Source organism: Planctobacterium sp. R6 (assembly GCF_055755215.1).
This window is the reverse complement of the sequence record NZ_JBVTQY010000003.1, coordinates 1-115,343: the sequence shown is the minus strand read 5'-3', so window position 1 is coordinate 115,343 and position 115,343 is coordinate 1. Positions and strand designations below refer to the sequence as shown.

Sequence of the window (115,343 nt, the reverse complement as noted above, 5' to 3'; positions counted from 1 at the left end):
GTGTGTTAAAGGCAGCAAATTGGTGGAGAGTAACGGTCCGGATAATCGTCTGCTGCAACCGCAGATCAATGGCCAGGCCAGTGACTGGCAAACGGCCATCAGTAAGGTCGCCACAGGGTTCAGTGATATTATTGCCAAACACGGCCCTGACGCCGTGGCGTTTTACGTTTCAGGGCAATTGCTGACCGAAGATTATTACGTTGCCAATAAGCTGATGAAAGGCTATATCGGCAGCGCCAACATAGATACCAATTCCCGACTGTGTATGTCTTCGGCCGTGGCCGGATACAAGCGGGCGTTTGGTGCGGATGCTGTACCCTGCTGCTACGAAGATTTGGAACAAACCCAATTGCTGGTGTTTGTGGGCAGCAACGCCGCCTGGACACACCCGGTGTTGTATCAACGTATAGAGCGGGCGAAACAACTGAACCCCGCCATCAAGGTGGTGGTGATTGATCCCCGAAAAACCGCCACCTGTGATCTGGCGGATTTACATCTGGCCATCAAGCCAGGCTCCGATGCCGCTATTTTCAACGGCTTGCTGAATTACCTTAATCGTCATGATGCTTTGGATAAGCAGTATATTCAGCGCCATACCGAAGGTTTTGAAACCTGCCTGGAAGCGGCCGCCAAATGGTGTGTTGAATGTGTCAGTGAATTTGCTGATGTTCCGGTGAATCAGCTGCGTCAGTTTTACCAACTGTATATGCAAACCCGTCGCAGCGTGACTTTTTATTCCATGGGGGTGAATCAGTCCTCCAGCGGAGTAGATAAATCCAATGCTATTATTAATTGCCATCTGGCTACCGGAAAAATAGGTAAAACCGGATGTGGCCCTTTTTCTATTACCGGACAACCCAATGCGATGGGGGGACGGGAAGTGGGCGGTCTGGCCAACATGCTGGCAGCCCATATGGATATCGACAATACCGCCCATCGCGAGTTGGTAAAGAGCTTCTGGCAATCCCCTACCATTGCCAACAAGCCGGGCTTAAAAGCGGTGGATCTGTTTCAGCAAATCAAACAGGGTAAGGTGAAAGCCGTTTGGATCATGGCCACCAATCCGGTGGTGAGTATGCCGGACAAAGATGCCGTGGCAGAAGCACTGCAAGCCTGTGAACTGGTGGTGGTTTCCGATTGCGTGGCCAGCAACGATACCCTGGCCTTTGCTGATGTTTGTCTGCCCGCCAGCGGCTGGTCAGAGAAAAACGGCACGGTAACCAATTCTGAACGGCGTATCTCCCGTCAACGAGGGCTGTTGCCACCGGCTGGTGAGGCCCGACACGACTGGCAAATCATCTGTGATGTGGCCAAACACATGGGCTATGCCGGTTTCGATTTTCAGAACAGTTGCGATATTTTTAACGAACATATCGCCTTGTCCGGGTTTGAAAACCAGGGGCGCAGAGATTTTGATTTATCGGGGCTGGGTCATCTGAGCCTGAGTCAGTACGATAACCTGGCACCCATACAATGGCCAGTTACAGCGGATAAACCCCAAGGTACCCAGCGCCTGTTCAGTGATGGTCGATTTTATACCGCTTCGGGTAAAGCACAGTTTGTGGCTATTACGCCGAGGTTGCCGGAGCAACAAACCAATGATGCCTTCCCGTTTGTGTTGAATACCGGGCGTATCCGCGATCAGTGGCACACCATGACCCGCACCGGCAAGGTGGCTGAACTGAACCAACATACCGAAAAGCCTGCCATTCATCTGCATCCGGCGGATGCCCATCGTCTCAGTATTGCTGACGGAGACCTGGTGAAAATCACTGCGCGGCATCGTCAAGGCGCGTCTGACACGGAATTTTGTCTGATGACGGCGGTACTGGACAAACAGCAGCGGCGCAAAGACGTGTTTGTGCCGATGCACTGGAATCGCGAATACGCCTCACACGCCAACATCAATCGCCTGGTGGCACCGGTGGCAGACCCTATTTCCGGTCAGCCAGAATTGAAAGCCGCGGCGGTAGCCATTGAACCCTGGTCAGTACAGCGATGGGCGACCCTGGTGACCCGCCAGCCCCTGACCACAGAGAAACTGTCGGGGACATCGGGCTTTTGGTTAAAGCAGGTGTTACAGCAAGGGTTCTGTTACCAGTTTGCATTCGATAAATTCGATGAAGATACGCTTCAATGGTTAAAAACATTGATTCACGTGGAACATAGCCTGATCCGGCTGGAGCAACCCGGGTTGTCAGGCTGGATGGCCAGTGCAACAAAGGCAGAATCTGAATCTCAGACATTGACTGCCATGCTCTGGTGTTCACAACAGCCTTTGCAGAACAATCTGGCCTGGTTTAACCATTTACTGGCATCTGATGATTTACCCGAAGACGACATTGTCAGCACACTGAAACATCAGGCATCGCTGGCGTTTCAGCAGGGAAAACTGGTGTGTAGTTGTTTCCAGGTGCGAGAGAAAACCATTCAACAAGCCATAGCTGACGGAGTTACTTCTGTAGCCGGGCTGGGTGAAAAACTGCAGTGTGGTACTAATTGCGGCTCCTGCAAGTCGGAATTAGGCAGCATGATCAAACAATTCGCTGACAATTCACGGTCAGAGGATGCCGAATATCATTTGGCTCAGGAGGTCTTATGAACCTGACTACTTCTATAAATAATCTGTTCGGACTGCTGAATTTCAGACGGTCCGGCCCGGCACAAACTTTCAAAGGCTTTTTTGACCTGTATTTTAAAAAGTACAGCGACAATCAGCGAGTTACAGGTGGTCGCGGCGAAGTCTTTATTGTCGGCGCAGGTCCCGGCGATCCGGAATTATTAACCTTAAAAGCCCATCGTTTAATTCAAAGCGCCGATGTGGTGCTGTTTGACTGGTTGGTGTCAGAGGATTTATTACGCCTGATACCGGCGTCGGCTACCCGACAGTTTGTGGGTAAGCGCTGTGGTCAACATTCTTTTGAGCAGCAAACCATCTGCAATCTGATGGTGGAGCACGCCCGTCTGGGACGCAAAGTGGTACGCCTGAAAGGCGGTGATCCTTCTGTTTTTGGCCGAGTCAGTGAGGAGTGCGACGCGCTGCAAAATGCCAATATTCCTTATGCCATCGTGCCCGGAATTACTGCGGCCTCCGGTATGGCGGCGTATTCTGGTATGCCACTGACCGACCGTCGTTATGCCCAAAGCGTGCGTTTTATCACTGCCACCTTGAAAAATCCAGAGGATGAACCCGACTGGTCAGGCATGGTGACGCAATCCGGTAAGTCGCAGGACACCCTGGTGTTTTATATGGGGCTGAAGCGCATTGGTACTATCGCTCAGCGCTTAATATCCCACGGTATGAAAGCGGATATGCCCTGCGCAGTGGTGGATCAGGCCACGCAACAACAGCAACAGATTATCACCGGAAATCTGCGCAATATCGCCGATTTAGTGGCCGCAAAGGTGATTGAAGGACCGGCTTTATTGGTGGTGGGCGAAGTGACTCAGCAACCCTGGTCGGTGGATTTGGCTTTGCTGCACAAGGAGCACATTACCTTTTAACAACACGCTACGGTTTAACTATTAACGCAAAATTTGTTCCCAACAAAACACCCATGTTTGCCGACAGCCCGGATTGTTGTCAGCCAAACAAAACTGATTTGTAACACACAACATGAGCAAAAAGCTCAACACTAAGAGGAACACACAATGCGTACTCAAAAAACAATATTGTCTATGGTAGTTGGGCTGGCTTGTACTCCGGCGATGGCGCAGGCTCAAGGCTCATCAGCAGCAAACTCAGTAGCCGAAGCGATTCAGGAGGCCAGTGTCAGCACCCTATTTCGCTATCGCTATGAGGGTGTGGATCAGGATGGCCTGAGTGAAGATGCCAGCGCCAATACCCTGTTAGGCCGAATCACTGCTACCACCGCCAGCTACAACAACTGGCAGGCTGTAGTAGAGTTTGACTATGTTACCGAATTACTGGACAAGGATTACAACGACACCATCAATGGCAATACGGATTATCCGGTGGTGGCGGACCCCAGTGGTGCTGATCTGAATCAGTCCTATCTGAAATACAGCTCACAGGGCGGCACAGCCGTAACCTTTGGCCGGCAACGTATCAACCACAATAATCAGCGCTTTGTGGGCGGTGTGGCCTGGCGTCAAAACGAGCAAACCTTTGACGGGGTTCGCATTGAATCAAAGGTGGCTGAAAATTTTACCTTAGATTATGCCTGGTCATCCCGGGTGAACCGGATTTTTGGTTCGAAAAGTCCCAATGGCGATCTGGATGCCAGTCTGCATTTGTTTAATGCCGTCTATAGCCCGGCAAAAGGCCATAAACTGGCGGGTTTCATTTATCACATGGATTTTGATGATGCCCTGGCCCTGTCAAACAGCACGGCCGGTATCGACTATAACTACAGCGGAGCCGCGGGCGATATTGGGTATCAGGTGCACCTGAGTTATGCCAGCCAGAAAGACACCGGCGATAATCCGGTGGATTATTCTGCTGATTATTACGCGGTGGATGCCAGTGTTAAGGTGTCTGGCATTACCTTAGCTGCGGGCTTTGAGTCACTGGGTGCTGATAATGGCAAGGGCTTTGTCACGCCGCTGGCCACTCTGCATAAGTTTCAGGGCTGGACTGATAAATTCTTAGGGACACCGGGAGTGGGTATTGAAGATACCTGGTTTAAGCTGGCTACTAACCTGGGGGGCGTGGCCGTTGCCGCCATCTATCATCAGTTTGATGCTGAGCAAGGCAGTGCTGATTTGGGCAGTGAACTGGGCTTAGTGGCCAATTATGGCTTTGCTAAGCATTATAAGCTTACCGCCAAATACGCCAGTTACGATGCTGACAGCCATGCCACAGATACCGACAAAGTCTGGGTGCAACTGGTGGCTAAGTTTTAACAACTTTTGGCAACAAATAAAGCGGGCAGCGATACAGGCTGCCCGTTTATGATTGGCATTTGTGTCGGTTTAACTTTGCAATAGCACAAAGTTAAACCGGTTTTAGTTACTTTTTATCATAACCCGAATACTGCCCCGGTTGTCCTTAAGACCTGCACCATATAAGCCTTGCAGATCATCATTGATGCATAAGAAGAGTTTCCCGGTTTCATCTTTCGGGGTTTGGCTTAGCGCATTCCCCACCAGAAACGGTTGCCCCTGTTCACCAATTTTGCCAATTAAGGCGCCCATGGCTACCTGCGTTAAGGGGTAACCCGGCTGGGTTGCGATAACATTCGGGCAACCATCGGCGTCGTAAAGTTGACCGTTGTGAGTATCCGGGTCGGCCGTCCATAAACCGCTAACCCTGGAGATGGCAACCGTGCTGCCTTGTTTAACCTGGATACCGGTATCAAACCAGGGCTGACTGGCCTGAATACCTGTAAAGGGTGAGTCTCCAACGATCACTTCCAGCAATACCGGATAAGATTGGGTCGGGTTAGCCGGGGGCGGGTTGTAATCCAGTAAAATGTTGGATTCAAAGCGATCGGTAAAGGCAAAGTTATAGGCATCAACATTGGGTACCTTATAGAGTTTCCAGGCCCAGGTATTCCAGAAGTTAGTGACGGGCTTTTTGTTGAATTTCACGTACTGCCAGGCTTTCTCTCCCCAACAGCCTGCTGTGTAGGGGTTATTACCGGAGGTAAACCAGTCCTGAGGAGAGCCTCCAATGGTAGTACCTTTAGTATTGCCCACTGGCCAGGAGGCCGGACATCCCACCAGACCGGCGTTTAATGCCGCGAGTAAATCGGCCACCACCCAACCAAACAGGTCATTTTTCAGGGAGGGGACATCGCCATTCAACAATGTGTTGTGCCCGGTCAGACCCGCAATGGTATAGCCCGCATTCGCACCGTATATGCCTGCTGGCATGCTCAGTGTGGTCCAGCTACTGTCCTGACCACTGCCGGTGAATGCTGATGAGTTCAGCGTTGCTGAAAATGCAGCAAACTTGTTGCTGCTTGCCGCTATCGTCAGGCTGGCGGGTTTAGTTTTCCAGACCGCACTGGCCTGTATGAAGATATTGCGCAATTCTGGTGCGTGTTTGACCGTCACCGTAATGGCCACATTGTTGTTTAAGTTGCTATTACCGGCCGGGATAGTCCAGCTGGTGCCCAGCGCCACACCGGGATCTGCCTGATAATCAGAAATGGTGGCCGAGTAAATGTCGCCCTTATCGTTTGTCAGTAGCGTCAAGTTAGTGCCTGTATGGTTGGGCAACTGCACAACACAGGTTTTATTGGCGCTGCAAGTCAGATTGCCCGACGAAGAAACACTCACAGTGCCATTGGTCAGCAAGTTATCCAGTGAGGTCCCCGTTGGGTCAGTATTCAGGCTATACACCAGATGCAGCAATACTTTTTGTCCTGTCGTAGGAGTCAGCGCTTCGCCCTGGGCGTTTAATGCTGTGGCTTCTACCGGAGCATATATCCCGCTGGCACCTGTATTATGGGTACTGCTCAGGGTTAACCAGCCTTCTTTGACGGCATCGTGGGCGTTGTTAAATTGGGAGACGGTTTTTAGTGAGGTATCTGGTGAGGATTTATACCAGGGTACGCTGATGGTAAAGGGGCTTGCTTTGCTCCCCAGCAGAGGGGTTTTCGTTGGATCGTCGGTGGTGGTGAAACCAGAAAACAGAATGTAGCTGTCCTGACTGATCTGAGTGACCTTACCGCTGGGATAGGTATTGTTCTCAGACTTAATATGGCTGAAGTCCACCGTAAAATTAAACTGTTGTTTTTGATCCGGAATTGCACTCTTACCGGTACCGGAAAAAACGCCAGTCAGTGTTAATGCGGCGGCGTTTTCGCTCAGATACAGTAAGTAATCGGTAAAATCGTGATAGGGGAAAGGGTTGTTTGCCGGATCAGTGTAATAGCTGGCTGGCGCGGCTGCCATTGTCGGGCCTGTGAGTCGGCTTGCGACCATATTGTTTGATGAATTTGTATTCACCGTGGTATCTGGAAACTGCTGACACGGATAAGCGTTGCTGGCCTGGCCAGGGGTTTTGGGTTGTAACAAGGCCTCATAAATGGCCTGACCACTGCCGCCCTGTTTGCTGTTGCTTTCGCTTAGTCGGCCGTTATCACTGGCAAAATCGTAACTCCAAACCTTTAGCGTTATAGGAAAACTAAACCAGTCGATGTCTGTGATATCGGCGTTGTTTCCCGGGATGTCGGTGGTGTTAATGGCTGCTGCGATATAAGGTTCAAAAAAGTCATACAGACTGGAATAGGTACGGCTGGTGGTATCGGAAGGATCGGGTTCACCCCCCGCTTCTTTGTGCAAATCAGCATTGCTGAGGTAAATGCGTCCCCCGGTGTAATGATCCAGAAACACATTAGCATAGTCATTCAAACCGGCGGATGCCGCCTGAGAAGAGGCCCAATACGTTAATGCCTCATCAAAATGGGCGGCCCCTGTTGCATTGGTGGCTTTTAATCCGGTAATCCCGGATAGGGTTTGCGTTAATGGATAGCTTGTGCCGGTAGTAAGGGTTTTTTGATTGCTGCCGCCATAACCATAATATTGCTTCTGACCTAACTGCACTCCGTTCCCGGCAGGCAGGGTAAGATAGAATTGCTCAAGGAATTCATTGTAGGTGAGATCATTGCCGCCATAAGTGAAAACAATGGGGATATAGCCATTTGGATTTTTACTGGTACTCATTAAGGTCCCTCTAATTCAGGTTAAGAAAAGTGACATGACCTGAAGAGTATTAACCTAAATGCTGAAAAATCCACACCGAGCGTAAAAAAGCGCCTGGATTTACATTCCGAAACCTGATTTGGCTGGGTATTGCCGGGCTTTGTTTTGCGCCAGTATCCGGTCTAACTGGTTGGCAAAAGCCTGTTTGTCTTTTTGCGAGTAAGCTGCGGTTTTCCCGGTTTGCTCGCCACTGGCGCGCATGGTGTCCATAAAATCCCGTATGTTAAGACGTTGTCGGATATTTTCCGGGGTGTAAAGTTCGCCTCTGGGATTCAGCGCCTGGGCCTTTTTATCAATGACTTCCGATGCCAGCGGGATATCGGAGGTGATGATTAGATCGCCGGCCTGACAATCATTGACGATCCGGTGGTCGGCAATATCAAAGCCTTTTTCTACCACCACTGAGTGCAGAAAATCCGACCCCGGTAGTTGCGTGTAGCGGTTTGCCACAAAGTAACAGTGTGTTTGTGTGCGGTGCGCCGCCTTACTCAGAATCTCTTTTACCACCACCGGACAGGCGTCGGCATCTACCCATATTTTCATAAATTATTGAATTACCAGGTCTGTGTCCTGAATTTCCTTGCCACGCGGTAATGCATGTCCGGCAATCAGCACTTCTTCGTTATTAAATGATTCTATTGCATTTTTGTTGATGAGGTAAGAACGATGTAAGCGCAAAAACTGTTTCGGCAGTTGCGACTGAGTATCTTTCAGCGAGCTGTATACTACTTTTTTTTCACCGTCTCGCAGGTAGTAAGTCACATAATTGCCCAGTCCTTCAATAAACAAAATATCTGCCAACTGTATTTTGCAGGTGCGCCGCTCGGATTTTACCAGAATAAACTGCGGGGGCTGCGTTGTACTGATGGCCTGTTTTTCCAGCAAGCCGATGTACAACATGAATATTTTTACCGTACCTAAAAGCAGCACTGTAGTATTGATTAAAATGCAATTGCGTACCCAGCCGGACAGGGTCAGGGCGAAACCTTGTTCTGTCGCTAACAACAGCTTTTCGTAAAAGAAATAGCCGAACAGCATTTGCAGTAAACCAGACACCGCGATAAGCAGGGCGTAACCACAGAAAAACCACCGGTATTGGCGCGCCACCAGAAAATGGGGGATCAGCAGGTACAGCATGGCATACGCTGCCATGATGCGCACCGGCATCAGAATAAACTCCAGATAAAATGAGGCGAAATAGCCCAGCTCCGGGCGCATCCAGATATAACTGAACAGCAGGTAGTAACCCAACCAAAAGATCAGATGGGTCAAAAATCGCGAGCCAAACAGATAGAGTTCACTGTAGGTGGGTGCCCAGCGCCAGATGCCAGTCATTTATTTTTATCCTTACACATCAAAAAATCCTGCGTTGGCATAAAAGGCCAAAAAGCATCGCATTCTGATCCTAGTATGAAGGGCCGAATACCGGTGAACAAGCGAATACGATTATTTGCGGAAAAGGAAAGTTAAATGACATTACATCTACTGCTCAAACCCCTTGCTTTGTTTTTGCTGTTGTTAGCGCTCTCCCCCGTCAGTGCTGACATTAATCCTCAGGAACGGCGCGCAAAATGGCATGCCACCTTTAAAGCGGCTCAACCCGTTGGGCGGGAAATAGTCACAATTGACCCGCAGTCAGTATTGAGTGAGGCGGCATTGCAAGTAGGTGATGTGCTGCTGGCAGTGAATGATGAAGTGATTCGCGATGGTGATCAGTGGTGGGACATTATTTACGGACTGCGAGCTGCGACAGAAACCAAACTGACCTATCGCCGGGCGCAACAAGTGCATTCGGTCAGTGTGGTTTTTGAGCCGGTGCCGTTGGAGCAATACGATAGTTTACGCACTGAATATGGCTTTGTTACCTCTGATTATAATATCCGGCAACGCACTATTGTGACCCTACCAGAAAGTGAAGCGCTACTACCTGCCATTTTTGTGGTGGGCGGGCTTAGCTGTTCCAGTATGGAGTATACACCCGGACGACAGTCCAACTTTATTCGCTCGTTGCGCTACCTGGTGGAGCATTCTGACATGATGGTGATGCGAGTGGAAAAACCCGGTGTCGGTGACAGTGAAGGTCGCTGCTCGCAAACCGATTTTTTAACGGAACTCAATGGCTATGAAGTGGCATTAAAAACCTTGCTGGCGGATGCCCGTGTCGACAGAGAAAAGGTAATTGTTTACGGCAGTAGTATGGGCAGTGCACTGGCACCTTATCTGGTCAACAAATATCAACTCAATGGGGTAATCTCTGACGGTACTTTTTATCGCAGTTGGTTTGAACACATGCTGGAAATAGAACGACGTATTCTCACCATGAAAGGCGATGATCAGGCGACAGTAAACGACAAGATAAATCGCGCTTATATCCCTCTGTACTACGGCATGTTAATCGAGAAAAAGAGCTATCAGCAAGTGATTGCACAGTCACCGTTATTGGCTGAACACAACTACCACAGCCCGGCGCATATGTATGGCCGTCCGGTCAGCTTTTATCATCAGATGCAGGACTTTAACTTTGCCGGAGAGTGGGCAAAGTTGGATGCCCCTGCTCGCATCCGTTGGGGTCGCAATGACTGGATCATGTCGGAATACGACATTGATATGCTTGCTCAGGTGCTGGCAGCAAAAGGCCACAATGACTACGAAGTTCTGAAGGTGCCCGGACTGGATCACTGGGATACCCTGCATGACAGTGCGCTGAATTCATTTCAGGGAAAACCCGGTCAATGGAATGAAGCGTTACCACAGCAATTAGTGGATTGGGCCAGGTACATGCAGGACTAAAAAATCTCGCCATAGGCTGGAATTTGGCGGTGTAATCTGCATTAATAATAGCTGGATAATTTAATCTGCCTTTAAGAGTGCATCATGTCTAAGGTTACACCGTTTTCCCCCTGGCACAGGCTTATGCCAATGCTGATTTTCGCCATGATTCTGTTACCGCAAGCATCCGGCGCGGTATCACTGGAAGTTAAACAAAAAAACGGTGATCCGGCGGTTGGTGTCGTGGTGTTATTAAACAATGAGGCGGCGACGGGCGCGAATACCCGCAAAGCTGAAATGGGACAGCGTAAGCGTCAGTTTGATCCGCATGTGTTGGTAGTGCAGAAAGGCTCAACGGTGAGTTTTCCTAATTATGACGATATTAAACACCATATTTACTCGTTTTCATCAGTAAAAACCTTCGAACAGGAATTGTACGAAGGCACCGAGAGTACCCCCGTCACCTTTGAAAAAGCCGGGATCGTTGAATTAGGTTGCAACGTACACGACTGGATGTTGGGTTACATCTACATTGCGGAAACCCCGTTTTTTGGCATGACAGACGAACAGGGGCAGGTCAATATTGGCAATGCCCCGGCAGGTGATTACGAGGTAACTGTCTGGCATCCCCGTATGGAAAACGACAGCCATCGTTTTACTGCTCACACCCGAATTGCACAGACGGTGCTTATCACGTTAGATAGCAACGTGGCTGAAGCGGCAGAAACCGATTTTGATCTGGACTTTGACGACTACTAATCTTCTGTAGGGTTAATCATCTTGTTGGCAAATTCAAACAGGTGTAGTGCCGCCGGGTGTTTGAGTTTGCGCTCTGGTGAGATCAGATAAAAGTCTTCCCGAATATCATTAGTACTGCCGACTATTTCCACCTGAAATTGTTTGGTAACGTGTTCGGCAATGGGAGATGGCGCACAAAATACACCGTAACCTCCCTGACCAAACAGCTTCATCAATGCGCTGTCTTCAAATTCAGCGGCAATGTCTGGCACGATACCCAATCGATCAAACCAGGCGATTAACTCTACCCTCAGTGTTGATTTTTCTCCGGGCAACAGCATGGGGGCCTGGTGCAAAGATAAGGGGAACCCCGCTTGTAAGTTCTCTGCCAGTGACTTTTCCGCAAAAAAGGTCATGCCGGTTTCGCCCACAAAGTGATTGTAAGCTTTAATATTCCCACCCGGCGGCAGTGGTTGGTCTGAAAAAATCAGATCCACTTTATTCAGCGCCAGATCGCCCAGTAAATTTTCTAAATCGCCTTCTTTGCAAACTAATTTCAGGTTTTCATCGTAATCAATGCAGGTGCGGAATAAATCGAATGCCAACACCTTAGGAATGATATCCGTCACACCAATGGTAAATTGCAGCTGGTGCAGGGATTCTTTTTGTTTCAGATTTTGTAACAGCTCAGAGCCAAGACTGAAGATATCCTCTGCATAGCTGTAAACGAACTGACCCTGCTGATTCAGGATTAATCGCTTGCCCTTTCGATCAAACAGCTTTTTACCCAGATAGTCTTCAAAGGTTGCTATCTGACCACTGACAGTTTGTGGTGTCAGGTGCAGTAAGCTGGCGGCGCGCATAATGCTACCTTCACGAGCGGTAACGTAAAAATAGTATAAGTGGTGGTAATTCAGTTGTTGCATCGGAGTCTCGCCAGGCTAATTTATAATCAGAGAATATCTGAATAAAAATTAAAAAGATACGAATATTACGATTCTAAGTTGTATCTGATAATGTCCGCCTGTTTCATCAATAGCGGAGGTTTTATGACTGACGCGGTAAAACGTTTCTTCCAACATGATGCGGCTGGCGGCATCTTGTTGGTCGCGGCGGCTTTCCTGGCCATGGTGATGGCTAACACCCCTTTGCTGGGTGTCTACAAAGGCTTTTTAGAAGTGCCGGTAGTTTTCAAATTTGGCGCCTTTGAAATTGCTAAGCCATTAATTTTGTGGATCAACGACGGTCTGATGGCGATATTTTTCTTTCTGATAGGTCTGGAAATAAAACGCGAAGTGCTGGACGGGCAATTAAAGTCGGTCGAGCAAATTACGTTGCCAGGTGTGGCGGCTATTGCGGGGATACTGTTTCCTGCTCTGATTTATGTTTGGTTTAATTCTGGTGATCCGGTTGCGATGAATGGTTGGGCCATTCCGTCCGCCACAGATATTGCCTTCGCTTTGGGTATTTTTGTGTTATTCGGTAAGGGGTTACCTTTGTCCCTTAAGCTGTTCCTTTTGAGTGTGGCCATCTTTGATGATATCGGGGCCATTGTCATTATTGCCCTGTTTTATTCTGAAAATCTGTCCACTACCTCATTGCTGGTAGCGCTAACCGGACTGGCCGTATTGTTCCTGCTGAATCGCAAAAAAGTGCGTTATCAGGCGGCTTATATCCTGGTGGGGGTCGTGGTCTGGGCGGCAGTACTAAAATCCGGCGTGCACGCCACTTTGGCCGGCTTTGCACTGGCCTGGTTTATCCCATTGAAGGTTAAAAATGCCGATGGTCACCAAATGCTGCCACACCTGGAGCATGCACTGCATCCCTGGGTGTCATTTCTGGTGCTGCCCATTTTTGCCTTTGCCAACGCCGGCGTGAAGGTCCTGGGGGCGACCACCGAAGATCTGCTTAACCCCATAACGTTAGGCATCGCTGCAGGCTTATTCCTGGGTAAGCAAATAGGCATTTTTGGCACCTGTTGGCTGGTGATCAAATTGGGCTGGGCGAAACTGCCCAAAGACGCTAACTGGGCGCAGTTGTATGGCGTGAGTTTGCTGTGCGGTATCGGATTTACCATGAGCTTGTTTATCGGCACCCTGGCGTTTGCCGATCAGGGCCTGGATTACCAACTGAGCGTTAAAGTTGGGGTATTGATGGGCTCATTATTGTCAGCGGTTGTAGGGGCTACCGTGTTGCTGGCTTCAAAACCGCAAGAAGATTATCAACTATCTGGAGCAAAAGTATGACTAAAGGTTTGAAAAGGGGGATGGCCTGTGCAGCCGTTTTGTTGATGAGCAGTGCCAATGCGAAACCCGCGAGCGAGTTTTACGATGACATGAATCGCATGTGCGCTGATACCAACACCCAATCCAGCACCGTATTTATTACCAGTTGTTATCAGTACATTCGGGGCTTTTTGCAAGGTGCCATTCTAACGGATACCGCCATTATGGATGAAATGCAAAATGCCGGGTTTGATACCGGGTTTGCCAACCGGGCCTATCGAACCCGGGTTGGCATCGATAGAAAAAGCGTGCCAGCAACCCTTTATGCCGGCTTTTGTTTACCGGATGATTTGGTGACCCACGAAGTGGTGGTGAATTTGCTGGAAGATGTGCAAAAACGCTTTCAACAGGCGGAAGAGGGGATTCCCAATAACCCACTTTCTGAGCACTTGTATGAACTGCTGAAGCGCCGCCATCCTTGCGCGCAGGAGCCGCAAGCGGTAACGCAGTAACACCAATATGGAGCAGGGTGAGTGCGGTCTCTTGGAGGCCGCCTTCACCAGGGCTTTGCAATTTCTCTCTGTAAATGCAGGTCTATCACTACAGACATTTTTATTGCGCTAATTAGCAGGAATACCCGATTTTGGTTTCGAGACTAAACTTAGGTGAATCTGACACAGCAAAACACGACAGAGAGAACTATGACCCCATTGCTTAAACAAGGCCAAAACATCCTTAATGCAACTCAGGCAGCTGATTTCATTGCGCCGTTATTACTGCGTTTATATCTTGCACCGGTACTTATGCAGGCAGGCTGGAACAAGATGAATCACTGGCAGGATACCGTGGCCTGGTTCGGTAATGCCGATTGGGGTTTGGGTTTGCCAATGCCCGCTGTAATGGCTGCGCTGGCTGTGGGGGCTGAGTTTTTTGGTGCCATTCTTTTACTTATTGGTCTGGCAACCAGACTGGTGGCAATACCGCTAATGGCAACTATGGTGGTGGCGGCGGTTACTGTGCATCTGCAAAACGGTTGGTTGGCGATTGCCGACGCCAGTAGTTGGTTTGCTGATGGTACGATTATGAGCAATCCGGCCATTATGGAAGCCCCCGAAAAGCTGGCCGCCGCTAAATCCCTGTTACAGGAACACGGTAATTATGAATGGCTCACATCCAGCGGCAATTTTGTGATCCTCAACAACGGTATAGAGTTCGCAGCCACCTATTTCATCATGCTGCTAACCCTGTTTTTTATTGGCGGTGGCAGATATATCAGTGCAGATTATTGGTTGAACAAACATCTGACAAAGGTATAAGCCGCCCGAACGTATTTTAAAAAGCGGACTCAAAATCCAGTTTGATACACCTGATTGTATAGCTGAGTCAGCTCCTTGTGCGTGTCTGCTGTGTACCAGTCTAAATGCAACTGCAGGTAATCCCTTTGCTGACTGGCCTGGGCAATGGCCTGATTGAGTCGGGCTGCTAACTTTTCCCCTTGTGGGCCAGGTGAACACATAATGTAGCCGGTTTGGTAGTTATTCAGTTCGGCTACCGAAAAGGAGTAAAGCGGCGTGTCGGCACGCAAACTGGTGCTTTGGTAATGGTGTAACACGTTAGGGTATTCAATAATAAAGTCCACCCGACCGGCCAGCAACATATCCACCATGCCCCGCGCGGTGCCCTGGTCATTACGACGGTAAATGCTGCGGGATGTTTCAGCCTGGCTGATGATGGCATCCACTATATCACCGTAACTTCTGCCCTCCTGGATGCCAAAAACCAACTCATCAGGCAACTGCAACAGTTTCTCAATTTGTACCTGGTGTTGTGCGTTTTGGGTTGCGGCTATTGCATCTTTAATCGCCGGATTTGAAGAGTACAGTCGCTGACCTAAAAACAGCGTTTGCGGTAACCTGGTCATTGCAAAAGTTTCCGTGCGTTGCCGGGTTTTGAGCTTGTTACCGGTACAGGCATTGTTGTGGCTGAGCAAGATGGACTCGGCTCTCAGGTTATTGGCCTGCTGATACTGATAAGGCAGATTGGCTTCTTCGCTGAGCAGATCAAATAAGCGGTTTTCCAGGTTGACCCCGGAAGATGGCTTCGCATTGGGTGCGCTCATTTCGCTGACCCAGATAAGTGTTTGTGCAGCCAGTGCTTTATTGAACAGAAACAGGCATACAATTAAGGTCAGTCTAATTCTTGAATAGGTGATCACAGTACACAGCCAGACGCTTATCCTGGTCATCATAGTGGTCAGCTTTTTAGTTTATCTCAAGTCTTCATTGCATTTTGTGTGCAATAGCCAAAAAATTACCACTGCAAAGTGGAAGGTGCTGCACTGGTAGAACCAAAGTATAATATTTAATCTATGGTGCAGCGTGTAAGCTCTTATTATCTAAGAGGGTTTAATCATGCTGTCAGGTAGCGCATTAGCGCAAAAAACATCGATACTTCCAAAAATATTAGTGGTAGACGATCAACATAGTGAATCACTGTTGGTGGCTGACGTGTTAAGTCCGCTGGCCAGTATTATGACTGCCAGTGATGGTGACGAAGCCTTTGAGTTATGCCTGACGGGAAAACCCGACCTGGTGGTGATGGACATTGAGATGCCCAGAGTGGATGGAGTTTCTGCCTGTCGCAACATTAAACACCACGAAGCTACAGCAGAAACGCCGGTGATGTTTCTGAGCGCCAGCAATGACATTGCGATTGAGCGCCAGTGCTGGGAAGTCGGTTGTACCGATTATTTGTGCAAACCCGTTGAGCGAGACATAGTGCAATACCGGGTGAAATTGCAATTGTCGTTAAAACAGCACTTGCAGGAACTTCGGCGTATAACCTGCTTTAATACCCACTCTATGTTAAAGAACATGTCCTGGTTTGATTGTCTGCTGGAAAATCAATTGCAAATTTCCGCTCGCAGAGAACTCCCGCTCTCGCTGTTATGCATAGAAATCGACAATGTAGAGGACATTATCAATCAACTTGGCTATCGCCAATATGATATCTGGGTAACCGGGTTGAACCGGCTACTCGAATCTCTCTCTGTAAGCCGCAATCACGTGGTGATCAGAGCGACCCGTAATCGCTTTTATTGTTTGTATCCTGAATCTGCAGAAGAGTCCGCCCGACATATGGCCTTTATGTTGTTTCAACAGGTATACAACAAAGATGCGTTGCAGTTGTCGTGCTTTTCCCAAAACATTGAACTCAAAGTTTGCGCCTTAACTAACTATGCGGTAAAAACCCGCGCTAATGAGTTATTGTCGACCGTCAACAAGGTCTTGCAAGACATGGCAGACAGAGGCATTGCCCGGGGAATGTGCAGCAGCGTCAAGCGCCGGGATGCCCCCCTGTTTGAACCGCTCTTTCAGGCGATTTTGTAACCGGCCCGTTGGTAATTTTTTTACAGACAGTGCTGACAAATATCTATTCTGCAGCTAGCTTTATGAGACAAAGCAGCACTATTCAGACTGTGCTAAACCCCTGTTGCTGCTCCAAAAGACCAGTATGAGATGAGCCCTTTTTATGGTTTCCAGTAAAAAATACAATATCTTGGTTATTGATGATGATCCTGCCGTTACGGATCTCATTTGTGAGTCCTTAGGCGATGATTACAACATGTTTGTAGCTTTAGCCGGCGCTGAAGGCATAGTGTTGGCCACGCAAAAAATACCGCCGGATTTGATCATACTGGATATCAATTTGCCAGGTAAGGATGGGCACATGGTGGCCCAGCAGCTGTGCCAAAATGAATGTACCAAAGGTATCCCGATTGTTTTTGTCACCGGGCTGCGCGATGACAACGAAGTGGTTAAATCCTACGAGGTCGGCGGTGTTGATTTGGTGTTTAAGCCGCTCAATATTCGGGTGTTAAAAGAAAAAGTCAAAGCACACCTGCGCTATCATATCACCCGTAAGGAGTTGGCACAGCGTTGTGTCACCGATTCCATTACCCATCTACAGAATACAAGGGGCTTTAACAGCCACTTCAATAATCTTTGGTTAACCGCCAGGGTGCTAAATCAGGTAGTTTCACTGACCTTCATCAGTCTGGACAACGTGGATTTTTTACCCAGGTACCAAGGTATAAATAACCGTGAGGATTTTCTGCACGTATTCGCCAAAAAGCTGGCATTTGCCTTTGAAGGGGTACACTGCGAAATAGCCCGGTACTTTGGCTACACCTTTGCTGTGTCTGCGTTGGATAAATCGCCGGAGCAATTACAGCACATTTTACAGACATTAATGCACACCATTACCCATGGCACACCTGATGTGGGTCACTGTCAGGATGCTGAACTGATTGCCAGTATTGGCATTGCAGCCGGATTAGTGTCTGATTATTCAAGCTCAGAAGGCTTAAAGCTGGCGGCTGACAAAGCCTGGTTGCAATCCAGGCAGGAGAATATTGAAAAATGCGGGATCGTGTTGACGATTGGCACCTGATCCCGGAACAGGTATTAGCTTTCTGTTATTTCTGTCTGATTTAAAAACCAGCACTCGAAATCTGCCTTGGGCAAAGGCTTAGCGCTAAAATAGCCCTGAAAGGAAGAAATCCCCAGGTCACTGCATTGTTGCAATGCCCCTGAAGTTTCAACATTGGTGGCTATCAGCTGGATGCCTCTCTCAGACATTGCCCGCAGGGTATCCAGCCAGTGTTGGTTATTGCTATTGTCTGACAGCCAACTGGCCGGGATTTTACAACTTGAAAATCCATAGCCTTTGTCTGCGATGGCACTTTCGTCCATATGCGCGAGATTCAGGGTAAACCTGACTCCAAGTTCAACCAGTACCGCGATATTTGCCAGGCAATCCGAATTGGCCAGATAGCGCGCATCGATTTCAAGGTTTACATTTTCAGAATAAACAATGTGTTGCAGTAGCGTATATTGCAGGAAACCCGGAAAGTCAGCCCGGGCTAAGGTCGCTTCTGACAGATTGATGTTTAAATAAAGCGGTTGGTGATAATTTTCTGCCCACTCTGAAAAGGTATTAATACTCTCTTCGATAACCCAGCGATCCAGCTGTTCTATATCATTCGAACTGGCTGCAGAATGTAAGTATTGTTGGGTGGGCAGCATCTCGTTTTCAGAAATAACCCGTAGCAGGGCCTCAAAGCCCACCAAATTTAAGCTGTTGGTTTCCAATATCGGTTGGAAAGCCACTTCCAGGGAAGTGTCAATACTCATAGCGTTACTCTGGATGTTGATTGCGGGAGTACCATTTAGTTGCATTATCAGAGGCCTTATTTAACCTGATTGGGGAAATACGTGAGTGTAAATTAACTGGCTTCAGCATAGCTGACAAACACTCAAACACTAAATTAGACTTAAGTTGAATTTGTTTAATACTTTAGTCTTAGAATATGTGATAGTGGTGTTCTGGCTGTGGCAATAGCAAAAAGCAAGACGGGTCTAAAACAGTTAAAAAGTCAGACATTGAGCAGGCAAGGACAGGAGATAAAGCGGTATGGCGTTAATGCGAATCTATAAAACCAAGGTGTTGTTGGTGCTGATAACCACAGTGATTGTCAGCATGATGATGACGATTGCCGCTTTTGTCTGGGTGGAGACTAAGCGATTCACTGACGATGTGGTGCAACAAGAATTTGATACCTTATTGCAACAGATTGATACCGAGTTGCAATCTATCGCGAACAACGCCGTCAACCTTGCCGCCTCGGCTTCCGCAAGTGACTTAATTATAGCCGCAGAAGATGATCAACATGCCTTGCAGACATTGCAGTCTCACTGGCAGGCGTTGTTTCGCGTTTACCCTACTTTGCATCAGGCACGATTTATTGCTGCCAATGGCGATGAGATCTATCGCGCTGAACGTGCTGAACAGACTGTAACCTGGCGCAATACTGATGAACTGCAAAACAAAGCCGGTCGTCATTATTTTCTGGAAGCTCTGGCGCTGGATGCCGGGATTTACGTGTCGCCTTTGGATTTGAATAAAGAAAATAACGTTGTGGAAATGCCGCTGCGTCCGACCATTCGAAGCTCTGCTAAATATTTCAAGGAAGGTGAACTACAAGGGGTGGTGGTCTTTAATTTTGATCTCAGCGCCACCTTCGCACGACTGGCCGATTTACAAAGTAAAAATAACCACTGGCTGGTAAACGACAAGGGGTTTTTCCTGAGTGCGCCGGACAACTCTGCCTGGGGATGGTTGCTGGACAGGCCGGAAAACCAGGTGCGCAATCGCTTCCCCGAGCTGCAAGATTATAAAGTGACTCAGGTGCTGCCTGAGTCATTTTCCGCTGAATTTGTGATGGATAAAATCAGCCTGCCTACCCACAAGGTGATTTCGGTGGCGCTGGACGACCCTGAGTTTTGGCTCATCATGAAAAAACCGCGAAGCACCATGTTGTATCAGGAGCGTTCGGCTTATTTGATACTGGCGGGGTTAGTATTTGGGATCTTCATTGCGGTGGTTATCAATGTTTTCTTGTTCAGGCTAATCAGACAATTGCACGAAGAGAAAGATAATGCGGATAAGGCCTCGCAACAAGCCAGAGAAGCCGAAAAAGCCAAAGCGGAATTTCTGGCCCGGATGTCCCATGAAATTCGCACTCCCATGAATGGCGTATATGGTCTATTGCAAATTACCCAGGGAGAGCGCAACTACAAAAAAATTCATGATAACCTGGAGCAGGCCATTACCAGCTTTTCATTGCTGAGCCGAATTATCGACGACATTCTTGATTTTTCTAAGATTGAAGCCGGCAAACTGGAGATAGTGACTGCGCCATTTCGACTGGATAATCTGTTAAAGCAAACCGGACAAATGATGGGGCGTGCTGCCTATGGTAAACCGATTGATTTGTGGATAGATATTGATCCCAGTTGCCCCAAAACTGTGATTGGCGATTCGGTGCGATTAAATCAGATCATCAGTAACCTGGTCAGCAATGCCATCAAGTTTACCAGTAAAGGCGAAATTAACGTGCGCGTCGCCGTGTTATCAGAAGATGAAAAACAACTGCAACTGGGATTTGAGGTGCAGGACACCGGTATTGGCATGACAGATGAACAAGCGGCGAAAGTGTTTAGTGCCTTTACGCAGGCATCCGGGGAAACCAGCAGTAAATTTGGGGGTACGGGCCTGGGCTTAAGTATCGCCCGACAGTTAGTGGAACTGATGCACGGCACTATCGGGGTCAGCAGCAAAGAAGGGGCTGGCAGTACTTTCCAGTTCAATATTCAACTGCAAAAAGCCGAGGAGTCTCAGGAAGATAAACGCCTCTTTCAGGGCATTGATATTTGTCAGGCCATGGTACTCACCAAAAACGTCAATGCTCAGGCGATTATTCAACGTCAATGTTCTATTTTAGGTTGGCCTTCCAACTGTGTGCGAAGCCTGGACGATTTGCGAAGTTCGCAACGGGCAGAAGGTGCCCAACGGGTCCTGCTGATTGACGAAGCCATTCTGGACACCATAGACAAGCAGGCCCTGGCTGAGTGGCAGCAGTCGCAGGTTGATATTGTGCATCTGATCATTGTGTCGCACAACCGAAAAGACTATGGTGAAAATAGCCTGGTGATCTGTGATGATGTTTTATTAAAACCTTTTACGCCGTCCACCCTTTACGATTCCGTGTTAAGCACCACCATCCCGTTTGCCGATGACGACGCTCCGGAAAAGGCACAACCACAGGATAGCCCGTTGGCGCGTCGCCTGGTGTTAGTGGTAGAAGATAATCCGATTAATCAGCAGGTGGCGGGAGCCATGTTAAAAAACGCGGGTGCGGTCACCAAATTTGCAGAAAACGGTCAGGAATGTCTGGATCTGTTAAACAAAGGATTCAGGCCACACATTATTCTGATGGACATGCAAATGCCCATCATGGACGGTGTCGAAGCGGCGGAGGCGATCCGCAAAAACCCGGAATGGGACAATATCCCCATTTTAGCCACCACGGCGAATGCCATGGCTGCAGACCGAAAACGCTGTTTGCAGGCGGGAATGCAGGGTCACATTGCAAAGCCAGTGGTTAAAGACGAATTATTGAATGCCATTTTAGCCCAGTTGAAAAAATAACGACTCTACCGGTTTTTTGTTAGTCGTCTTCGTGGGCAATGACCCGATTTCGGCCCTGGTCCTTGGCGCGGTACAGAGCGGCATCGGCCAGGTCAAACAACAGCGCCGGCGCTTCATCCTGTTGAGGGATATGAGTAGCGACACCAACGCTTATCGTTATATGTTTGTGAATGGGCGATTTGGCATGTGGCAACTGCTTTTTACGCAGATTCACCAGTAAGTTGTTCGCAACCCGCCAGGCACCTTCTCGTTCCGTATTGGGCAGAATAACGGCAAATTCTTCGCCCCCAACCCGCGCGACCAGGTCGCCTGGGCGGCTGGCTGTTTTAAACAGACTGGCAGCCACCTGTTGCAGACAGGTATCACCCTGACCATGTCCATAGTGGTCATTGTATTTCTTAAAAAAATCGATATCGCACATCACCAGGCTGATAGCTTGCTGATCCCTTTGGGCGCGTTTCCATTCACTGGCTAATACCTGATTGTAGCTGCGCTTGTTGTCTAAACCGGTGAGTGGATCTTTGGTGGCTAATTCTTCCAGCATATCCCTTTGTAACTTCATCATCAGGTGGTTTTTTATCTTCGCCAGCAGCAACGGCATCTGCACGGGTTTACTGATAAAATCGACAGCACCCAGATCAAAACATCGGGTAATTTCAGATATTTGTTCCAGTGACGAGACAAACACCACCGGGATGTTAAAGGTTTTCATATTCTGCTTAAGTTCGCGGCAGATCTGATACCCGGATAAACCGGGAATAATTACATCTAATATAATCAGGTCAGGAGTGGGTTCAGCCAGTGCTTTTTTTAACCCTTTTTGCGCATTGGACTCGGTGAGCACGTCACACATTTCAGACAAGGCGTTATTGGCCATTTCTAAAAAGTAACGATCATCATCAATGATTAGTATTTTGGCTTTGCTATCGGGGGAGTGAATACTCAATGTTGCTCCTCGGAATTTACAAAAAAGGCGTGACCACCAGTATCACGCCTTTTGTAGCATACTTTGCGGATTAACGCATCGTAACGTATTCCTCGCCAGACGTAGGGTGGATTGCCACACAGGCGTCAAAGTCCGCTTTGGTTGCGCCCATTTTTATGGCCACCCCAAAACCTTGCAGGATTTCATCCATGGCGTAACCAATACCGTGCAAGCCCACCACTTTTTCCTCAGGGCCTGCGCACACCAGTTTCATTTTGGTTTGCTGGCGGTTGCGGGTTACCGCAGTGTACATAGCGGCAAAACTGCTGTTGTATACCTTGATATTGTCTTCGCCGTATTTGGCTTTAGCGTCTTCTTCTGACAAGCCGATTGTGCCAATGGGCGGATGACTAAATACCACGGTGGGGATGGTGTCGTAGTCCATTTTGGCGTTAGTCTGACCATTGAACAGGCGCTCCGACAGCGTGCGCCCGGCTTTGACCGCCACCGGGGTGAGATCCACTTTACCGATGTTATCACCCACCGCATAAATGTTTTCGGCCGTGGTGTTTTGGTACTCGTCAACGATGATATGACCCTGTTGATTAACCTCAACACCGGCGTTTTCCAGACCCAGATTGTCGGTAGCTGGCACGCGACCTACGGCCCAGATAACCTGTTCAACGTCCAGGCTCTTACCATCGCTAAAGGTGAGCCTGAGCAGCCCATTATCTTGTTTTACCACACTTTCCGGAATGGAGTGTGTGTGTAGCGTTGGGCCATCTTCTGCCATGAGCTCCATCAGGGTGTCACTTAACATGCCGTCAAAGTTGCGCAGTGGTGCGTGTTTTCGCACTGCCAGGTGAGTTTCAGCCCCGAGTGCATGTAATACGCCGGCCAGTTCAACAGCGATGTATCCGGCTCCGATGACCGCGGCACTTTTTGGCATGTGTTGCAGTTCGAAAAAGCCATCAGAATCAATACCCAGTTCAGCACCGGGGATTGCCGGACGCCAGGGACGCCCCCCTGTCGCGATAAGAATGTGATTGGCGGTGTAGCGTTTACCGTCCACTTCTACGGTGTTCTTGTCTACCAGTTTGCCATAGCCTTTAAGCACGGTGATTTTGTTGTTGCCTAACACCCGGTCGTAAGAGCCATGAATGCGCTCAATGTAGGCCTGGCGGTTTTTTACCAGGGTCTGCCAGTCAAATTTATTGACGGTTACGTCAAACCCATAATCCGGCGCGTAGCGATGGATCGCTTCTGCTACCTGGGCACCATACCACATGGCTTTTTTGGGTACGCAACCCACGTTGACGCAGGTGCCACCAATGTGACGCCCTTCAACCAGTGCCACTTTTTGGCCGTGCATTGCCGCACGATTTGCCGAGGCAATACCACCACTGCCACCACCGATACAAATATAATCAAAATCTGCCATTGTTATCTTCCGGATAATTTACTTGTGCTATAGGTTATGGCTTCACAGTATAGAATTGCAAACCAGCTTTAGCGATTGAATGATTCAAGTTATTCCATTAGAAATGGAAAGCGGCCATTTTATTACCAGCGAATGCGTTTCTTTAAACCGATCATCCTTGATTACAGTTAATTTTGGTGAAAATTTCAAAGGGCGTCTACTATAAAGGATATAGAAGGAATTAATTCCAACTTGGGGTTATGACGATGACCTTTCAGGAGTGAAACTATGCGGGTGCTGGTGATTGATGATAGTGCATTGACCCGAAAAATGATCATTCGCACGATTGAACAGGCGTTTGCGAAAGCGACATTTGATGAGGCCGGGGATGGTGATGAAGCATTAACGCTGCTGAATGCCAATGATTACGATATTTTCACCATTGATTACAACATGCCGGGTGCCAACGGCGAAATTGTGGCTATTGCGGCCAAAACCACGAGTCCCAATGCGCGTATTTGCATGTTAACCTCGCAGGAAGAACCCGACGTGCAGCAAAGAGTGGAGCGCATTGGCGTTCGTTTTCTGCGTAAACCCGATTTTCAGGATGAGCTTCTGGACTTTGTGCAGGCTTCGTAAGAATTGTCCGGCTCACCTTGATTATTCTCTGACAATCCCTACTTCTTTGATAATTATTTTTAAGACGGGTTAAGTATGTCTTTTACGCAATTTGAGTCTGAATTAGGCCTGCCCTTATTCTCGAAGTTCGAACCAGAAACTATTCAGGAAAATGTCAAAAGTGCCATTGCTCAGTGCAAGCAGGTCATTGACGAGTGTCTGCAACAGACTGAATACCGGTGGGACAATCTGGTGTTACCTATCGACGAGGTCAGTGATCAGTTAAGCAAATACTGGTCACCGGTATCTCATATGAACAGCGTAGTGAGCAACGATGCGCTCAGAGAGGCGCACGACGGTTGTTTGCCGTTATTGTCGGAATACTACACCTGGATGGGGCAGCACAAGGGGTTGTACCAGGCTTACAAACAAATTGCTGAGTCAGCGCATTTTAAAACCCTGAACAGCGCACAACAAAAAGTGATTAATGACGCGCTGCTGGATTTCACACTGTCCGGTGTTGCCCTGGAAAATCAGCAAAAACAGCGTTACGCCGAGATTCAGGCGCGTTTGTCAGATTTGTCCTCCAATTTTAGTAACCATGTGATGGATGCCACTTTGGCATTTACCAGACACATTACTGACCAGGCAGAACTGGCCGGATTGCCGCAATCGGCGCTGGATGCCGCCGCGCAGGCTGCCAAAGAAAAGGAACTGGCTGGCTGGTTGTTTACGCTGGACTTTCCCAGTTATTTGCCCGTGATGACCTATTGTGAAAATCGTCAGTTGCGCGAAGAAATGTATCGCGCTTTTGCCACCCGCGCCTCTGAAACCGGACCCAATGGCGGGCAATTCGACAATACCGGCATCATTGAAGAAACCTTAAGCTTGCGTCAGGAACTGGCTAAATTACTCGACTTTGACAATTATGCTGAATATTCACTGGCCACTAAAATGGCCGAGTCTGCAGATCAGGTGAAGGGTTTTTTAACGGATTTGGCTGAAAAATCCAGGCCTCAGGCTGAAGCCGAGTTGCAAGAAATCCGGGATTTTGCGGCAGAACATTATGGTGCCACGGATATTCAGGCCTGGGATATCGGCTTTTACGCGGAAAAGCTCAAACAACAGAAATACGCCATTTCTGATGAAATGCTTCGTCCTTATTTTCCGGAAGACAAAGTGGTATCCGGACTCTTTGAGGTGGTCAGACGCCTCTATGGTATTAGGGTGTCAGAAAGACATGACGTGGAAACCTGGCACAAAGATGTGCGCTTTTTTGAAATCACCGATGAGCAGGGAGAGCTAAGAGGCCGGTTTTACCTGGATCTGTACGCCAGGGCGAAAAAACGCGGCGGAGCCTGGATGGATGAATGCCGCTCCCGTTGGGTCAATGTTGAGGGCAGGTTGCAGTATCCGGTGGCCTATCTGGTGTGTAACTTTAATGGCCCGGTGGGTGATAAACCTGCTTTATTTACTCACGATGAAGTGATCACGCTGTTTCATGAGTTCGGACACGGCATTCACCATATGCTGACCAAAGTCGATGAATCCGGTGTATCGGGCATTCGCGGCGTCGCCTGGGATGCGGTGGAATTACCCAGTCAGTTCCTGGAAAACTGGTGTTGGGAAGCAGAAGCCCTGGCCTTTGTCTCCGGTCACTATGAAACCGGCGAGCCATTACCGCAGGAAATGTTGGATAAATTGCTGGCTGCCCGAAACTTCCAGTCTGCAATGCAAATGATCAGACAACTGGAGTTTTCGTTGTTTGATTTTGGTTTGCACGAGCAGTATCAGCCAGGCATGAATGTGCAGGACTACCTCAACGGCGTCAGGGACAAGGTGGCGGTAGTAAAACCACCTGAGTTTAACCGATTCCAAAATAGCTTTAGTCACATTTTCGCCGGGGGCTATGCCGCCGGTTATTACAGTTATAAATGGGCCGAAGTGTTGTCGTCGGACGCTTATTCGCGCTTTGAGGAAGAAGGGATTTTCAACGCCACAACCGGTGCCTCCTTTTTGCAAAACATTCTGGAAATGGGCGGCAGTAAAGAGCCCATGGAATTGTTTAAAGCGTTTCGTGGGCGGGAGCCCGACATTGCTGCACTGCTTCGCCATAGTGGCATCGCCGCCTGAGCAGTAACCGCCTACCGTGAGGAACCATCGTGAGCGTTGAATTATTTGCCGATATATATGCCCGTGCTGCCGAGCGCAAGGGCGGTGAGCAGGCGTTAGAAAATTTGCTGGCCAAGCCTTTGCCCAGGGCGCAACTGGCTGCATTGGGCGAAGATCGGTTCCTCGCTGAGTTTACCAAAAAAGTGTTTCAGTCGGGTTTTGTGTGGCGGGTTGTCGAACAAAAGTGGCCAGCATTTGAGCAGTGTTTCTTTGGTTTTGATATTGCCAAAGTGCTGCTCATGCCCGATGAGATGTTGGAGCAAAAAGCCAGTAATCCCGACATTATCCGCAACTACAACAAGGTGAAAACCATTCGTGATAACGCCTTAATGATTGACGCGGTACACAGTGAAAAGGGGTCATTTGCGCAATTTATCGCTGACTGGCCGGAAGATAATATCATCGGGCTATGGGAATTTTTGAAAAAGCAGGGGGCACGCCTTGGTGGCAATACCGGCCCGTATGCTTTGCGCGCGCTGGGTAAAGACACGTTTTTACTGAGTCGTGATGTGGAAGGCTATTTTAAGAGCCATGATTTGATCAGCGGCTCGGCAACCTCAAAGCGCAGCCTGGCCTGCCTGCAGGCGACATTTAATCAGTGGCAACAAGAGTCCGGCCGCTCCTTGCAGGAAATAAGCCGGGCCTTGTCTATGAGTGTTGGCGACAATCACGTGGGTATTGAGTAAGCGGAACGCGGGCTCTATCCTTGTGCTAAACTCGGCAGCTTGTCTGACTACAACCGATGGTTTTCACAAATCTTCAGCGACGTGTGGCAAGATTTTGCTATTCTGTCCTGACGCTATTCTGATCCTGTAATTATGCTGCAATTTACTTTTTTCAAACACGGCCTTGTATTGCTCATAGGGTGCGTTCTGTGCTTTAGCTCAGTGGCGCGCGGTGAGCAGGTTTATCAGTACTTTGGCGCCAGCGGTAAGTACGCATTCAAGAATGATTACTTTGTAAGCTTGTTGCGCCAGGCACTGGACGCGACCAGTACCCAGTTTGGCGCGTACCAACTGACGCAATACCCGATGCGGATGAATCAAAGCCGGGCCATTGAAAACATGAATAAAACCTGCGATTTCGATGTGCAATGGCATATGACCACTGCCCTCAGAGAGAGCAAAATGCGGGCTATTAAAATTCCATTGTTTAAAGGTTTATACGGGTACCGGGCCCTGATGATTCACCAGGACAACGAGGCAAAATTTGCCGCAATTGATGACCGTCACCAGTTGCAAATGCTCACCGCCGGACAAGGTGCCGACTGGCCTGACACCGGCATTCTCAAAGCGAATCATTTTAATGTGTACGGCGTGGCCAATTATCATGCCTTGTTTGACTTACTGGCACAAAAACGCATCGACTACTTTCCGCGAAGTGTCACTGAAATTCCGGACGAACTGACTTTGCACGCAGACAAGCCTCTGATGCGGGAGGCACACATCCTGCTGTATTACCCTGCCCCGATTTATTTTTTTGTGTGTCCTGATGACCAAGAATTGGCCAATCGCCTGGAACAGGGATTGCGGCACCTGATAAGTAGCGGGGCTTTTGCGACACATTTTCGTGCCAGCAATGAGTTTCAGGGGTTTACCCGGCAAGGGGGTTTTACTGATAAAACCCTGTTCAAACTCAGCAACCCACTGATCGAAGAACAGAGTTTACCTGCCGATGAGCGTTTGTGGTTGTTTCCCTGAACAACTGGCGCGAACACACCGAAGGAAAAAGGACCTATGTCAGACATTAAATTCACAAAACACGAAAAAGCGGCAATGGTGGATAAATTGCAGGCCTATTTTGAACGTGAACTGGATCAAGAGTTAGGTCAGTTTGATGCGGAGTTTTTGCTGGACTTCGTTTCCAAAGAGCTTGGCGCTTATTATTACAATCGAGGATTACATGATGCCAGAGGGATTTTCGAGGCCAGAGTTAAAACGATTGATGACGATATCTATGCCATTGAACAGGATATCAGCTAACCATGAACACCTGGCCTGGTGAATGCCAGACCTCGTTTACCAGACCCTAATGGGTTTTAAGCTTACTTAACAGGCCGTACAGCTGCTGAATAGCTTCGTCAATGGCCTGCGAGCTTTGCTCTGATGCTTGTGACAGTGCCGAAACCTCACGGGTGGCGTCACCAATGATCACCATATTGCGGTTCAGTTCTTCACTGACCACACTTTGTTCTTCGGCTGCCGTGGCCATCTGCATCATGCGCTCACTGATTTCTGAGATCTGTTCAGCGGTTTCCTGCATACGGGAGAAGGCTTCCTGTGAACGCATTGAGGCCTGACCGGCCTGCTCGTTGCCTTTTTCAATAATATGCACGGTTGAATTGACCTCACCTTGCAGTGCATCAATAACCGTGGCAATTTCGCTGACCGAATCCGCGGTTTTGGAAGCCAGTGCCCGTACTTCGTCGGCGACTACGCTGAAGCCTCTGCCGTGTTCACCGGCGCGGGCTGCCTCAATGGCAGCATTTAAGGCTAACAAATTGGTTTGTTCGGCAATCGCGCCAATAACATCCAGTATCTTTTTAATATCCAGACTGCGGGTGGAGACGGCCTTAACCGCCTCTGAAGCGCTGGCCATTTCACTGGACAACTCGCTGGCACTTTGGGTTGATAATGACACCTGTTTTTCAGTTTGTTTCACATTGTCATTAGCTTTATCTGCATTGTCTGCTGCCTCAGCCGCTGTTCGGGCCACTTCTTTTGCGGCCTCTGACATTTGCGTAATCGCGGTAACCACGCTGTCTACTTCGGTCAATTGCACCTGAATCTGAGTATTGGTTTGTTGCGCCTGACTGCGTGTGGTTTTGCTGCCTTCCAGCACCTGTTCACAGACGTTTTTAGCCTGGTCTAACAGTTCCCTGACTTTTTCTCTGAACAGGTTGAAGGCGTTCGATAGCTGAGTCAGCTCAGCGTGTGACTGTACCGAGATGTCCTGAGTGAGATCGCCACCCTGGCCGGCCAGCTCAGTCATTTTATCGGCGATGAGTTTTACCGGGCTGACAATACTGCGGGTGAACAGGTGAACCATCACCAGGGCGATACCGGTGAGTACAATAGCAACGGTGATCAGGGAGCCCATCAGGGCGTTGATGTTCGAGGCGATGGTGTCGCTGACCCTTCGGGCAGGGCTGAGAGCCGTGGCTACATCCACACCAATGATCATTTTCCAGTGGGTACCAGGTGTGGTGAGCGGGATATCCCGGAGCACATACATCATATTGTCAATGGTGACTGAGCCGCCACTGCTGCTGAGTGATAGAATCTTTGCACTGGCCTGTTTGTTTTTGAACAGTTCATCAAATTTACGGGCCAGTTTATCCGGTGCTTCGGTAGCGGCTGCGACGATTTCATGTTGGCTGATAACGTACACCGCAGACTTGCCCTGGTAGAGAGACTGTTTGAGGGCTTCAGCGGATTGCTGCAGTATGGGCAGGTTCAGATCCACGCCAACCACTCCCCGAAAGCGTCCTTCAGCTAACACCGGATAGGTCAGACTGGTCATCAGCTCTTCGTAGCCTGGGCGTATTTCATAATTGTAGGGGCTGATAATGCAGGGTTTACGGGTTTCTTTGGCGCATAAAAACCATTCTGCTGCGCGAAAGCCGAATTCATCCAGTGTGGTGTCGAATTTTTCCTGCGCGTCTTCAATTACCTCCTGAGTAATGGAATTATCAGGATTGCGCACAAAGTAAACTTCGAAACTGCCGTGACCGGCCACTGAGTGTTCAAATCCGGAAAGGTATTGCTCGCTGTTTCCGTCGAACTGGTCCTTTTCAAATTGTGCATAAATGGATGAGGTGGGACTCACCCGTAATAAGCTGGCCGTTATGCTTTGCACCTGGTTGCGACTTAGTTTTAAGTCGCTGTTATTGGATTCAATGCTTTGGGCGATTTGTTCTGCCAGAATTCGCGGAAAGGCATAGGCCTTTTCAATGGCCATGGCAATTTCGGCCGCCTGCTGCGACGCCTTCGCGGCCACCGTGCTTTCAATTTGTTGCGCTAACTCCTCGTTAACCTGGGTCACGATTTTGCCTTCTGTGGCGGTGAGTGAGAAATAGCTGACCACCATCAGTATTGCAGACAGCGCAATCAGCAAGGCGCCAACAACTGCAACCAGTTTAACGGCGAGACTCTGACTTTTAGATCTCATAGGTACCTCTTGCGGTTGGTGCTAACCGGGCTCAGAAGCTTACGGTTTTACTGATTGTTGCGAGTAAACGCGTGTCGCCATAAGTGTCCAGATCTGTGCCTTCCAGGCTCAGGCTGGCATCAAAGGCGTCAAAACTAAACTCAGAACCGATGCGCCAATGCAGGTAGTTGTCATCGCCAGGCTCCCATTCAAAGTCATCACTGTCCAGACTTTGTGAACGGTCAACGGTGGTCACCAGGGTGGTTTGTTCAGAGAAGGGGTAACTGTAGGAAATGGCCGTGATGATATGCCCTGCGCCGGTTCCGGCGTAATCAGGCGCGTACCAGAATTTCAGTTCCAGGTTGTCTTTGCCGATGGCGGCGGCGACTTCCAGATAATTGGCGTCGTTGCTGTCATCACCACCGTGATAGCTGTAGTAAAGTAGCGAGATGTCATACCAAATACCGTCTTGTAACTCATTGTAGTAGCCAGTATACAAATCTACTTCCAGATTGGTGTCGTCACCAAAGTCGACATTGGAGGCCCAGGCGCCGAAATAAAACCCCGAGTCAGCGGCAAAGTCCAGACTGCCCTGAAGTGCCGGCTTTTCATCCGTTTGGGTGACCCCGTTAAACAAATAATCCGATGCCAGGGTAATCGTTGCAGAACGTTCTGCGGCGATATTGTGGAACGACATAAGCATTAAACACAGTGTGAATAAGCGGCCGTTCATAGGTCACCAATTGGTTGTTATTTGCTCTAATTATAGCAACCTTTGATTTTTTGCCTCTTTTTTAGCGGTTTTTTCACGCTTTCCGGGCGGGTGTTTTCAGCGGCGCAAAGAAAGTGCTGCTTATTGCATATTTTTGAGTTTGGACATGACTTTATTAAATATTAAACCGGTTTGTTCGGTTTTTTGCAGTGAGTGATTGTAGTCGTCAAAGGCGGTATCAATGATATGGTGTATGCGTTCTTCCTGGTCTTCTTCCAGTCCCAGACTGGGTAGCAGCATTTCCAGATCACTCATCATATTACGAATGGTTTTGGTACTGCCATCGATACTGTGTTGCAAATCCTGTGACGCGATATTGAGTAGCTGAGTAACCTCTTTGACGGAATGTTGCCAGTCTCGGGCAAGGGTCAGTGCCTGTTGTTGATTCAGGGCATCGACTTTGACTTCGAAGGTTTCCATTAAAAAGCAGAGGTTATCCCGAAGTCGTCCGGTTTTTTCCTCATCATCGGGCATATTAAGCACCAGCAAGCTGGTATCACCGAAGGTAAAAATACAGCGGGAACCTCGGGTCCAGATGCGCTCGGACCGCCTGACAACGGTGATAATTTCCTGTTCCATAGATGTGCTGTTGCGTCCGGCAGAGGCTTCAAACCGGGGCTTGCACTGCACTTCATAATAAAGTGTGGACTTTAACGAGAGTTCCGCCAGGCAGGAAAACATTGCCTGAGAAAGCTCCCCAAAATGGGTTGCTTTATTGGCATCCTGGACGCCACGCATAATGACACCCATTTCACTTTGTGCTGACATTGCCTGAAACGCGGTGTGACTGGCGTAATCCAGCTGTTTTTTCAGACCTGACGCAGAGCAGAGCATTTCCATGGCAGCGTGAACCTTTCTGGCGACTTCCACCACGTCATAGGGTTTGTTGATATAGTCATCTGCACCGGCTTCCATGCCGCGAATGCGTTCTTCTACAGAGGTTTTCGCTGACAGGAAAATGGTATAGGTGAAACAATGACTAAAGTCTTTTTCCACGATGCGACAAATCTCGTAACCCGTCGGGCCGGGTAACAGGGTTTCCAGAATAATGAGCGTCGGCTGATCAGGGGTCAGTGTTTTGAGCATCTCCTCGCCACTGGAAAACACACAAACCTGGTAGTCATCTTCCAGCATGCCCTGAAGCAATTCCTGTTCAATATCATCCGGCTCTACAATGCATATTCTGGGCTGAGACATAACCACTCCCTGTTTTGGGTGCACGCAAAATTTCCATTGTGAACCTTAATCAGGGCGGAGCAATTAGACAAAGGTCTAAAATTTTGAGTTATTTTAATCAATGCGCTGTTGCGTTAATCTCTGGTAAAATGTTCTCCGGCAGACAAAGCAGCAAAATTTTAAGGTAAACAAGTGACACAACACACTGAAGAAAAGCATCCATCAGCACAAGATAAAACCCACTTCGGCTACAAGCAGGTAGAAAAAAATGAAAAGGTCAATATGGTGGCTGATGTGTTTCATTCTGTTGCAGCTAAATACGACATGATGAATGATTTTATGTCGATGGGCATTCATCGCTTGTGGAAACGCTTTACCATTGATTGCAGTGGCGTGCGCAGTGGACAGAAGGTGCTGGATCTGGCCGGTGGCACCGGCGACCTGACGGCCAAGTTTTCCCGCCTGGTGGGTGAATCCGGCAAGGTGGTATTAGCCGATATCAATGGCTCGATGCTTAAAGTTGGCCGGGATAAACTGCGGGATAAAGGCATTGTGGGCAATGTGGAAACGGTGCAGGCAAATGCGGAATGTTTACCTTTTCCTGATAATTACTTTGATATAGTGACAATTGCTTTTGGTCTGCGCAACGTCACCGATAAAGACGCTGCCCTGGCTTCTATTTTCCGGGTGCTAAAGCCGGGTGGACGCCTGCTGGTACTGGAATTTTCCAAACCGGAAAATCCGCAGTTTGGCAAACTCTATGACTGGTACTCGTTTAATATTTTGCCCAAAATGGGGCAACTGGTGGCCAATGATGCTGACAGTTACCAGTATCTGGCGGAGTCTATCCGGATGCATCCGGACCAGGAAACCCTGAAAGGCATGATGCAAAACGTGGGCTTTGAGCAGGTGACTTATCACAATCTCACCGGAGGCATTGTGGCCTTGCACCGCGGGTTCAAGTTCTGATGCCAGCGCCGCAGTTAGTGTCAGCGCTGTTGGAGCAGGGGCTGAATGGCTTGTTGTCTCTGGATGATGCCAGTGCGCAACGCATTGCTAAGCTAAAGGGTAAACGCCTGGTGGTTTCCTTAGCAGAGCTTCCCGGCGATTTATTGTTTGTGTTTTCTACCTCGGTTGATGTACTGGTGTTAGAGCGACAACCGACTGAAGCTGACAGGCACACCCTTTCCGAATCCGATTGCTATCTCGCGACCAGCTTGTTTACCCTGCCGGAACTGCAAAATATCAGTAATATTACCCAGTTGATCAAGCAGGATAAGCTGGTACTGGAAGGCGACATTCAGATTGCGCAGCAGTTTAGTTACCTGCTGAAAGCGCTGGATATTGACTGGGAAGAACAGGTATCCCGTCATACGGGTGATGTCCTGGCCCATGAGATATTTCAGTTTGCAGATCGGGTCAGGCAGGGTTTGCAAGGCTTTAAACGACGTCTTGAAAGCACCGTTAAAGATGCCGCGATTGAAGAAAAGAGGCTGGTGGCACCGGCACCGTTGGTGGCTGATTTCAGTAGTCAGGTAAGTGAGTTGCAGCAACGCACGCAACAACTGCAGCGGCGTCTGGAGCAATTACAGCGAAAAGAACAGGGCAGTTAAGTGCGAATATTTCGAATTTACACCATTTTAAGTGTGTTGCTCAGGCACGGACTGGACAAACTCATACCTCAGCAGTTTCGCCCCTGGTATTTTTCCGTGGTTCGAATGTCGCTGTTTTGGGTGCAAAATCAATATCCCCGCAAAAGTGAAGGTGAGCGGGTTCGGCTGGCGCTGGAGTCGCTGGGCCCGGTTTTTATCAAATTTGGCCAGATGCTTTCCACCCGCCGGGACTTGCTGGATCAGGAACTGGCGGATGAATTGGCACTGTTGCAGGATAAAGTAACCCCATTTGACGGCGCTATCGCGCAACAACTCATTGAGAAAGCCTTAAAGTTAGGTTCCATAGACGAACTGTTTGACGAGTTTGATATCCGACCTCTGGCTTCTGCGTCTATTGCGCAGGTACACACGGCCCGCTTAAAAACCGACGGGCAACAGGTGATCATCAAAGTAACCCGGCCTGACATCAAAAAAACTATCGAAGCGGATATCGAATTGATGCGGGTGCTGGCAAAAATCGCTCAGCGAGCCTTACCGGATGGCCGACGCCTGCGGCCAGTGGAGGTAGTAGAAGAGTATCGCAAAACCATCATCGATGAACTGGACTTGTCCCGTGAAGCTGCCAACGGCAATCGTTTGCGCACCAATTTTGAACAGTCTGATGAGTTGTATGTACCGAAAATCTACCTGGATTACTGCCGGGTGAATGTGCTGGTGATGGAGCGTATCTCCGGTATTCCTGTGGCCAATGTGCAGCAGTTGCAAGCCAATAATACGGATCTGAAGTTGCTGGCAGAACGGGGCGTAAACATCTTTTTTACTCAGGTGTTCCGCGACAGTTTTTTTCATGCCGATATGCATCCTGGCAATATTTTTGTGTCCAGAGAAAATCCGGCTTCACCACAATACATTGCCATTGATTTTGGCATAGTCGGCACGCTGAACCGGGAAGACAAACGCTACCTGGCGGAGAACTTTGTGGCGTTTTTTAACTCGGATTACCGCAAAGTGGCAGAGCTGCACGTGGACTCTGGCTGGGTGCCGGCGACCACGAATATTGATGATTTTGAAATGGCGATCCGTTCCGTTTGTGAGCCTATCTTTCACAAACCTCTGGCGGAAATCTCCTTTGGTCAGGTGTTGTTGCAACTGTTCAGCACGGCACGCCGTTTTGACATGGTGGTACAACCGCAACTGGTGTTGTTGCAAAAAACCTTGCTGTATGTGGAAGGCCTGGGTCGACAACTCTACCCACAATTGGATCTGTGGCAAACCGCTAAGCCCTTTTTAGAAAACTGGATGAAGCAACAAATGGGCTGGTCGGCAATGTTGGGCAAAGTCAAAACCAACCTGCCATACTGGAGCGAAAAGTTACCTGAAATGCCGGAACTGGTGTTTGACAGTTTGCAGCAAGTGAAGCGGTTTCCGCAGAAACAGCAACACTGGCATGAACAACAGATTGTGCAGCAGCGGGAAAATACCAAGAGTATTGTGTATGCCATTTTAGGGGGCACCTTCATCGTGCTGGCGGCGTTACTCCCCGGCACAACATTACCGCTGTGGAGTGCGATGTTGTGCGGTGCGCTGGGTGCGGGCTGCTGGCTAAAAACCTTCTTTAAACTGTATCGGCTTTAACCTCAAACCGGCTCTTCGCCAAAGTGCGCCTGGTATATTTTCAGCATGGTTTGGGAATTCTTAAAACCACAACGCCGGGTGACTTCCTGTAACAGGCAGCCGCGCCCGAGCAGGTGACGGGCCAGATCCAGGCGCTTTTGAATGAGATACTGTTTCGGGGTACAGCGAGTCAGGTTGTTAACCCGCCGAAAAAACTGCCGTTTGGACAGGGCAAACTGCTCAAAATAATCTTCAAAACGAAAATCCGCATTGCTGATATGAGTCTCAATCAAACGGTTGAGTTGGGCCAGAAAGATAGCGTCCCGGGATTGCTGAAAAGGCACATGCTCTTTGATTTCCTGAAATTGTTGGCGTTTGGCCTGATGGCCCTGCAGCCTGATGGCACTTTCAAGTAACAGCTCTTTGTTAAAGGGTTTACCGAAAAACAGATGGGTGTTCAGATCCAGCGCCTTTAAGCGATTCGCTGTGGTATCCCGGGAAGTGATGAAGATCACCGGCGCACCGGGTTCTGCCGAACTGCTGTACAGTTCCTGCAGCAGCTCAAAGCCGTTACCACTGCTTTGGATGGGCTCCATTAATATGATGTCGGGTTGCCATTCACGGATCTTGTTCAGTCCGGCTTGCAGGTTAAAGATGCCTTTGCAGTTAAAGTGCTGGCTCATTAGCTGTGCCAGACACATCTGGATTTCGGGACAGGGATCTAAAATCAGGCATTTAGGGCTTTCAGTGTTTGGCCCTGGCTTGTTTAACACCGGCTCTTGATAGGCCTCAAAAAATATCTGTGGCGGACAAGGATCACTGGCACCACCGTTGTCTGCTGATTGGGTGATGTATGCCGGAAAGTGAATTCGCAGCAGGCTGGGGCCCGTTGCACTGTCAAACAGGGTAGTGCTGACTTCCAGCTGTTTACCCATGCTGGCAATCAAAAAGTAGCCAGATTCGCTCTCAGGATCGGGTATGGGGTTGATGGTGTCAGCTGGCATATCGGAACTGACCACCAAATCCAGTTGTTCCTGATGCGCTTCTAAATGGATCTGTAACCCGTATCTGGCCGGAATGTGTTTCACTAAAAGATGCAGGTAAAAAGAGATGTAAATCAACAGCACCTGATCTTTTACCGGCAAAATATAGTGAATCTGTTCAGGCGCATCAAACCGGATAGTGTGTTGTGTCTCTGTGTCGGGAAAATGCTGCAACAGGCTGGTCAGGGCCCGATTCAGATTGCAACTGTTGTCGACGTTGGGGTGCAGATCGCCGGCCGTGCTTTTTACATAGCTGGTTGCCACCTGGGCGTGCTGAATGAGTTGTTCGATTTTTGCTATGCTGGATTCTGTCGCCAGGGCTTTTTCCAGTGCGTCCTGATCAAAACGGGCCTGCTGGAACCAGTCAAGGTAGTTGCTTTTAATCACAGAAAGCGGGTTGCTCAAATCATCAGACAGGGCATACAAAAAAGCATCGCGAGTTTCCATGAGCAATTGGTTACTGGCGGTCAGTTTTTGTATCACCACCTCTTGCTCTGCCATGTCTTGTTGTTGCTTGTCCTGTTTCGCGTGAAATCGCATCAACCTGAATTTGTTTTTGCGTATTTTGAATCTGGCCCGCAACAAGGCAAATATCAAGAGCAGACAGCTTGTGGCCAGAAAACTCAGAAGCCCATAAAGCCATGCCACATTTTGCGGGTAAGCAGACTCCTGATGGATGAGGTCGGCGGTTTTAGCTAAGGCGAATTCCGCTGTGTTAGTGCTGTCGTTGTATACGCTGTGCCACTGGTTTGGCAGACCCGTGCTAAATGTCTTCGACCAGGGTATTTCTGTGATACGGTCAGGCAGATTGTTTTTGCTCTGCTCCAGGGTACCTGACGCAAGTTGCAGGTAAAGCGCGATGTTTAACAGCACACTGAGCATTATCGAATACAACATACGCGAAACGTTAATTGAAACGCCTGGTGGGGGCTATTGGTTTCTGATGGCATTGTTGCAAACTCTTATTGTTATTTTTATCTGTATCTATTGAATCTGATTAAGGCTCCTTCCTGTTTTTCAATCCTGCGCCCAGGTACAACGGAAAGGTAAAAAATATAACCTTTTCCAGATAAGACAATAATCTGCCCAAGATTTCAAGTTACAAATTTTGACGAATTTGTAATCTGTGCTTTACAAACACTTTTTGCGAGGGATGCTTCGTCCAGTAAACCGATTTTCCGGTTTCGCCATTAAGTGACACTAATTAAATCATTATTTATCAATGGTATACCTGATATTTCCGGATTGTCTGGTTGTGGTCGTACCAGATGCGAGGGGTGGCTATTGTCATTCAAAATTGCTGTACATGGGGTAAGAAATGTACTCGTTTTTTTGTTTCCCAAAAATTTAGCCTCCGACACTCGCGGTTTACCGTGGGATGCAACAGAGAGGTCTCAGGGGAATAAAACGGCGACCTGCTAGTACCTGATGCCGTTACGCCGTTTCAGTAATGACTGTCAGGGGTTACAGGAAATAAATCCAAATAATATCAATGACAGGAACAATAAAAGATGTCTCTTAAACTAAATAAAATATTGCTAGGTTTAGGTATTTCTTCGCTCTCGCTTATTGCCAGTTCCACACTGGCACAAGATCTCGATGCTGCGAAAGGACCGATGAAAAGCGCCGCTGAAAAAAGTGCAAAAGCACTAAACAGTGCCCCTGACCTTGCTGAAATGCAGCAGCGTTACATCGTGGTATTTAAAGACAATGCCGTAATTGGTACCGCTGAGTCGATTAAAGGTGGTGATGGTGTTTCATTGTTTGACAGAGAAGGTAAGCTGGATGCCCGCTTAGCCTCTGACTTTTTACGCGGTCTGGGTGCAACGCCAATAAAATCCATCGAAGGCCATAAGATGATGGTTGTTAACATGGACAAGGAAACTTTCAATACTGTATCCAACCATCACAGTGTTGCGACCGCTGAAGTGGATCCAAAGCGTTATCTGCAAGCGCAAACCACCCCTTATGGTATCCCCATGGTTCAGGCTGATCAGCTGTTTCAGAATAACCTGAGCGCGCGTAAAGTCTGTGTTATCGATACCGGTTACAATCTGGGTCACCCGGATCTGCCTGATCAAAACAACGGTGCCTCTGGTACTGCCAACAATGGCAGCGTGGGTAACTGGTACAACGATGGCAATGGTCACGGTACTCACGTAGCCGGTACTATTGCAGCACTGTCTAACAACGAAGGGGTAATCGGTGTATACCCAGGTGTTGATATTCACGCGGTTAAGATTTTCAATGATTCAGGTAACTGGACATTTGCTTCTGATCTGATTGCCGGTATTCAGCAGTGTGCGGATGCAGGCGCCAATGTTGTTAACATGAGCTTAGGTGGTGGAAGTTCTTCAACTTCTGAATCGAATGCGATGCAAGGTTTTAATGATCAGGGCATCATGTTAGTTGCCGCAGCGGGTAACGATGGCAACAGCACGTTCTCCTATCCGGCGTCTTATGATGCGGTTATTTCGGTGGCGGCTGTTAGCTCCAGCGAAAATCACGCCAGTTATTCGCAGTACAATAGTCAGGTAGAGTTGGCGGGACCAGGTTCGTCCGTTTACTCCACTTATCCCACGAACACCTATGCAACGTTGAGCGGCACATCTATGGCAACGCCACACGTTGTAGGTGTTGCAGCGTTGGTATGGAGTTTCTTCCCTCAATGTAGCGACGATCAGATTCGTTCAGCTCTGCAGGCAACCTCTAAGGACAAAGGTGCTTCTGGCCGTGATAACTATTACGGTTACGGTATTGTGCAGTCGGAAGATGCCTACAATTACCTGAACACCTATGGCTGTGACGGTGACGGCTCTGGTGGTGGCGGTGGCGGCGGCGGTGACGTCGATCCGGTAAATGGCTCATTGTCTGACCTGAGTGGTGCACGCCGCGCCTGGGATCGTTACACCTGGGAAATCCCTGCTGGTGTTACCACCATGACAGTGAGTATTTCAGGTGGTACAGGTGATGCCGATTTGTACATGCGATTCGGTGCGCAGCCTTCTACCAGTACCTTTGATTGTCGTCCTTACACTGCGGGCAACAACGAAACCTGTACCTTCAACAATCCTGCTGCGGGTACCTGGCACATCGGCATTCGGGGCTACTCAGCCTATAGCGGTGTTACCCTGAACTACAGCTATCAATAAAACCGTTTAAGGTCTGACGGGCTTCTTTTATGTGTTGGGAAGCCTTCAGTAGCAGAACACCGGGGCATGTTTGCTCCGGTGTTTTATTTTTTGGGGTATTCCAAATACACAGTGGTGCCCGCCTCAGCTGTACTGTCGAAGCGAATGACACCGCCCTGCGCTTCGGTCAGCAGTTTGGCCACATAGGTGCCAAGGCCTGTCCCACCGGGTTTGTTCCAGGTGGCATACTTTTCAAAAAAGCGCTCCTGCATCGGCGTTGCGACAACCGCAGGATTATTAACTAAACACACCACACTTTTGGGGGTGTTCTGAAAACTGATATTAATTGTCGCGCCCGCATCGGAGGCTTCAATCGCATTTTTAATAATGTTCATCAGTGTCATGCGCACCATGGCGTCTTCTGCCTGAATTATCAGTAAGGCATCATCATCAATTTGCCATTTTTGGCTTTTAGACCTGAGTAGCTCACTCAGTTGTTCCGTTATTTGTTTTACCATGTCCACTAAATTAAGGTTCATAGCATTGAGTTGATGCGCTTTATTTTCCAACCGGGTGACGATATTCAGGTTGTCCACATACGCATTGGCGGTGGAGCAAATTGCCCTTAAATGCTGAGTGGTTTCTTTGACTTTTTTGGGCTCATCATAATAGACATCCAGTTTTCTGAGATTGTCTGATATTTCCTGAAATGGCCGTTTCATGTCTTTTTGTAATGCCCGGTCGAACTCTGCCCGCAATTGGGTGTAATCCACCATGAGATCCACCTGCTCTCTGAGGTTTTTTGCCGCACGTGCAATTCGGACGTGGTTTTTCACCCGGGCGGCCAGTATCTTCGGGTTGATGGGTTTAGTGATATAGTCCACGGCACCTAATTCTAAGCCTCTGACTACATCATCAGTCTGATCCATCGCTGAAATAAAGATGACGGTAATATGTTGAGTTGCAGGGTGAGACTTGAGTTTCTTACAAACGGTCAGGCCGTCCATGTCTGGCATCATTATATCCAGAAGTACCACATCCGGAGGGCTGTCAGATAGGCAAATTTTTAATGCCTTTTCGCCACTGGTGGCGGCTTTAACCTGGTAATCATGTCGTATTACTTCGGTGACAACTTTTATGTTATCCGGCACGTCATCCACCACTAAAATGCTGGTGGTTTCCAGGTTTTCCGGTTCCGTTTGAGTGTGGTGAGCTGTTTTTACCGCGGCATTTTGGTGTTTTATCGGTAAGGCGATCGCGCGTTGCAGACGCTCACTGAAGGTTTTCAGTGAAAAAGGCTTAACGATAAACTCTGATATGCCAGATTTTACGGCGTTAACAACGGTGGATTGATCTAACGACGCGGAAATCATCACAAATGCACAATTGGCCATGTTGTCACTGTTGCGGACTCTTCTGAGCAATCCCAATCCGTCCACTTCAGGGGGGTGTTGTTCACATATGATGATATCCACTGGTTTCTTTCCGAGGATTTCATTGGCATGGCTCAACTTGGCGGCCTGCTGGATATGAACAAATCCCAATTGTTTGAGCATCGATGCGATGGTGGCACGAATATTATCTGCCGGATCCACAATTAAAACTGATTTTGCAGAAAAGCTGGCCTGCGGCTTACCTGAGAGCATTGATGATTCCTTTTAAACAACGACATGGGGTGTTTTCTTACTATTGGCGCATCGCCACTGTGAATCAAGGTTTTTTTGCACCTTGCATTTATTTAATTTGTTTAGCATTGTTAATGGCGGATACCTTTTCCCCGGGCCGGATAACAGCATCTGACACCAGTGTTTTCAGGTCAGAATTTCTCTGCCGGGATCAATCGTGGACCGTTTTAGTGAGAAAAACCGTGAAAGGACTTTGGCCGTTATCGCTATTCATCGTTGCTGTAGAGCAAATTAAGGCAAGACGCTGGCAGCGCAATATGTTCCTTCTGCTCTTTGCGCTACCTGCTTTTGCGCAGCACAAAGTGGAAACCCTGTCTGTGTTCAATGGCTTAGCCAACCCGCAAATTTATGCTATCGCTAAAGACCGTCAGGGATTTATGTGGTTTGGTAGTGCCGATGGTGTCAAGCGCTTCAATGGCTACGAGTTTCATACCTTTCGACACGATCCGGACGATGCTTATTCACTGTCAAATAACAGTGTGGGAGTGATGCTGATCGATTCCTCCGATCAACTCTGGGTCGGTACCTGGGGAGGGGGGGTTAACCGGTTTGAGCGGGATGCGCAGTCTTTTATCCGGTACCAGAATGACAGCACCCAGGCCAACTCATTGAGCGCTGACCGGGTTCAGGCGCTGTTTGAAAGTGCGGCCGGTGAAATATGGGTTGGTACCAACGGCGGTGGGTTAAATCGTTACAATGCCTCAAAGGATAATTTTACGGCATGGCAGCACGATCCGGACAACCGCAATTCACTGGCCCATGATCGCGTCTGGAGTATTGCCGAAGATCACAGCAATACATTGTGGATTGGTACCTCCAATGGCCTGAATCAGTTTGATCCGGTGGCACAGACGTTTAATCATTTTGCGCCATCTGAGCAGGGATTGGACCACCCTGAAGTCAGAACCGTACACCTGGACAATGAACAGCGCATTTGGGTGGCAACGCGACTCAGTTTTGGCCAGTTTGAGCCTGCCAGTGGCGAGTACACGACGTATAATCTGCCGGGCGGGAACCTGCCAAGCATTACCAGTATCACTCAGGTTGAAGGTTCTTTGTTATTGGCGACGTTTGCCGGTGTGTATACATTTGATCTGCAACAAAAACGCTTTGTACCGGCGGGAGAAGAGCAACAATGGGGCTTACTGGAGAATCGTGACGTACGTCAGGTGATGCAGGATTCTACCGGTATCTTGTGGGCAGCGACCCGCTATTCCGGCGTCATCAAGGTTTATCAAAATGCCACACCCTTTGAAGGCTGGCGCAACATCTTAGCAGAATACCCCTTGTCCGGCTTGTTCAACCAGGTGGTGTCACTGCATCAGGAAAACACCGGGGAAATCTGGCTGGGCACCGGCCGCAGCCTGGTAAAGTTTGATGGCGCAGGTCAGTTTGCACCCCACATGAATACAGCAAGTCTGAACAACCTCAATCGGCTCAGGGTGTTAAACTTTGCTCAGAGTCAGTCGGGTGAAACCTATCTGGCCACTGATAATGGGCTATACCAGTGGCAGGGTGATATGTCGCGCATTGAACGCATCGTCATCCCGCAGTTGCAACCAGGGCGGCAGTCACTTGACTGGGTTACAGTGTCTTCAGACACCCTGTCTTCCGATAATGAATTCTGGTTGCTGCTTTCAGGTGATGATCGCATTGTTCGCTGGTCTCCTGTAAACAACAGCTTGCGTTACTACCTGGACAATGTCGATCCGGCGTTTATATTTCAGACCCAACCGGATGAAATATGGGTGGGCACTGTGGGAGACGGCCTGTTTAACATCAAAACTACAAGTCATGCGGTTAAGCAATTTCATCAGGGGGACGGCAGCGGATTATCTGACAACACCCTTAATGCGGCGCTGAAGGGCGAAAATGGTGAGTTTTGGGTAGCGACACGGAAAGGCGTTGACCGCTACAACCCGGCTACGCAGCAATTTGAGCATTTCGCCATTCAACGTGAAAATCTGGATATCGCGGTGCAGAGTTTGGTGATGGACAGGCAAGACTACCTGTGGTTGGCCACCAATCAGGGCATTTTTAAGTTGGAACCCGCGGATGGCACATTGCATCATTTCACGGTCAATGATGGCTTGCACAGCAATAATTTTCTGGCCCGTTCTGCCCTGATGGCAAAGGATGGCAGTATTTATTTTGGCAGCATTGATGGCTTAACGCGTTTCCAGCCTGAAGAGGTATATGTAAATCGGGTACCACCGCCTGTGGTGATCACCGGTTTGACACTGGACGGTCGGGTTATTAGCCCGGTGCCTGAAACCTTGGAAGTTTCTCATCATTTTAAGCAGATTCAGATTCATTACGCAGCACTGGATTATCAGGCGCCGGAGGACAATCGCTATCGCACCCGGGTTACAGGGTACTCTGATGACTGGAGCCCTGTCTCTCCGGCCACCAGGCTGTCGCTGGGTCGCCTGCAACCTGGCGAATATCAGCTGCAAATTCAGGGCAGTAACAATCATGGTGTATGGAGTGACACGCCGGCGACGTTGCACATTGTTGTGCATCCTGCCTGGTATCAGAGCCTCTGGTTTCTGACGCTTTTTCCACTGACTCTGATTATCATTATGTTGCTGGCTTACCGCTATAAAATGCAACAGCACGCCAGGGTGCAACGTTACCTCTCGGCCCAGATTGAAGAGCGAACTCAGGACATACTGGTTTTGGGGGATGTTGGCCGGGATCTCGCCAGGACCTTTGATGCCAGCACAATCGCCCAAACGATTTTTGAGAAACTGCGCAGTGGCATCGATTGCAATACCTTTGCCTTGGGCATGGTCAACCGGGAAGCCGGTTTTCTGGAATTTATCTATGCTCAGTGCAATGGTCAGGACAGTTCGGGAACGCGGTTTTCATTGCAGGAAAAAGATCTGGCCTCTGTCTGGAGTGCAAATCACGGCCAGTCGCTCGCACTGCAAAACGACAGGCAATGGCAAGCGCATAGCCTGGACCGCAGCAAATGCCTGAATGGACATGCCACTCAATCGGTCATTTGTGAACCCTTGTTAACTCACGATGGTGTACTTGGCGTAATCACTTTGCAAAGTGAAGTTTGCGATGCATTTAGCCATGCCCATCTGAGTATGTTGCGGGTAGTGGCCAGTCACGCATCGGTAGCATTGCAAAATACCATTGCCTTTGGCGAATTAGAAGCAGCGCAAAAGCGCCTGGCATTGGCAATGGAAGGCGCGAATGCAGGCATGTGGGAGCTGGATTTAAGCAACAACAAACTGATAGTGAGTGAAATCTGGGCGCGGATGTTGGGTTATGAGCCAGACGAACTGAACAGTCGCTTTGGCAGTAGCCCGGAAAAGTTTATGGAACTTCTGCATCCGGACGATAAGCAGCGGGCTACCGCCAGCATTGCCGAGCACCTAGAAGGTAAAAGCGACACTTACCGGGCGGAATTCAGGTTGTTAAACAAGCACAATGAATGGCAATGGACCCTCAGTATCGGGCAGGCTGTTCGGGATGCAAAAAGTGGTAAAGCGCTGCACATGTTTGGTATTCACCTGGACGTGTCTGATGCCAGACAACTGCAGGCGGCACTGGAAGAGGCCAGAGATAAAGCAGAGCAGGCCACTCAGGCTAAATCTGACTTTTTATCTAATATGTCTCACGAAATTCGCACCCCGATGAACGCTATTATTGGCATGAGTCATCTCGCCTTGCAGACAGAATTAAATCGCAAACAACACAATTACATCAGTAAGGTTCACAGCAGTGCAGAATCATTGCTGCGAATCATCAATGATATTCTCGACTTTTCCAAAATAGAAGCCGGCAAAATGGATATCGAGCACCTGCCTTTCGACCTGGAAGACGTTTTGCACAATTTGGCGAATGTGATGGGGTTTAAGGCGGCGGAAAAGCAAATCGACTTCTATTTCTCCATCGCGCCGGGCACACCCACCATGCTCATTGGAGATGCTTTCAGACTGGGGCAGGTGTTGCTCAACCTGGGAAACAATGCCGTGAAGTTTACCGAACTGCATGGCGAAATTGTCATTCGGGTGGCAGTACAACAAGATCGTGACGATGCGGTGCTACTGCGCTTTGATGTGCAGGACAATGGCATAGGTATGACGGACGAGCAAAAACAGCGCCTGTTCCAGTCATTTAGTCAGGCAGACAGTACCATTACCCGTAAATACGGAGGAACCGGCCTGGGACTGGCAATATGTAAAGACCTGGTTACCCTGATGGGCGGTGAAATTTGGGTGGAGAGTGCGCCGGGAGTGGGCAGCACCTTCAGTTGCACAGTGCACTGTGGCAAAGATCTCAACGCCACCGTAGCCGTGCAGCACCCCTTGCAGCAATGTCACATTTTATTACTGGATGCCAGCACCGCTTCTTTGCAGGTGATGATGGATATGTTGTTGCCCATGGGCGCGCAAGTCACCGCCATCAAGGATGTGACTGAGCTGGACAGGGTTCTGGCTGAATCCGCTGCTTTGCCTGAGTTGGTGATTATGAAAACTGACAACCACGGAGAAGTGGTAAACCAATGGCTGCAGCGCACAGCGGCGCTGCATCACCGAGACTGGCAACCCAAAGTTATCCTGTTGTTGCCGTTCGCTCAGGACGATGCGAAAAATACCGGCGATTTAGTGATTTCCGCCGTCCTTAATAAACCCCTGACTCCCAGTGTGTTGTTCAATACCTTGCAGGAAGTCATGCAACAGGGAGTCAGAGAGTTTGCCCGTCATCAACAAAACAGTGAAAAAGATGTCGACTGGCGCAAGCTTAATGGTACCCGGATATTGCTGGTGGAGGATAACGCCCTGAATCAGGAATTGGCCACCGAGCTACTGACTCAAAAAGGCGTGGTGGTTACGCTGGCTGAAGAAGGACAGTCTGCCATAGACCTGTTAGCGGTACAGAGCTTCGATGTGGTGTTGATGGATTGTCAGATGCCGGTGTTAGACGGCTATAGTGCCACCCGATTGATTCGACAGAACATTTCTGAAGGTTTACCTGTGATCGCCATGACGGCCAACGCAATGGCGGGAGACCGGGAAAAGGCTTTGGCTGCGGGAATGAATGATCATATCGCCAAGCCCATTGAGCCGAATCAGATGTACAGCACTATTGCCAAATGGCTGCCCGCTGCTGTTGCAACTGACGGGGATAGCAAGGTTTTATCTCCAGAAGTGACCACGGTATCCGCCCCGCTGAATAACGAAATTGCCTTGTCGCATCTGGATCTGCAAAAAGGCTTGAATACCTGTGCCAACAACCCCAGCTTGTATATCAAATTGCTTCAGGGGTTTAGCGAGCAGCAACCGGTATTTCAGGCTGCGTGGGCCACCGCGCAGGAGAGTCAGCAACAGGAGGAAATGGTACGTCTGGCACATACCCTCAAGGGTAATGCCGGCAATATCGGTGCCATGAAGCTGTATGCTATTGCTGGCCAGCTGGAACAGCTTTGCAGTCATCATCCCGAACAGGTTATGGATACGCTGCCCCGGTTACAACAGGCATTGGCTGATCTAAATCAGGAAATTCCGCAGGCTATCACTGAGTTGATGGCGAATTTACCTGATGATGTGGCTGAGCCCCCGCCGTCGGATGCTGACATTTCCTCCGAGGCTTCCGGCCCATTACTGGAATTGTTGGAAACTCAGGTCAAAGAGTCTGATACGGCGGCTGAAGATACGCTGGAACAGTTGCTTCCGCTATTGCCCGAACATCGAACTCTGCTGGAAAGTGCCTTGCAGGCCCTGGATGAATTTGATTTTGACCGGGTGGAAAGCCTGCTGGAACAACTGAAAAGTAGCCAGTAACGCACCTGATTTTCCCGGTCCGGTGAAATTTTTCATTGCAATGCACTTTCAATCAATAACAAGAGCCCGGTCTGGTGAGCGCCACAGGCACGCTTAAATGCGTTGTCGGATGTAGGTGGTTAACGTCCTGTCTGGCCTTGATATCACGCTGACTTTACCACTGACTATTGGCACCGAATGATGATTATACGCAAAATACAAGACACTGACTGGCCTGCAATTCTGGCGGTTCAGGAGCGCGTTTATATTGATGTGTCACCCGAACCCCTGAACGTTTTGCAGGATAAAGTACGGCACTCCAAAGGCACCTGCTTTGTGTGTCTGGCTGGTAGTCGTCTGGTGGGATATTTGCTGTCTCATCCATGGGGAGAGGAAAAACCCCCAACATTGCATCAGACTCTGGCTCCGGCTTATTGCGATGACTATATATTTCTCCATGACCTGGCGATTGATTCAGCACAAAAAGGCATGGGATATGGAAAGGCCCTGCTGGCCGCATTTTGGGATTCCATTAAGGCAAAAAAGGTCAACGCGGTACGCCTGGTTGCAGTGCAGGACTCCGAAGGGTTCTGGCAACGACAAGGGTTTCAGGCTAAAAAGGGGCTGTCGGTGGCCGCCGGATATGGCGACAGTGCAACTTTAATGGAAAGGCTACACAAAAACGGGTAGGGCTAATAATTGCCAAAGAAGCCTTCTACCCGCAATGCCAGGCCGTAAGAAGCGCTAAAGTGTTCGTCTCTGCGCCATAAAATGAAGGGTTCAACTTCAAAATACAACCATTCCCGAACGGCATTTTTACGCCAACGGCTGCTCACCAGGTATTCTTCTACGCGGTAATCCGGTTGGCTTAAACCTTCTACGTAAAATCCGGTGATCAAGGCGGATTTTTCATCCAGCCGGTGCATACTGTAAAGGTTGTGCTGCCACAGCCAGTCGTTACTTTCGTCGCGATAAAAAAAGTTGTTGTCCAGGCGCAGCACCGCGCTGTTAAACAAATCTTGTTCCAGTTGCAGTCCCAGGTGACTGCCAAAGCCATCGTGACTGTAGAAATAGGCTGCGGCTTCCCAGCGATAGCGTTGGGTCTCGGTCAGTTCGCCCCGGGCGGCATAGCGTGAGCGGGCATAGGGCTGCGCTTTGCGACCAATACCGATGCGATGGGACCACTGACTATCTTCGGTTTGTTTCTGGGTCCACTTCAATGCCAGGTTAAAGCGATTTTGCCGTGATAACACATCGTTTTGGGCGGCCTTAACCGGGGCTCTTTCCAGGTCTTCATCGTAATCACTGAATACCAGATCCACCTGATTTTTCAGGTTGGGCAATTTAAATTTGAGCCTGATTTTGGTTTCAAATTCGGCGATATCCCGGCTGCGGGGTTCCCAGCCAAGGCTTATCCGGGCACCACCTTTGGGCTCCTCATTGACGACAAAGTTCTCGTCTGCAAAAAAATCATCCAGCCAAACGGCGGTGTCATTAACGGACCCCGTGACACTTTTATGTAGTGAGTCCCACCATTGCTGTTCCGGGTCCGCATAAGCTAACGGCATATACAACAGGGCACTTACCAGGGCGATATTTACTTTTTGCAACAATCTGCTCAACCTTCCACTGTCTTTTTGCTATCTAAATAGTTGATAATGGGTTCATTAAACAATAATGAAAAATTACCTCAATACACTAAGTGTGGTCTATAACTGCCTGCAACGGCAACTATCAAACACAAAGATATTTGAGAAACCGTCAATAAAAACCCGTCTGACTCTCTGCATTTGTGGGTTGATTGGGTATAATGCTTAAAAAATTTCAGGAGACATCTCATGGGTGGCATCAGTTGGGTACAGTTGCTGATTATATTAGCGATTGTGGTATTGCTTTTCGGAACTAAGAAACTGAGAAGTTTGGGCTCGGATTTGGGCTCTGCGGTAAAAGGTTTTAAAAGTGCTGTCACTGACGAAAATAAACCCGATGCGGACTTCAAAGAGCCGGAAGGTGTCCAGGATCAGTCAAATAAACAGCAAACGACGCAATCCAAAGAAAAGCAGAACGCTGAATAATCAGGCCATAAGTCATGTTTGATATCGGATTTTGGGAGCTGCTGGTAATTGGCGTGATCGCGCTCCTGGTGCTGGGCCCGGAGCGGTTGCCCGGTGCTATTCGCTCCACCAGTCGCACTATCCGTAATATTAAGAATGTCGCCAATGGCTTTCGCCAGGAAATTGAACAGCAGGTTCGCATTCAGGAACTGCATGAAAACCTGAAAAAAGCCGAAGAACAGCAACTCAAAAACCTGTCGCCGGAACTGCAGGAGAGTGTTGACGAGCTAAAAGCTGCGGCACAATCCGTTAACAAGCCCTATCAAAAAGAATCGAATCAATAGATGTCCGAAGCCACCACATTAATTGACCACCTGGTGGAGCTGCGCAACCGACTGTTAAAAGCGGTTTTTAGTGTGCTGCTGGTGTTTATCTGCCTTGCTTATTTTGCGCAGGACTTGTATTCCCTGATGTCTGAGCCTTTACTCAGCGTTATGCCTGAAGGGGCGCAAATGATTGCTACAGATGTGGCCAGTCCCTTTTTTGCCCCCTTTAAACTCACCCTGGTGTTGTCTTTTTTTATTGCCATTCCCTATGTGCTTTACCAGATGTGGGCGTTTGTGGCGCCGGGTTTATATCAAAATGAAAAAAAGCTGGTGGCACCTTTGATGTTGTCCAGTACGCTGTTGTTTTACGCGGGTATCGCCTTTGCCTTTTTTGTAATTTTTCCGCTGGCATTTCCATTTTTTATCGGGGTTGCGCCTGAAGGGGTGGTGATCAGCACCGATATCAACAGCTACTTAAATTTTATTCTGAAACTGTTTTTCGCCTTTGGCGTCTCGTTTCAGATCCCAATCGCCATTATATTACTCTGTTGGACCGGGTTTACTACCGCAGAAAGTCTCAGAGAAAAGCGGCCTTATGTGATTGTCGGGGTCTTTGTCGTGGGCATGTTAATGACACCTCCCGATCCCATCTCGCAAACCCTGTTAGCATTACCTATGTGGCTTTTATTTGAACTTGGTGTCATGATCGGTGGTCTATACGCAAACGCCAGAGAAAGCTCTGAACTTGACGAAGAAGAAAAAAGGATAGCGAAATAATATGAAATTAACTCGATTCGCGCTGGTTGCCATCGCACTGCAACTGATGAGTTTTAATTTACAAGCAGAAACATTAGCCGAGGCCGTGGACAAATGCCGGGTTATCAGTAATTCCCTGAAAAGACTGGTGTGTTACGACCAGCTGGCACAACGGGCCAACAATCTGGAAGATTCAGAACTGGCGGAGTTTTATGCCAAACGCCCGGTTGCAGCGCCGGTACAGGGCCAAACATACGCCCCGGTAGCCAGTGATAATTCTGCCATGCCAGAAAATACCTTTGGTCTGGAACTGGAAGTATTGAAGGAGAAAAAAGCCGAGGCATCAGAACAAACATCTATCGTCGGCAAGGTAGATGAAGATCCTTATGGCAAGCTGATAATCACCCTGTCTGACGGACAGGTCTGGAAGCAAATGGATTCGGAACAGTTCCGACTGTCGGCGGGTGATACTGTGGTGATCAGCCGTGGCTTTATGGGCTCGTTTTATCTGAAGAAAAACGGTCAGAACAAGACCTTGTTAGTCAAGCGTCTAAGTTAACGAGGGGAACCTGTGTCCCCTTTGTTTGATATTGGCGTTAATCTTACTAACAACCGCTTTAACGATGATTTGCAGCAGGTCCTTGCGCGTTCAAAAGAGGCGGGAGTGCAGGGCCTTCTGCTTACCGGCACCTCGGAGGCCGAAAGCGCCGCAGCGCTGAACATCTGCAACAACTATCCCGATTGTTGGTCGACAGCCGGAGTGCATCCCCACGATGCCGCCAATGTCTCCGAAACTTTTATTGCGCAACTGCGCCACTTAGCCCGTGACGACAAAGTGCTTGCCATCGGAGAATGCGGCCTGGACTTCAACCGTAATTTTTCGCCCAGGGAAGCACAGCTAAGCGTGTTTCAGCAACAGATAGAATTAGCGACCGAGTTAAACCTGCCCCTGTTTTTGCATGAGCGCGACGCATTCGATGAACAGATTAAGATGCTGTCTGCGGTGAACCGTTTGCGCGGTGTGGCCCATTGTTTCACCGGTACCCCTGCCCAGATGCAAGCATATCTGGCACTGGGTCTGTATATCGGGATCACCGGTTGGGTGTGTGACCCCCGGCGCGGACAAGACTTGCAGGAAGCGGTAAAACACCTGCCATTAGAACGACTGCTGCTGGAAACCGATGCGCCCTTTCTTACCCCGAAAACCTTGCCAGGTAAAATCAGACGCAATGAACCCTGTTATCTGCCCCATATCGCAGAAACTGTCGCTGATCTAAAACAAATTTCTGTAGAAGAAGTTGCCCGTGCTGCCACGCACAATGCACAAACACTTTTGGGTTTCGCCTTAAATTAGTACCTGTCATTAACCAGGAGAGCTTATGCCATTTTCCCATTCTGAATTTCCTGCGACGCGATTGCGCAGAGTACGCCGCCAGGCATTTAGCCGAGATTTGGTACGTGAACACCAACTCAGTGTTAAGGATTTGATTTACCCGGTGTTTGTACTGGAAGGCGAGCAGCAAAAAGAAGCTGTACCTTCTATGCCGGGTATTGAACGATTATCCATTGATTTGTTGCTGGAAGAGTGTGCCACATTGGTGGAATTGGGTATCCCGGCGATTGCGCTTTTTCCGGTGACGCCACAATCGGCCAAAAGCGACGGCGCTGAAGCCGCCTGGGACCCGCAAGGTTTAGCGCAACGCACAGTGCGGGCGGTAAAAACTGCCTTTCCCGAGCTTGGGGTAATTACTGATGTTGCCCTGGACCCTTTCACCAGCCACGGGCAGGACGGCTTAATCGATGCCTCCGGTTACGTGTTAAACGATGAAACCGTTGAGGCACTGGTGCGCCAGGCTTTGTCGCATGCAGAGGCGGGCGCAGACATTGTTGCGCCTTCTGACATGATGGATGGGCGAATTGGTGCCATCAGGCAGGCACTGGAATCGGCGGGCCACATTAATACCTGCATCATGGCTTATTCAGCGAAATATGCCTCACATTATTATGGACCCTTTCGTGATGCGGTGGGTTCGGCGGCCAATCTAAAAGGGGCGGACAAAAAGAGTTATCAGATGGACCCGGCCAATTCAGATGAAGCTATCCGGGAGATTGCGCTGGATATTCAGGAAGGGGCCGACATGGTGATGGTTAAACCCGGTATGCCCTATCTGGACATCGTGCGTCGTTGCAAGTCAGAGCTGGCAGTGCCAACTTTTGCCTATCAGGTCAGTGGTGAATACGCTATGCACCAGGCGGCATTTGCCAACGGTTGGTTAGCCAGGGATGCCACGATACTGGAATCCTTGCTGGCGTTTAAGCGGGCCGGTGCCGATGGTATTTTAACCTATTTTGCCAAAGAGGCGGCCAGCTTACTCAAAGCCTAACTGCCAGTTAACGGCCTTTATGCTGCTTTGCTCTTCTTTCAGTAAATGTTCCAGCAACGGATTGCTGGCCAGATAGCCACGGTTAAACTGCAGTTGCCAGTGACTGTCGTTTATCTTGATATCCGGCACCATAAAGCGATTGTCGAGGCGTTGACTGCACAGAATGATGGCCAGTCTCAAGGTGCGGATCAGCAGGTTTATCTGGTGCTCGTTGCTTTTAATACTTACCCCGTCGCTGTGGGTTGTATTGGGATTAGAGCTGACCACCCTGGCAATCAATTGTTTTTCTTCAAAGTTTAGCCAGGCCATGTTGGTATGCTGGATAAGGTAGCGACTGTGTTGCTGGTGATTTTTAAAACTCACCATTTGCCCGGCTTCATGCAGTAAACAAGCATTTTGCAATACTTTTTGCTTCATCTTGCTCAGGCCTGGCTCAGGCTGACAGTTGGCCAGGATTTGCTGGCAACAGCGGTAGACCCGGTGCGCCTGACTTTCATCAATGCGAAACAGGGCCAGCACTTTTTCCTGAGTGCGGTTAAAGGGCGTGGGCAGGATAGTGGCCAGTACTCCTTCCCGCAGTGCTCCCTGTGCCAGGTGCATTTCTTTGATATTCAGGGATTCAAATAAGGCGATTAAAATTGCCAGTCCGGCCGGAAAGATCGCTCTGCGACTTTCCTGCAACCCGTTAATTTTCAGGTTGTCCAGATGCCAGGCGGAACAACAGGCTTGTGCTAATTGGTGTAAAAAGGGCAATGTGATGATGGCGGGCAGGTTTTGGGCACTGAGAATTTCTACGATAGCCTGAGGTGTACCTGAAGCACCGAGACAATCATCCACCTTGAGATCGCGAAACTCATCCAGCACCGGCGCTATCACCTGTTTGGCCGCGGCAACTGCCTGCTTAAAGCCTTCGGCGTTGAGTTGATTGTTAGCAAACCATTTGTTGGTCCAGGTGACGCAGCCCATGTTCAGGCTTTGCAATGCTTTGGCCTGATTGCCTTTGCCCCAGCCCAGCTCAGTACTGGCGCCGCCAATATCGATTACCAGCGAAGTCTGATTGGGCTTTTGATCACTGGTAACACCGTTGAATATCAGTCTGGCTTCTTCTTCGCCGCTGATCACCTGTATTTTGTGGCCAAGGATTTTTTCACCCTGGTGCAGAAAGTCCTGGCGATTTTGCGCCAGACGCAATGTGGCTGTGGCAACAACCACAATGTTGGCGGCGGGAATGTGCTGTAGTTGCTGGGCAAAGATCGCGAGGCAATCCCAGCCCCGTTGCATACTGATCTGATCTAATTCTTGTTGCTCATTAAGCCCTGAGGCCAAACGGACTTTTTGTTTTACCCGGTTCCTGATGCGAATCCCGTTTTTGGTGTTTTCTACGACCAACAGGTGAAAACTGTTGGAACCAAGGTCGACGGCGGCATAGGTGTTTTCGAGCATGTCGTTTGGCATCGGGCTAAGGCAATTTACCTGTTGTTATGGCGCTTTTGGTTGTGACGTTTATCACGATGGGCGCGCTTGCGGTGATGCCTTTTCGGAGCATTGACGTCTTCCAGCAACGCATCGTGGAAGTAGTCTGTTACCGGTATTGTATGGCCGATATAAGTCTCAATCGCCGGCAAGTTCAAGGCGTACTTTTCACAGGCGAAACTGATAGCGTGACCACTTTTCCCCGCCCGGCCAGTACGGCCAATACGGTGTACGTAATCTTCTGCATCATCCGGCAAGTCGTAGTTGTAAACGTGGGAAACCTTATCGATGTGTAAACCACGGGCTGCGACATCGGTGGCCACCAGAATATCCAGCTGACCTTTGTCGAAGTCCTGCAGTATATTCAGGCGTTTCTTTTGTGGAACATCACCGCTTAACAAACCCACCCGATGCTTATCGGCATTTAGCCAGTCTGTAACCAGTTCACAGGTGTGTTTGGTGTTGGCAAACACGATGGCTTTTTCTGGCCAGTCTTCTTCCAACAGTGTTAACAGCAACAACATTTTGTCGTTGTCTGAGGGATAAAACAGCTCTTCTACAATGCGACTGGCGGTCTTTTGCTCAGGTTCAACCTGTACATGCACCGGGTTATCCATGTGCTCATAGGCCAGTTCCTGAACGCGGAAAGACAGCGTTGCTGAAAACAACATACTCAGACGGTTAACGGCCGGTGGCATGCGGCGGAACAAAAAGCGGATGTCTTTGATAAAGCCCAAATCAAACATGCGATCAGCTTCGTCCAGTACGGCGACCTGAATGTGTTGCAGGCTGAAGACCTGTTGTTTGTAATAATCGATGATGCGGCCAGTCGTACCAATGACTATGTCTACGCCTTTTTGCAGGGTTTCCAGTTGACTTTGATAGCCTTCACCACCATATATCAAACCAAGCGATAAATCCGTGTGTTTGGCCAGAATTTCTGCATCTTTGTGGATCTGCACGGCCAGTTCGCGGGTGGGTGCCATAATGATAGCACGGGGCTGACCGGTATTGTCTTGCTCATGAGTGAGCAGGTGATTAAAGGTTGCAACCAGAAACGCAATGGTTTTGCCTGTACCTGTTTGTGCTTGTCCGGCGACATCCTGACCATTCAGGGATTGCGGTAAGGCCAGAGCCTGAATCGGCGTGCAATGTTCAAAACTGGCCGCCTGAAGTGCCTTTAAAATTTTCGGATGAATGTTTAGATCCGAAAAGTGGGTCTCTGTTAAATGTGTTGTTTGCATAGCTTATTGCTTATCAACCCTTGCATATTAATCCAGTTGCTATAAGAATAGCGCAACATTGGTTTCGTCTCACTTGATGAAACCCAAGCCTAACGTGGAGAGTTTAATGAGTGATAAAATAGTCACCTTGTCTGATAGTAGTTTTGAAAGCGATGTCATCAAATCAGAAAAACCTGTTTTGGTAGACTTCTGGGCTCCATGGTGTGGCCCATGTAAAATGATCGCGCCAATCTTAAATGCTATCGCGGAAGACGACAATTTCGCCAGCAAGATAACAGTTGGCAAGCTGAATGTCGATGATAATGTTGAAACTGCCGGTAAATACGGTGTTCGTGGCATTCCGACCTTGTTGATTTTCAAAAATGGCGAAGTCATCGGCACTAAAGTCGGTGCATTGTCTCGTGCTCAGCTGGAGCAATTTATCAGCGAGTCAGTTGCATAAATTCGGGCTGGTCAGTAAGTGTTGTTGCAACACTTACTGACAGCTATTAACGCCTGCCTATTCGCTGATTTTCTTCTGATTATCGGTTTTTATAAAAGCACACACCAATTCTGACAGGATTTGACCAGCGGCGCGCATTTCTTGCGGCGAGTTGATATCTGGCGCGGCTTCAGCCAGATGCAGGTATTTGACTCTGGGCAGCATGGCCATCTCCGTCACGTAGTACAGCGCATCCTCATAGGGCATCCCGGTTGCTGTGATGGCACTGGCTGGCATATTGGAAAGACAATCCACATCCAGCTCCACCCCAATGGGTAATCCGGAGTGCATCAGATAGCGGGCGCAATCTTCCAGGCATTGATCAAAGTTGAGTTTCCTGCTCCAGTGACTATCCTGAATGCTTATCCAGCGAAAGTCGTGCTGGCGCATTGCCGCTAACGCATCTTCATTGTTTTTTTGTTCGTGCAGACCCAGCACCATGTAACGCGACAGCAGTTGCTCTGTTGCGGCGTAACGGAATGGGTTACCACTATGACGTCCTTCCTGAGCCCGAAAATCACTGTGGGGGTCCAGATTAGCCACTGCCAGCGGTAGTTCTTCTGAGGTGCTGCAGGCTTTGATTATCGGATAAGCATTGTTGTGCCCACCGCCAATGATGATGGGGATCAACTGCGCATCAAAGATGGACTGCAATAATGCGCTTACTCGCTCGTCTATTTCACAACATAAATTACGCAGTGTTTCCAGATCAGTATCTGACTGATCCGCCCGTTTCAGTAAGTCGGAAAAGTCCAGCTCCCCTAACAAGGCGATTTTTTCAGTGGGAATAAAATCGTTGTGTTGCAGGTTAATAAAGCTATTTAAAAACGCCTGCCAACCATAGCGGGCACCGCCTTTACCCAGATTAGCGCGGGGGCCGATATCTTCCACAAGGCCCACCAATACGTATTCGATACCGGCGCGTTTTAAGGCGTGGAAATCAGTGTGTTGTGCGAAACACAACACCTCGCCGATTTTGGTTTCACCGGCGCGTTGATTTAACAACGAGGCGATGTCATCCAGACAATAGAAGTTGAGTTCGGTACTCATCTGACAACGCGGCCTGTTAATCTATGTCCAGTGGTTCCGGCGACAGCACAATGCCCGTGCTGTCAGCATAGATGTGGTCTTCCGGTAAGAAGGTCACTCCCGCGAAATTCACGGCAATGTTGATTTCGCCAATATCATCGGAGTCGGCGCCTACCGGTATGGAAGCCACGGCGTGAATACCGATGTCTGAATCTTCCAACACATCAACGTCCCGGACACTGCCGTAGCAGATGATGCCTTCCCATTGGTTTTCCACTGCGGTCTGAACATTCATGGCATCCAGCAGTGCTCTGCGGGTGGAGCCGCCGCCGTCAATTAACAACACTTTACCGGCCCCGTTTTCATTGACCACTTTATCGATCAGACCTTTGTCTTCGAAACACTTAACTGTGGTTACTTCACCACCAAAGGAGTTCCGGCCTCCAAAGCTGATGAAGATCGGATCCAGTACATCAATGCTGTCAGCAAATAAGTCACAAAGTTCAGATGTGTTGTATTCCATGTCAGACCTCAAAAGGGCAATTTTTTCTTAGTCTACGCCAAGTTAAGCGCTTTGTCAGGCCTATTAAATCAGAGTTTTTGGCTTTCTTTCCGGTTGGCGAAAAGATTGTCATATTAGTGTCTTTTTAGTGTAACCACAGGTTAATAAATCGTCGCTAGACTGCCTGTAATGAGATTACCGCGATTGCATGATTGACAGAAACTGACTGGTAAAACAAAACGATGAACCTGATTACACGCGTCGATTTACAGTTGTTCCAATGGTTGTTTAGTAAGAGTACTGGACGGGATTGTACTGTGTTTCGCTACATCTCGAAAAGCGGCGATGGTCATGTTTATCTGATTCTGGCATTGGTGTTATGGCTGTTTGAACCTCGCCATGGAGCGCTGTTTTTATACACCGGATTGTTAGCCTACGCGATGGAATTGCCCCTGTACGTTATGTTGAAGAAAATGTTCAAACGGGCGCGTCCATGTGATTTCCGCTGTGACATTATGGCTCATGTACAACCTTCCGATAAATTCAGTCTTCCGTCCGGTCACACGGCGGCGGGTTTTTTAATGGCGACATTACTGGCCAACTTCTATCCGTCTTTCGCTGTACTGGCCTATAGTTGGGCCAGTCTGATTGCGTTGTCTCGCATTATGTTAGGGGTTCATTATCCCGGTGACATTCTGGCGGGTGCAACACTTGGCGTCGCCATCTCTACTATCAGTATCAATCTTCTTGCCTAATTTAACCGGGTTCTACAGACAAGCATAACAACATGACATTAAAAATATTGTACGGTGTCCAGGGCACCGGAAACGGCCATACTACGCGTGCCAGAGTGATGGCCAAAGCCTTTGAAGAGCGACGGGATGTCGAGGTGGATTTTCTGTTTAGCGGGCGCGCCAAAGAAAAGTACTTTGATATGGAGGTTTTTGGGGACTTTCAAACCCGCAAGGGGTTGACCTTTATTCACTCAGAAGGTTCGGTAAACCCCTTCAAAACCGTTACTCAGGCAAGGCCGATACAATTGTGGAAGGATGTTAAAGCGTTAGACTTGTCCCGATATGATCTGGTGCTGAACGATTTTGAGCCGGTCAGTGCCTGGGCTGCTAAACAACAAAAAGTCCCTTCTATTTCTATCAGTCATCAGGCGGCTTTTGCACATGATGTACCGAAAGCCGGGCAAAGTGTGATTGACCGGTTGATTATGAACAATTTTGCGCCAACGCAAATGAGTTTAGGGGTGCACTGGTACCACTTTGGTCACGCTATCATGCCGCCGTTTATCGAAGACCAGATTTCTGATGTCACCATAGGCAGTCATTATCTGGTTTATCTGCCCTTTGAAAGTCTGGAAGAGATTTCTACCTTGCTGGAAAGCCTCAGTGAATACAACTTTATGTGTTTTCATCCCGACGTTGAACAGGAGCGGGATGAGGGCCACATCTCCTGGCGTAAAACCAGCAAAGCGGGCTTTCACAAGGCGTTACATAGCTGCGCCGGGGTTATTGCCAACGGTGGATTTGAGCTGTCCAGTGAGTGTCTGCAATTGGGTAAAAAATTGTTAATCAAGCCGCTGCACGGGCAATTTGAGCAACTGTCTAATGCCAAAACGCTGGATGCGTTGGGACTGTGTCAGATCATGATGAGTTTGGATCAGGAAAAGCTGGAGCAATGGTTGGATCTGCCTCCCGGCGAGGCCATCGAATTTCCCAGTGATCCGTGTGCATTAATTGACTGGTTGGTGAAAGGTGAGTGGCAGGATACCGCGTCAGTAGTCAAAGCATTGTGGCAACAGGTGAAATTTCCTGACAACGTGCAGCGCAAACTGGATAGTATGGTGAAATCCTAAGCCGCAGAACAGCGGCGTTGGTATTAAAAAGGCAGGCGTGGTAAAACAGATCAAAGCAATCCCGTCTACCTGAGTTACATGACTAAATCATCGGTAAATACCAAGATTAGTGGCTTTAGTGCCTGCCTGCGCACTCACTATGATGGCCCGTTAAACGCTGACGCGCTGGAACAGCAGGTACGCAAAATAAGCCTGCCGGCAAATCACACCTTATGGCTGGCTCATGAGCAACAGCAATATCTGTATGTGCTTGAGTCAGGTTTGCTCTATGCTTTTTTTGAAACGACCCAGGGCAAAACGTTTTGTAAGGAAGTGTATTGGGAACAGGACCTGATATTTGGTTTTCGCAGTTTACTGTCGAATGTGCCCTATCCCTATAGTGTCAGAACGCTTGAACCTTCGGTGCTGTATCAAATTCCGCGTCAGCAGTATCTGCAACTGACAGAGCGATGCCCAAAATGGCAGGCGTTTCATTTAAGTGTGGTCAGCGAATATTACATGCACAAAGAAGGTAAAGAAGAGTTTTTATTGCTGAACTCTCCGCAGCAGCGAGTGGCTTTATTTTACGACACCTATCCGGATTTAGTGGCCCGTTTGCCGCAACATATCATTGCGTCTTACCTTGGGATAACCCCGATAAGCTTTAGCCGCATTAAAAAAAGATTGGGTCAGTTAACAATTGTTAATGCGCGCAGGGCAACGACACTCTAAGCTTGCCGCCATCTATTCCCAGCAATGCTATGAGTCATGCAAATTACTGTTAAAACCTTTGAAAACCTGTCAGTCCATGAATTACACGACATTTACCAACTGCGCATCGCGGTGTTTGTGGTGGAGCAAACCTGTTATTACCAGGACGTCGATGATCTGGATAAACACCCACTTACCCAACATCTGATGATCCGGGACGGTAATGTACTGGCGGCCTACGCCAGAGTGCTGGCACCAGACACCGCTTATCCTGAATACGCCAGTCTGGGTCGTATCGCTAATGCGAAGAGTCATCGCGGCATGGGACTAGGTCATACTCTGGTGGCAAAATCGCTGGAGGTTTGCCATCAGCACTGGCCGGAACATGGCATTAAAATCAGTGCCCAGGCACATCTACAGGGGTTTTATGGCAAGCACCAGTTTGCAGCGGTATCTGATGTCTATCTTGAAGACGATATTCCCCACATTGCCATGCTAAGAAAACCTGATCATAACGAGTAGCTGATAGTCGTGGATAAGCGTCTTTTTTATATCTGGCGGCGACCGGTGGTCTCTGCGCTGTTGCTGGCCATTGGTTTTTTGTTGATCGGAAACCTGTTTGCCACCGGGGCCGACGTATTTGTAAAGGCCTTTGCCAGTTCCAGTGGCATATACCAGTACCTGTTTTTACGTCAATGCTTGCTGGCACTTTGTCTGTTGCCGTTTTTCCTGCAATTACCCAAAGATGCCAGAATATTGCGGCGTGCCAGAGTGCAAACCTTCAGGGCAAATCTGACGGCGATAGGTGGTGCCTGTGTCTTTCTGGCATTGACGGAATTGTCGCTGGCGACCGCGAATGTGTTGTTTTACGCCAGCCCGGTGCTCACTTTATTGCTGGCAGCCTGGTGGTTTAAGGAGCCGCTGCACAAATACCGAATCTTCAATATTGTGTTTTGTTTTTCCGGGGTGATCATTGCTTTGCAACCCGACAGTGGCGGTATCGGGATTTTTGCCGGACTCGCAGCGGCCCTTTGCATTGCCTGTCACAATTTATTGGTGCGTTTTATCCCGGCCAGCACACCGACACTGGCAATTATGTTTTGGGGAACCACGTTATCGATACCACTGATGGGGGCGCTCGCCCTGCTGGACTGGCGACCTCTGAACCTTTCAATGCTGGTGCTGGTGGTGGGGTCTGCCATTTGTGTTTGTGGTTACCAGTTGTGCTGCATTGTGGCCTATCGAAGGGCGGAAGCAGGCGCGATTGCTCTGGCGGAATACTCCGGATTGATCTTTGCCGCACTGGTGGGCTGGTGGATCTTTAAAGAAGCGATCGATATCTGGATTTCTGTTGGTATGCTGATGATCATTGCGCCGATTCTGTGGCAAACAATACACGAGCAGAAAAAGGCGAAAGCGCTGGTTAATGAAGAGTGCATTTCCTCTGAAAAACCTTAAAACACTTTCGGTGAAGATTATTTCCTGACAAACTGGCAAACGGAATCTTTCATTAACGTATTTTTCAATAGGAGTCTGTTTTGAAATCGTTAGTTAAAAAAACGCTTGTGTTGTCCGCTATGGCCGCTTTGTCTTTACCCGCATTGGCAAAAATGACACTGTTTAGTGAAGACATGTCTCATGGCGCTTTTCTTAAAAACGCTCAGGTATTTAATGGCTTTGGATGTTCCGGCGAAGATAAGTCGCCACAACTGACCTGGTCAGGTGCACCGGAAGGGACTAAGTTTTTCGCTGTTTTCGCCTATGACCCGGATGCGCCCACCGGCAGCGGTTGGTGGCACTGGCAGCTGGTCAATATTCCGGCTGAGGTTACTTCCTTGGCAAGCGGAGCCGGTGCCGTGGGTGATGAACATCTTCCCAAGGGGGCAATGCAACTGCGCAATGATTACGGCAGCGCTGGCTTTGGTGGCGCCTGTCCGCCGGTGAACGACGGTGCACATCGCTACCTGTTTACCGTTTATGCCTTGCCTGGCAAGCTGGATTTATCGCCGGATGCCTCTGCGGCCTTAACCGGTTATATGGTGCAGGCTAACGCTCTGGATTCAGTGACGATGCAGGCCCTGTACAAACGCTGATACCGCAACTGTGCTGCCCGGTTGTTGAACCGGGCAGCGCCTGGTGTCATGTGCTGTATTGCCCGGACGGGAATACAATTGTACAAATATCCAGTGCTTTTGATTATAATGCCCCAACTTCTTTTCCTCAGGCAATAAAAACAGGGGTGCCATGGACGTCTCGCGACTACTGGATAACTTAAACGACAAACAGCGCAGTGCCGTTGCTGCACAAGCCCGGGACATGTTGGTGCTGGCGGGTGCCGGTAGTGGTAAAACGCGGGTTTTGGTGCACCGAATTGCCTGGCTGATGGATGTTGAGGGGCTGGCTCCGCACAACATTCTGGCCGTGACCTTTACCAACAAAGCTGCCCGCGAGATGCGTGGTCGGGTGGAAGAGTTAATGGGGCGCTCTTTGCATACCATGTGGATGGGCACCTTTCACGGTCTGGCCCATCGCCTGCTGCGTGCTCACTATGCAGATGTAAATCTGCCTGACAGCTTTCAGATCCTGGACTCGGATGATCAGTATCGGTTGATCCGTCGGATTTTGAAATCCATGAATCTGGATGAAAAACACTGGGCCCCGAAACAGGTGCAATGGTATATCAATGGCAACAAAGACGAGGGCTTAAGGCCACATCAGATTGATACCCGGGATGACTACACGCAGCAAAAAATGGCTGAGATTTACAAAGTGTATCAGGAAACCTGTGATCGCTCCGGGCTGGTGGATTTTGCCGAGCTTCTGTTGCGGGCTCATGAGTTGTGGGTGAACAACCCCGAGATTCTGGCCCATTATCAACGTCGTTTTCGCGCCATTTTGGTGGACGAGTTCCAGGATACTAACAATATTCAGTACGCCTGGCTGCGTTTGCTCAGTGGCGAAGGCAACAACACCATGATTGTCGGCGATGACGATCAGTCAATTTACGGTTGGCGTGGTGCCAACATCGAAAATATCCATCATTTTCTGCGGGATTATCCCGGTGCAGAAACCATACGGCTGGAACAAAATTACCGCTCCACCGGTGTGATTCTGAAAGCAGCCAATGCGGTAATAGACAATAACCAGGGGCGCCTGGGCAAAGAGCTCTGGACCGAACAAGGCGAAGGCGAGCTGATAAAAGTCTATGCCGGTTTCAACGAAATGGACGAAGCGCGATTTATCATTTCTAAAATCAAATCCTGGTTTGAACAGGGCAACGCCCTGCAGGATTGTGCCATTTTATACCGCAACAATGCCCAGTCCCGTATTCTGGAAGAAGCCCTCCTGCACGAATCTATCGCCTATCGCATTTATGGTGGAATGCGCTTTTTCGAGCGGCAGGAAATCAAAGACGCACTGGCTTATATGCGTATGATGAATCATCCCCTGGACGATGCCGCATTTGAACGGGTGGTGAATGTACCCGCACGTGGCGTGGGTGAAAAAACTCTGGGTCAGATCCGGGAGCTGGCACGTGAAAATCAGCAGTCATTGTGGCAAACCGCGATGTTGATGATCGCCGAAAAGCGCCTCGCTTCGCGGGCCAGCAACGCCATCAAGAGCTTTATTGATATGGTGCTCACCATGCAGGAAGATTTTGCTGACATGGGGCTGGAACAGCAATGTGATGCCGTTATTCGCCATTCCGGATTGTATGCCATGTATCAGGCGGAAAAGGGAGAGAAAGCCCGGGCCAGAATTGAAAACCTGGAAGAGCTGGTAACCGCCTGCAAACAATTTGTGGTACCCGAGGAAGCGGATGAAATGACGCCTGTGGCTGCATTTTTGGCGCATGCCTCGCTGGAGGCCGGTGAGACTCAGGCGGATAAGCACCAGGATGCGGTACAAATGATGACCATTCACAGCGCCAAAGGACTGGAGTTTCCTCTGGTGTTTTTGGCCGGTGTTGAAGAAGGCATGTTTCCCAGCCAAATGAGCCAGGAAGAGCCGGGGCGGCTGGAAGAAGAGCGAAGGCTTTGTTATGTGGGTATGACCCGTGCAATGGAGCAACTTTATCTGACCTGGGCGGAAAGTCGGCGTTTATACGGGCAGGATAAATTTCACACTATGTCACGCTTTATCAAAGAGATGCCATCGGAGTGTCTGGAAGAGGTGCGTCTGCGCACAACAATATCCCGGCCAGTCTACAACCGCTATGAGCACGCTGCTTCCCACCAGGCGTTTGAAGATTCCGGTATGCAGTTGGGGCAACGGGTGCAGCATCCCAAATTTCAGGAAGGCACGGTCATCAATATGGAAGGTCAGGGCGAACATGCACGAATTCAGGTCAATTTTGATGAATTTGGCAGCAAATGGCTGGTCATGAGCTATGCACGTTTGACTAAAGTATAATAACATTTAACAGGTATTTAATTGCATACTTAGACGCTAAACCGCCGAGCAGAAAATGACCCTGATGCAGCACAAAGTACTCGTTATCGAAGACAGCCCCACCAGTATGCGAGTACTGAGCCATCTGGTGTCTAAAGCCGGACTGGAACCCGTGACAGCTGCGAATCTGGCGCAGGCGAAACAGATCTTTGCCTCCAGCTATCCCGAGGAGTACCTCTGTGCGCTGGTGGATTACAACTTACCCGATGCCGAAGACGGCGAAGCCATCGATTATGCCATTCAGGCCTTTATTCCCACCGTTGTCATTACCGGCCGGCTGGATGAGCGCACCCGTGATAGGGTGTTGTCCAAAGATGTGGTGGATTACATACCCAAAGAAAATGCCCAGGTTTACGATTACCTCAGCCGGTTGTTATTGCGACTGGAAAAAAATAAAAAAATCGGTGTGCTGGTGGTAGATGATTCTCGCCTTAGCCGTTCGATGGTGACTTCTTTGTTGCGCCGCCACAATTTCGTGACCTATGAAGCGGAAGATGGCCAGGAAGGGCTCACTGTGTTGCGGCAACACAATAATATCAGGCTGGTGATCACCGATGAAAACATGCCAAATAAAACCGGTGTGGAAATGGTGGCCGAGTTGCGCAACACCTTCAGCAAAGATGAAGTGGCGGTAATTGGTGTTTCGGGTAAAGGCAGTTCTGCATTGTCTGCGCGGTTTATCAAAAGTGGTGCAAACGACTACATCAGCAAGCCCTACTGTCACGAAGAGTTCTTTTGCCGGGTAATTCAGAATATTGAACACATTGAAAACGTTGCGGCGATTAAACATGCCGCCAATACGGATTACCTGACCGACTTACCGAATCGTCGTCACTTTTTTGCCCGCATTAAGGCCAATCTGAGAATGGCGCCGGGTTTTGTGTGTTTTGCCATTTTTGATATGGATAACTTTAAGGCGATAAACGACAATTATGGTCACGATGCCGGAGATCACGTACTCAAGGTGGTGGCGCAAATACTCAATAAACACTGTGAGTATCATTATGTAGCGCGCTTTGGTGGCGAGGAATTTTGTGCCTACTTGTCAAACCTGGATATGGCGTCTGCCAGCCAATTGCTCGATGCCGTGCGTGAGGAAATTGCTTCTACCGCAATCCGTTATAAAACTCATAAGATTAATGTATCCGTGAGCATCGGCGCTTCCGCCAGATTTAACGGCAACACCGATGAGACACTCAAACTGGCGGACGAAAACTTGTATCAGGCCAAACAAAACGGGCGCAATCAGTTAGTCTTTGACTAGTTCCCGATGAACAGGCCGGTTTTTTATCTGGTAAGCGCGCCAGGAATCAAAGCTAAACAGGATCAGGGCAGACCAGACAAAACCAAAGGTGATTAAACGGTTTTCATCTAACGGTTCTCCATAAAGGAATACAGCCAGCAAAAACATGATACTGGGGCCGATATACTGGAAGAAGCCCAGCGTCGAATATTGAATGCGTCTGGCCGCTGCCGTAAAGCACAATAAGGGCGCTGTGGTAACAACCCCGGCCGCGATCAGGATAAGGTTCATTTCACTGTTATTATTTAACATGTTGCTGGCCGGAGACGCCATCGCCCACCAAAACCAGATGGCGAATGGCAACATCATCAGACTTTCCACATACAGGCCTGGGATGGATTCTACAGCGACCTTTTTGCGCATCAGTCCATACACACCAAAACTGCCCGCCAATACCAGCGCTATCCAGGGCAGCCTGCCGACGGATATCACCAGAAACGCTACACCAATCGTGGCCATAACGACAGCCACCTGTTGCAGTTTACGCAATCTTTCTCCGAGAAACAGGTAACCCAACAGTACATTTAACAGGGGGTTAATGTAGTAACCCAAACTGGCGTCCAGTAAGTGATCATTGTTAACCGCCCAGATAAACAGCAGCCAATTTCCGGCCAGTAACAAACCGGACAACAACAAAGTTGTTACCACTTTTTTGTTTTTCAGGGCGCTGACCACTTTGTGATGGTGGCGCAAGACTAAAATCAACGCGAACAACACTACCACTGACCAAACGATGCGATGCAGCAGTATTTCCAGCGCGGGCATGGATTGCAGAAGTTTGAAGTACATGGGGGCAAATCCCCACATGCTGTAGGCACTAATAGCGAGCAATACGCCGGCCTTAGTTTGATCTCGTTGCATGGGTATTTTCTTAAACGTTTACGAGACAGACAATATATAGTCTATTCAGCGATTTGGAAGCGTTGAATTGATCTTTGTGATAGCGAAATAAACTAAATTAAGCTGTCAGCTTTACTGCACACTTGGAGTAAAAAATATCTCTAAATAAGAATTGTGCAGGGCATTATTCACATTCATTTTTTGTCATTTTAGTTGACGGCTTGTTCACTGCTCAACCTATATGCTGATGACATCAAAACAAATGGTGTGGTTGACGGATATGACGACGGATTTGCAAAATACAACAGGCCTTAAGCATAAGGATGTTAAACTGTCAGTGAATACAATGGACGTTTTGTTCTGGATGCTGGATGAGTCAAAACTCATGAATTTAAAAGAAAAAAGCGAAAAAGTACTGCTCACCGCTTTTGGTTCAATCGCTGCCGCTCGCGAATATCGTTCCGCCGTAGAGGCACAGCAATTTACGCTGTCGTATATCTCTGCCAATCTGGCCGCCAATGAAGGTGCGTCTCAAACTCTCAAACTCTCAAACACTCAAACTCTCAAACTCTCTGAATCGCGCGTAATTACTACTCTGGCGGGTACTTAACAGTACTGGCGGTTAAGGCCATTCTCAGCCCCACAAAAACAAACACTATACTTTTTTACAGAGTACTCCCCTTTACCCCTGGTGATCTGCTCTGTCATTTCCTGCGTAGCTAGCCTTGTTATTCGCCTAATTTTTTATTCGAAAATAAACAGTAACAAGAGGATATTGCCATGAGGAGCATGACCAAACTACTACTCACTGCTATTTGTACTTCAGTATTATTTGCCTGTTCAGACAATGATAATAAGTTGCCTGAAGTGACACCGCCCCCACCGGCACCGGAGCCTGAAACCAGCGACCCCTTTGTCAGGGTCACACACGCCTCACCTGACGCTCCTTTGGTGAATGTTATGGCCAATGGCGCCATACTCGCTGACCTCGAAGCCGTGGATTATCAGACTTCGTCCGGGTGGATTTCAGTACCTGCTGACACCTACAGTGTTCAGGTTGATGCCCTGTTACCGGCAAACGCCAGCAGCACTGTGATTGATGCTTCGTTAATCTTGCAGAATGATAAAACCTACGATGTGGTCGCCATCGGTGCGACTGCAAACATTGCCCCGCTGGTCATTGAAAATGACCTCAGCGAAGTGACGCCAGGTAATGTGCGTTTGCAGGTGGTTCATGCTGCACCCGCAGCGCCTTTAGTGGACGTATACGTTACTGCCCCGGGGGATGATTTAAGTGCAGCGCAACCCGTTGCGACAGCCGCTTTTATGGATTATACCGGGCAGGTGGAAGTGCCCGCCGGTGACTATCAGATCAGAATCACCACTGCCGGTACCAACACCCTGGTGTATGACTCCGGCACGCTGAGCCTGACGGCGGGAGCTGATCTTATGGTGTTTGCCACTGAAAACGTGGGGGCCGGTGACTCGCCTGTCACCTTATTGGTAGCCGATGGAAGTGCGTCATCTTTGCTATGGGATGAAGCCACCGGAGCCAACTTACGGGTGGTACACGGGGTTGCCAACGGGCCTTCTGTGGATGTGATTGCCAACAACGAGGTGGTACTGGTTGAAGCCGTACCTTTTACCGCGGCTACTGATTATTTGTCTGTCACCGAAGGGGACTACCTGATTGACGTGGCGGCAAACAACAACGGCGTTGTGGTGGTAGACGATGCTTCGGCCAGCCTTGCCATTGGCCAGAGTTACACGGCGGTAGCGAATAATGTGTTGTCGGATGTTGGGCTGGACATCGTAATGGACAATCCGCGTCGGATCGCCACTGCAGCTCAGGTGCGTATCTTTCACGCTTCGCCGGGTGCGGGTGATGTTGATATCTATGTGACGACAGATGGCGACATCGACAATGCCGATCCTGCTTTTAGCAGTGTGCCTTTTACTACCCCGATGTTGACGGAAACCGGTTATGTGCAGCTGGCTGCGGGTGATTATTTTGTCACTGTGACTGCGGCAGGTACCAAAGATGCCGCCATTGAAACCGGTCAGCTATCCTTGCAGGCGGGCAGCATATATACCGCCATTGCAGTTGATGCCGAACGCGGCGGATTGCCTCCGCAACTGATATTAATGGATGATTTTAATTAGGCTGGCGATTGCGCTTATACACAAGATTATTTGCAAAAAAGTTTGACCGCAAAAAGGCTTGTCATAAAAAAGGCCGTCGCTGTTGCAGCGACGGCCTTTTGCACAGCAGAATAAATCAGATTAGTCGTGGTTGTGCTCTTCTGCTTCTTCAGCAATACCCAACCAGGTGATTTTGGATGGTGCGAAGTCCAGTTCGATATCACCTTCTATTTCCATGTCTTCCAGGTGAATCTGTAACACATGCTGAGCGATAGGGTCTGAAACATACGCATAGTGACCGTTTTGCGCGACCGTCAGGCTGAAGTTCATGCCTTCTGGCATGTTGGCAACATCTTCTTCAGTGATGTCTAACTGGGTTTCCAGCTCCCAGTGCATATGGCCATCATGCTCATGTCCACTCAAAATGTTCAGGAATCCGGCGCTGTCCAGTACCAGGAACTGCTCACCACCGTGAGAAAACGCATAGGCTACCGGGCTGGCTTCAGGTTGCCATTCCAGCAATTCCATTTCGTTTTCTTCAGGGTTGATAGCGGTAAGGATTGCGTGGCTGCCGCCGTGTGCAGAGGCAATACCGATAAAGGTTTCACTGTCTTCATGACCATAGATAGTGCCGATACGCAGGCCTTCCAGACCGTCGATATTGGCAATCTTTTCCGCTTCGTACTCGTCGTCGTGTTGATGCGCAACCAACACACCATCACTACAACCAAAGACCACAAACTCGTGATTTTGCGCCGCGCCATGCAGGTCAGGACAAGTCAGTTCCAGAGTCTGCTCCAGCTCATACTCACCATCGTGCAGGTGATAAACCCCAACCTGGTCTGGCAGAATTTTGGCACCAGAGGTGCTTTCGGCGTCGTCGCGACGAATAGTGGATAACAGGTGCTCACCCCGAGGCTCAGCAACACCATGCATATTGATTGTGTAATTTAACGTCGGTAAATCGCTGTTTTCGTTGCTGATGTCCAGATCCGTTAGCACCTGCACTGCTGCGGGTGTACCGGAATCTGCGTCACCGTCATAAAAGACCGCCATTTGGCCATCGTGATTGACGAGGTGAGTGGGACGACTGCCGGATAATTCAAAATCACTCATAGCCGGGGCCTGCTCGTAGTCATGCAGATGATCACCGTGATCTTCACGCCAGAGACCACTGTCGATGAAACCCAGGTAATCCTGTCCCCGGCTGGCGATTACCGCATAACGCAGATCCGCAGAAGCTGCCAGAGAATTAGATTCATGGATCAGGGCGAAGCTGTCCAGCGCCTCACTGTGCTCGATATCCAAAATGGTGACACTGGCACTTTCACCGGACAATACCGCCAGACGACCCATGGACTCAATGGTATGTTCACCGTGGTCATGATCGTCGTCATCGCTGTGATCATCATCTGGTACTTCGATAGGATCTTGCTCAATAATCGTTGTTTCGGCGTCACCACAACCCGTTAGCAAGATGGTTCCGATCGCTGCCGCCAGCAATTTAAGTTGGAATGAATTAGTCATAAATTGTTCCCTATTTTGTATTTTTAGCAAAGATTTAGAAATAACCTCGGATACCCACAGCAATGCTGCGGCCCGGGCGTGGTGCAATATCTTTTAAAAACGAAGAGTGAACTCTCGCTTCGGTATCGGTCAGGTTGGTACCCTTCAGGTAGAGATCGATATCCTGACCCATCGCTGACAATGTGTAAGTGATGTTGGCATCCACCAGGGTGTAGCCGTCGGTCACGGTTTCTTCGTCAGCAATGCGGTCCTGTTCCTGATAACGGGTAACATCCAGGTGAGCACTGATATTTTGATGTTCATAACTAAACTGCGTACCAAATCGCAGGGGCGGAGTGCGCGGCAGATCGCCGCCGTCTTCCAGTCGGGCTCGGACATAGTCTGAGAAGAAAGTCGCTTTGAAGGTATCCGTGGCCTGCCAGGCTACCTGCGCTTCAAATCCGTGCAGGATAACGTCGTCAGTCTGGAAGATATACACCGGCAATTCGCCAGAATGTTCATCATGGCCTTCGTCTCCGTGATCGTGTTCATGATCGTGATCATGCCCGTCTTCCGCGAATAATCCGGTATTGATTTGATAGTAGTAGTTGTCTACCCGGTTGTAGAAGGCGTTGAGAACAAAGCCCACTTCCCCCTGGGTTTTCCTCAGTGTCAGGTCAATGTTGTTGGCTGTTTCCAGATCAATAACATCCTCGGTTAACTCGATGTGGGTTTCGTCACCGTCCTGATGCAAGGCAAATAACGCACCAACTTCATAAGACTGGGTACCGATATGAGGGCCAAAAGACAATAGTTCTGATGCCGATGGGGCACGCTCAGAGCGAGAAACCGATAAACCCAGGTTGTAGCCAGGGGTAAAGTCCCAGACTAAACCGGCAGACAGGCTGACAGGCGTAAATTCATGGTCTGCTTCAAAGACACGGATATAAGAAACTTCGTCGCCGTGGTCGTGTTCGTGATCGTGTTCATCTTCGTGATCATGCTCGTCTTCATGACCGTGGGCTTCAATCTCTGGCAGAAGCACATTGTCCGCCGTCAAAGTTACACGCTCGACACGGGCACCCAACTGCACCAGCACATTGCCAAAATGGCGTTCTTCCATAACGGCCAGCGCCAGGGTTTCAGATTCTGAAGGTGGTGTGAACGCCTCTGAACCCTGGGCAGCGACTTCACTGTTTTTGTAGTGAAAGCTGATGCCGCCATTCCACTCACCAAACGAGGCATGCATCACATCTAAACGCAATTCCTGGGTTTCATTTTCGAAAGTGGTGCCAGTGACATTTTCTTCAATTTCTGCGTGTTCATAGTCGGTATAGCCGGCTCTGAGCTGTACTTGCGAGATCCAGTCGCCATCCAGGTTGTACTCACCCTGCAATTGCACCCGGGTTTGTTCCAGATCAGCAAAAACATCCACTTCTTCGTCACCGTGACTGTGACCAGGAATACCGTATTCACGATTAAATTGCTCTACCGCAACTCCGATGTAACCCTGTTCGAACAGATAACTGGTGCCCAGAGTAAAGCCATTAGATTCTTCGCCACTGTTGGCAACCACATTGCCATGCTCTTCGTGATGTTCATCATGTTCATCGTGTTCCAACTCTGGCGCTACCGGCGTTTCATAGTCGTTGGATTCGCGCCAGTAACCATCCAGGTATAAGCCGAAGGATTCCGTGCCGGTAGTGGCGTTAAACGATGCCAGTTTTTGGTCGTCCGCCGAGTTGGCTTCCAGCAACCATTCACCACGGGTACTGGAATCAGTGGGAACGCGTTGGTCAACCACGTTGACCACACCACCGATAGCACCACTGCCATAAAACAGGGTGGCCGGCCCGCGTAACACTTCAATTTGTTGTGCGGTTGATGCTTCAGAAGCCACAGAGTGATCCGGACCAACGCGAGACACATCACTGCTGTCTAATCCGTTTTGTGCGATAAGTACCCGGGGACCACTTAAACCGCGAATTATTGGCGTACTGGCAACTTTGGCGTGAAAATTAGTGTGCACACCGGCGACTTTTTCCAGACTGTCGCCTAACGATGCTGCCTGTTGTCGGCGCAACGTGTCGCCACCCAGTACACTGACCGGCGCGGCGGATTCCATAACCGACATATGCACAGGGGTAGCCACAACATCAATAACTTCTATCGGTGAGCGTATCAGTGTCAGCGCGAGTTGCTGCGTCGCATTATCGCTCAGCGTAATATCCTGATGCAGATGGGCAAAGCCTTTCGCTGAAATGTGTATTTCGTTCACACCGACTGAAAGATTTTGTAACACAAAGCGTCCCTGTGCATCCGTTTTAGTGGTGATCCCTGCGCCTTCAACCTCTACGTTGGCACCCACAACGGCATTGCCTTTGTCATTTGTTACCACACCTTCAATCGTTTGTGCCATCACACTGGCAGGTAACAAAGCGCCAATAAGGGCGGCAACTTTGGTAATTCTGTGCATTCCAAACCTCTAAGTAATGTTATATTGTATCATGCTGTGGGCGATGTTATATTGTCTCAAAACGGAAAGCAAATTGACTTTTTAAAAACGGCGTGAGCATTGCGAATAACCGGGGCATTTATGACCCCGAAATTGGCCGGCAACAGATAGTCAGAACTGCTTGCTGTCAGGTCAGATTCGACAGCATTGCCAATAGAAGAGGACCGCGTGAGCCGTAAGTTATCAGACGATGTTATTTTGGCCGACAAGCGTGCCTGCCAGCACACTGGCCGGAAGCTCACTGAAAAGCGGCAACGGATTCTGACATTATTACTCAAAGCCGGATGTCCGCTGTCTGCCTATGAGCTGACTCACGCATACAACAAGGTTAACAAGCCAGCCATTATGGCGATGTCGGTATACCGAATTCTGGAGTTTTTGGAGTCCATCCAACTGGTCCATCGCTTGCAATCGGCAAACAAGTATGTGGCCTGCTCCAGTCTGTTAACCTGTCAGCACCATCCGTTTTCCATGTTTGTGATATGCCAGTCCTGCCAGCAGGTTGAAGAAATTCCGGTGGCGGAAAATCTGGTACATCAACTGACCAGCACCATCGAAAACACCGGGTTTTTGATGACTGATACCCAATTAGAAATCACCGGAATTTGCCGTCGCTGTCAGTGACAGGCGACGAATACAATATAAGGAAAACAGTAAAATGCAGTTACAGCAAATTGGCGATAAGGCAGCCGTCGGACTTTCATTTCTGTGTCTGCTGCACTGTCTGTTTTTACCCCTGTTGTTATTGATCCTGCCGCCACTAACCGGCCTGTTAGCACTGAATGATGAGGTTTTTCACATCGGATTGCTTTACCTCATCGTGCCGCTGAGCTTGATTACGTTGATTGTCGGCTACCGTAGACACAGTCAGACTGCGGTGCTGACCGTTGGGGTAACAGGGCTTGGATTGTTGCTGGCGGCTGTTCTGTTTGGGCACGATTATTTGGGGGAAACCGGCGAAGTTCTGTTGACTGTACTGGGCTCTGTGGCAATAGCCTGGGGGCATCTGCGCAACTATCGATTACGCCAGTGTCAGCAGCCAGAAGCGCCATAGGCTGGCCTCTTAAACCCGCAATGAGCGGATGCTAACATGGGCAACTGCTTAGCGATAAATTGGGTTTTGCGCTTTTTTCTTAGCGGCAAGATGGGGTATAGGTGACGGGATCATTTAGGTTGTGTTGACCTAACAATTCTTCATAATGAAGGTTGCTTAGTTAAGTAAAGGATTAAAAAAGGCCAATGTTTATGAATACAATGCGTTTGTTCGGCTTAGCTTCTCTGCTGGCACTCACCGTTGGATGCACCAGCAATAATGCACTCGCCATGCCGGAAAAAGCAGACGATGTGGTGCAAGCCACTGACGTTACCATGCCGGTGAGGATAGCGACCTGGAATATTGAACATCTGGCGTATCCCCAGGACACAGGGTGCAGACCGCGTACTGAACAGGAGATTGTTGCACTCAGGCACTATGCCGAAAGTCTTGATGCCGATGTTATCGCGCTGCAGGAAGTCGCTTCGGCCACAGCCATGGCGCAAATTTTTCCTGACAGTGACTGGCGGATCATCGTATCGCAAAGACCGGACAGCGAGTCCTATGAGTGCCGGGGCAGTGGCTTTACCTCTACCCAGCAAAAAGTGGCCTTTGCCGTCAAAAAATCCGTAGCTGTACTGGCAACAGACAATGTTGAAGAGCTGGCGCTGGATATGCCCGGCTTGCGCTACGGACTAGTCATCCAGGTGGCTTCGCCTAACGGACCACTGGACATTTTAAACGTACATATGAAAAGCGGCTGCTTTGTCGATGATTACCTGAGCAGTGATTCTGAGTCTTGCCAAATCTACGCGCGGCAAGCGCCTATTCTCGATAACTGGATTGCACAGCGCGAAGCGCAGGGCACGGCCTATGCGGTTTTAGGCGATTTTAATCATCGCATGTCGGCGCCGTACAATCGCCTGTCAAGGTTGCTGTTCAGCGAAAACCGCTCGACCCGGTTGGCAACCCGCGATGTTATTGGCTGTCACCCGCGTTACCCGGCACCTATCGATCATATTCTGGTGGGGGGCATGAATACCCAGGTGGCCAGTAATTCAATACAGGTGCATCAGTTTGACAACATGGAAGCCGAGGCCATGCTTAGTGATCACTGTGCAATTTCCACCGCCCTGTTTGCAGAAAAACCTGCTTATTCGACAGCGGTTACCTGGCTCACCCGCAGCAAAGAATATCAACTGTTAACCGAAGACATGTACCGCCAGGCCACTGAAGCCATCAAATCGGTATCGTCTGAAACCAGCAACTGGGTGGTGGTGATGGACGTGGATGAAACCATTCTGGACAATTCCGCTTACCAACGCCAAACAGAGACACTGGGAACCGGATTTGCTCCTGATACCTGGAATGCCTGGGTAGAAAGCGAAAACGCTGTATTAGTGCCTGGCGCCAAAGCCTTTATGGAAGCGGTGTATCAACAGGGCGGTAAAGTGGCGCTGATCACCAATCGACCGCGTACGCTGGACGCCCACACCTGGCGTAACTTGCAGGCGCTTGAGGTTCCAGTGACAAACGACAACACCTGTTTGATGGGCCGGGTGGCGGCGGATAAGGAGGTGATTGGCCAACCAGGCATACACAACGATAAAGATCTGCGTCGCCAGCAAGTACGCCAGGGCAAAGCCGGGTGCTTTTCCTTAACCCGGGAGATTAATCGCAGTTGGGCTCAACCTCATCAGATTTTGTTCCAGGTGGGCGATAACATTGAAGACTTTGCAGGTGTTACCCAGGAACACGCAGATATTGGCGCGTTGCTGCCAGAGCATGGCCGCAGCTTGTTCCTGTTGCCCAACCCCATGTACGGCTCCTGGCGTTAACACGGCTAAACCGCAAATAGTCGCCACTTACAGCATGTAGGTGGCGGTGCCAAAGGCGATATGAGTGCCTTTTTCATTGTGTAATTCCATACGGCACACCGCCACCTTATTGCCTTTGCGGATCATCTCTGCGGTTGCCGTGAATTCTTCACCTTTGCCTGGCCTGAGATAATCCACCCGCATGTCGATGGTGCCAATTCTGGCAATGCGCTGCCTGAACTCATCGGCAGTGAGATCGTCCAGGTCTTTTGCTACGTAGAGCATCGCCATTAAACCACCTACGGTATCCAGGATGGCTGCGGTGACACCCCCGTGCAGGATTTTTTGATAGGGGTTGCCCATCAGGTTGTCTTGCCAGTTTAACCGGATGGTGGCTTTATCAAAATTGGTACGCTCGATTTGCAATCCCAGGAAACGGTTAAAGGGCAGTTGTTGATCAAATACATCCATGACCAAATCCAACATGGCTTTTTGGGTTAATTTTGTCTCTTGCATGCGAATTCCTGTGAAGTTTTTAATGAAGCCAGGGCTAAAAACTCATACACTTAGTGGTGCGCCATTTTGCCATTTTTAATGGCTGTCTTGTTAACTTATTAAATAATCATTCAGAAGCCCTTTGAAATCGAATACTGCCACTATTCCTGTTCAGGTTGAAAGCCTCCGGACCCCCAAACAAATACTTTCGGAAGTGTTTGGTTATCGCGAATTCCGGGAGGGGCAAGGTGACATCATCGAGCATACCTTAAATGGACTGAATACCCTGGTATTAATGCCTACCGGGGGGGGCAAATCACTCTGTTACCAGATCCCGGCTTTGCTGTTACCCGGCATGACAATTGTCGTTTCCCCGCTGTTGTCTTTAGTGCGGGACCAGATTGATTCGCTGGCGGCGATGGGGATTACCGCTGAGTGTCTGAATTCAACACAAACTCCTCAGCAACAAATGCAGGCGGTGCAAAACCTGTCGTCTGGGCACAGTAAATTACTGTATGTCTCACCGGAAAAGCTAATGCAGGTGCAGTTTTTACATTCATTGGCACAACTGCCGGTGAGTTTGATCGCCATTGATGAAGCCCACTGCGTTTCTCACTGGGGGCATGATTTCAGGCCCGAATATCGACAACTGGGGCAACTTAAACAGTTTCTGCCCAACACCCCGGTGATGGCACTGACCGCAACAGCAGACATCGCCACCCGTTCGGATATTTTGCTGCAGTTGGGTATTCAGGATGCCTTTGTCTGGCGCGGCAGCTTTGACAGACCCAATATCCGCTATCTGCTGACGCAAAAATTTAAGCCCCTGCAACAATTGCTGAAGTATCTGGAACAACAGGATGGCAGCGGTATTGTCTATTGCAACAGCCGCAACAAGGTGGACACACTGACAGAACAATTGTGCCGACACGGCATTAAAGCCGCCGCCTATCACGCCGGCAAATCCACAGAAGAACGGGAGTGGGCCCAGTCCCAGTTTTTACAGGACAAAGTGGATGTGGTGGTGGCAACGGTGGCGTTTGGGATGGGGATTAATAAACCCAATGTGCGCTTTGTGGTGCATTATGACCTGCCACGCAGCGTTGAGTCGTATTATCAGGAAACGGGCCGGGCCGGGCGTGATGGTATGCCTGCTGAGGCGTTGTTGTTGTTTGATGAAAAAGAAGTGGCCCGCAATAAAGACTGGATTGCCCAATCGGAAAATGCACAGCGCCGGGAAGTGGAGCTAAACAAATTTCAGGCACTGGTGGCTTTTGCTGAGGCCCAAACCTGCCGGCGTCAGGTGCTGCTGAATTACTTTTCGGAATTCAGTGATAAAGCCTGTGGCAATTGCGATATTTGTCTGGATCCACCCAAGCGTTTTGACGCCACAGAAGAAGCGCAAAAAGTGCTGTCCTGCATTTTGCGCCTGCAACAGGCTGTGCCGGTAAAATCGGTGATTGAAGTCTTACGGGGTAAAAAACTAAAAGACATGCCACCAGAGTGGTTTGAGTTGTCAGTTTATGGCATCGGACAAAAGCAAACTGACGCCTGGTGGTGGAATGTTATTTATCAGCTAATTCATCAGGGTATTATGCGTCAGGACGTGACCCAAAACTTAGCATTGAAACTAACCGAGGCTGCCCGGCCGGTGCTCAAAGCGGAATATCCCCTGACCCTGGCGGTCCCTCGTCTGAACCTGTCCTTTAGCAAAGACAAATCGGTGGATGCGAAACACTATGACCGCAAATTGTTTGCCCTGCTGAAGAATCTGCGCAAACGGCTTGCTGAGCAGGAAGACGTGCCACCTTATGTGGTGTTTAATGATGCGACGCTGGCTGAAATGGCACAGTGGCAACCATCTACCCAGCAAGAGTTGTTGCAAATCAACGGCGTCGGTCAGACGAAACTGAAAAAGTATGGTGAAGAATTTATTCGCTTACTCAGAGATTACAGCCATTAGTGGCGAAATAACTCGTTTGTCAGGCAAAGTCATAGTCACCCCCTTTGGACAACGCTCTTTTATAGGCGTCTCTGGCCTGGACTTTCTCTACCCACTGAGTAATTGACGGGTAGTTTTTACACAGGCCGCGATGCACAGCAGCCTCAAGCGGAAAACTCATCTGGAAATCTGCACCGGTCAGCCGGTTCGCCGCAAACCACTCGTTGAGCTTTAAATGGGTTTCGATAAAGGCCAGTTGCCGGGTAATGTTGGGCATTATAAAGTTCTTATTCACCTTGTTGGCAATCGCCCCTGCAATGGGCTTCACGAAAAAAGGTTGGGCATTGTCTTTCACTTTTTGCATAACCAGCTTGAGCAGCAATTGCGGCATCAGACTGCCCTCGGCGAAATGCAACCAGTAAACGTAGTGCTGGTGCTGATCACTGCTTTCCGGTGGACGAAAAGCGTCATTGCTGTAGGTTCTGGCGAGGTAGTCAACAATGGCTCCCGACTCGGCAATGGTATGCTCCTTGTCGGTCAGCACCGGTGATTTTCCTAACGGGTGGACTTCTTTCAGTGATGCCGGTGCCAACATGGTTTTCTTGTCACGTTGATAAAACTCAATCTGGTAGTCCAGGTTAAGCTCTTCCAGCATCCACAACACCCTTTGTGAGCGAGAATTATTGAGGTGGTGTACGGTCAGCATGGTTTTTTCCAAAAATTTATTGTGGTTATACGCCATTAACCACTAAAAAGACCATATTAATTTTGCATCAAAATTTGCTTTACCGCTTCAGAAAAACCCGGTAACGCCTGCATCGAAAAACGCAGGTGGTAATTTAAATTGCCTTCCCGGATAAACGAACAGGGTTCATTTATATTACTGAACAAGGGTTGGTAAAAAATTCTAAGGGTTTCAGGGGGAATAAGGTGGCGTAACTGAGGTAGCAGACTGTGATTTGCGATAACGACGTGCAGTCCGCTTTGCAGTTTTTCCCTGGGTACAGACGTTAACGGGATAACATCAAAGCCACCCGTAGTGACCAGATTAAGATACAGGGCCTGGTGCAGGGACTTATCGGTTTCGATCAGAGTCAGTGGTACAGCCAATCCCATGAAAGCCTCAGTGGTTCAGTGAGATTGGCGGTCAGGCATGGTGGCGGCGTTTTTATCCGCCTGCAGGCAGACTGGAAAAATAGGCGGCTAAATTGGCAATGTCATCGTCTGACAGTGCCGCTGCCATTGGTGTCATCACCGGATTTTTACGGGTGCCATCGCGATAGGCTTTTATGGCATCCACCAGATAAAGTTCTTTCTGGCCTGCGAGATTGGGGTAATTAGGAATCATGGAGATACCATTGGCGCCGTGACATGCCTGGCAGGTTACGGATTTAGCTTTGCCTTTGGCTGCATCCCCGGCAGCTGTCGCTGACGTCGAGGCCATTCCAAGGGCAAGCGCTAGCATTAAAAAGTTTCGGGTCTTTTTCATGGTGTTAGCTCTCTGCTTGTGAGTGTTTTTAACCGGAGTTGTTCAACAACAGTAACCTTGATCAATACTCCGGCGGATTATTTTGGATCAGTGTGCTTATGGCTGATTGCTATTGTTCCCCCAGACTAAAATAATTCAGCTTGGATGTCATGTTAACTGCCAACTGTTTCAGTGTATCACTGGCTGCCGTGGCTTCTTCCACCATGGCCGCATTTTGTTGGGTCATATTATCCATCTGGCTGACAGCACTATTGATTTCGCTGATACCGGTAGACTGCTCTTTAGAAGACAGGGCAATTTTATTCATCATTTCGGTGACTTTAACCACAGAATGAATAATTTCTTCCAGTGTATCACCTGAGTTGTTTACCAGTTGTTTGCCTTCGTCTACTTTTTTCACACTGTCCTGAATCAGCTCTTTGATCTGTTTAGCGGCACCGGCAGAGCGCTGTGCCAGATTGCGAACTTCGGTTGCCACAACGGCAAAGCCCCGGCCTTCTTCGCCCGCCCGGGCAGCTTCCACGGCGGCATTCAGTGCCAACAGGTTAGTTTGAAAGGCAATTTCATCAATAACATTAATAATATCCACCACCTTTTTACTGGACTGACTAATTAACTCCATGCTGGCGATAGCCTCTGACACGATTTGCCCGCCCTGATGGGCTTTTTCTTTGGTTTGATTGGCTATCTCATGCGCTTCCTGACTGTTTCTGGCGTTCTCCTGCACTGTGGTTGTTAATTCTTCCATGCTGGCGGCGGTTTCTTCCAGCGAAGAAGCCTGTTGTTCGGTGCGGTTACTGAGTTCCTGATTACCCTGGGCAATCTCATTGGCACCTACCATCACCTCTGAGGCGCAATGATTGATATCTAAAACGGTTTCACGCAATTTATCGACGGTGCTGTTGATGGCCCCTTTCAAACTTTCAAACTCGGGAATAAACGTCTGTTGAATGGTGGTATTCAGATTCCCCTGAGACAGGTTTTCCAACGCCATTCTGACTGCGTTGACGGCGTTGACCCGGCCGGTTACCTCAATGGCAAATTTAACCACTTTATACACCTCGCCATTGAGATCGAAGATCGGGTTATACGTGGCGTGGATCCAGACCTCAGAGCCGTCTTTCGCAATGCGTTTAAATTCGCCCGCCTGAAATTCACCTCTGCGCAGATTTTCCCAAAATGTCTGATAATCCTGACTGTCCCGATAGTCCTGGGTGACAAAAATGCCGTGCTTTTTACCCTGAATCTCAGCCAGCTGATAGCCCATGGTGTTGAGGAAGTTATCATTGGCTTTGAGAATGGTAGCATCAGGGCTGAACTCAATAATGGCCTGTGATTTGTCTATCGCATTGAGTTGCCCCTGATTATCGGCATCAATCATTTTTTGCTGGGTGATATCGGTGGCGTATTTCACTATTTTGGCCACTTCACCATTCAGTCCCAGTATGGGATTGTATGAGGCCTGAATCCAGATATCGTCCCCTGATTTGGTGATCCGCTTAAATTCTCCTGATTGATATTCACCGGCGCGCAACGCGTCCCAAAAATCCCGGTATTGTTGGCTGTTTTTGATGGCGTCGGGCACAAATATCTGATGTTTTTTGCCCTGAATCTCCTGCAGTTGGTAACCCATAGCCTGCAGAAAATTAACGTTAGCTGTGAGAATGCCGCTATCCAGGTTAAATTCAATCACGGCTTGTGATTTACCGATAGCGGCGATTTGCCCCGCGTAATCGGCATTCTGTACTTTTTGCGCTGTAACATCGGTGGCGTATTTCACCACTTTGAATGGTCGCTGTGCGGCATCCAGGATGGGATTATAAGAAGCCTGTATCCAGACATCCTGGCCATTTTTTGCAATCCGTTGATACTCTCCGGTAGTGAATTTTCCGTCATTCAGGTCCTGCCAAAAGCGCGCATACTCGGCAGACGCGCTAACCTCAGGTGCCACGAACATGCGGTGGTGCTTGCCCTGTATCTCATCCAGTTCGTAACCCATGGTGGCCAGAAAATTGTGGTTGGCGGTTAATATGTTGCCATCCATATCGAATTCAATGACCGCCTGAGATTTGCCAATGGCGGAAATTTGCCCCTGGAAATTGGCATAATCTTGTTTTTGTTGGGTAATGTCTGTGGCGTATTTGACGATTTTCAGCACTTCGCCGTTAACATCAAATATCGGTGTGTAGGCGGCCTGTATCCAGACCTCTTTACCTCCCTTGGCGAAGCGCTGATACTCCCCGCTCTGATGCTTACCCTGGCGCAATTGCTGCCAGAAGTCCTGGTAATCCGGACTGTTGGCATAGGCGCCATCCACAAACATGCGGTGATGTTTACCCTGAATCTCAGCCAGCTGATAACCCATGGTGGCCAGGAAATTTTCATTGGCATTCAGTATCTTACCGTCAGTGTTAAACTCAATCACGGCCTGGGTTTTGCTGATGGCGGCTATCTGGCCTTCAAAATCTGTATTTTTCAGCTTTTGCTCAGTAATATCACTGGCGTATTTAATAATCTTTTTTAGTTGACCTGTACTATCATAGATGGGGTTGTAAGACGCCTGAATCCAGACGCTTTGGCCATTTTTAGCGACGCGATGAAACTCACCAGACTGGAACTCGCCGTTGTTAAGTTGTTGCCAGAATGTGCGGTAACTGTCTGCGCTTTGTTCTTCCTCAGAAACAAATATTCTGTGGTGTTGCGCAACCACTTCGTCCAGCGCGTAGCCCATTGTCTGCAAAAAGTTCTCGTTGGCCCACAATATCTGCCCATCTAAATCAAAGTGTATCACTGCCAGGGATTTACTGATGGCATTGATTTGACCTTCGTATTCGGCGCTTTGCGCTTTTTGGCGGGTGATCTCGGAGGCAAACTTGATGACTTTATAGACGTTTCCATGCTGATCTAAAATGGGGTTATAGGTGGCCTGAATCCAGACTTCGTCGCCATTTTTATTGATTCGCAGGTATTCTCCGCTTTGAAATTGGCCATCGCGCAGATCATTCCAAAAAGCCTGATAATCGGCATGTTGGCTGTCTCCCGGGCGCAAAAACATACTGTGATGTTTGTGTTGAATTTCATTCAGGGCATAGCCCATAGTAGCCAGAAAATTATCGTTAGCCGATAAAATATTACCCTGGGGATCAAATTCAATGACTGCAAAGGAGCGTTGCAGGGCCTGGGTGGTATTTCTGAGTTCCTGCAGTTCGACGCCGGTATCCGGCTCTGTGGTTATCTTTAACTTTCCAAAACCTAGTTTCATAATGATTCTGCCTTCCTGGTGATAGAAAATTCAGCGCTCTGATCACGGGCTAAGAGCGATTTTCTCAAAATCTTATTGCGTGCCAGATTAATACTAAACCACATCTGTATTTTTGCCATTTCAGGCATAGCAAACAGGGTAAAATCTCTGCACCAACGGTAATCTGTTAATATAGAGGGCAGGCAGCATATTGCTATTAGCCATTAGTCGGATTTTTTGGCATCAATCGGCTACAATTCCGGCTAACCTGAGTACAACGAATGTTACACAACCGTTATGCAATTATTCACGTTGGATTATGGCTGGGCCAGCGATACACAGGGGTTGGCGTTGCAACTGACCCAACTGCAGGCGCACCAGCAGTGGCAAATTAAACAGCACGAACAGGGGGCCGACCGCGAACAATGGTTCATTGACATGAACGGCGCACAGTTTCTGATCTTTGTTGAGCATCTGTCTGAAAGTGCCTGGGTTGAATCGGCGGGCGCACAGGACGCTGGGCAATTGCAGAATTTTTGTGCGATCTTGTTATCAGATACAGCAGTCTGATCGTATTATGCTATCCTGTGTGAATTTACTGTAATCCTGGAAACGTTCTGAAGCAGCTCGCAATCATATTGTTGTGTCATTGGTGCAGTTTGATATTTGCTGTCGCAAATGCCGATGTGCTGATACTGGATGACCGCAATCCGCATGTTGATCTGAGTGCTCATTTGAGTTTTCAAACGACGGATGATCAGGTGCAACTGTCAGATATTAAGAATCGCCAGTTGCAATGGTCAGTTGCTGATCTGCCAAAAGTATTGTCACCCGAACAGAGTTTGTGGGGCAAAGCCAGTTTGCGCTATGAGTCACTGGAAAAATCGCGCTATACCCTGATCATTAATAATCCCAATCTCAACTATGTCGATATCTTTATCCTGGATGATTTAGGCCGTATTTTGCATTCCGCGAATATTGGCGCCAATCGCCCCTTTGCGAACCGGCCTTTTAACTATCGTGAATTTGCGTTGCCCTTTGAGCTGGACTTCGGGCAAAAGTTTGACATTGTGTTTCGAATCAAAGACGACGGTCCCCTGGTCTTCAATGTCAACTTCTGGAAAAGCACCGCGCTCATCAAACAGGAGACCCGAAATCTGGCATTGATCGGGGTGTTTACCGGTGCACTGCTGATTTTGGGCACTTATTTTCTGCTCACCTATCTGATGTTGGGGAGTCCGGTGCGTTTTTGGTTTGCCATCGCCAACCTGGTATTTCTGGTATTGTTTTTAAACAATGAAGGGGTACTGGGGCAGGCGACCGGGTTTACCGCTTATATCGTGCCCTTTTCGCTGGGGCTGGTGGCACTGTCAGTGTATTGTGCAGTGAAAGTGTCCTATGCCATGTTGATTGGTATGCCGGGGTACTGGCGACTGGTGAACTATCTGTGCGCCATCGCCTTTATTGTCATTGCTTTTTGGCCGGATGCTTACTGGCAAATTGTACTGGCGGCCGGATTAGGTGCAGCGGTGATCCTGCTGCAATTGTTTTTGGCCATTGTGTATCGCAACCCGTTTAACAGCTTACCCAACAAGCTTTATATCGCAGGGTGGCTGGCTATCAGTTTGACCACACTGACGCATACGGTGTTGTTTATTGACGGACAGGTACTGAATACAGGTTCAAACCTCGGATTTAACCTGCTGATATTGTTAGGCGTTATCTGTATTGCTGTTGCTGTAGAGGCACATGAAAAGGTGATCATTCACCGTCAATACGAGCAGCAAAAGAGCACCATCGCCGATCTGCAACGCTTCTACGACTTTTTCCGCAATTCTGCAGAAGGCTTGTTCAGTACCACGCAGGATGGTCAGCTAATCTCGGTGAATCCGGCGATGTGTCACCTGTTTGGCTATCAGAATGAACGACAACTGTTACAGGAAGTGCGTCATGCCACGCAATTTTATGCCAATGAAGAAGATCGGGATATCCTGATCGGGCAACTGATTAAAGAAGGCAGCTGTATCGAAAAAGAAGTCAAAGGGGTCCGCCGGGATGGCACGGAGTTTTGGTTTTCGATTTCGGTGCAGATGCGCGAAGAAAATGATATCAAACTACTGTTTGGTTCCATTGTGGACATTACCGAGCGCAAACAATCGGATATTAGTTTACGTTATATGGCCACCCATGATTCGTTGACCGGTATCTATAATCGTCGCCATTTTGAAGGCCAGTTGACCGAGGCGTTATCCGCCATGAAAAACCAGGAACAGGAGCTCACCTTGCTCTATCTGGACCTGGATCAGTTTAAAATTGTCAATGATTCCTGTGGTCACAAGGCCGGTGATGTACTGATCAAACAACTGGCGCAAAAGCTCAACGATATTGTTATGAATCGCGGTATTTTAGGGCGTATGGGAGGCGATGAGTTTTCGGTCTTGCTCAAAGGTGATGAAGCCGTGTCTGGTTATACCGTGGCTAAGAAACTGTTAAATGTGGTCCAGGAATATCGTTTTATCTGGGACAATCGCATGTTTACCCTGGGGGTCAGCATTGGTTTGGTGGAATACCGCAAGGGCATTAACAGTGCCGAGCAACTGATGAGTATGGCGGACTCAGCCTGTTACCTGGCCAAGCAACAAGGCCGGAATCAAATCCATGTCTATTCCAGTGAAGACGCTAAAATGCAGCGTTACGAGGCTGATCTGGAGTCCATCACGCTAATTAATCAGGCGCTGGATGAAGATAAGTTTATTCTCTATTTTCAGCACTATCAGTCTTTGCAGAAAAGCCGCGCAGGACACCAATACGAAATATTGCTGAGAATTCAGGGTGATGATGGCAACATTATTCCTCCGGCTGCCTTTTTACCGGCAGCGGAGCGCTATAACCTCAGTACCAAAATCGACAAATGGGTGGTGGATCGCTACCTGCAATGGTTATCGGGCCACCCGGAACATCTCCATGAGCTCAGTCAGGCCAATATTAATCTGTGCGGGCTGTCGATGGGGGATAAAGATATTAAACTGTATTTCCTCAATGCCTTTGAGAAATACAACATTCCCTATGAAAAAATCTGTTTTGAGATCACGGAAAGCACCGCTATCGTGAAGATGGATGAAACCCTGGATTTTATCAATACCTTCAGAAAACTGGGTTGTAAGTTTGCCCTGGATGATTTTGGCATTGGCTTTTCATCGTATGAGCATTTGAAAAAACTGCCGGTAGATTTTGTAAAAATCGATGGCAGCTTTGTCAAAGACATTCTGGTGGACCCCATCGATATGGCGATGGTGTGTTCCATGAAAGACGTGGCGAAGGCCATGGGCATCGGCACGGTAGCAGAGTACGTGGAGTCCACAGAGATCATGGTGGAGCTGGGTAAAATCGGCGTAGATTTTGCGCAGGGCTATGGCGTGGCAAAACCTGAAGCACTAAATAGTTTTAAAAGTTATAATCAGATAACTTGAAATTGACCCCATTTGTTATCATATCGGGTCTACTCCGAAACTGAAGTTAATACCTATGTCACAGCTGCTTCCTAAGTATCAATTTGTAAGTTCTGCAAAATTACCTACCCGGTTTGGCTCGTTCATGATCCACGGTTTTGTAGATACTGCCAGCCATCAGGAGCATGTGGCCTTATCGTACGGCGAATGGCAGGAAGAAGATGTGGTACCTATTCGTATCCACTCTGAATGTCTTACCGGAGATTCCCTGTTCTCTACCCGCTGTGATTGTGGGTTTCAGTTAGAAAAAGCACTGGAAAATATTGTCAAAGAAGGCCGGGGCGTGCTGTTGTATTTGCGTCAGGAAGGTCGTGGTATCGGATTGCTCAACAAGATCAAGGCCTATAACCTGCAGGATCAGGGGCTGGATACCGTGGAGGCAAACGAGCATCTGGGCTTTGATGCGGATCTGCGGGAATACGATATCTGTAAGGTGATGCTGGACACGCTGAAAGTGAAAAAAGTTCGGCTTATGACCAACAATCCCAAAAAAATTGCCGCCTTAAAAGACCTGGGCATCAAAATAATCAAACGTGTGCCAATCGATCACGGTATCACCGAAGACAACAAACACTACCTGAAAACCAAGACTAAAAAACTGGGCCATGCCTTTGACCCACATTTGTTAAAGTAATCCCCTTCCAGTAAAGAATTGCCGCCATTGGGGCGACGACAGTGTTGCAACACACCGTCTCCGCCTGAATCAATGGACCGGATGCGCCTATTCCTCAATTGTCAGGGTGGCTTCAATACGGCGATTCAGCTTTTCAGCAAAGATGGTTTTTTGGCTGGATAATAAATCGGTTTCGCCATAGGCAACGACGGTAATGCGATCCGCGGCAACACCGTAATGCGCTACCAGCAGAGATTTAATCGCTTCAGCGCGGCGTTTGGACAAATCAAAATTGTATTCGTTAGTGCCGGGACGGGAAGCGTGCCCTTCGATGCGCAATGTCGCCTTGGGGTTAAATCGGGCTCTGGCAGCGAATGCCTTGAGCTGCTCACTGTCCTGCTTTTGCACCACAGCACTGTCGTGCTCAAAAAAAGCGGTAAAGGTAACGGTGTTAATTGCATCTTCAGGTTCCGCTATCTGACAGCCATCAGCGTTGACCGCCGCTGTTTCTGAATAGGGGCAGTTATCGCGATAATCGGCGACACCATCGTTGTCATCGTCTTTGTGTTTCGCCGCGGGTGCGCTATGCCCAAACTTGTAGGCTATCCCCAACCTGGCCCCTAAATTATTGTGGTTATCTCCCAATTCCCGATACCAGGTTGCCTCGGATATCAGGGCCCAACTGTCATTGATACGCCAGTGTTTACCCAGACCCAGATTTAACAGGTTGGGTTCATCACCCAATGTTTCCCGTTTCAAACCGGTAAAAACGTAGGTATCGCGACTATTGAGGTAGTATAAAACGTCAGCGCCGTAGCGCATGCCTGCATCATTGACGGGTTCGCCGGTTTGCAGACGTTCGCGCTCGAGATCGGCATTGAGACCGGTAAGCTCGATACGGCCTGCCCAGTCAGCGCTGAACCGGTAACCAAATTCTTCACCGAACCCCCAACCTGAACCCAGAGCGCCGGGTCTGTCTTCATCGGGACTATACATTTCGCCGCTCAAGCCAAACCACCAATATTCCTGATCGGTGTCATTGTTTGCTGCAACGTAAGGGGTGATACTGGTGCTGATTATTAGTGCCATTAGCGTTTTTTTCATGGTGCTCTCCTGAGTGTCTTTGTCCTCAACAAACCCGGAAGCGGTGTCCGGGTTTTCGTGTCGATGCCTGAATGCTTATGCTTTGAGTTCTTCGAAGGCTTTTTTGGCTTGTTCTTTGGTCATGCCGTACTTTTCCTGCATGACACCGTGAAAGTTCTCGAATTTTCCTTCGATTTGTTTGACTTCATCGTCGGTCAGCTTGCCCCAATGTTGTTTCGCCTTACCGGTCAGTTGATCCCATTTACCTTTTGCAATATCAATGTTCATAGTGACTCCTGGTGTTGCGTGATGAGTTTCGTCAGGGTTAATTCAACTATCTTGCCAACATTTAAGTTATTGATATTTAACAGTATGTTTTTATCTTATGGGCGAGGTTGAAGACCGGCCGGAATATTTTACAAGACCAGATTGTGAAATTTACAGGCTGCGGGAATGCTCTGTTGCTGGCACAGCAGACAACAAAATTGTTAATAAAACCGGATCGACAGTTGGTTTTTGTTGATTAACGCTTCATTAGTGACTTCTCGATATGCATCCTCTGTTTCAGCATTGTTTTGACTTGTAACAGACAAAGCAGCAGAAGTATCGGTACTCATGTGCTTATTAGTCGAAACGTATTATTTTTATAGATGCTGCGGTAACTGCTTAGCTCTGCTAACTTTTTACCTTCAGGTAATAAATTTTGTAAAAAGTGACGAACCGAAAGATGATTCAACTTCCCGCCCGTCGACACCAGATCAGCAAATACCCTAAAGCAATTAATCGTGTATCTGGAAGTATGCTGAATAGAAGGTTGTTCAAACCAACAACCATTACTGTTCAAATTTTACAGCCACCCTACTTTTGTCAAATTTCTTTTGATAGACGACATTTGTCGTTTTTCTCCAACCGGACAAAACGCCCGAACCTAAGCTGTTGAGTTTACAGGGGGGAAAATTGCGCTTAAAGTGTGTCAGTGTGAAAAAACGACAAATGTCTCGATATTATTGGACATTTGTCGTCGATAAAAATGTTAGAAGTACCGTATGAATTATATTTGGCATTCCATATTCAACAAAAAAATAGATGCATACGCTGCAGAAAAACTCGTAGCTATATTAGAAGATGTTCAGTCATTTTTAGCAGAATCTGATGATTCGGTTTGGTCCGATATGGAAGTTGTCAAAGTGACAGATATCATTAAAAGCTCAATAATTTCACTCAAAACCAAGAATAAAGCTAAATTGGCCAAAATAGAGTATCTCTTTTTGCCAACTGCACCATTACAAGAAATCGCTATGGAAAACGGTTGGGTTGATGAGTATCTAGTTCTTGCAGAGAAATTCGATGCAGTATCTAACAAGTACTTCTAACAAAAAATTTTAAACCGGGACGCTTACTCGCTGGCTTCCCCTCATTCTTCGGGTAGTATAGCCAGCGAGTAAGCGCCCTTTAAATTAGCCGTTAGCTTCCTTGTGGATTTATTAGAAACTAATTCAATGTCTTTAGCTTTAAAATGTGGCGCACTTGATTTGAGTGACGTTGTGAGTTGGGCTGACAAGTCGATCATTGAGGCTGAATTTCCAGATGAGCGTTTGTTTGAAGTTTCGCTATCTAAGAACATCTATGATGCTGTATCTGCACTTCAAAGTTTCGGTGAGCATGAAAATTCAGGTGAAGTTGCAAGACGGGCTTTTTCATATTTCCTCGATGGTTTAATGCAGCAAAAAACAACTTATAGTGCTGTTACTAAGATGGTTTACGATATGGCTTTTTCTGGATTAAAGCCATCTGATGAGGTCGAAGGAAAAATGATGGTATTTTGGGACGAATTGTCAGACGCGGAGCTAGGTGTCTACGGAGAACCTATAGAAGTAAAAAAAGAGTTTCTTCAGTTTCTTAAAAAATACGGAAGCTAACAAGAAAATTTAAACTTGGACAAATACTCGTTGGTTGGCCTTCGTTCCTCAGGCAGTATAGCCAACAAGTATTTGCCCTTTAATTCAGTAGTTATACCGCCTTATGAATCTTAGTCGATATAAAGTTAAGCTCCCTGGTAACGATACTGGTGCCCGGCCACTTGAATTTGTAGGCAGCTGGATAATGTTTGGTGGAGGTGTTCTGTTTACTTTGTTTCTTGCCACAGGAGGATATAGAGGCAACGAAAATCTTCACTTTATTGTGTATGTGATTGGGGCATTGTATGCAATTTCATGGTTTAGTGCCCGCAACAAGTGGCTATTTCTGGCTTTTACTCTCCTGTCTTTTACCGCACCATTGGTGGTTATCCAGATAGCAATAACCTCTATCTCTAGCGGTAATGATAATCTAGCAGTTTTTATGGTGCCCTATTCAATTTACATATTTTCCGTTTTCCTAGCGTTATTTTTAAATTTAATCAAGCAATCGAGATCGGCGGTATAACAAGAAAATTTAAAACTGGACAAATACTCGTTGGCTGGCGTTCATTCTTCACGCAGTATAGCCAACAAGTATTCGCCCTTTAATTTAGTAGTTATGTGCTCCGTAAATATCAATCAAAAATGTGTGGAAAATGAATAGACATTATATTGTTGCTCTGCTTCTAATTACCTTAATAGGGTGTGCTACGCCGTATCAGAAAGAGTCTGGTTTGAATCCAACTACTGGAGGTTATTCTGACGAAAAGATTTCAGAAAATGAATATTTCATCACTTTCAGAGGAAATCCCAAAACCACATTCGAACAGGTTGAATCTATGTGGAATAGAAGAGCGATGGAACTTTGCCCAAATGGATATGAAAGTGATTATCAACGCAGTCAATCTCCAGACCATCAGTCAGTTTATGCGTCAGGAGTAGTAATAGAGAACACATACATGTTCCCTACAATTGAAGGCAAGGCAACTTGCAAATGAAAACGCACATAACAAAAAATTTTAAATTTGGACGCTTACTCGCTGGCTCTCCCTCATTCTTCGGATCGAACTAAACAAGACAGCCATCCTAAGGGTGGTGTGATCCAGTTTTCATGATTTTGTTTTTGGTTTTCTGAGAACCGAGCCGGACGGCTAAAAAATCAACTTTTTGAGTCGCGTATTGCTTTTGTAGAGGTGTTTTTTGTTTTCTGGAAGAGCAGACGATTAGCGTGAGCCATCAACTAAACAAGACAGCCATCCTAAGGGTGGTGTGATCCAGTTTTCATGATTTTGTTTTTGGTTTTCTGAGAACCGAGCCGGACGGCTAAAAAATCAACTTTTTGAGTCGCGTATTGCTTTTGTAGAGGAACTAAACAAGACATCCATCCTAAGGGTGGTGTGATCCAGTTTTCATGATTTTGTTTTTGGTTTTCTGAGAACCGAGCCGGACGGCTAAAAAATCAACTTTTTGAGTCGCGTATTGCTTTTGTAGAGGTGTTTTTTGTTTTCTGGAAGAGCAGGCGATTAGCGTGAGCCATGACAGGGCCTTACCTTGAGGCAATTTTGCTTTATGTTGGCATTAAGGGAGTGATTGTCAGCCAAATAATCGATTAGCGGTGTTTTTATCCCTGAGTCGTTTTAGTTTGTGTCGATGTCGATAGGCTTCAAGATAAGATTCACTGCCTGCAGCATGATGAAAACAGTCTTCAAATTGAGTGGTGAGTTCCTGCCATTGTTCAGGTTTGAGGTTAAGACGTTCCAATATCGCAGGCGTTGATTCTTCAATTGCGCCGCGTTTATTGGGTAAGATAGCTCTGCCCGTGATATCGACCAGCTCCATGTAGTCAGATAAATGGAAGGGCAAACCATGGGGCATACCCTCTTTGATATTGCCGGCAAAAGGTGTCAGGTATTTAGGTGTTTTACCTGCTTTGGCTGCATTGATGCGGTATTGAATACTGGTGTGGTCAGATTGCTCTGGTGTATTAGCCATTTTGGCTCTGATGGGGTTTAAATCTACATAGGCCATACAGGCAGCAAGCGCGGCTTCATCTAATAAGGCTTGCGATTTAAATCTTCCTTCCCAGAATCTACCGCTACATTTATCTTCCTTGTTGGCTTCTCTGGCTATGTATTCATTCAAATAGCGCATAAACCAGCTGATATCCGTCAGCCGCTGCCGCCATATATCGGCGGTTTCCTCAATGGTGAAAAGCTGAGACTCATGTATCTGCTTTCGTTGTTCGGGATTCAGGTACTGGTGACTGAGTAAGGTGCCATTACTTAGCCTGTGCCAGCGGCGAATCACTTCTTCAGTATCCCAACTGTCAGATAAATCTTTGTGAATGTGCAATACCAGGTGGGTGTGGTTGCTCATTACCGCATAGGCACAAACATCAATGGCAAATATCTGAGACTGAAAGTGAATACGGTCTTCAACCCATTGACGGCGGTGCTCATAGCTGACCCCGGTTTGTTTGTCTTCGCCGCATAAAAATGCTCTACGCACACAGCGGGAAACACAGTGGTAATAGGGCGTATCTTCAAGACAGATTTGTGCCTTCCTGGCTTTTGGCATGTTAACTCTTCCTGAGTCTGTTGAATAAAGCCTCTATTTTGCACAAATCATTGAGCTTGGAAACTGTACTGAAGTACAGTTATGATGGCTGTCCATGTTTCTGGAGGCTAGCACTTTAAAAAGGAGTCATTGTGTCTAGGCACCTATTCAAAATCAATCTGCAAAGGAGGATTTATTAATGGATCAAGAAGATGTAATTTTAAAAATACACGGAATGGGAGAAATTCCTGCTGATGGCGCGGCGGAGACTCTGAACAGAATAAATCGAGCCTACAATGGGCTCGCCATCTTAGACCTACTAACGTCCTTTTCAACGACCAGACTTATAAGAGCTTGTAGAGACCTTTCTTCCAGCATGTCAGCAAGCGTTTTGTTTAATGATTTGCCTAAACGATCCCCTCATCTAGAACTAAAAGGAGTAGTGCTTCAATCACCTGGATTCTGGGAATTCATTGGCAAACTTAATCCGCTAGAAGCCATCAGACTTTATCTTAATGATAGGCATGAGAGAAAAAAAGATAACAGTTACCGAAATGAAAGCGAGAAGAGGAAATTAACCCTCGAAAATAAACTGTTAGAAATTAAGATTGTAAATGAATTTGTAGACGCAGCTAGAAACGCTGGAGTTCCAGAAAATGAAATACAAACTCTTGTAAGAGAAAACGCGGTTGTGCCTTTGTTGGAATTGGAAGCAGTACAAGATCGAGGAGGTGTCACTTATGCTGAACTTCCTAGCAAGGTGTCTACATATGAGGAAGTTGAAGAGGATGCCTAACAAGTCGGTTCAAAACGGACACAAAAACGTTGGCTGTGTTCGTGCCTCACAAAGTTTAGCCAACGTTTTTGCGCTCGTTTAACCGGGCCGTTAGTAGTTCAAGGAAGTACGGTGTCAGGTAAACTTATCGAAAAGCATCCAAACTTTAAAAGCCTATGTGTTAAGCACTGGATGAATAAAGGTGAGCACTTTTTTAGTGTATCTTGTAACTAAACAAGACAGCCATCCTAAGGGTGGTGTGATCCAGTTTTCATGATTTTGTTTTTGGTTTCGAGAGCATTTATAAAAACATCTGACAAGTCATTACAGCAGGATGAACAACAGTTGGCTATTTGCTCGCACCCCGAAGAGAACCCCAAGAGATTGGATATGATTATCGGAACTCTACAGGGTGACATTGATGGTGTTTCATTTTCTGAACGCCTGACTATTTCACAGTGACAAAGCGCTTCAGTAACACCGGTAGTAATGTCAGGTCGATAACAAAGGCCAGCAGCATGGCGACGGCGGTTAATAGCCCAAACAAGACACTGGGGACAAAATCCGAAAAGCTCAACAGAGAAAATCCTGCTGCGATAACCACAGTGGTGCAAAACAACGCAAAGCCGGTGCTGTGAAAGGTGTCTTTTAAAGCATCAGAGGCCGAGTTTGCCTTTTGACCTTGCAGGTAGCGATGCACGAAATGGATGGTGTCATCAACCGCGATCCCCATGGCAATGGCAGCAATAGTAATGGTCATGATATCCAGTGGAATGTTTAACCAGCCCATGACACCTAACACACCGGCGGTGGTTAAAATGTTAGGAATCACAGCAATCAGCGCAACCTTAATTGAACCAAACACCAGTAGCAATACCAGCGTCAGTGCCACAAAAACTAAACCCAGAGTCAGGATTTGTGACTGGTACAACTGCTTCAGAATATCCTGATATAAAACAAATAAGTTAGTAATGTAAAACTGCGGTTCATCAATGCCTTGCGCCACAATATCTTGCTGCAACGAGGCCAGGAATTTTGTACGGGTGAAGTTTTCGGTTGTATCCTGAATGCGGGCACTGATCCGCAATTGCTGGTGTTCTTCAGAAAAGTAGCTCTGCACCAGTTTGTCTTTCAGGGAGTCATCCAGCAGCATATACAAAGCCGATAATTCGTATTCGGTCAGGGGTTTATTGTTGTTAATTTGTTTGGCTAATTGGGTAAAGTTCACCACCGACGAGGTGTTACCCATTGCGGGATATTGACGTAATACAGCCTGTATAACCTGCAAATTCTGGATATCCTTTGCGGTTAAAATCAGGTCCTTATTGGCATTCTCCGCTGGCTGGATCTGGTAAATTACATCCAGCGGAGTGGAACCGCCAAACTCTTTATCAATAAACGACAGTTCCTGGTGAACCCTTGTGGACTTGGCAAAATAATTGATAAAACTGTTTTCGACGTTCAAACGCATAAAGCCACTGCCGGCAAACAGGGCTAACAGCACGCCTGCCAGCAAAATGAGTTTGGGAAATCGCACTGCAAAACCATAACAACCTTGCATCAGATTGCTGATAATCCTGTGTTCGGGTTGGCGTTTCGATACACCGAAGAGCATTAACAGGGCCGGAAACAGCAGCAAACTGACACAAATGGAGATACCCATCGCCACTATCATCATCCAGCCAAAACTGATCACCGGTTGAATTCCACTAAATATCAGCGAGCCAAAGCCGACAGAGGTGGTTAATCCGGCAAATAAACAGGGTTTGAACTTATTGCCAATGGTCTGACTGACCAGTTCACTGTGCTGTTCGGTTTTGTTGTCAGCGTTTAATTGCAAATATTCGACGCTCAGGTGGATCACGATAGCCAGGGTCAGGATTATTTGTAGTGCGATAAAATTAGCGGATATTACCGTGGTGCGTAAATCGAAAAAGCCGAACACGCCGATGGCCAACAGGACACTGATGCCACAGCACGCTACCGGCAGTGCAACCCAGCGCAGCTGGCGAAACAGAACTAACAACAAGGCGGCGATGGTGGCCGCGATAATACCACTAAATAACTGCAGATCCTGGCTGATGATTTCCACTAACTGTTGCCCTAATACATGAGAGCCACCAATGAAAAACTCTGCTTCGTGCTGATAGGAAGCCACTACATCGTACAGGCTTTGCAGTTCTGCCTGGCGTTGTTTATTCAGTTGTTGGGTTATGACATCTGCCTGCGCCTCTAATTGTGCGATTTGGGCATTTTCCTGGTCTGACAATGTCCGGGTTAACGCGTGTTTTTCAATGGCTAAAATTTCTGCGTCCAGTTTGGCCAGCGCCGGGTTATCCTGAAACACGATTTGAATAGCGGTGGCTGTTTGTGATTTGTTGACCAGCAAATCGGTGAACAAGGGATGATTATCAAAAATGGTGGCCATTTTTTCCGGGGCGTAACGCTGCTGTTGCCAGGTCCAGTCGTCGGGATTAATGTTGGCATTCAGCTCGGAAATTTGTGACAGCAGCGGCACATTCAAAATGGAGGTGGTGCTACTCACTCTGTCCATCTCAGCAAACTGCTGGCTGAGCTGGGTGATCAGATTAAAAGTGGGTTCGCTAAAAACCCCCTGCTCTTTAGGTTTTATGGCAACCAGAACAAATTCCACCGGGTTAAACCGGTTTGCCACTATTTTGGTCTGAATATAGTTTTTGTTGTTTTTCATCAGCAAGGTATTGGCTGACGCATCAATTTTGAATTGGGGCGCAAAATAGCCTGCTGCCAGCGCAGCCGCTAAAAACAGACTGATTATCAGCCAGGGTTTGGCAATGACAAAACGATTAAACTGGCGCATTGCTTAGTCCTTTTTGGGTTGTTTGGTGGCGTCATCACGCATCTGTGATTGCAGGTACAGCTCTCTGAAAAAGACATAAGGATCTTGCGCCTGTTCGGTGAGCTTCTGATAGGTTTCAGATTGTTGGCTAAAATCGTGGACGCCCTGCGTGATCAGCAAAAGTGTGGTTTCCGGATCGTCACTCACGTAGTGCAGGGGATTGGCCAAACCTTCAACTGCCACTGACACACCGTCGCGCACATCTGACGAGCCCAGCACAGGCAACACCAGATAACTTCCCGGTTCAGCACCATAAAAATCCAGGGTGTCGGCGAAGGTCTGTTTTTGCTGCGGCAGATCCAGCCAGTGGTTGGCGGGGTCAAACAAACCCAAAATACCCAGGGTGGAATTTACTGCAAAGCGGGCCAGGGTGGTTATGGCTGCTTCGCCGTCGCCTTGCAGACTGTGGTTGATCAGGTTTAGCGGCTCCCGGATGTTACTGAAAAAGTTGCCCACTGAATTGCGCACGGGCTCGGGAAAAACCGCAACATAGCCATCAGCAACCGGGATCAGAACCCAACGGTACAGACTGTCGTTGAAGCTGAACATTGCACGGTTAAAGCCCTCAAACCGGTCTTCGTAATACAGGCAGGCTGGATCTGCCGATTCAGGCTCCCGGTATCCCACCACGGTGGGTTCTACTTCTGTGGTGCCCTGAGAGGTAGTCACCACAATATTGTCGTCGTTTAGCTCACGCGGGGCAGGGTCCGGACAGTGCTGAGCCGTCGAAGGCTGGCTGGCACAGCCAGTCAGACCTGTCGCCAGGGTGAATAACAGCAGGACAATAGCCCTGAAATGGGTGGAACCTGAGAGTCCTTGTTTCATTGTTACCTGCCGTATTTACTGCGTGTTTAATTATTAGATCAAAACGCTTTAGATTGTCGAGCGAATGTTTTTTGCCAGTGCCTTGGCATCATAAACCCGGTTGGGATCTGTGGGTTCACCTTTACCCATAGACACAGTCATTACGTTCACATGGTCTTTTGTGATCTCTTCCGATTCAATGATTGTGCCGGTGTAATGCGGGTGATGCACTGTGGTACAGCCCAGTAACCCACATCGCGTGCTGGTGGCGGTTGTAGTGGCACCCACATTGGTACCGGTTTGAACGCGTTTTTTATTGGTTTCCATATCTTGATTGTCGATGTAGAACCAGTCGTATCCCTGCTCCAGGGTCAGATCTGCGGCGTGCAGCAAGGTGTAATCTCTGATGGTTTCCTTGTCGGTAACGCGATTGCCGCGAAACGTGATCCGGTATTTGGTGTCAGTAAGCTTGGTGTGCGTGTAACCAAAGTCGCCTTTTTCGGGCGCCATCGTGTAGGGGGTTGGCTGCATTGAGGCACAAGAAGCCAGCAACAGAATGAGCGAACTAAAAAAGAGTGATTTAAATATCGTCATGGTTTTTCCTCCGGAAAAATAAGTATCACATCGGGAGACTGTTAAACTCCCGTTTCCGTTGATTGCAGATATCACACCAACTCAGGAAAAATCTTACAACTCCCAATAATTCAACGGTTTAACGGGATTTTTATTCCTTCGTTGAGTGTCTTGTAGACGTGGTTTTTGAAATATTTAACCTGGCTTGTGAAATTTTTTCACAGCAGTTATAGAGACTCAGATAGGGAAAACGCGAAGAGATCGGTGTTCGACAAACAAAGCGGGTGAGCAGGGCGCTCACCCGGAATTATTTATAAGGATTGCAGCTTCTTGATGTAAGCATCGGGGCTGAATTCGCGGCCCAGGAAATCCGCCACGAAATCTGCAGCAGGTTTGCTTCCGGCTGCGCCTAACACCATGTTGCGATAGTCGGCAGCGACTTTTTTGTTGCGCATCCCTTCTTTTTCAAAGCGGGAGAACAAATCCGTGGCAATGGCCAGAGACCATTGATAAGTATAGTAGTTGGAGCTATACCCATTCAGATGACCAAAATTGGCGTAAAAATGCGTGCCTTCTACATACGGGTAGGCGGCAAATTTATCCTGAATATCTAACATCAGCGGATCTAACTCAAAAGAATCAGGCTCACGGTTATAGTAATTCAGCGACAAGTTAGCATAAAAGATTTGCGTGGCTGTACCGGTTGCCAGACCAAAATCACGGGCGCGATTCATTTTCGCCACCAGTTCTTTAGGAATAGTTTCGCCTTTTTCGTTAGAAGCAAAGGTTTTCAGTGTATCGTAATCCCAAATCCACTCTTCCAGCATCTGTGAGGGCGCCTCAACAAAGTCGCGTTCCATGCTCATACCTGTGATGGCGTACCAATTTTGCGTGCCGGAAAACATGTTGTGGATCAGGTGGCCAAATTCATGCAAAAAGGTTTCTACCTGGCCGTGCTCCATTAAGCCCCGCGGGAAGTTTTGCGCCAGGCCAGACAGGGGGATTTGCTTGTCTTTGATACCCGGGCGTAACGTCCAGTGGGCTGCGTGTTTGTATTTGTCGGCGCGAGGATGGTTATCCATGTAGAATCGTCCCAGCAATTTGCCGTTTTCCATAATCTGGTAGGTTTCGACATCCTCATGCCAGGTGGCGGTTTCCCAGGGTTGAATATCCACACCAAACAAATCTTCAGTCAGACCAAAAATGCCGTCCCGTACTTTCTCATAATGAAAGTATTCCCGTACTTCTTTGGAGTCCAGGGCGTAATCTTCCTGACGGATCAGGTTCTGCAGATAACTGGCCTGCCAGACCTGAACCTCTTTAGCCTCGGGGTTAATCTTTTGCAGGCGCTTAAGTAACATCGCCAGTTCTTTTTCTACCGGCTCCTGCAGTGCGCCACCAACCCGGTTTAAAAAGGCCTGGGCATTCTCGGGGGTAGCAATCATTTTGTCGTCCATGGATTGCTCTGCGTGATTTTTAAAGCCCAGGATATTGGCCAGTTCGTGGCGTTTCTCAATGAGCTTTTTCAGCACCGCTTCATTTTGCGGATAACCTCTGGAACGGGCGGCCACTCTGAGTTTATGGCGCAATTCGTCGCTGGTGGAGTAAGTCATCACCGGGCTTAAATCAGGATAATCGGTGGAGATTTTGATGATGCCGTTTTCATCGGCAGGATGGCTGTCGATGTAATCTTGCGGTAAGCCATCCAGTTGCTCTGCTGTGGCTTCGACATGGCGCACATCACTGCGGATATTTTTGTTAAATTCGTTGCCGATTTCGGTAATTTCCTGCTGCAGGGCACGGATTTTGTTGCGGGTGGCCTCGTCTTTATCCACCCCGGCACGCCTGAAATCGGAAAGTGCGGATTCCACCATAAAGCGCTCAGTGTTATCCAGTTTGCTTAAATCGATGGCCGCTACGCGGTCATAGTAGCCTTTGGATAATCCGGTTTGCGTGAAGAAGTCAGATTGCTTTTCGCTACAGGCATTGGCCGCATCGCGAATAGACTCCTCGGGGTGTACTGCGCGAATATGCCAAACGTGTCTCACCGGCATCATATTGTCGATGATCTGGTCGTAGGCACCCACCACGTTTTTCAGTGTCGCCGGGCCGCTGCTGTTTTCTAATGCCTGAAAACTGGTTTGTGCCTGAGCCAAAATGTCGTCACAGAGTTTAGTGATCTGTTCACCAGTGAGATTGGGATCGATGCCTTCAGTGAGCATTTTGTTTTGACTATGATGTTCAGCGTGGGCGGCAAAGCCCAGCAGTGAGCCGGCCACAGCCAGTGATAAGAGTGCAGATTTCATTAAGGTGTTCCTTATTATCGTTGTAATCGAAAATTTAAGCACAATGGCTAAGGGCTGTCTAATTACACAGGTGCGGTTGTAACATTCTGAGACAAAAAGAGTACAATGAGCGCCACATCATCAGTCACAGTTACCATGGCAACATCAGATTTCCCCAACTCAGAGCCGCAGATCGCGTCGCCTGCAAACCATCCGGTGGTCATTCAGGGAATGGCCTATCAATATTCAGAAACACTGCAGCCTTTGTGGAGTGGTTTTGGCGAGATCGCTCGTTATCGCAACTGTGACGGGCACAGCATTATCGTCAAAAGGGTTGCGCCACCTAAAGTGATGCAACACCCGCGAGGCTGGAACAGCAGCCTGAGCGAGCAGCGAAAACTGCAGTCCTACCAGATTGAACAGCACTTTTATCAGCATTACGCCGCCTTGTGTGATGCACACTGCCGGGTGCCGCAATGGCGCCCGGCGGACCCTGAAACCGCGAGTGCAGCGACCATGATATTAGAAGATCTTGACGCTGCCGGGTATCCCCGCCGACACACTCAGGATGATGGTTCAGTACTGTATGCTTGTTTGCGCTGGCTGGCGTATTTTCATGCACGCTTTATGCAACAAACCAGCAGCGAACTTTGGGCTGTCGGCGGCTACTGGCATCTGGGCACCCGGCCTGATGAGTTAGCTAACATGGAGCCGTGTTTACTCAAAGTGCGGGCTTCAGATATTGACCACAAGCTTAACAATGCCCGATTTACAACCCTGATCCATGGCGATGCCAAGCTGGCTAACTTTTGTTTTGGTGAACCTGGTCGGGTGGCCGCACTGGATTTTCAGTACGTGGGTGGTGGTGTTGGGGTGAAAGATGTGGCACTGCTTTTGGCCAGCAGTCTGGACAACGAAGCACTGCAGCAACAGTCAAAAGAGTATGAAGATTTTTACTTTGAACAGCTGGAAGCAGCGTTAAATCACTATCAACAGTCAATTGATTTTACTGCTTTGGAAGCGGAATGGCGTCGCTTGTTGGCATTTGCCTGGGCTGACTATCAGCGATTTTTAATGGGCTGGAAACCGGACCATAGTCGCATAACCCGGTATATGTGCGCCAAATCCGAACAGGCTCTGGCGCACTTAGAAAGGCTGGATTAGTCTTCTTTATTCTGAGCGATAAAGTCTTTTACCGCTTGTAGTGTAGGAAAAGAAGTATAACCAGAGGCGTCTAACTCTTCGTTAACGCAACCCAAAATGGTTTTGTCAGTTACTTCTTCACCTTCGTAATACTCGACGCAATAATCGAGTGTGTCTTGCAAAAAGCCAGCATCCGGCATCTCTTGAGCATTAACGCCAGCAGACAGAATTGCAAGTAAGAACAACCATTTGAATTTCATTTCGTATCTCAGTTAACAGGTGTTTCAGACCATCTGAAACACTTTTAATGTGCGCAAAAAATTAACTGTTTATGGTCAAAATGAAAAACGAATATTTTTTATGCTGACGATAAAATTATCTGTTTGCCGCTAAAATGTATGATTCGCCAGTACGTAATCCAGGGCACCATTGACCGCAGCAGCCTGGGCTTCGATACAATTTTGCGGGTCGGTTTTCGGGCTGTCGGGATACACTTCGGTAATGGTGACATACGGCGCGTCTGTCATACCGGTGCTTAATCCGGCTTTCTTACATTGGTACTCAATTACCCCAAACTGAGTGATTTTCGCGCCAATAATGCAGCCATTTTTATCGGCAGGTGCGATATGGGTTACCTTAGCCACATTGTCGATAACGGCTTTTTGAAATGCGTTTTCCGGACGTTCTGTATCACCCACCAGGTAAAATCCATCAGGAATATCCCAGTTGTCATGTGTTACGCCATCTCTGGCTGCCAGTGCCGGGCGAAATTCAGAGTTGTCGGTATCTGTGGTTTCGTGTAAATCCACGTGAACCAAAGGCTTAATATTGTTTTTATTCAGGTAGTCCATGATGGCCTGAGTTTCTTCGGAAGGTGCGCCGGGGGTAAAAGAGCGATTGGGATCCACCGCAGCCGGGTTCCAGCGGTTGATGGTTTCATAACCCCAGGGGCTGATACAGGGCGCGACAATCAGATTAAAGCTGTCTGTGTAATTTTGAGCACAATGTTCCAGAAAATACAAAGCCCCATGGACTCCGCTGGTTTCATAACCGTGGACTCCGCCGGTAACCAATGCTGTCGGTTTGGATGCTTGCCACGACGCAGATGTCAGTACAAACAGCGGGTAGCGCGCCAGGTCGTAGCTCAACGCACCATATTGCTCCACATGCCATTGCGACGACAAAGACCTAATTTTATCCAGCACTTCTTGCTGGTAGCTGCGCTTTATATTTTGTAATGCCAGCCATTGTGCTTTTTCAGGTTTTCCCCACGGGATTCCGGGGGTGCCGACATGGTAAGTACTTGCTTTGTTTGTCATATATGATTTCTACTCCATTATCCTTGTGCCAGGACAAGATTTAAGGGAGCAGTTTAAAGCAATTTTTGCGCAGTTTCTTCTCTGAATATTGCCCTTTAAGCAGAATCTATTACGCTTTACTAATGACCCGTATGATCCCGATAATACTCTGTCTGTCGTTACATTGGATTGCGCAATCCTTGCAGGCTGCGCGAGCGGAAAACTATTTGGTTTACGGTATCCCCAATTACCCGCCTTTTTCAGTTTATGAAGAGCAAGGCTTTAGTGGTCGCGACGTTGAACTGGTGCTGCATCTGGCAGATAAACTCAATTTGCAAATCCGTTTTTCACCTTGTGAGTGGATACGTTGTCTGGAGTTGGCCAGAGCCGGACGGGTGGATATTCTGACTTCGGTTAGCCATGCTCAGGAACGCGAGGCCTTTTTACACTTCATTCAACCCGCTTATAGCCGGAGTAACATCGCTTTTTGGGTTCGTTCCGGCGAAGCTGAACGCATTCGCACCTTTGCTGATCTGGACAATAAAATTGTCGGCAAAGAAAAAGGCGCCAGGCTATTTGCGCAAGTGGATAACGCGCCGAATATTCAGCGTTATGAATCTGCGCAATTTAATATACTGTTCAAAATGTTGGTGTCAGGCCGGCTGGATACCGTGATGGGGGGCGACCAGGCCATTGCTATCGCTGTCGAGCGCAGCGGTTATGCCGAACTGCTGGAGCCTGCAGTATATAAAGTTCAGGTGCCATCAGCGTTTCTGGCGATGGCCCGCCAATCTGCGAAAGCCACTGTATTCCTGACACCGTTTCAGGATGAAATGCAGCGCATGTATAGCAGTGGGGAGCTCAACTATTACCTGGACTGGCAGGAACCCAAAAAGGACGATAACTAAGACTTCATTTAACTGGTCGGACGTGTTAATGTCGCAGCAATTAATCTGGAGATAATAGCCATGTCTGATAATTATTTAATGCGTTTGTATAAGCGTTTGCAAAAGTATCCCATGGGAAACCGGTTGTTTTCTTTTGTTGCCTGTCGCAAAGCGCCCTACTTTGCCACGATCAAACCGTTGATCACTCAACTGGCTCCCGGTGAATGTCATTGCTTTATTAAGAAGCGCCGTTCGGTGGAAAACCACATAAAAACCGTGCACGTTATCGCAATTTGTAATGGTCTGGAAATGGCGATGGGCTTCATGGCTGAGGCTTCAATACCCAAACACCTGCGCTGGATACCCAAAGGCATGACAGTAGACTATACTGCCAAAGCGGGTTCTGATATTCGCTGCGAAGCCGTTTTGCCCAACAATCACTGGCAGGTGGGAGATTTACCGGTAGCGGTAACGGCCTACGATGAAAATGATGTAGTGGTAGTCAAAGGCACAATTAACCTGTGGGTGTCAGAAAAGAAAAAGTAATGCCTGTTAAAGCCTCTGTTTAAATGGAGTTTAGTTGTGGATTTGGCGCATGGAAAAACTGAGATGATAGACGAACAGAAAGCGGTAGCTTTTCTGCAACGACAAATAGAGGTTTACTTCAACAAATCCAATGGTGATCTTCGGGACTGTTTATACTCACGTGCGCTTTCTGATGCTGTTGGCTTGGGAATGCAGGTTTATATGAACATGCTACATTCCTGTAACGCAAATGCGGAAAAGCTCTGGCGAGAACTCAAACAACAGAAAAGCTTTTCAGCAAACCGGTATTGTTCATTACTTGGCAGTTGGTTAGCGTCGTCAGAAAACCTGCAAAAGAACTCACACCAATCGCTTCCCGGACCTTTGTCTTCTTCTGATTTAGAACATTGGCAAGAAAATGGCTATGTCATTGTCAAAAATATTATAGCTCGTGAAACTGCGCTGGATATTGCAAATAGTCTCGCGCAACGCAAAGGATTCGCTTTAGACGATAGTGAATCCTGGCAAAATCTTCCTAAGGGGCCCATCTGGCAAAGACAATTTGATTTGCCTGAGCTGGAAATCGCTCGACAATCGAAAATCGCCTTAAACGCATTCCAACAGATTTGGCAATGTCAGGATCTGGTGATTACCCGAGACCAATACAGTATTAATTTTCCGGAAAGCCACAAACACTGCTTTCAAGGACCGAAGCTGCATCTGGATGTCGACTTTAACTTCCCTATGCACTTTAAAACACAGGGGATCGTTTATCTCAACGACGTAGCTGCAGATCAAGGTGCGTTTACTGTATGCCCCGGGTTTCATCTTAACTATCAAAATTGGATCAACAGTTTGCCTTCTGGCACAGATCCAAATGAGGTGGACTTTTACCAATTTCCCCATAAGTCGATTGCGGCCGAAGCGGGGGACTTGATTATCTGGCACCATTGGTTACCCCATGGTGCATCACCAAATCACCATCAATCTCCGAGAGTGGCACAATACCTGGATATGTATTCGTTGACCCCACGGTATGTTGCTCCCGGAAATGCGTTCTAACTATAATCATTGCGCTGCGCCATCAGGTCGCTGTGATATTCTACAAACTCAATCTCGAAGCCGTCCGGGTCCCTGAAATACAGGTTGCTGCGATGCTCTGTAGGGTTACCTGGATTGCTGACTTCAAATCCTGCCTCAACCAGTCTTTTACGTACGGCATCGATATTACTGACGACAAAAGCAAAATGTGACAATCCGGGCTGCGCCCCCTGATGCTCCCGGATCTGACCTTCCCCGTGGTCAGATAAGGCAAGGTATTGTTTATCATCGCCAAAATGCAACCAGTTTCGGGGTTTGCCGTACCAGTCATCTGAACCGCCGCCTCGTACCCTCCACTCCGGAAAGGCTGCGCGGTAAAAGTTTAAGCTTTGCTGCATGTCGGTCACTACCATATTTAAATGCTCTAAATACATTGTCCTTCTCCTTTCTGATGAAAATTATTTGCGCGCTGACACCTGGTGAAATGTAGGATTCTGCCAGGCCAACAGCAATGACTGGATTAAAACGCTTGCGGCAAGTCGCCAGACGGGCTTTTTACTGTTCATTTTTAGGTTCCTCGTGTTAAGTTGGGTGTCATGCTAAAACCTCAAGTTAAGTTGAGGTAAAGGTTTTTTTTTAATTTTTTTAACTTTTCTGAGGACAAGCCAATGGCGGAAGTTTTGTTAGCACCAGGAAAAGTGGCCAAGCGCTGTGGCGTTGCGGTATCTGCTTTGCACTTTTACGAACAAAAAGGACTGATCCACAGTTCCCGCAATGCCGGCAATCAACGTCGCTATCACAAAGATGTAATGCGTCGAATCGCGTTAATTAAAGCAGCGCAAAATCTGGGAATTAGTCTGGAAGAAATAAAACAAACCCTGGCAACCTTACCGGATATGCGTACGCCCACGCAGGAAGACTGGCAACAGCTGGCTCAACAGTGGCGGGAGAGATTGGATCAACGCATCAGAGCCATGACAGCCCTTCGGGATTCACTCACCGGTTGTATCGGTTGCGGCTGTTTATCCATGAAAAACTGCCCTATGTACAACAAAGACGATGAACTGGCCGCTGCGGGACCAGGGGCCGTGCTGCTGAATCGAAGAATGACGTGATTAGGGGGCTGAGTACCTTAAATGCCTTCAGTCTGAAAAAGGAAATTAATCTTGCTTTTTGGGTAATTTAAACTACCTTTGTGTTTTTGCTGATTCACATTTTGGCATATTCAAAAGGAGAAAAGGATGAAAGTCAGAAAGAATGTGTATGAGTTATCTGTATCGGATATGACGCTGCATTGGTATTCCAAAGCCGTAGAGGTGATGAAGCAGCGCAGTATTAACGATCCAACCAGTTGGTGGTATTGGGGGGCTGTCCACGGCTATGTAATAAACACCAGTACCAAACAATTTTGGGAAGTGGCTGCAGACTACCCACCTAAACAATCCACTATCGACAGCGGCTTTTGGAATAATTGCCAGCACGGCACCTGGTTTTTCTTACCCTGGCACCGCATGTATCTGTACTACTTTGAAGCTACGGTGGCAAAAGCGGTAGTGGAAGCCGGTGGTCCTGTCGGATGGACGCTTCCCTTCTGGAATTATTGTGAAGCGTTCAGGCCCGGGATCAGCATAGCTGAACAACAACAGGCGATGACCATACCTCCTGCGTTTGGTGACAGCCAGGGCAAAAACGCCGATTATCCGGGGTTGTGGCTGGAGGGTCGGGTAAACTATGTATTGCAAAAAAGGTACGTAAACCCCTGGCCAGCCCTTGATGAAACCGTATTTACCAATACTTCTGAAGATGTAAATTTTGGCGGAGGTATTACCGGGTTTGCCGTCTCAGGCGGTAAAAAAGGCCAGTTGGAGCAGTTACCACACGACGTTGTGCACGGTTATATCAACGGGGCAATGGGCAATACCAAAACAGCAGCGCTGGATCCCATATTTTGGTTACATCATGCCAATATCGACAGAATGTGGCAGGTGTGGGTGGAGTCGGCGGGGCACAGCAACCCGGCAAGTTCAGATTGGCTGAACTTTGAATTTGATTTTCATGATGAAAATGGTGAGGTGCAGACTTTAAAAGTCAAAGATGTGCGCACCACAGAGCAGCTCAATTACACCTACAGCCCTGGCTACCCGGAGATGGATGCCGAGAGTCCAAACCCACCGGGCCGGGCTGCTGAAAATGTGATGGATGTGGTTGGAGCCAGCAACATCAACACCGATCTGAGTCATGATTTATCTGCTCTGGCATTGAATATGGTGCCACAGGGGCGACGCAAATCCAGGGTTTCCATGGCGGCAAGAGCCTCTGTTAATCAAAGTAAAACACCAAAACGAGTACTGCATGTCAACAACGTCACCGGAACCGGTAACCCCTGCCCGGTTGATATCTTTATCAGTGGTGACGGAAGTGCTGCGCTGGATGATGAACACTTTGTGGGCAGTCTCGGGTTGTTTGGTCTTGAGGACGCATCAACACCCAGTTTGGATCATGATGGTAGCGGCTTGAGTTTCGCCTTTGATGTGACCCAGGTCATCGAGCGGCTCAGCAAGCAAAAGGGCTGGAGTGAAGACAAGATATCGTTTCAGTTTAAACCACAACTGCCGCGTCAGGGTGAGAAAGTGAAAGTCGGGCGGGTGAGTCTGCACAGTGAACTACGCTAAAACACAAAGGCAAGTACCGGGAGCCGGCTTAAGTGGTGTATATACCCTTAAGCCCCACTGGTATTTGCTCGCTGTGTCTATATTGTGTTGGTTGTATTACTTCTATGTTTGGTTGCAGCCCTTGGATAGTCATCACCATCATCACCATGCTCATCAGGTCAGTTTTACTGAACAGCAAATTACCTGGTTGATGATGGTGTATGCCATGATGTTGCCCATGCTTAGCGGTGCTGTTAACTTTATCAGGGAAATGCTGCCGCGCTATGTGCATCCTTATGCCTGGCTGGCGGTTTTTATCGGCTATTCCGCGCTTTGGTGGTTGGTTGGAGCACTATTGATTGCGGTTGGTGTCCTGCTGTCATCGGCGGTGTGGATTGCAGAATACTGGCCAGCCTGGATAAAAGAAACCACTCCGTTTTCGGGTTTGATCTGGCTGGGTGCAGCGCTGTATTGTCAGTCGGGAATACGTAAGTCGGCGGTATATGCCTGTACCGCAGGACAACCACTGGCGATAGACTTTTGGGGGGCAATGCGGGGATCGGTTAAATTTGGCTGGTATAAAGCGCAGCGCTGTTTCGCAAGTTGTGGGGTTATTATGCTGGCTATGATGCTGACCGGACATAGTTTGGGGTTAATGCTGGCAGTTACCTGTTTATTGTTGTATGAACGCATTAAACTGCCCAAACGCACCTCTCTGGTAAGCGCAATGTGCTATACTCTGGCCCTGTTCTATACCGGAATGTGGCTCATTTAAGTAATGTCAGATACTGTGAAAGACACCTGGATTGCCAGTTCGTCTCAGCCACTCATTCTTCGGGGGAAAGACACTCTTTTCCCTGTCAGCTTACAACTACAGCAACCGCTTGCAGCAGCAATTCCAAAATACGTGTGTTTGCAAGGATTACACAATGTTGAACAACTCGGTGTGCTGGACATTCATATCAGTCCGCTGGACTCGATTTTGTCCGAGCAAAGCTATCTGGCGACAGCCGCCTTTTATGGCATGGATACCCAATCTGATACAGGACAAGAATTGCATGTGAAACTGGCTCAGCAGGAGCAGCAGACTTTGCAAACACATCTCAAAAATAAACAATTCATCACCCTGGTAGTTGCCCTGCAACCCAGGCTAAGTTTGCCTGAGCCAGTCACCATAGAACGAATCGTTTTGTTGTAAAATATCAAGGAGTAAACCGGAGGTGCATATTAGAGTTCCAATTTTTCTCGCCTTGTCGGTGCTTTTCCTGGCTCAAAATTACCGTTTTGATCAGCGACTTTAAACACAGCCTGTGAAGCCACCTCTGTTTTTCTTTTAACTGCTTGACAGTGTCAGAGTCCATTAAAACTACAAATAACTCGTTTTAATAACTCTGACACTGAGGTGTTAAAAAGCACCTGTTAACAAGGTTGTTTATCCTTTGGTTGACCCGGCTCCCCTTTTGATGGTGCTGTTTTTGGCAATGGAGGTTTAAAAACATCCATATAATACTTCTCATTAATTTTCTGTTGTATGGAGTGACTATGTTTTGTGTTATTGTACTCATAGCTGGCGGTAAACATAAAAGCCAGTTGCCACACTTGATAAAAACGCATAGATGATGAGTGGTTACTAAATTCGTGTGAATGAGATATAGATACCTTTTCTGACAAAGTCACTTCCCTTGTAACAGAATCTGTATCACTAAAGGTTGCGCTAAGTTTAGCACTCAACTCCCCCAAATCTGTCATTCCTTTATCCGACACGGTCGCTCCGAAAGTTTCTGAAAAAGAATTCGTTTCTGAGTCTCCATTTGTCAAACCCGTGTCAAATGTAATTGTAATTTTTGCTGAATCATTCGAGTTAACTTGTGGGGTGTCAACGCTAAGCCAGCAATAAGTGGCATCGATTGTAATTGCAGGACTTTTAGCTGTAACTGATTTAAGAAAAATTCCTCCCGTATCCTGTCCGCGTACTTTAATTATGTTTTCAGCTTCTTCATTACCATTAAATTTCAGATATTCTGAGGGAATTGGAACTTCGATGGTTTTCATGTTCTTATATTCATTTGCTTGCAGTGTCTGAACTGGAAAACCATGACCGTTGACTTCGACAGAGTACCCCCCGTTGTTTCCATTACCTCTTGAAGCAAGCTCCAGAACTAGTATTAATTTTGTAGGTATCTTTGCTGTTAAAGCGAAATTCACAGCCTGGAATTGTTGTCCACCATTCACAGCGTCACCAGTCATTTCCCATACGTCTATGGGGCCCTCTTCATTATTAAACGTTTCATTTGAGATAAAGGCGTTCATTTGTAAGAACTTAAAATTCCCATCGTACGGTATTTCGGGAGTTAATGAATAACTGTAGCTTTCCATTCTGACCGTTTGAAGATGATAGCTGGGGGTTGGGCTTGCCTGGACTATAACTTCCTGAGTCAGTTCTGGCGGTAAATTCCAGATTGGCCATCCATCAATTGTTATTGGGGCGGGCTCTTTGTTATCATTTTTTAGGGCAGTATTCAGATTATTAGTAGGCATTGCAATTTCCGTATGTTTTAAAAGAGTGGTTTTTAGCTTTACTTCACAATTGAACAAAGGTTTACTCAACAAAACGAGTAACATCCCTCATTTAGTTTTATCGACTAAACAATTGATTTTTTAGTTGTATTGACAAATTTTGATTTTTTCTATCGCGTTGCTATGGAATTTTCAGGATAAAGATTTATTTTTTGTTCAGTTTATCCCTTGAACCCCCAACCCATTGCAGATCGTTAGTGCCGGGTATATGCTCATATTGAACAACAATAACTGAACTATTTGATGCCTGTATTTAAACCTCTGCACTTTACTCAGACTTTGCCTTTTTCCCGCACCTTGCGTTTTGAGGTGGAAGGGAACCGCGATGTGCACATGCACTACAAGAGTTTGTTTAAAAGCCAGTCGCAAACTTTTCCGTTGGATCTAATCAATCCCCGACCGGGGCTTAACAAGAGCATTAATCTGGCGGCGGGTATCGCCGCGCTCTTTCTGTTGTTGATTATTGGCTTTTGTTTGCTGGGTTATGCCCAAAACCCGGCGCGTTTCAGTCAACCGCTGATGGTGCTGACTATTCTGTTTTTACCGCCGGCGCTGGTGGCTCTGTGGTTTTTTAATGCCAGCTTTACGCCGTCTGTGGTGTTTTTCCGGGTGGATGACGGCGATGAAATGTTTAAAATCCCGCAATACCCGCACAATAAATCCCAACTGGAACAGTTTGCCAAAGACCTGAGCGAGCGCATCGAATCTATTCGTTATCCGGGCAACTTATCCCACGCAGAACAAGTGGAGCTGTATCAAAAACATCTGGATTTCTTGCTCAATGAGCAGGTGTTAAGTCAGGCCGAGTATGATGCCGCTTTGCAACGACTGGAAAAGCGAGGCGGTAGTGGTAATGTCTTTAAATTAATCTGAGCAGCATTAAAATTCGGCTTCATTAATCCAAAACAGGTGACTTGCGTAGCATTATATTTACGCTGATGTTTAAATGGGTATTCAAAAACTATTTTGGGTTTTAGCCAGTTGCCGCTATGCTCCCCCCGCTTTGCAATCCCGCCCTAAAATAGGGATTGAAAAGCAGTTGGATTCAGGAGAATTTCGGTAACGCCTTTCTCCCGCGTCACGGTTAAATGCAACGCAATTTTTGGGGGTATAATGTTAGTCAAAGACGATCTCACGACAAGCTGTCAGCTCAGACAAACCATCAGAGATTTTTACCGTATCGATGAAGAGCAGGTCATCGAACATATATTACCATTGGCCGAAGTGGGTGTGACTGCGCGAAGTCGCGCCTGGGAACGCGCCCGTCAGATGGTATTAAATATTCGTAAAGCAGAAGATGGTAAAGGCGGTGTCGATGCGTTGCTGAATGAATACTCCCTGTCTTCTGAAGAAGGTGTGGTACTGATGTGTCTGGCCGAAGCGCTGCTGCGTGTACCAGACCGCAAAACCCAGGACTCGCTTATCCGTGACAAGCTGTCTAAAGGGGAATGGAGTCAGCATCTGGGCAACAGTGATTCACTATTCGTGAATGCCTCCAGTTGGGGATTGTTAGTCACCGGCAAAATGGTGAACTACTCTGACAAAACGAAAACCCAGCAATTTGGCGTATTAAAGCGCACTATTGGCCGTTTAGGTGAGCCGGTTATTCGCTCTTCTGTACATTACGCCATGAAAATCATGGGTAAGCAGTTTGTCATGGGCACCAATATTGATGAAGCCATTGAGCGCGCCAAAGATACCGAAACCAAAGGCTATGTGTATTCCTACGATATGCTGGGTGAAGGTGCCCGCACCATGGCCGATGCTCAACGTTACTATGATGCTTACCTCAAGGCCATACACGCGTTAGGTAAAGCCGCGCAGGGTAAAGGCCCGGTGAAAAGTGCCGGTATCTCGGTAAAATTATCCGCTATTCATCCCCGCTATGAGTTTACCCACAGCGAGCGGGTTAAATCTGAACTGGTACCGCGCCTGAAAGCCCTGGCGCTGGCAGCGAAAGAATACGATATCGGTTTTACTGTGGATGCCGAAGAAGCCGACCGTCTGGATATTTCACTGGACATTATAGAAACCGTATTTTCGGACCCGGAACTGGGTGACTGGCAGGGTTTTGGTCTGGCTGTTCAGGCTTATCAAAAACGCGCGATATTCGTCATCGAATGGCTGGAAGCACTGGCCCGCCGCGTAGGCCGCAAGATGATGGTGCGCCTGGTCAAAGGGGCTTACTGGGATACCGAAATTAAAACTACCCAGGTAGATGGACTGGACGATTTTCCGGTGTTTACCCGTAAAGCCACGACAGACGTGTGCTACAAGGCCTGTGCTATCAAATTGATGGCCGCCAGAGATGTGATTTTCCCGCAGTTTGCTACGCATAACGCCTATACCGTGGCGACGATTTTAGAACTGGCTAAAGAAAACAATCAGGGCTATGAATTCCAGCGCCTGCACGGCATGGGCGAGTCTTTGTACGACCAGGTAGTGTTGAACGACAAGGTACAGTGTCGGGTATATGCGCCGGTAGGGCAGCACGAAGATCTGCTGGCCTATCTGGTACGTCGCTTATTGGAAAACGGTGCTAATTCTTCGTTTGTTAATGCCATTGTTGATGACACCAAACCGGTGGAAGAATTACTGCCGGACCCGGTGGAAAAATTGCAGGACCTGCGCAACAAGCGAAACATGAATATCACTATGCCTATCGCCATTTATGGTGAAGAACGCGAGAACTCCAAAGGTATGGACCTCACCGACATCAATCATCTGATGCCGCTGAAAGAAAACCTGGATGCCTGGGTAAAAGACAACATCAAGAGCGCCAATGCGGCACAGGCGGAATTAGTGGCGGTGCTGAACCCGGTAAATCACAGTGAGTTGGTGGGTCACCTTAAATATCACAGCGCAGAGGATATGAAAGACATTGTCAGCCGCGCTGAAACGGCGTTTGCCGACTGGTCTGAAACGCCGGTGACTGAGCGGGCGAATTTACTGCGCAGAACCGCTGATATTTTAGAACGTCACCGCGACGAATTGATCGCTATCTGTATTAAAGAGGCCGGTAAACTGACTCAGGACAGTATCGACGAAGTGCGCGAAGCCGTTGACTTCTGTCGTTATTACGCGGCCCGTGCCGAAGAACTGGCAAAAGATGAGCGTATGGAGCCTCGTGGCCCCATCCTGTGTATCAGTCCCTGGAACTTCCCGTTAGCCATCTTCCTGGGCCAGGTGGCCGCAGCGATTGTGACCGGCAATACGGTGGTAGCAAAACCGGCTGAGCAAACCAGTCTGATTGCGCTGCGAACCATCGAACTGATGAAGATAGTGGGCATGCCGGATGATGTGGTGCAGTTGCTGATTGCCCAGGGTAAAGAAGTGGGTGAAAACGTAGTAAATGACGAACGCATTCAGGCGGTCATGTTTACCGGTTCGACCGCCACTGGCACCCTGATCTCAAAAATTCTGGCGGAGCGCGGTGGTCAACAGGTACCGCTAATTGCCGAAACCGGTGGCCAAAACTGTATGGTGGTAGATTCTACTGCCTTGCCAGAGCAGGTGTGTGACGATGTTATTAAGTCGGGTTTTCAAAGTGCCGGTCAGCGCTGTTCAGCGTTGCGGGTGTTGTTCTTACAGGAAGACATCGCCGATACCGTACTGAAAATGATCACCGGTGCCATGAAAGAGCTGACGGTAGGTGATCCTCAGTATCTGTGCACCGATGTTGGGCCTGTCATTGATGCCAAAGCCTTAAAAGCCCTGAACGATCATGTGGAATACATGAAAGATAAAGGCCAGCTGTTGTACGAATGTCCGTTGCCGGAAATGGCACATGGCAACAATTTGTTTGCACCGCGTCTGTATCAGATAGACAACCTGTCAGTACTGAAAAAAGAAGTATTTGGGCCGGTTGTGCACGTGATCCGCTTTAAAGAGTCACAACTGGATGAGGTGATTGAGCAAATCAATACCACCGGCTTTGGTTTAACTATGGGAATTCACACCCGTATTGAAGATCGCGCTGAAGATTTGGCGGCCCGGGTACGTGCCGGAAACATTTATGTTAACCGCAACATGATTGGTGCCATCGTTGGCGTACAACCATTCGGTGGACGCGGCCTGTCTGGTACTGGTCCTAAAGCGGGTGGCCCTAACTATCTGACGCGTCTGGTAAGAGAAAAGCACACGCCTGACGAAGAGGATATGAACTACGAAACCAAGGCCAATATTGATATGGTGGAACTGGGCGCAGCCCAGGAACACGTTGACAACATTATGGAACTGGCCCTGAAAGCTGAACGTATCTGGCGTACCACAGCTCTGAATGACCGTATTTCGGTGATGCGTCAGTTGCTGGCCAAAATCGCCACGGTAGATATCGTCGAGGAGCTGGCTGACGACCTGGCGAAATCCCTGTCGGATTCCCGCTCGCAGTTAACCCGCATCGAGAAAATGCTGAAAAAGCCCAAGGTTTTACCTGGCCCAACAGGCGAATCCAACCTGTTGTATCTGGAGCCTCGTGGTTGCGTGGTGTGTTACGCCGATAAAGACACGGTATTCAGCTTCTGGTTGATGTCTATCGTGTCAGCACTGGCGGTAGGTAATACGGTAATCACGGCAGTATCAGACTTGTTTTTTGAAGAGGCCAAAGCCATTCAGGACAAACTGATACAGTGCGGTGGTGCCGAAGGCGTGTTGCAGGTGGTTAAACACGATAAGCTGAATGCACTATTACATCATGCAGATATCGCAGGTGCGGTGGTTGACAGTAACAGTGCCCGCATGGGGTATTTCAGCAAGCAGCTGGCAGAGCGTGAAGGCGCGATTTTGCCGGTGATCAGTGCCGAGTATAACGATACCCTGATCCAACGTCTGGTGACTGAAAAAACCATCAGTATCGATACCACGGCATCAGGTGGTAACACCTCGCTGATGACCTTAGCCGAAGATGACGAGTAAAATCGTCAGGTTTTAATCACTTTGATTCAAAAGGCCCGTCAGGGCCTTTCAGATTGATGATAAACCCCCGCTTTTTAGCGGGGGTTTCTTTTTTTAAGCAGCCGAAGGCTGCGATCGCGATTTTTTTCGTAAGTTCTTTCGCATCGCTTTGGTTGGGATGAACTGCGATTTCGTTTTTTCAGGTGGGGTTTTGACTCGA

97 protein-coding genes (1 of these 97 running past the window's edge) are annotated in these 115,343 nt (G+C 48.3%); 60 read left to right on the top strand and 37 right to left on the bottom strand.

Translation table 11 applies throughout. The features are described 5' to 3' along the window. The 3 genes from AC0J20_RS03385 to AC0J20_RS03375 form a co-directional block, all read left to right on the top strand. Positions 1-2,602 carry the 3' portion of a nitrate reductase gene (locus AC0J20_RS03385; protein ID WP_473020609.1) on the top strand. 194 nt of this gene lie to the left of the window's left edge, so only the last 2,602 of its 2,796 coding nucleotides appear in the window; the start codon falls outside the window, past its left edge; it ends in the stop codon at positions 2,600-2,602. Beyond that, the gene (gene cobA, locus AC0J20_RS03380; protein WP_473020608.1) at positions 2,599-3,504 is read left to right on the top strand and encodes a uroporphyrinogen-III C-methyltransferase; all 906 of its coding nucleotides are present in this window, start codon (positions 2,599-2,601) and stop codon (positions 3,502-3,504) included. The genes AC0J20_RS03385 and cobA overlap by 4 nt, the downstream gene beginning before the upstream one ends. 147 nt (positions 3,505-3,651) lie before the next feature. Then, positions 3,652-4,866, top strand: coding sequence for an alginate export family protein (locus AC0J20_RS03375; protein WP_473020607.1), 1,215 nt, complete (start codon positions 3,652-3,654; stop codon positions 4,864-4,866). A gap of 102 nt (positions 4,867-4,968) precedes the next feature. Here AC0J20_RS03375 and AC0J20_RS03370 read toward each other — a convergent pair whose 3' ends face one another. The 3 genes from AC0J20_RS03370 to AC0J20_RS03360 form a co-directional block, all read right to left on the bottom strand. After that, on the bottom strand, positions 4,969-7,635 hold the full coding sequence (locus AC0J20_RS03370) for a hypothetical protein (protein WP_473020606.1): 2,667 nt from the start codon (positions 7,633-7,635) through the stop codon (positions 4,969-4,971). 99 nt (positions 7,636-7,734) lie between these two features. Beyond that, positions 7,735-8,217 carry a YaiI/YqxD family protein gene (locus AC0J20_RS03365; RefSeq protein ID WP_473020605.1) on the bottom strand — a complete coding sequence of 161 codons (483 nt, stop codon included), beginning with the start codon at positions 8,215-8,217 and terminating at the stop codon, positions 7,735-7,737. Between the two features lie 3 nt (positions 8,218-8,220). After that, complete coding sequence (locus tag AC0J20_RS03360) at positions 8,221-9,009, bottom strand: LytR/AlgR family response regulator transcription factor (protein ID WP_473020604.1); 789 nt, start codon at positions 9,007-9,009, stop codon at positions 8,221-8,223. A gap of 135 nt (positions 9,010-9,144) precedes the next feature. On the opposite strand from AC0J20_RS03360, the gene AC0J20_RS03355 reads away from it, so the two are divergent. Then, positions 9,145-10,464, top strand: coding sequence for an alpha/beta hydrolase (locus AC0J20_RS03355; protein ID WP_473020603.1), 1,320 nt, complete (start codon positions 9,145-9,147; stop codon positions 10,462-10,464). Positions 10,465-10,548: 84 nt separating this feature from the next. Continuing rightward, entirely contained in the window at positions 10,549-11,202 is a 654-nt protein-coding gene (locus AC0J20_RS03350) for a methylamine utilization protein (RefSeq protein ID WP_473020602.1), read from the top strand. On the opposite strand, the gene nhaR is transcribed toward AC0J20_RS03350, so the two are convergent. Beyond that, on the bottom strand, positions 11,199-12,107 hold the full coding sequence (nhaR, locus tag AC0J20_RS03345; RefSeq protein WP_473020601.1) for a transcriptional activator NhaR: 909 nt from the start codon (positions 12,105-12,107) through the stop codon (positions 11,199-11,201). The two genes, AC0J20_RS03350 and nhaR, sit on opposite strands and share 4 nt — an antisense overlap. A 123-nt stretch (positions 12,108-12,230) precedes the next feature. Here nhaR and nhaA point away from each other — a divergent pair, with 123 nt between their 5' ends. From nhaA to AC0J20_RS03330, 3 genes are all read left to right on the top strand, one after another. Next, positions 12,231-13,427 carry a Na+/H+ antiporter NhaA gene (nhaA, locus tag AC0J20_RS03340; protein ID WP_473020600.1) on the top strand — a complete coding sequence of 399 codons (1,197 nt, stop codon included), beginning with the start codon at positions 12,231-12,233 and terminating at the stop codon, positions 13,425-13,427. After that, positions 13,424-13,918, top strand: a complete 495-nt coding sequence (locus tag AC0J20_RS03335) for a hypothetical protein (RefSeq protein WP_473020599.1) — start codon at positions 13,424-13,426, stop codon at positions 13,916-13,918. Before nhaA ends, AC0J20_RS03335 begins: the two co-directional genes overlap by 4 nt. A 189-nt stretch (positions 13,919-14,107) precedes the next feature. Beyond that, on the top strand, positions 14,108-14,722 hold the full coding sequence (locus AC0J20_RS03330) for an HvfX family Cu-binding RiPP maturation protein (RefSeq protein ID WP_473020598.1): 615 nt from the start codon (positions 14,108-14,110) through the stop codon (positions 14,720-14,722). A gap of 29 nt (positions 14,723-14,751) precedes the next feature. Here the strand turns inward: AC0J20_RS03330 and AC0J20_RS03325 are convergent, their stop codons facing one another. Next, the gene (locus tag AC0J20_RS03325) at positions 14,752-15,654 is read right to left on the bottom strand and encodes a hypothetical protein (RefSeq protein WP_473020597.1); all 903 of its coding nucleotides are present in this window, start codon (positions 15,652-15,654) and stop codon (positions 14,752-14,754) included. A 163-nt stretch (positions 15,655-15,817) separates the two neighbouring features. On the opposite strand from AC0J20_RS03325, the gene AC0J20_RS03320 reads away from it, so the two are divergent. Continuing rightward, positions 15,818-16,795: a response regulator gene (locus tag AC0J20_RS03320; protein ID WP_473020596.1), complete on the top strand. Its 978-nt coding sequence runs from the start codon at positions 15,818-15,820 to the stop codon at positions 16,793-16,795. Between the two features lie 142 nt (positions 16,796-16,937). Beyond that, the gene (locus AC0J20_RS03315; RefSeq protein ID WP_473020595.1) at positions 16,938-17,858 is read left to right on the top strand and encodes a response regulator; all 921 of its coding nucleotides are present in this window, start codon (positions 16,938-16,940) and stop codon (positions 17,856-17,858) included. 14 nt (positions 17,859-17,872) lie between these two features. Here the strand turns inward: AC0J20_RS03315 and AC0J20_RS03310 are convergent, their stop codons facing one another. Continuing rightward, a complete protein-coding gene (locus tag AC0J20_RS03310; protein WP_473020594.1) occupies positions 17,873-18,601 on the bottom strand; it encodes an EAL domain-containing protein in 729 nt (242 codons plus the stop codon). Positions 18,602-18,881: 280 nt separating this feature from the next. Here AC0J20_RS03310 and AC0J20_RS03305 point away from each other — a divergent pair, with 280 nt between their 5' ends. Next, complete coding sequence (locus AC0J20_RS03305; protein WP_473020593.1) at positions 18,882-21,458, top strand: ATP-binding protein; 2,577 nt, start codon at positions 18,882-18,884, stop codon at positions 21,456-21,458. Between the two features lie 19 nt (positions 21,459-21,477). On the opposite strand, the gene AC0J20_RS03300 is transcribed toward AC0J20_RS03305, so the two are convergent. Both AC0J20_RS03300 and gorA read right to left on the bottom strand, forming a co-directional pair. Beyond that, complete coding sequence (locus AC0J20_RS03300) at positions 21,478-22,404, bottom strand: diguanylate cyclase (protein WP_473020592.1); 927 nt, start codon at positions 22,402-22,404, stop codon at positions 21,478-21,480. 70 nt (positions 22,405-22,474) lie between these two features. Beyond that, complete coding sequence (gene gorA, locus AC0J20_RS03295; RefSeq protein WP_473020590.1) at positions 22,475-23,824, bottom strand: glutathione-disulfide reductase; 1,350 nt, start codon at positions 23,822-23,824, stop codon at positions 22,475-22,477. Between the two features lie 267 nt (positions 23,825-24,091). Here gorA and AC0J20_RS03290 point away from each other — a divergent pair, with 267 nt between their 5' ends. From AC0J20_RS03290 to AC0J20_RS03270, 5 genes are all read left to right on the top strand, one after another. Further along, positions 24,092-24,442, top strand: a complete 351-nt coding sequence (locus AC0J20_RS03290; protein ID WP_229530328.1) for a response regulator transcription factor — start codon at positions 24,092-24,094, stop codon at positions 24,440-24,442. A 75-nt stretch (positions 24,443-24,517) separates the two neighbouring features. Then, entirely contained in the window at positions 24,518-26,554 is a 2,037-nt protein-coding gene (gene prlC, locus AC0J20_RS03285; RefSeq protein ID WP_473020589.1) for an oligopeptidase A, read from the top strand. Between the two features lie 26 nt (positions 26,555-26,580). Continuing rightward, positions 26,581-27,279 carry a DNA-3-methyladenine glycosylase I gene (locus AC0J20_RS03280; RefSeq protein ID WP_473020692.1) on the top strand — a complete coding sequence of 233 codons (699 nt, stop codon included), beginning with the start codon at positions 26,581-26,583 and terminating at the stop codon, positions 27,277-27,279. A gap of 132 nt (positions 27,280-27,411) precedes the next feature. Next, complete coding sequence (locus tag AC0J20_RS03275; RefSeq protein WP_473020587.1) at positions 27,412-28,293, top strand: hypothetical protein; 882 nt, start codon at positions 27,412-27,414, stop codon at positions 28,291-28,293. Between the two features lie 36 nt (positions 28,294-28,329). Beyond that, a complete protein-coding gene (locus AC0J20_RS03270; protein ID WP_473020586.1) occupies positions 28,330-28,575 on the top strand; it encodes a DUF2164 domain-containing protein in 246 nt (81 codons plus the stop codon). Positions 28,576-28,621: 46 nt separating this feature from the next. On the opposite strand, the gene AC0J20_RS03265 is transcribed toward AC0J20_RS03270, so the two are convergent. From AC0J20_RS03265 to AC0J20_RS03255, 3 genes are all read right to left on the bottom strand, one after another. Then, positions 28,622-30,763 (bottom strand): methyl-accepting chemotaxis protein, encoded by a 2,142-nt coding sequence (locus AC0J20_RS03265; protein WP_473020585.1) that lies wholly within the window; start codon positions 30,761-30,763, stop codon positions 28,622-28,624. Positions 30,764-30,794: 31 nt separating this feature from the next. Continuing rightward, positions 30,795-31,475 (bottom strand): TorF family putative porin, encoded by a 681-nt coding sequence (locus tag AC0J20_RS03260; protein WP_473020584.1) that lies wholly within the window; start codon positions 31,473-31,475, stop codon positions 30,795-30,797. Between the two features lie 120 nt (positions 31,476-31,595). Beyond that, entirely contained in the window at positions 31,596-32,711 is a 1,116-nt protein-coding gene (locus AC0J20_RS03255) for a response regulator transcription factor (RefSeq protein ID WP_473020583.1), read from the bottom strand. 171 nt (positions 32,712-32,882) lie between these two features. Here AC0J20_RS03255 and ubiE point away from each other — a divergent pair, with 171 nt between their 5' ends. The 3 genes from ubiE to ubiB are packed head-to-tail and all read left to right on the top strand — an operon-like array spanning position 32,883 to position 35,938. Beyond that, the gene (ubiE, locus tag AC0J20_RS03250) at positions 32,883-33,659 is read left to right on the top strand and encodes a bifunctional demethylmenaquinone methyltransferase/2-methoxy-6-polyprenyl-1,4-benzoquinol methylase UbiE (protein WP_229530321.1); all 777 of its coding nucleotides are present in this window, start codon (positions 32,883-32,885) and stop codon (positions 33,657-33,659) included. Beyond that, positions 33,659-34,303: a ubiquinone biosynthesis accessory factor UbiJ gene (locus AC0J20_RS03245; RefSeq protein ID WP_473020582.1), complete on the top strand. Its 645-nt coding sequence runs from the start codon at positions 33,659-33,661 to the stop codon at positions 34,301-34,303. Before ubiE ends, AC0J20_RS03245 begins: the two co-directional genes overlap by 1 nt. Then, positions 34,304-35,938 carry a ubiquinone biosynthesis regulatory protein kinase UbiB gene (gene ubiB, locus AC0J20_RS03240; RefSeq protein ID WP_229530319.1) on the top strand — a complete coding sequence of 545 codons (1,635 nt, stop codon included), beginning with the start codon at positions 34,304-34,306 and terminating at the stop codon, positions 35,936-35,938. A 2-nt stretch (positions 35,939-35,940) separates the two neighbouring features. On the opposite strand, the gene AC0J20_RS03235 is transcribed toward ubiB, so the two are convergent. After that, entirely contained in the window at positions 35,941-37,857 is a 1,917-nt protein-coding gene (locus tag AC0J20_RS03235) for a helix-turn-helix domain-containing protein (RefSeq protein WP_473020581.1), read from the bottom strand. A gap of 614 nt (positions 37,858-38,471) precedes the next feature. Between AC0J20_RS03235 and AC0J20_RS03230 the strand changes: the two genes are divergently transcribed. Beyond that, entirely contained in the window at positions 38,472-40,112 is a 1,641-nt protein-coding gene (locus AC0J20_RS03230; protein ID WP_473020580.1) for a S8 family serine peptidase, read from the top strand. An 83-nt stretch (positions 40,113-40,195) separates the two neighbouring features. Here the strand turns inward: AC0J20_RS03230 and AC0J20_RS03225 are convergent, their stop codons facing one another. Beyond that, entirely contained in the window at positions 40,196-41,737 is a 1,542-nt protein-coding gene (locus AC0J20_RS03225; protein WP_473020579.1) for a response regulator, read from the bottom strand. 209 nt (positions 41,738-41,946) lie between these two features. On the opposite strand from AC0J20_RS03225, the gene AC0J20_RS03220 reads away from it, so the two are divergent. Further along, positions 41,947-47,577: a two-component regulator propeller domain-containing protein gene (locus AC0J20_RS03220; protein WP_473020577.1), complete on the top strand. Its 5,631-nt coding sequence runs from the start codon at positions 41,947-41,949 to the stop codon at positions 47,575-47,577. Positions 47,578-47,754: 177 nt separating this feature from the next. Beyond that, a complete protein-coding gene (locus AC0J20_RS03215; protein ID WP_473020576.1) occupies positions 47,755-48,246 on the top strand; it encodes a GNAT family N-acetyltransferase in 492 nt (163 codons plus the stop codon). A 2-nt stretch (positions 48,247-48,248) separates the two neighbouring features. Here the strand turns inward: AC0J20_RS03215 and AC0J20_RS03210 are convergent, their stop codons facing one another. Beyond that, positions 48,249-49,166 (bottom strand): hypothetical protein, encoded by a 918-nt coding sequence (locus AC0J20_RS03210; RefSeq protein WP_229530313.1) that lies wholly within the window; start codon positions 49,164-49,166, stop codon positions 48,249-48,251. Positions 49,167-49,394: 228 nt separating this feature from the next. Between AC0J20_RS03210 and tatA the strand changes: the two genes are divergently transcribed. Genes tatA through hemB form a run of 6 tightly spaced genes read left to right on the top strand, consistent with a single transcriptional unit; the run spans position 49,395 to position 53,076 of the window. Further along, positions 49,395-49,631, top strand: a complete 237-nt coding sequence (gene tatA / locus AC0J20_RS03205) for a twin-arginine translocase TatA/TatE family subunit (RefSeq protein WP_229530312.1) — start codon at positions 49,395-49,397, stop codon at positions 49,629-49,631. Between the two features lie 14 nt (positions 49,632-49,645). Then, positions 49,646-49,954, top strand: coding sequence for a Sec-independent protein translocase protein TatB (gene tatB / locus AC0J20_RS03200; RefSeq protein ID WP_229530311.1), 309 nt, complete (start codon positions 49,646-49,648; stop codon positions 49,952-49,954). Continuing rightward, the gene (gene tatC / locus AC0J20_RS03195; RefSeq protein ID WP_229530310.1) at positions 49,955-50,713 is read left to right on the top strand and encodes a twin-arginine translocase subunit TatC; all 759 of its coding nucleotides are present in this window, start codon (positions 49,955-49,957) and stop codon (positions 50,711-50,713) included. It abuts the gene before it with no gap. A gap of 1 nt (position 50,714) precedes the next feature. Next, positions 50,715-51,251: a hypothetical protein gene (locus tag AC0J20_RS03190; RefSeq protein ID WP_229530309.1), complete on the top strand. Its 537-nt coding sequence runs from the start codon at positions 50,715-50,717 to the stop codon at positions 51,249-51,251. Positions 51,252-51,263: 12 nt separating this feature from the next. After that, a complete protein-coding gene (locus AC0J20_RS03185; RefSeq protein WP_473020575.1) occupies positions 51,264-52,046 on the top strand; it encodes a TatD family hydrolase in 783 nt (260 codons plus the stop codon). Positions 52,047-52,071: 25 nt separating this feature from the next. Next, positions 52,072-53,076 (top strand): porphobilinogen synthase, encoded by a 1,005-nt coding sequence (hemB, locus tag AC0J20_RS03180; protein ID WP_473020574.1) that lies wholly within the window; start codon positions 52,072-52,074, stop codon positions 53,074-53,076. On the opposite strand, the gene AC0J20_RS03175 is transcribed toward hemB, so the two are convergent. Further along, the gene (locus AC0J20_RS03175; RefSeq protein WP_473020573.1) at positions 53,062-54,531 is read right to left on the bottom strand and encodes a Ppx/GppA phosphatase family protein; all 1,470 of its coding nucleotides are present in this window, start codon (positions 54,529-54,531) and stop codon (positions 53,062-53,064) included. The two genes, hemB and AC0J20_RS03175, sit on opposite strands and share 15 nt — an antisense overlap. A 14-nt stretch (positions 54,532-54,545) precedes the next feature. Continuing rightward, complete coding sequence (gene rhlB / locus AC0J20_RS03170; RefSeq protein ID WP_229530305.1) at positions 54,546-55,793, bottom strand: ATP-dependent RNA helicase RhlB; 1,248 nt, start codon at positions 55,791-55,793, stop codon at positions 54,546-54,548. Between the two features lie 106 nt (positions 55,794-55,899). Between rhlB and trxA the strand changes: the two genes are divergently transcribed. Continuing rightward, a complete protein-coding gene (gene trxA, locus AC0J20_RS03165) occupies positions 55,900-56,235 on the top strand; it encodes a thioredoxin TrxA (protein ID WP_229530304.1) in 336 nt (111 codons plus the stop codon). A gap of 57 nt (positions 56,236-56,292) precedes the next feature. On the opposite strand, the gene AC0J20_RS03160 is transcribed toward trxA, so the two are convergent. Together AC0J20_RS03160 and rraA are read right to left on the bottom strand one after the other, a co-directional pair. Continuing rightward, the gene (locus AC0J20_RS03160) at positions 56,293-57,324 is read right to left on the bottom strand and encodes a formimidoylglutamase (RefSeq protein ID WP_473020572.1); all 1,032 of its coding nucleotides are present in this window, start codon (positions 57,322-57,324) and stop codon (positions 56,293-56,295) included. A gap of 16 nt (positions 57,325-57,340) precedes the next feature. Then, on the bottom strand, positions 57,341-57,826 hold the full coding sequence (gene rraA / locus AC0J20_RS03155) for a ribonuclease E activity regulator RraA (protein ID WP_229530302.1): 486 nt from the start codon (positions 57,824-57,826) through the stop codon (positions 57,341-57,343). 221 nt (positions 57,827-58,047) lie between these two features. Here rraA and AC0J20_RS03150 point away from each other — a divergent pair, with 221 nt between their 5' ends. The 8 genes from AC0J20_RS03150 (at position 58,048) to AC0J20_RS03115 (ending at position 66,075) form a co-directional block, all read left to right on the top strand. Then, positions 58,048-58,560: a phosphatase PAP2 family protein gene (locus tag AC0J20_RS03150; protein WP_229530301.1), complete on the top strand. Its 513-nt coding sequence runs from the start codon at positions 58,048-58,050 to the stop codon at positions 58,558-58,560. A 32-nt stretch (positions 58,561-58,592) separates the two neighbouring features. Beyond that, entirely contained in the window at positions 58,593-59,669 is a 1,077-nt protein-coding gene (locus AC0J20_RS03145) for an MJ1255/VC2487 family glycosyltransferase (protein ID WP_473020571.1), read from the top strand. 78 nt (positions 59,670-59,747) lie between these two features. After that, positions 59,748-60,380, top strand: coding sequence for a Crp/Fnr family transcriptional regulator (locus AC0J20_RS03140; RefSeq protein WP_473020570.1), 633 nt, complete (start codon positions 59,748-59,750; stop codon positions 60,378-60,380). A 36-nt stretch (positions 60,381-60,416) separates the two neighbouring features. After that, positions 60,417-60,881 carry a GNAT family N-acetyltransferase gene (locus tag AC0J20_RS03135; protein ID WP_473020569.1) on the top strand — a complete coding sequence of 155 codons (465 nt, stop codon included), beginning with the start codon at positions 60,417-60,419 and terminating at the stop codon, positions 60,879-60,881. 9 nt (positions 60,882-60,890) lie between these two features. Next, a complete protein-coding gene (locus AC0J20_RS03130; protein WP_229530297.1) occupies positions 60,891-61,817 on the top strand; it encodes a DMT family transporter in 927 nt (308 codons plus the stop codon). 119 nt (positions 61,818-61,936) lie between these two features. Next, positions 61,937-62,452, top strand: coding sequence for a YbhB/YbcL family Raf kinase inhibitor-like protein (locus tag AC0J20_RS03125; protein ID WP_473020691.1), 516 nt, complete (start codon positions 61,937-61,939; stop codon positions 62,450-62,452). A 151-nt stretch (positions 62,453-62,603) separates the two neighbouring features. Then, complete coding sequence (uvrD, locus tag AC0J20_RS03120; protein ID WP_473020568.1) at positions 62,604-64,772, top strand: DNA helicase II; 2,169 nt, start codon at positions 62,604-62,606, stop codon at positions 64,770-64,772. Positions 64,773-64,827: 55 nt separating this feature from the next. Beyond that, positions 64,828-66,075 (top strand): diguanylate cyclase, encoded by a 1,248-nt coding sequence (locus tag AC0J20_RS03115; protein WP_324255630.1) that lies wholly within the window; start codon positions 64,828-64,830, stop codon positions 66,073-66,075. Here the strand turns inward: AC0J20_RS03115 and rarD are convergent. Then, positions 66,061-66,975, bottom strand: a complete 915-nt coding sequence (gene rarD, locus AC0J20_RS03110; RefSeq protein ID WP_473020567.1) for an EamA family transporter RarD — start codon at positions 66,973-66,975, stop codon at positions 66,061-66,063. The genes AC0J20_RS03115 and rarD overlap by 15 nt on opposite strands. A gap of 226 nt (positions 66,976-67,201) precedes the next feature. On the opposite strand from rarD, the gene AC0J20_RS03105 reads away from it, so the two are divergent. Both AC0J20_RS03105 and AC0J20_RS03100 read left to right on the top strand, forming a co-directional pair. After that, positions 67,202-67,564, top strand: coding sequence for a hypothetical protein (locus AC0J20_RS03105; RefSeq protein WP_473020566.1), 363 nt, complete (start codon positions 67,202-67,204; stop codon positions 67,562-67,564). Positions 67,565-67,743: 179 nt separating this feature from the next. Beyond that, positions 67,744-69,117 (top strand): DUF4397 domain-containing protein, encoded by a 1,374-nt coding sequence (locus AC0J20_RS03100; protein WP_473020565.1) that lies wholly within the window; start codon positions 67,744-67,746, stop codon positions 69,115-69,117. A 120-nt stretch (positions 69,118-69,237) separates the two neighbouring features. On the opposite strand, the gene AC0J20_RS03095 is transcribed toward AC0J20_RS03100, so the two are convergent. Both AC0J20_RS03095 and AC0J20_RS03090 read right to left on the bottom strand, forming a co-directional pair. After that, positions 69,238-70,623, bottom strand: coding sequence for a 5-methyltetrahydrofolate--homocysteine methyltransferase (locus AC0J20_RS03095; protein ID WP_473020564.1), 1,386 nt, complete (start codon positions 70,621-70,623; stop codon positions 69,238-69,240). Between the two features lie 34 nt (positions 70,624-70,657). Then, on the bottom strand, positions 70,658-73,078 hold the full coding sequence (locus AC0J20_RS03090) for a TonB-dependent receptor (protein ID WP_473020563.1): 2,421 nt from the start codon (positions 73,076-73,078) through the stop codon (positions 70,658-70,660). A gap of 207 nt (positions 73,079-73,285) precedes the next feature. Between AC0J20_RS03090 and AC0J20_RS03085 the strand changes: the two genes are divergently transcribed. The 3 genes from AC0J20_RS03085 to AC0J20_RS03075 all read left to right on the top strand — a co-directional run bounded on the left by AC0J20_RS03085 (position 73,286) and on the right by AC0J20_RS03075 (position 75,988). Continuing rightward, a complete protein-coding gene (locus tag AC0J20_RS03085; protein WP_473020562.1) occupies positions 73,286-73,741 on the top strand; it encodes a Fur family transcriptional regulator in 456 nt (151 codons plus the stop codon). 34 nt (positions 73,742-73,775) lie between these two features. Next, on the top strand, positions 73,776-74,171 hold the full coding sequence (locus AC0J20_RS03080) for a MerC domain-containing protein (RefSeq protein WP_473020561.1): 396 nt from the start codon (positions 73,776-73,778) through the stop codon (positions 74,169-74,171). A 191-nt stretch (positions 74,172-74,362) separates the two neighbouring features. Continuing rightward, positions 74,363-75,988, top strand: coding sequence for an HAD family acid phosphatase (locus AC0J20_RS03075; RefSeq protein WP_229530288.1), 1,626 nt, complete (start codon positions 74,363-74,365; stop codon positions 75,986-75,988). A 27-nt stretch (positions 75,989-76,015) separates the two neighbouring features. Here AC0J20_RS03075 and AC0J20_RS03070 read toward each other — a convergent pair whose 3' ends face one another. Beyond that, positions 76,016-76,483 carry a thioesterase family protein gene (locus tag AC0J20_RS03070; protein WP_473020560.1) on the bottom strand — a complete coding sequence of 156 codons (468 nt, stop codon included), beginning with the start codon at positions 76,481-76,483 and terminating at the stop codon, positions 76,016-76,018. Between the two features lie 121 nt (positions 76,484-76,604). Here AC0J20_RS03070 and recQ point away from each other — a divergent pair, with 121 nt between their 5' ends. After that, a complete protein-coding gene (gene recQ / locus AC0J20_RS03065; protein ID WP_473020559.1) occupies positions 76,605-78,425 on the top strand; it encodes a DNA helicase RecQ in 1,821 nt (606 codons plus the stop codon). A 19-nt stretch (positions 78,426-78,444) separates the two neighbouring features. Here recQ and AC0J20_RS03060 read toward each other — a convergent pair whose 3' ends face one another. The 4 genes from AC0J20_RS03060 to AC0J20_RS03045 form a co-directional block, all read right to left on the bottom strand. Continuing rightward, the gene (locus AC0J20_RS03060; RefSeq protein WP_473020558.1) at positions 78,445-79,110 is read right to left on the bottom strand and encodes a glutathione S-transferase; all 666 of its coding nucleotides are present in this window, start codon (positions 79,108-79,110) and stop codon (positions 78,445-78,447) included. A gap of 56 nt (positions 79,111-79,166) precedes the next feature. Further along, positions 79,167-79,520, bottom strand: coding sequence for a hypothetical protein (locus AC0J20_RS03055; protein WP_473020557.1), 354 nt, complete (start codon positions 79,518-79,520; stop codon positions 79,167-79,169). 52 nt (positions 79,521-79,572) lie between these two features. Then, entirely contained in the window at positions 79,573-79,869 is a 297-nt protein-coding gene (locus AC0J20_RS03050; protein ID WP_229530486.1) for a c-type cytochrome, read from the bottom strand. Between the two features lie 133 nt (positions 79,870-80,002). Continuing rightward, entirely contained in the window at positions 80,003-83,155 is a 3,153-nt protein-coding gene (locus tag AC0J20_RS03045) for a methyl-accepting chemotaxis protein (protein WP_473020556.1), read from the bottom strand. Positions 83,156-83,431: 276 nt separating this feature from the next. Here AC0J20_RS03045 and AC0J20_RS03040 point away from each other — a divergent pair, with 276 nt between their 5' ends. The 3 genes from AC0J20_RS03040 (at position 83,432) to ribA (ending at position 87,277) form a co-directional block, all read left to right on the top strand. Next, complete coding sequence (locus AC0J20_RS03040) at positions 83,432-83,704, top strand: DUF3630 family protein (RefSeq protein WP_473020554.1); 273 nt, start codon at positions 83,432-83,434, stop codon at positions 83,702-83,704. An 89-nt stretch (positions 83,705-83,793) separates the two neighbouring features. Continuing rightward, the gene (locus AC0J20_RS03035; RefSeq protein ID WP_229530282.1) at positions 83,794-86,604 is read left to right on the top strand and encodes an EAL domain-containing protein; all 2,811 of its coding nucleotides are present in this window, start codon (positions 83,794-83,796) and stop codon (positions 86,602-86,604) included. A 55-nt stretch (positions 86,605-86,659) separates the two neighbouring features. After that, complete coding sequence (gene ribA / locus AC0J20_RS03030; RefSeq protein WP_229530281.1) at positions 86,660-87,277, top strand: GTP cyclohydrolase II; 618 nt, start codon at positions 86,660-86,662, stop codon at positions 87,275-87,277. Positions 87,278-87,364: 87 nt separating this feature from the next. Here the strand turns inward: ribA and AC0J20_RS03025 are convergent, their stop codons facing one another. Both AC0J20_RS03025 and AC0J20_RS03020 read right to left on the bottom strand, forming a co-directional pair. Next, positions 87,365-88,360: an OmpA family protein gene (locus tag AC0J20_RS03025; RefSeq protein ID WP_473020553.1), complete on the bottom strand. Its 996-nt coding sequence runs from the start codon at positions 88,358-88,360 to the stop codon at positions 87,365-87,367. A gap of 75 nt (positions 88,361-88,435) precedes the next feature. After that, a complete protein-coding gene (locus AC0J20_RS03020; RefSeq protein WP_473020552.1) occupies positions 88,436-88,627 on the bottom strand; it encodes a CsbD family protein in 192 nt (63 codons plus the stop codon). 758 nt (positions 88,628-89,385) lie between these two features. On the opposite strand from AC0J20_RS03020, the gene AC0J20_RS03015 reads away from it, so the two are divergent. From AC0J20_RS03015 to AC0J20_RS03005, 3 genes are all read left to right on the top strand, one after another. After that, a complete protein-coding gene (locus AC0J20_RS03015) occupies positions 89,386-89,712 on the top strand; it encodes a hypothetical protein (protein WP_473020551.1) in 327 nt (108 codons plus the stop codon). Between the two features lie 102 nt (positions 89,713-89,814). After that, positions 89,815-90,258, top strand: coding sequence for a hypothetical protein (locus tag AC0J20_RS03010; protein WP_473020550.1), 444 nt, complete (start codon positions 89,815-89,817; stop codon positions 90,256-90,258). Positions 90,259-90,893: 635 nt separating this feature from the next. Then, complete coding sequence (locus AC0J20_RS03005; protein WP_473020549.1) at positions 90,894-91,235, top strand: CC0125/CC1285 family lipoprotein; 342 nt, start codon at positions 90,894-90,896, stop codon at positions 91,233-91,235. 595 nt (positions 91,236-91,830) lie between these two features. On the opposite strand, the gene AC0J20_RS03000 is transcribed toward AC0J20_RS03005, so the two are convergent. Continuing rightward, the gene (locus AC0J20_RS03000; protein WP_473020548.1) at positions 91,831-92,814 is read right to left on the bottom strand and encodes a transposase; all 984 of its coding nucleotides are present in this window, start codon (positions 92,812-92,814) and stop codon (positions 91,831-91,833) included. 178 nt (positions 92,815-92,992) lie between these two features. On the opposite strand from AC0J20_RS03000, the gene AC0J20_RS02995 reads away from it, so the two are divergent. Next, the gene (locus AC0J20_RS02995; RefSeq protein WP_473020547.1) at positions 92,993-93,589 is read left to right on the top strand and encodes a hypothetical protein; all 597 of its coding nucleotides are present in this window, start codon (positions 92,993-92,995) and stop codon (positions 93,587-93,589) included. A 427-nt stretch (positions 93,590-94,016) separates the two neighbouring features. Here the strand turns inward: AC0J20_RS02995 and AC0J20_RS02990 are convergent, their stop codons facing one another. From AC0J20_RS02990 to AC0J20_RS02975, 4 genes are all read right to left on the bottom strand, one after another. Continuing rightward, a complete protein-coding gene (locus AC0J20_RS02990) occupies positions 94,017-96,407 on the bottom strand; it encodes an efflux RND transporter permease subunit (RefSeq protein WP_473020546.1) in 2,391 nt (796 codons plus the stop codon). A 3-nt stretch (positions 96,408-96,410) separates the two neighbouring features. Next, positions 96,411-97,271, bottom strand: a complete 861-nt coding sequence (locus tag AC0J20_RS02985) for an MlaA family lipoprotein (RefSeq protein WP_473020545.1) — start codon at positions 97,269-97,271, stop codon at positions 96,411-96,413. Positions 97,272-97,319: 48 nt separating this feature from the next. Next, complete coding sequence (locus AC0J20_RS02980) at positions 97,320-97,844, bottom strand: CC0125/CC1285 family lipoprotein (protein ID WP_473020544.1); 525 nt, start codon at positions 97,842-97,844, stop codon at positions 97,320-97,322. A gap of 290 nt (positions 97,845-98,134) precedes the next feature. Continuing rightward, positions 98,135-100,129 (bottom strand): M3 family metallopeptidase, encoded by a 1,995-nt coding sequence (locus AC0J20_RS02975; RefSeq protein WP_473020543.1) that lies wholly within the window; start codon positions 100,127-100,129, stop codon positions 98,135-98,137. 105 nt (positions 100,130-100,234) lie between these two features. Here AC0J20_RS02975 and AC0J20_RS02970 point away from each other — a divergent pair, with 105 nt between their 5' ends. After that, positions 100,235-101,272 carry a phosphotransferase gene (locus AC0J20_RS02970; RefSeq protein ID WP_473020542.1) on the top strand — a complete coding sequence of 346 codons (1,038 nt, stop codon included), beginning with the start codon at positions 100,235-100,237 and terminating at the stop codon, positions 101,270-101,272. On the opposite strand, the gene AC0J20_RS02965 is transcribed toward AC0J20_RS02970, so the two are convergent. Then, the gene (locus tag AC0J20_RS02965; RefSeq protein WP_473020541.1) at positions 101,269-101,511 is read right to left on the bottom strand and encodes a hypothetical protein; all 243 of its coding nucleotides are present in this window, start codon (positions 101,509-101,511) and stop codon (positions 101,269-101,271) included. The genes AC0J20_RS02970 and AC0J20_RS02965 overlap by 4 nt on opposite strands. 129 nt (positions 101,512-101,640) lie before the next feature. Next, positions 101,641-102,570 carry a M14 family metallopeptidase gene (locus tag AC0J20_RS02960; RefSeq protein WP_473020540.1) on the bottom strand — a complete coding sequence of 310 codons (930 nt, stop codon included), beginning with the start codon at positions 102,568-102,570 and terminating at the stop codon, positions 101,641-101,643. A gap of 122 nt (positions 102,571-102,692) precedes the next feature. Between AC0J20_RS02960 and AC0J20_RS02955 the strand changes: the two genes are divergently transcribed. The 3 genes from AC0J20_RS02955 (at position 102,693) to AC0J20_RS02945 (ending at position 105,023) form a co-directional block, all read left to right on the top strand. Beyond that, positions 102,693-103,457, top strand: coding sequence for a substrate-binding periplasmic protein (locus AC0J20_RS02955; protein WP_473020538.1), 765 nt, complete (start codon positions 102,693-102,695; stop codon positions 103,455-103,457). Positions 103,458-103,517: 60 nt separating this feature from the next. Next, a complete protein-coding gene (locus AC0J20_RS02950; RefSeq protein WP_229530267.1) occupies positions 103,518-103,982 on the top strand; it encodes a hotdog fold domain-containing protein in 465 nt (154 codons plus the stop codon). A gap of 63 nt (positions 103,983-104,045) precedes the next feature. Next, a complete protein-coding gene (locus AC0J20_RS02945; RefSeq protein ID WP_473020537.1) occupies positions 104,046-105,023 on the top strand; it encodes a phytanoyl-CoA dioxygenase family protein in 978 nt (325 codons plus the stop codon). Here the strand turns inward: AC0J20_RS02945 and AC0J20_RS02940 are convergent. Then, on the bottom strand, positions 105,020-105,436 hold the full coding sequence (locus AC0J20_RS02940; RefSeq protein ID WP_473020536.1) for a VOC family protein: 417 nt from the start codon (positions 105,434-105,436) through the stop codon (positions 105,020-105,022). The genes AC0J20_RS02945 and AC0J20_RS02940 overlap by 4 nt on opposite strands. 234 nt (positions 105,437-105,670) lie before the next feature. On the opposite strand from AC0J20_RS02940, the gene soxR reads away from it, so the two are divergent. The 4 genes from soxR to AC0J20_RS02920 all read left to right on the top strand — a co-directional run bounded on the left by soxR (position 105,671) and on the right by AC0J20_RS02920 (position 108,851). Continuing rightward, entirely contained in the window at positions 105,671-106,117 is a 447-nt protein-coding gene (gene soxR, locus AC0J20_RS02935) for a redox-sensitive transcriptional activator SoxR (RefSeq protein ID WP_473020535.1), read from the top strand. A 126-nt stretch (positions 106,118-106,243) separates the two neighbouring features. Further along, on the top strand, positions 106,244-107,674 hold the full coding sequence (locus AC0J20_RS02930; protein WP_473020534.1) for a tyrosinase family protein: 1,431 nt from the start codon (positions 106,244-106,246) through the stop codon (positions 107,672-107,674). Then, positions 107,661-108,428 (top strand): copper chaperone, encoded by a 768-nt coding sequence (locus tag AC0J20_RS02925; RefSeq protein ID WP_473020533.1) that lies wholly within the window; start codon positions 107,661-107,663, stop codon positions 108,426-108,428. The genes AC0J20_RS02930 and AC0J20_RS02925 overlap by 14 nt, the downstream gene beginning before the upstream one ends. Before the next feature lie 3 nt (positions 108,429-108,431). Continuing rightward, on the top strand, positions 108,432-108,851 hold the full coding sequence (locus tag AC0J20_RS02920; RefSeq protein ID WP_473020532.1) for a hypothetical protein: 420 nt from the start codon (positions 108,432-108,434) through the stop codon (positions 108,849-108,851). A 221-nt stretch (positions 108,852-109,072) separates the two neighbouring features. Here the strand turns inward: AC0J20_RS02920 and AC0J20_RS02915 are convergent, their stop codons facing one another. Continuing rightward, the gene (locus AC0J20_RS02915) at positions 109,073-110,191 is read right to left on the bottom strand and encodes a hypothetical protein (protein WP_473020531.1); all 1,119 of its coding nucleotides are present in this window, start codon (positions 110,189-110,191) and stop codon (positions 109,073-109,075) included. A gap of 282 nt (positions 110,192-110,473) precedes the next feature. Between AC0J20_RS02915 and AC0J20_RS02910 the strand changes: the two genes are divergently transcribed. Then, a complete protein-coding gene (locus AC0J20_RS02910; RefSeq protein WP_473020530.1) occupies positions 110,474-111,103 on the top strand; it encodes a hypothetical protein in 630 nt (209 codons plus the stop codon). 240 nt (positions 111,104-111,343) lie between these two features. After that, entirely contained in the window at positions 111,344-115,144 is a 3,801-nt protein-coding gene (gene putA / locus AC0J20_RS02905) for a bifunctional proline dehydrogenase/L-glutamate gamma-semialdehyde dehydrogenase PutA (RefSeq protein WP_473020529.1), read from the top strand. Positions 115,145-115,343: the final 199 nt, after the last annotated feature.

What these genes read in the sequence shown, in the direction of transcription:
- cobA (WP_473020608.1), top strand. Translation starts at nt 2,599, where the DNA reads ATGAACCTGACTACTTCTATAAATAATCTGTTCGGACTGCTGAATTTC.
- AC0J20_RS03375 (WP_473020607.1), top strand. Translation starts at nt 3,652, where the DNA reads ATGCGTACTCAAAAAACAATATTGTCTATGGTAGTTGGGCTGGCTTGT.
- AC0J20_RS03370 (WP_473020606.1), bottom strand. Translation starts at nt 7,635, where the DNA reads ATGAGTACCAGTAAAAATCCAAATGGCTATATCCCCATTGTTTTCACT.
- AC0J20_RS03365 (WP_473020605.1), bottom strand. Translation starts at nt 8,217, where the DNA reads ATGAAAATATGGGTAGATGCCGACGCCTGTCCGGTGGTGGTAAAAGAG.
- AC0J20_RS03360 (WP_473020604.1), bottom strand. Translation starts at nt 9,009, where the DNA reads ATGACTGGCATCTGGCGCTGGGCACCCACCTACAGTGAACTCTATCTG.
- AC0J20_RS03355 (WP_473020603.1), top strand. Translation starts at nt 9,145, where the DNA reads ATGACATTACATCTACTGCTCAAACCCCTTGCTTTGTTTTTGCTGTTG.
- AC0J20_RS03350 (WP_473020602.1), top strand. Translation starts at nt 10,549, where the DNA reads ATGTCTAAGGTTACACCGTTTTCCCCCTGGCACAGGCTTATGCCAATG.
- nhaR (WP_473020601.1), bottom strand. Translation starts at nt 12,107, where the DNA reads ATGCAACAACTGAATTACCACCACTTATACTATTTTTACGTTACCGCT.
- nhaA (WP_473020600.1), top strand. Translation starts at nt 12,231, where the DNA reads ATGACTGACGCGGTAAAACGTTTCTTCCAACATGATGCGGCTGGCGGC.
- AC0J20_RS03335 (WP_473020599.1), top strand. Translation starts at nt 13,424, where the DNA reads ATGACTAAAGGTTTGAAAAGGGGGATGGCCTGTGCAGCCGTTTTGTTG.
- AC0J20_RS03330 (WP_473020598.1), top strand. Translation starts at nt 14,108, where the DNA reads ATGACCCCATTGCTTAAACAAGGCCAAAACATCCTTAATGCAACTCAG.
- AC0J20_RS03325 (WP_473020597.1), bottom strand. Translation starts at nt 15,654, where the DNA reads ATGATGACCAGGATAAGCGTCTGGCTGTGTACTGTGATCACCTATTCA.
- AC0J20_RS03320 (WP_473020596.1), top strand. Translation starts at nt 15,818, where the DNA reads ATGCTGTCAGGTAGCGCATTAGCGCAAAAAACATCGATACTTCCAAAA.
- AC0J20_RS03315 (WP_473020595.1), top strand. Translation starts at nt 16,938, where the DNA reads ATGGTTTCCAGTAAAAAATACAATATCTTGGTTATTGATGATGATCCT.
- AC0J20_RS03310 (WP_473020594.1), bottom strand. Translation starts at nt 18,601, where the DNA reads ATGAGTATTGACACTTCCCTGGAAGTGGCTTTCCAACCGATATTGGAA.
- AC0J20_RS03305 (WP_473020593.1), top strand. Translation starts at nt 18,882, where the DNA reads ATGGCGTTAATGCGAATCTATAAAACCAAGGTGTTGTTGGTGCTGATA.
- gorA (WP_473020590.1), bottom strand. Translation starts at nt 23,824, where the DNA reads ATGGCAGATTTTGATTATATTTGTATCGGTGGTGGCAGTGGTGGTATT.
- AC0J20_RS03290 (WP_229530328.1), top strand. Translation starts at nt 24,092, where the DNA reads ATGCGGGTGCTGGTGATTGATGATAGTGCATTGACCCGAAAAATGATC.
- prlC (WP_473020589.1), top strand. Translation starts at nt 24,518, where the DNA reads ATGTCTTTTACGCAATTTGAGTCTGAATTAGGCCTGCCCTTATTCTCG.
- AC0J20_RS03275 (WP_473020587.1), top strand. Translation starts at nt 27,412, where the DNA reads ATGCTGCAATTTACTTTTTTCAAACACGGCCTTGTATTGCTCATAGGG.
- AC0J20_RS03270 (WP_473020586.1), top strand. Translation starts at nt 28,330, where the DNA reads ATGTCAGACATTAAATTCACAAAACACGAAAAAGCGGCAATGGTGGAT.
- AC0J20_RS03265 (WP_473020585.1), bottom strand. Translation starts at nt 30,763, where the DNA reads ATGAGATCTAAAAGTCAGAGTCTCGCCGTTAAACTGGTTGCAGTTGTT.
- AC0J20_RS03260 (WP_473020584.1), bottom strand. Translation starts at nt 31,475, where the DNA reads ATGAACGGCCGCTTATTCACACTGTGTTTAATGCTTATGTCGTTCCAC.
- AC0J20_RS03255 (WP_473020583.1), bottom strand. Translation starts at nt 32,711, where the DNA reads ATGTCTCAGCCCAGAATATGCATTGTAGAGCCGGATGATATTGAACAG.
- AC0J20_RS03245 (WP_473020582.1), top strand. Translation starts at nt 33,659, where the DNA reads ATGCCAGCGCCGCAGTTAGTGTCAGCGCTGTTGGAGCAGGGGCTGAAT.
- AC0J20_RS03235 (WP_473020581.1), bottom strand. Translation starts at nt 37,857, where the DNA reads ATGTTGTATTCGATAATGCTCAGTGTGCTGTTAAACATCGCGCTTTAC.
- AC0J20_RS03230 (WP_473020580.1), top strand. Translation starts at nt 38,472, where the DNA reads ATGTCTCTTAAACTAAATAAAATATTGCTAGGTTTAGGTATTTCTTCG.
- AC0J20_RS03225 (WP_473020579.1), bottom strand. Translation starts at nt 41,737, where the DNA reads ATGCTCTCAGGTAAGCCGCAGGCCAGCTTTTCTGCAAAATCAGTTTTA.
- AC0J20_RS03215 (WP_473020576.1), top strand. Translation starts at nt 47,755, where the DNA reads ATGATGATTATACGCAAAATACAAGACACTGACTGGCCTGCAATTCTG.
- tatA (WP_229530312.1), top strand. Translation starts at nt 49,395, where the DNA reads ATGGGTGGCATCAGTTGGGTACAGTTGCTGATTATATTAGCGATTGTG.
- tatB (WP_229530311.1), top strand. Translation starts at nt 49,646, where the DNA reads ATGTTTGATATCGGATTTTGGGAGCTGCTGGTAATTGGCGTGATCGCG.
- tatC (WP_229530310.1), top strand. Translation starts at nt 49,955, where the DNA reads ATGTCCGAAGCCACCACATTAATTGACCACCTGGTGGAGCTGCGCAAC.
- AC0J20_RS03190 (WP_229530309.1), top strand. Translation starts at nt 50,715, where the DNA reads ATGAAATTAACTCGATTCGCGCTGGTTGCCATCGCACTGCAACTGATG.
- hemB (WP_473020574.1), top strand. Translation starts at nt 52,072, where the DNA reads ATGCCATTTTCCCATTCTGAATTTCCTGCGACGCGATTGCGCAGAGTA.
- AC0J20_RS03175 (WP_473020573.1), bottom strand. Translation starts at nt 54,531, where the DNA reads ATGCCAAACGACATGCTCGAAAACACCTATGCCGCCGTCGACCTTGGT.
- rhlB (WP_229530305.1), bottom strand. Translation starts at nt 55,793, where the DNA reads ATGCAAACAACACATTTAACAGAGACCCACTTTTCGGATCTAAACATT.
- trxA (WP_229530304.1), top strand. Translation starts at nt 55,900, where the DNA reads ATGAGTGATAAAATAGTCACCTTGTCTGATAGTAGTTTTGAAAGCGAT.
- AC0J20_RS03160 (WP_473020572.1), bottom strand. Translation starts at nt 57,324, where the DNA reads ATGAGTACCGAACTCAACTTCTATTGTCTGGATGACATCGCCTCGTTG.
- rraA (WP_229530302.1), bottom strand. Translation starts at nt 57,826, where the DNA reads ATGGAATACAACACATCTGAACTTTGTGACTTATTTGCTGACAGCATT.
- AC0J20_RS03150 (WP_229530301.1), top strand. Translation starts at nt 58,048, where the DNA reads ATGAACCTGATTACACGCGTCGATTTACAGTTGTTCCAATGGTTGTTT.
- AC0J20_RS03145 (WP_473020571.1), top strand. Translation starts at nt 58,593, where the DNA reads ATGACATTAAAAATATTGTACGGTGTCCAGGGCACCGGAAACGGCCAT.
- AC0J20_RS03140 (WP_473020570.1), top strand. Translation starts at nt 59,748, where the DNA reads ATGACTAAATCATCGGTAAATACCAAGATTAGTGGCTTTAGTGCCTGC.
- AC0J20_RS03135 (WP_473020569.1), top strand. Translation starts at nt 60,417, where the DNA reads ATGCAAATTACTGTTAAAACCTTTGAAAACCTGTCAGTCCATGAATTA.
- AC0J20_RS03125 (WP_473020691.1), top strand. Translation starts at nt 61,937, where the DNA reads ATGGCCGCTTTGTCTTTACCCGCATTGGCAAAAATGACACTGTTTAGT.
- uvrD (WP_473020568.1), top strand. Translation starts at nt 62,604, where the DNA reads ATGGACGTCTCGCGACTACTGGATAACTTAAACGACAAACAGCGCAGT.
- AC0J20_RS03115 (WP_324255630.1), top strand. Translation starts at nt 64,828, where the DNA reads ATGACCCTGATGCAGCACAAAGTACTCGTTATCGAAGACAGCCCCACC.
- rarD (WP_473020567.1), bottom strand. Translation starts at nt 66,975, where the DNA reads ATGCAACGAGATCAAACTAAGGCCGGCGTATTGCTCGCTATTAGTGCC.
- AC0J20_RS03105 (WP_473020566.1), top strand. Translation starts at nt 67,202, where the DNA reads ATGACATCAAAACAAATGGTGTGGTTGACGGATATGACGACGGATTTG.
- AC0J20_RS03100 (WP_473020565.1), top strand. Translation starts at nt 67,744, where the DNA reads ATGACCAAACTACTACTCACTGCTATTTGTACTTCAGTATTATTTGCC.
- AC0J20_RS03095 (WP_473020564.1), bottom strand. Translation starts at nt 70,623, where the DNA reads ATGACTAATTCATTCCAACTTAAATTGCTGGCGGCAGCGATCGGAACC.
- AC0J20_RS03090 (WP_473020563.1), bottom strand. Translation starts at nt 73,078, where the DNA reads ATGCACAGAATTACCAAAGTTGCCGCCCTTATTGGCGCTTTGTTACCT.
- AC0J20_RS03080 (WP_473020561.1), top strand. Translation starts at nt 73,776, where the DNA reads ATGCAGTTACAGCAAATTGGCGATAAGGCAGCCGTCGGACTTTCATTT.
- AC0J20_RS03075 (WP_229530288.1), top strand. Translation starts at nt 74,363, where the DNA reads ATGAATACAATGCGTTTGTTCGGCTTAGCTTCTCTGCTGGCACTCACC.
- AC0J20_RS03070 (WP_473020560.1), bottom strand. Translation starts at nt 76,483, where the DNA reads ATGCAAGAGACAAAATTAACCCAAAAAGCCATGTTGGATTTGGTCATG.
- AC0J20_RS03060 (WP_473020558.1), bottom strand. Translation starts at nt 79,110, where the DNA reads ATGCTGACCGTACACCACCTCAATAATTCTCGCTCACAAAGGGTGTTG.
- AC0J20_RS03055 (WP_473020557.1), bottom strand. Translation starts at nt 79,520, where the DNA reads ATGGGATTGGCTGTACCACTGACTCTGATCGAAACCGATAAGTCCCTG.
- AC0J20_RS03050 (WP_229530486.1), bottom strand. Translation starts at nt 79,869, where the DNA reads ATGCTAGCGCTTGCCCTTGGAATGGCCTCGACGTCAGCGACAGCTGCC.
- AC0J20_RS03045 (WP_473020556.1), bottom strand. Translation starts at nt 83,155, where the DNA reads ATGAAACTAGGTTTTGGAAAGTTAAAGATAACCACAGAGCCGGATACC.
- AC0J20_RS03040 (WP_473020554.1), top strand. Translation starts at nt 83,432, where the DNA reads ATGCAATTATTCACGTTGGATTATGGCTGGGCCAGCGATACACAGGGG.
- ribA (WP_229530281.1), top strand. Translation starts at nt 86,660, where the DNA reads ATGTCACAGCTGCTTCCTAAGTATCAATTTGTAAGTTCTGCAAAATTA.
- AC0J20_RS03025 (WP_473020553.1), bottom strand. Translation starts at nt 88,360, where the DNA reads ATGAAAAAAACGCTAATGGCACTAATAATCAGCACCAGTATCACCCCT.
- AC0J20_RS03020 (WP_473020552.1), bottom strand. Translation starts at nt 88,627, where the DNA reads ATGAACATTGATATTGCAAAAGGTAAATGGGATCAACTGACCGGTAAG.
- AC0J20_RS03015 (WP_473020551.1), top strand. Translation starts at nt 89,386, where the DNA reads ATGAATTATATTTGGCATTCCATATTCAACAAAAAAATAGATGCATAC.
- AC0J20_RS03005 (WP_473020549.1), top strand. Translation starts at nt 90,894, where the DNA reads ATGAATAGACATTATATTGTTGCTCTGCTTCTAATTACCTTAATAGGG.
- AC0J20_RS03000 (WP_473020548.1), bottom strand. Translation starts at nt 92,814, where the DNA reads ATGCCAAAAGCCAGGAAGGCACAAATCTGTCTTGAAGATACGCCCTAT.
- AC0J20_RS02995 (WP_473020547.1), top strand. Translation starts at nt 92,993, where the DNA reads ATGGATCAAGAAGATGTAATTTTAAAAATACACGGAATGGGAGAAATT.
- AC0J20_RS02990 (WP_473020546.1), bottom strand. Translation starts at nt 96,407, where the DNA reads ATGCGCCAGTTTAATCGTTTTGTCATTGCCAAACCCTGGCTGATAATC.
- AC0J20_RS02985 (WP_473020545.1), bottom strand. Translation starts at nt 97,271, where the DNA reads ATGAAACAAGGACTCTCAGGTTCCACCCATTTCAGGGCTATTGTCCTG.
- AC0J20_RS02980 (WP_473020544.1), bottom strand. Translation starts at nt 97,844, where the DNA reads ATGACGATATTTAAATCACTCTTTTTTAGTTCGCTCATTCTGTTGCTG.
- AC0J20_RS02975 (WP_473020543.1), bottom strand. Translation starts at nt 100,129, where the DNA reads ATGAAATCTGCACTCTTATCACTGGCTGTGGCCGGCTCACTGCTGGGC.
- AC0J20_RS02970 (WP_473020542.1), top strand. Translation starts at nt 100,235, where the DNA reads ATGAGCGCCACATCATCAGTCACAGTTACCATGGCAACATCAGATTTC.
- AC0J20_RS02965 (WP_473020541.1), bottom strand. Translation starts at nt 101,511, where the DNA reads ATGAAATTCAAATGGTTGTTCTTACTTGCAATTCTGTCTGCTGGCGTT.
- AC0J20_RS02960 (WP_473020540.1), bottom strand. Translation starts at nt 102,570, where the DNA reads ATGACAAACAAAGCAAGTACTTACCATGTCGGCACCCCCGGAATCCCG.
- AC0J20_RS02955 (WP_473020538.1), top strand. Translation starts at nt 102,693, where the DNA reads ATGACCCGTATGATCCCGATAATACTCTGTCTGTCGTTACATTGGATT.
- AC0J20_RS02950 (WP_229530267.1), top strand. Translation starts at nt 103,518, where the DNA reads ATGTCTGATAATTATTTAATGCGTTTGTATAAGCGTTTGCAAAAGTAT.
- AC0J20_RS02945 (WP_473020537.1), top strand. Translation starts at nt 104,046, where the DNA reads ATGATAGACGAACAGAAAGCGGTAGCTTTTCTGCAACGACAAATAGAG.
- AC0J20_RS02940 (WP_473020536.1), bottom strand. Translation starts at nt 105,436, where the DNA reads ATGTATTTAGAGCATTTAAATATGGTAGTGACCGACATGCAGCAAAGC.
- soxR (WP_473020535.1), top strand. Translation starts at nt 105,671, where the DNA reads ATGGCGGAAGTTTTGTTAGCACCAGGAAAAGTGGCCAAGCGCTGTGGC.
- AC0J20_RS02930 (WP_473020534.1), top strand. Translation starts at nt 106,244, where the DNA reads ATGAAAGTCAGAAAGAATGTGTATGAGTTATCTGTATCGGATATGACG.
- AC0J20_RS02920 (WP_473020532.1), top strand. Translation starts at nt 108,432, where the DNA reads ATGTCAGATACTGTGAAAGACACCTGGATTGCCAGTTCGTCTCAGCCA.
- AC0J20_RS02915 (WP_473020531.1), bottom strand. Translation starts at nt 110,191, where the DNA reads ATGCCTACTAATAATCTGAATACTGCCCTAAAAAATGATAACAAAGAG.
- AC0J20_RS02910 (WP_473020530.1), top strand. Translation starts at nt 110,474, where the DNA reads ATGCCTGTATTTAAACCTCTGCACTTTACTCAGACTTTGCCTTTTTCC.
- putA (WP_473020529.1), top strand. Translation starts at nt 111,344, where the DNA reads ATGTTAGTCAAAGACGATCTCACGACAAGCTGTCAGCTCAGACAAACC.